This window comes from Chitinophaga varians (assembly GCF_014529945.1).
Taxonomy (GTDB): Bacteria; Bacteroidota; Bacteroidia; order Chitinophagales; family Chitinophagaceae; genus Chitinophaga; species Chitinophaga varians.
In genome coordinates this window covers 346,030-461,372 of sequence record NZ_JACVFB010000004.1, presented here as the reverse complement: position 1 = coordinate 461,372, position 115,343 = coordinate 346,030, and the positions used below count along the sequence as shown (strand labels likewise).

Genomic DNA, 115,343 nt, shown 5'->3' with positions numbered 1-115,343 from the left:
CTGAACCAAAGTCTAAAGCAGATAAAGAGGATGGAGAATTATCTGAAGGGGCCAAAACCCACCTGATAGATGTGTATGTGTCGAAAAAGTATGGTAGACAGTCTGATGTATCCAGCAAGTATACCGAAAAGGGAACGGCGGTAGAAGAGGAAAGTATCACGCTGTACTGCCGGGTGAAGGGGCAGTTCTTCCGAAAGAACACAGAACACCTCACGAACGATTTCATTATGGGCGAACCTGATCTTTACGAGGGTTCGTCCATCCTCGAAGCCACCTGTATTATCGACATTAAGTCCTCATGGGACATATTCACCTTTTTCAGGAATATCCAGAAAAAGATCAACCAGGAGTATTACTGGCAGCTGATGGGGTACATGGCGCTTACCGGGGCGCCGGAAGCTAGACTGGGATATTGTCTTTCAAACACTCCGGAACACCTGGCCGCCGACGAAGAACGTAAACTGTTCTACAAAATGAATGCTGGCTTTGAATCCGATCCGGACTACATCGAGGCAGTAGAACAACTAAGGAAGCTGTCAGTGTATGACGACGTTCCATTATCGCAGCGGGTAATAGAGTTTTCAGTTACCCGCGACGAAGAGAAGATCCAACAGATATACGCTAAGGTGAAAAAGTGCCGGCAGTTCCTGAATGAACTTGACAAGAAGATTTCAAATAGCAAATACATTATTGTATCATAAAAACTATCACATGTCAGAAAAACTCGACACTTATAGCAAAATACTACTTGCTACGCAGACCATTAACTATCTGGCCTCCAACATGAACACTGTAATTACACAGGTAAGGTCAATTCCAGGTATGTCCCAAATACAAATAGATGGAGCCGCCGCAACTGAAGAGGTGCTTATCGCAGCCCTTAGCCAACTGACTACGGTAATGGAGGCCTTAGGTGATTATGTGAACAACGTGGATATGGTATGCACCATCGATGAAAGAGTAACCAATGCCGCCTTTGACATCCTAATCCATGGGAAGGATAAAGTCGAAGAGTAGCTACCCGCATCTACCCAGTGCCTGATTGATTCACCGATAAAATTGAGGGTATGACATACTACAACACAACAAACTTGACGGGCCGACAACTGGCCAACCGAATAAAGGCCGCGAGAGGGCAGCAGGCCATAATCGCTGAGTATTTCCGGAAGCACCCGAAAAAGAAGATAACCGCTTCGGAGCTAACAAAACATCTTAAAGCCAGGGTATTAATCAGCAAGCGCACGCCAATCACCTCCATCAGGAGGGCACTGAGTGACCTAAAATCTAAGGGTGCCATCCGGATGCTGGCACAAACCAGAATAGGACCATACAAGCAACCGGAGCATCTTTTCCAGAAAACTACCGGCGCCGGGTATGCGGAGATACACCCGGTACAACAACCAACTTTATTTTAAGGTCATGGCCAGAGACAGAATGATTAGAAAGAAATTTTGGGACGATAGGAAGTTATCGAAGATAAGCCGGGATGCAAGATTGCTTTTTATAGGTCTTTGGAATCTGGCAGATGATTTAGGCATTCTGGTTTGCGATCATCTTTTTATCAAATCAAAGGTTTTCCCTTACGATCAAATACAGCTCCAACAATTCGGATCATGGTTAAATGAACTGCTTGCCCATGGATTTATTAGTCAGTTCTCTCACAAAAAAGAGGATTTCTACTATCTGCCAAACTTCAGTAAGCACCAAACAATTAACCGACCGAATTATAAAGATCTGTTAATCAGCAAGGAAGAACTAAAAACAATATTCACTGAACATTCAGTGAATGATCACGGAATCAGTAATGATGATTCACTGCCTAAAAGAGAAATAGAAGAAGAAAATAAAAGAGAAGAGAAGGATAAAGGGGAATCGCCATCGGGCAATGACAACTTAGAAACTGAAAACGAAAATCTAACACCCCCCAGTTCCGCGCCGCCCCCCTCTTTTACCGGTCCTCCAATAGAAGATGTTATCCGCTGGTTCAGGGGGGCGGGAGGAACCGAAGAGATGGCGCATAAGTTCTGGAACAGCTATGATGCAGTAGGATGGATACACAAAGGCACTAAGATAGTCCGATGGGCTTCATTAGCAGGAAATTTCATACGTAACTACAGAGAAAACGAGGAGAGAGATGAACGAAAAGCAACTACAACAGGCAACAAACCACCTCCAAGCGGAACCAGCGGAGGAAACAAAGGAGCATTTACCGGTAAAAGTGGAGGTTTTGCAATCCTTGCAGATAGACTTAGGAACAACCTTCAACAGTTTTCTCCCGGAGGAACAGCGGGTACTTCAGATGAAGTATAATTCGAAACGGTTTGGCAACTATACCGATACAGAGCTGCATACCATCATCGAAGCGCTTATCCTAAAAACAGCCGTTATAACCGGCTGGCAATTGGCGGAAGACGACGCATATGTGACCATATTGACAGACCAGCTACGAAAAAAGGCTATTGATGACTACCAGAACATAAATCCCGATGAGTTCGAGTATGCAATGCGCACCTACGGAACGAAGATCAAGGATTGGGGAAAAGCATTGAACCTGTCATTAATCGACGATGCCATCTGCGAGTATTTAGGCAAACGGCAGCATCTCTCTGAACTGGAATCACAAAAACGGGCAAACGAGGCCGAATTACCGGCCTTACCTCCCGGTGAAACAGATTGGTCAGACGAATGGGAGAAGATCAAAAATAACGCCCGTAATGGCATCCTGAAGGCATCCTTCATAACCACCTGTGTATACGACTGGCTTTTTAGAAACAAAATGATCACACTTACCGGTCCCGAAAGGTGGCAAGTACTGGAAGACTGCCGCGAGGCCTACGCACTGGAAATGAAAGAAGCCCTGGTCATTTCACCCACCAAAGAAGGCCGACGCCTATACGAGCTACTGGTAAAAGAGGGTAAGGAATGGCAGCAGGAAGAAAGACTTTGGACAGCGGTCGTGGACTACGGCAAAAGGGAGACGGTCAGGATTGAGGCGTTAAACGCTATTGCAAACGAACAAAATGGATAATATGACACCGAGAGAAAATTTTGCTAAAAACATCCGCTTCCTACGTGAGACGATGGGCCTTAGCCGGGAAGATGTTTCTGTGGACTTGGATATCTCGCGCCAGCGATACGCACAGTGGGAGCTCGGTAACGGAACGCCAGGATATAACACATTAAGTGCCGTTGCCCGATATTTCAACCAAACCATCGACAGGCTACTGAACACCGACATTAAAAAAGCAATAGAGTAACCTGAAAATCTGTTAAGTATGGAATCTTACCTGGAATACCGGCGTCGCATCAAAAACGAGGGCAAGCCGGTCAAGGAAAAGAAAGTGAGGAAGATAAAACCATTCAGCGACAAGCGGGCGGCGATCAACCGGGAGTATTACAAACTCACCAAGCCTCTTTGGCAGGGTAAAGAATGTGAGATCAAAGCTCAGGGGTGTCAAAGGTATGCGACCGGAATGCATCATAAGCGGGGCAAGGCTACGACAGAGAGGCTCCTTAACACCAATGAAATGGTTCCTGCATGCACACATTGTAACCTGATCTGGGTTGAAGAAAACAGCAAAGCAGCTGAATTATTAGGATTCAAACTACCAAGGAATGGAAAGTAAAACAACTAAAGAGCGTCCAATTCTTTTTTCCGGCGATATGGTCCGGGCAATACTCGAAGGCCGGAAGACGCATACACGGCGGATCGTTAAGCCGCAACCAATAATTGATGAAGAAAGTGGATATGTGTATTCCGGTGATCACAAACACATGTTTAAAAAATGTTTTCTTCATTCTCCTTGGCAAAATGGATATGCACTATTGTGTCCATACGGACAGCCTGGAAACATCCTTTATGTGAAAGAAACATGGATAAAAGGACACATGATTGACGAGAATGAAACCAGAATAGGCTCCGATCGGTATTTCTATAAAGCTGGACCCGACATACCAGATTGGCACAGGCCCGAACTGGAAGACGATCATCCAAATTTTTTGACACCACCTTGGAAGTCTCCCCGCTTCATGCCGAAAGTGGCCGCCCGGATATGGCTGCAGGTGACCGATATCCGCGTCGAGCTGGTGCAGGATATCAGCAAAGGCGATGTTATTTCCGAAGGGTTCGCCTGCGTCTCAAAAGATCACGCTTATTGTTTAAAACACGCTATATCCCCTACATGGAAATACGGCCTCCCAGAATCTGATGGCCTGCCTGGTGCGGAGGGATGGCAATGGCATGATTGGGAAGTAAACCCTGTTGATGCATACCGGAAGTTGTGGTCAAAGATCAACGGTGCCGAATCATGGGGCACCAATCCCTGGGTGTGGGTCATTTCCTTCAGAGTACTGTCCACAACCGGCCGCCCGGCGAAATTCCCGGCGCTATGCGAGGCATTGTAAAGCTTCTCATCAGTGACGAGTTGGCCGGCTATGAGCAGTATCAGAACGACCAGCACCGGGACCGTATCCTCCTTTACTGGATCACCACCCACCACCTGCAGGACAAAACATACACAATCACAATCGTGCCAGATGAAACGGAAATCGAAAGGGCATATTACGCTGAGCGAGCTAAAGGCGTCTACCGTAGCAGGTTTAAACGCGGCGGTAATCAGGGAGTTGGAGCAGCCGGTGAAGAAGAAGGCCAACATGCCGCTACCGGGTGAAAAATGCCATCAGGCACAGTGGATGTGGGGCCAGCTGGCGGCATGGTCGCTCCATACCGGCATCCGTGTGGTCGATGAGCTTCGTTTCTCCCCCTCACGCCGATTCCGCTTTGACTTCGCTATTCCGGACCATAAAATCGGCATAGAGTACGAAGGCCTGATGAGCGAAAAGAGCGGACACACCACCCTTGCCGGCTACACGAAGGATACCGAAAAATACAACCTGGCAACCGCCGAAGGTTGGCGTGTGATCCGGTTCACCGTCAATAACTACAAAACTGTTATCGCAGAACTCGAAAAGCTGGTTGCAGGCTAAGATGATTTAAAATCATAAACGATTGTGACAGTAATCGTCTCTTTGGGCACTCCCATTCTATCCATTTTAGAGTTGCACTGTGACATTGAAAGTATTTCTAAATGAAGGCCGTTAGCTGCGCTCTGAATTGTCATCAAAGCACTATTTACAGATTGCTGTAGATTCCCTGGTACGTCGGTGATAACTATTGATTGAACCATGACTAAAAATTCCGATCAATCTACGCCAGAAACAAACTACTGACAAATGAACGGCTATTAATGAATAAAATGAACACAAATTGACAGCCTGAATAGAAAACATGGATATAAAAATGTACAACAAATTATGAAACAACGTAAAGTGAACCAATGGAACTAACAAAAGATCAGAAAGGTATTGACTTTCAGACGCCAGTAGAGGTTGCGAAATATATGGTAAGTCTTTTACCTGCTGGTATAACAACTGTCCTGGAACCAACGCCCGGTATCGGCAACATAGTTCGGGAGCTGGAAAGGTCCGGCTACCAGGTTACAGCACCGGAGGACTATTTCTTACTTCCTCCTGACCGCTGGGACGCCGCTGTACTGAATCCGCCATTTTCTGCAAAATATGCCTACTTGGATAATGCGGAGGGAGATTTCTCAAAATATGGGATGCGATTAGGTTATAAGATCCTAACAGAAAACATGGAAATGAGCGACAATGTAATAGCATTGATGCCGTGGTTCACAATTTCTGATTCAGATGTTCGGCTGCGGCACCTTAAATCCTACGGCCTGATATCAGTGACAGCGTTGCCCCGAAAAACATTTCAATACGCCAGGATACAGACTTGCGTGCTGCAGCTACAGAAAGGATTCACTGGACCAACGCAGTTTATTGTGTATGATCTAAAAGATAAACAACAATTACCAACGCTTTTTTAAACCGGCCCGGAAGGGCAACTAAATAAAATGAATACAGAAACACAAAACACAGCAGTTACATGTGAACCACATGATTTCAAAGATTCCGAAAAAAAACTGGAACAACTGGTCGCAAAACACGAAGACATTTTTGCGCAGTCCCCTTCTGTGGAACAAAGCGTCCTGCTCGACAAATTAAATGAGGCGCTTACATGGTTAAGGAAATGTCCTGAAATGCCTCAGGGCAATTAATTCACCCGCCGCCCCGTAAGGTGGTATAAAACGAAAATCAAAATGTCATATCCAATTTATTTACCCAGAATAGGCAACAACATCGCTGAGGCGATAGACGATGAACTGTCGAAAGCTAAAGCTAAACACGGTGAAAATCCATTTCATAGTCCTCATGAAGGGTTTGCTGTTTTGAAAGAAGAGGTAGACGAGCTTTGGGACGAGGTAAAAAAGGACAGCGACCGTGAAACCATGAAGAAAGAGGCCATCCAGGTGGCAGCCATGGCCATACGTTTCATCAGAGAACTATGTTAAATAAAATCCAATGAGCAAAGTACAACAAGCAAAAGAAGCACAGGGGTATAACCCGAAGCCGATACCGTCGACATGTGTAAACTGCCGGCATTTCACCAGCGAAACAAAAACACACTCAGGCAAGTGGGACCAAACGCACACGTGGACTTCTGAGTCGAATCTTCGTTGTGGACTCGGTGGTTTCGCGGTAAAGAAGTCAGCTACCTGCGATGATTGGAGGGGCAAGTATTGAAAATACCAGCTGGGTAGACACCCAGCTGATCACAATGCTTAAGATTATGTATGAGCCATTTGGCCTTTCTCCGAACCACAGTAAAGTTAAAACATGTATTTCAGAGCATTTTACGGTAACCCGTAACAATTAAACCGCACCGGCTCCGGCACCCGGTAAAAGATGAAAAAAGAAGAATCAAAATTACAAATAGGCCACCCCGGATACTGGAACGGGGAGCCTGCCAGATTTGAAGTGGTCGAAATCACCGTCGGCGATGAACCAGAAGAGATGAAACAGCACTTTACGAAACAACCAGCTTTTACCGGCAAACGATATCTGTGGTTTGTGCCTTTTATTGGGCAGAAAAGGCAGGCCGTAAGGGTGATATACAAAAGAGAGGTGTTTTATCTGGACAACTCTGATGGCATGGGACTCAACAAGGTTCTTAATGGTGGGTCACCTCGTCACGGACACAAAAGCATATATCCCGGCCCTCAATCAGTCATTCGCCCGCTTCCCAGCAATGAGTGGATACACTATAGTTATGAGAAGTACCAGCATGTTGAAGAAGAAGTCAAAGCTGCATGGATAGCGCGCGACCCGACTTACATTGACCACCTGCAACAGATGGAGATACTGCGCAAATCTTTCACACGGAGCACCACTAAACATTAAACCCCGCCGCCGGTCGGTTACCGGCAGGGAGGTCCCCAGTAATACCTAATCAACAACAGTGTAATACTTGGTATGATCCAGGTTGATATTGATCCCTCGTTGAACTCTAAAGGGATCGCCCTTACATTCAATAGTGTGAACCACTTTGTTAGTTGCCTTTTCGATAATAAACACTGTCATAGTTTTTTCTGAAAGGTACATTGATAAAACGTTCCAAATGTTAATTAAGTGTAAATGTAAATCCACCGGCAGGGAGGCCGGAGAAAAATGAACCAAACATTTGCCAGCGCAGGCCGTAGAATAATAAAGGAACTTCTGGAACAATGCACGGAAGGACAACAAAACGTCTTCATCCGCATGTATTCTGGACGGCTAATTTACTCGAGCATCGCCGAAGTTGTTGACAACATGCCGGATGATAAAATTGACCATGCTATTACCCAGTGTGAAAATAGTGTCGCTATGAACAAAAGGATCGCGGCACAGGAGGGCCAAACCAATGAATAAGTTAACAATTAAGCAGGCGATTGAACAAGGTTACACGCACTGTGCAGATTATGGTATATTCCAAGGAGATGATGGTCGATTAATGAGAATAGAAGAAATGAAAGAAAATTACTTCGACGGAAGCAATATAGTAATCTGTGAAAGAGAATTACATACATTTTCTATTGACGGCGAATTGCTGTTCGAATTGCTTAGCGAATATTTAGAAGGTCAAGAAGAGGTGGGAGATGAAAACGGAGAACTGATTGACATTGCTGCCACCGTAGATTTTACCACTATCACTTCCGAGTTGAACAAGGCATTTTCAAGGAAAAAATATTATAAACCAACTGACATTCAATTGATATATGAATAATCACGAGAAACTTGTCCGCGAGATAGCGGAAGAAATGGCAAAAGCCAAAAGTAAGAAATTTGAACCAACAATCAGCTGGGAACAATATCACGTGGAGGCGCGTGAGTGGCGAATAAGTGACCATTTGCCAGATGCCCGCATCGCCGTTAAGCACATGGCAAATGCATTTTCTACAGGGTATGGCGAAGGGGCTAAATGGGGAATGAGTTTTTACGTTAATGGTAGAATGAAGACTATGATGACTGAACGCGGTCTGATCCCGGAATCCGGTAAGGAGGCGGCAGGCGATGAAAGTAAGAATAGTTAAATATTCCGAAGAAAAGTTACTGGTACAAAAAACATGTAGGTGAAACGTTTGAAGTTACGCTTAATTGGAAAGGTGATGAATATTTCTTTTTTGAAGGAATTACAGGATACTATATCCTCAAATCAGACTGCGAAGTAATACCGGAACAGGAGGCAAGCACTGAAGCTAAATAACCGTCTACATAGTACTTTTTTACCTGTAGATCGTATAAGACAAAAACCGCACCGGTCGGCCACCGGCAATGATATGCAAAACAAATACGAAATAGAAAAGACATTCATTCGAGAAGACGGTACAAGGTTAAGGGCTACTGCCACGCTTAGAGGCTCATCTAACCCGAATCACGGGGTCGCTACCTACGGTGAATATACCCTTATAGTGCATGCCCGCAAAAGGGGGTCAACGAAATGGGATAACATTATCGACACAGACGGATGGGACTTTAGACGGGCCAGCTTCCCGGAGGGTCGCAAAGCACTGGTAAAAGAAGCACAGCTTCAGGTGTTGTCCGCAGATGAGATCGACAGCATCTTCACAGAGGTGTGGGAAAAACTCAAACCGGAACCACTCTCACTAAAAATCAAAAACGATGACTGAAAAAGTATATCAAATATTGGCTGATCGTTTATGCGTCTGTGATGATTTTGGCATTGACAATAAAGCTGAAGCCGCCGAAGAGATAGCACAGATGTTCTGCGATTACGTCGTAAAAATAGAAGCTTATCAAGGGCATGATGAATCATGGTACTTAGGATTGAGCGTTCGCCTGATGTTAAAACAGATGGGCTTCACCGAGCAGCAGATTATTAACTCACTCGAAAAACTGAAAGTGAATGACACCAACACCAAAGGAAAAAGCACAGGAGCTTTGTGACAAACTAGGAAAATATCTACGCTATCAAGAGTGGAAAAAATCAGTAGCCCTGATGTGGGTTGATGAGATCATAAAGGCGAAACCAATCGGAAATTCATTGGAATACTGGCAACAGGTAAAAGAAGAAATTCAAAAAATGTAATATGACAACACTAAAGCAGAAACAGGACGCCGCTGAACAGATGTACTCAGTTAACGGCAATATCGGATTTAAAAGGGGCTTTGTGTCCGGTGCAGAATGGCAGGAACATCAGGACGCTAAAGCAATTCAGTGCCTACGTGAGCTTCACGAGTATTACGGATGCGCCGGAGCGGAACTGCTCACAGAACAGGAGACAGAGCTATGGGACAGGGTAGCTCGTATTGTGGACAATCAAAAAAAAGAAGGAGAATGACAACACTTGAACAGAAACACCGAGCAGCTGAACTGCAATACAAAGATCACAATTGGGGACCGGCCGTAAAAAAGGCCGCATTCGTTGAAGGCGCTGAGTGGGCCGAGGCGCAGCAAAGGTGGATACCGATAACCGAGAGGGTGCCGGAGGAAAGTGACTTGGTTCTGGGCTGCATGAAGGATACGCAGAACATATACATCTGCTACTACAAAAAAAGCAGAAACTTGTTTCAGGTATGGGGTGCAGGGAGAGATCCATATGAAGATATGAAGGTTACACACTGGATGCCCCTCCCCGAACCACCCGCACAGGAGGGCGGACAAAATGACCATCGATGAATTGAGGCAGGAGAACTTAACACTCCACATCCAAAACCACCAGCTCCGGGAGCAAAACCGGCGCTATGAAGAACAAATAAAAGGCCTGCTGGTCCAGCTGGCAGAAAAAGGAGGGAAAGAAAATGAAGAAGGAGATAGAACAGCCGGTAATCCACCAGTTCAGTGATTACTTCGCGGCGAAGAAGGCAGCCAGCGCATATTTTCTCGAAAAGCGCAACCATGACTGCGGTACGGTGATAGACGAGAAGCGGGAGACAAAGGAAGGGCTTTACATATCCTTCCGGTCCGCTCAGGATGAAACCTTCAGGGATAGGTACCATGTATTGATTATTAACCAAAAAGTGAAAGTGAAATGTGTAGTAAAGAAAGTTACCAAAGCAAATCCGCAGCCGATTCCACTCTAATTTCGGCGCGGCCCCTGTGGAAAGGAGTGCAGCCAATTCGCTCCTACCTATGCCACATCTGCAAAAAATGGCACCTTACCAGTATGCCGGCAGCCCAATACAACCGGATGAGGAGAAACGGATCTATTCGTTGAAAGTGGCCATGGTGGCCCGGAATCCAAACATGCCATTAATTTTAACAAAAAACAATATAACTGATTAACAATCAATTAGTTAATGCAGGATTCATGAATTTATTACCCCCTGTGAGGGAGAAAACGTGAAAATGATGCAAACGATACAAATTACAGGAATTTCGCTACAAGAATTGCAAGCAATGCTGAATGAATCAGCTATATCGGCAGTAAAAAAGGTGCTTGAAGAGCAGAAAAAACCTTCTGAATGGGAGGATATTTCAATCCAAACGGCAGCAAAGGAGATGAACTGCAGCACCCGGACCATCAAGCGGCGAATGAAAGAACTGAAGATTCAGGGGTACAAAGTAGGTAAAACGATCCTGATACAACGAAAAGACTTGAAAAAGTTTAAGACGCCAGCGGGGTTATAACCCCGCTGGCTTTTTGAATGCCGGGTCGTTAAGTATTTCCTCGGCATTCATTTCAAGTTCAATTTTAATATATCTGAAGAAGCTTTCCTCTGATTCATGTCCAGTTATTGGCATTATCTCCCTAGGCTGCCTCCGAAGGTCTTTATACATCCATGTGGCAAAAAATCGCCGCATAGTATGAGGAGTAAATAGCTCCCATCGATTATATTGTACTTCTTTTTTTATGCCCCCTTCCGTATAGACTATCAATTTAGTGCCAGTTATCCCTGACTCCCTACAGATATTGGGAAGATATCTTGCGAGGTGCTGTCGGCAACTAACAGGAATCTTACCATCATACTTTGAATATATCTCCCTCGCAATCCAGTGGCAAGGTATGACAACCCGCTTGCCCCCCTTTTGGGTAAACACCTCAAATACATCTCCGCAAAGCTTGTAATCATTTATCTTCTGTAAATCCCTTACACGGAGAGCCAAAAAGCATCCATAAACGAAAAAGTCTCGTGCGCGCTCCATGCCTGGCATTTCAAATTTGTGGTTATATATGGTGAGTATCTCATCAAAGGTCGGGGCGATTGCATCACTAGTCTCCTGAGCAACAGTAAAGTCCCTATTATCCTGTACGTCATTCTGATGGTATCCCTTCCGTTTGGCATATCTAAGGAATATTTGCAAATTATTTATAATATCATAAATGGAATTTTGGGCATAATCCTTTTGAACCAGCCAAGATATTAGATTCTTCACAGAATCAATAGTCATGGAATAGCTGAGCTTGAAATTGCCTTCAGGGTCAGCTGCACACTCTTGCCACCGCTCACACATTCTCTCATACTGCGCGATAGTTTGAGGCGAATATTTAGCCTTGGACTTTCTCTTTAATAGCTTACCCTCCCGCATGTCCTTAATCATTTCCGCATGGTCCTTGATCAAGTCCCTCTCTGCCATTTTAGATTTACCAGGCTTGAGTTTCATATTTAGGTATCTTTCAAATTCAGCCTTCGTGATATCATCCCCCATCAGGATAAGCTTTGAAATATAGTCATTTGCAAGTTTCTTAATGTTTTGTAACTTGGCTGCCGAATTGGGGCTATCATCAATCGATTTGATAGATGTGGGGTATCTTAGGCGGCCGTCGGAACAATGATAACTGATAAATAGGTATTTATTGGCAACAATGGTAGTACACTCTCCCTTCATTTTATGTCAAAATTTATGTCGAAAGTTAGTCTTTTTATGTCAGTTTTTGTCCAATTAACAGCATTTTATTTTGAACAAAAAAGCAAAGAAACTCAATATAGTGGCCATTTTTAGGACACATTTCAACTTTTTATGGACCTGAGTGCCATAACGTGGAATTTTAGCGATAAAGGTCGAATTCTTTCGACCTTTTTTCTTTTCCGGAAGATGGTAACCGTAGCGGCTATACGTATGTATCTTTAAAAAAGCCTTCACGTTACCGGCTTTGCGGAGATTTTCAGAAATGGTGCAAAAGCGCTATCTTCAGCAACCAACTTAAACACTTCACAACCGTTTTGTCATGGAAATAAAAGTATTGACTGCTCCCGGGCTGGGCAGTTCCGGCCCGTTGCACTGGCAGACCCTCTGGGAGCAGTCCATACCGGGCACCCGGCGGATAGAGCAGCATTCGTGGGACCGTCCTGTTTGTGCCGACTGGGTGGCGACCATCGAAGCTGCGGTGGCAGAAGCTGGTCCGCAGGTAGTCGTTGCCGCCCACAGCCTTGCCTGTATAGCCCTGGCACACTGGGCGAAGCAGACCCGGTTGCACATTACCGGAGCTTTGCTCGTAGCGCCTGCCGACACAGAGCGGCCGGGCTTTCCGGCCGAGGCGACCGGTTTCACCCCTATCCCTTTACAGGAACTACCGTTCCGCAGCATCGTGGTGGCCAGCACCAATGATGAATATTGTGGTATTACCCGTGCTTCGTTCCTGGCGTCACACTGGGGCAGCCGTTTTGTTAACGCGGGCCCTAAAGGACACATCAATGCCAGTTCCAACCTCGGGGAATGGCTGGAGGGCCAGCGGCTGCTGAAAGAACTGGTACAAAACTGGCCTACCCTATAGCCCGTTTTTTTACTCATCGCTCCTAAATCGATTTTCTACAGGGTTTTAAGGTAGACAATTAACATAAACATAAAACAGGGAGCCCTGCAGGAACCCTTCCCAGCGACTACCTTTGCCCCTTCCTTTTCATAGTTAAGCCGTTAAAATCCAGACAATTGAAAAAAATCATTCTCTTATGCAGCGCGTGGTTGTCGGTTAACACCTACGCCCAAACGAAGACCTACACCCTGGCTAACGCCCATTCCCATAACGACTACGAACGTAAAACACCATTCTATCAGGCAGCGGCCCTGCAATTTGGTTATATCGAAGCAGACATCCACCTGAAAGATGGTGAGCTGTATGTGGCCCATGACAGCAGGGATATCCGGCCCAACCGGACTTTCAAAACTTTATACCTGGAGCCGGTGATCCGGCAATTTGCCCTCAACGACGGCAAAGCCTATGCAGACGGCGCTCCGCTGCGATTGCTGGTAGACATCAAAACGGCCGGTGTACCTACATTGCAGGCCTTACAGACACTGCTGCTCCCTTATCGTCAGTATTTTGATCCTTCCGTCAATCCTAACGCCGTGCAGGTGATCCTTTCCGGAAACATTCCACCGGTAAGCGCCTGGACAGATTTCGATCAACTCTTTTTCTTCGATGGCCGTCCGGACAGCACCTACCCTGCTGCCGTAAAACAGCGCGTAGCGCTGGTGAGCACCGATTTCCACCAGTACAGCAAATGGAATGGTAAAGGCACCTTCGTGCCGGCAGAACTGGAAAAAGTAAAAGCGGTGATCGCCCAGGTGCACCAGCAGGGCTTCCCTTTCCGCTTCTGGGGCGCCCCTTCCGCCAGGACATGTTATTACAAGCTGATGGACCTCGGCGCCGATGTCATTGGCACCGACTATCCTGAGGAACTGGCGGACGTGCTCAAAAACACGGCCCATACCAGTACCGGCAACCTGCCCGTTCACCCGGTATATACGCCTACTTACGCTTCTGACGCCACCCGGGTAAAATCCAAAAATGTGATCCTCTTCATCGGCGACGGTACCGGTCTGGCGGAAATGTTTGCCGGTTACACTGCCAACAAGGGCGACCTGAACCTGTTTCGCATGCGGCAGCTGGGCCTGTCCAAAACAGCGTCCACCGATAACTACCATACTGATTCCGCGGCAGGCGCTACCGCGCTGAGCTCCGGCTCCAAAACCAATAACCGGGAAATAGGCATGGACAATACCTACCATGCTATCCCTGTGCTGCCGGAGATACTGGCTACCAAAGGCATTGCCAGTGGCGTGATCGTTACCGAAGAAATCACCGGCGCCACGCCTGCCGGCTTCTATGGGCATACACCAGACCGTGACAATACACAAATTCTCCACCAGCAACTGATCAGCAGCAAACTGCAGCTGGCTGTTGGCGGCGGCAAAGAAGATTTCGCCCGCGATGTAAAGGGCGACCTGCGTCAAACCCTGGCCCAGTCCGGCATCCGCTTCTATGATGACCTCAATGCCTGGGACGCTGCCACACAAGGCCGCACCCTGGTGGTCCTGTCTGACAAAACCGTTACCTCCATGCGCGACGGCCGTGGCTCCTACCTTAAAGACGCCCTTAAGAAAGCGTTGCAGCAACTCAACGCTTCCGGCAAAGGTTTCTTCCTGATGGTAGAAGGCTCGCGTATAGATCATGGCGGTCATCATAACGATCTCGATTACCTCGTGCGGGAAATGCTGGACTTCGACGATACCATCGGAGAAGCCCTGCGTTTTGCGGACAAAGACAAACAGACCACCATTATCGTGACGGCTGATCACGAAACCGGCGGGCTGGCCCTGATGGACGGCAGCATCGCCAACGGCACGCTGCGTGGCCATTTCGCTACCAATGACCATACCGGTATTCCGGTGATGGTATTTGCCTACGGCCCCAACAGCCAGGAGTTCCAGGGCGTGTATGAGAACAATGAAATCTTTAAGAAGATATTAAAATCATTAGGGGTTCACGCAAAGGCGCAAAGCAGCAAAGAGCGCTAAGAAAATAAATAAGAATTATAAGAAAGCAAAGGAGCGGAGATCAGATGTTGATCTCCGCTCCTTTGCTTTCTCTGTTTGCTTATATTATTCTTAGCGCTCTTTGCTGCTTTGCGCCTTTGCGTGAACCCTATAATAGTACGCTCCCCGCTTCGAGCTCAGCTTCTCTTTATCTGATTGTTTTATCAGCAGGCCGGTAGAAAGCATTTTGCGGCTGAAGTTTCGTTTATCGAAAGGATGGCCATGCACCACTTCGTATAGCAGTTGCAGTTGTGGGATGGTAAATTTTGGCGGCAGCAGTTTAAACAGCAGCGGCGACGCGGACGACTGATAACGGATGTATTGCAACGCCGCTTCCAGTATACGATGATGGTCCGCCATGAGTGATGGCAATTCGTGAAACAGGTGCCATTCCGGGCGACCGTTATGCCAGGAGAACAGTTTCTCCCTGCGGATATACATCAGTGAGAAAAAAGCGACAGACGCCTTACGTGCACCAGCCGTACGTTTGGAGGGACCGAAAGCGCCCAGTTGTTCGCGGTGAATTTTTTCGCGCCCGGTAAGTGCCTGTTGAATACGGGCCGCCGTCTGATCGAAATTTTCTGAGGAGTGCAGACAGTCGCCGGGCAGACACCACCTGTTTTTCAGCGGCCCTTCAAGATGCTTTACCAGTAACAGTTTCAGGTCCTGACCATCGAAACCGAAGATTATATTTTCTACCGTCACCAGCAGGGAAGACCACCCGGTATGATGTTTCATAACAGTTAAACAGTTGACAACAGCAATTTATGTCACCGGGATGATATTAAAAAAATATTCGGTGGGTTATACGGTCAACAGCTGCTGTAATACCGGATCGTTGTAGTCAGACACAAAAGCCCGGATGTTGGGATAGTTGGCAAACTCCTCCCGTGTATGCATGGTAGTTAATGCGATAGCTTCCATCCCTGCGTTCAGGGCCGCTTCCACGCCTTTAGGCGCATCTTCAAAAACGATACAATCTGCCGGGGCAGCCTGTAAAGCAGCCGCGCATTTCAGGAACACTTCCGGATTGGGTTTACTCGTTGTTACATCTTCCGCGCTGACGATCGCTTTGAAAAAATCGTGCAGTTGCAGGTTATCAAGTACATAGCTGATGTTAAAACGGTTGGCCGCAGAACCGATGGCCATCGGGATGTTTTTGGCGGCAGCTTCGCGGAGGAACGCCGGCAAACCGGCTATCAGCTCCAGATGAGGACGGAAAGCCTCCTGATACAATACTTCTTTCTGATGGGCGATATCCAGCATTTCCTCCAGCGTGAAGCGGTCTTTTCCGAAAATGCGCATCAGCAGCTCTTCATTTTTACCATACATATGGCCTCTTACTTCTTCCCGGCTCATATTGGCCCCCAGTTTGTTTAACATACTGTGCCAGCCGTCCAGGTGAAATTCCATGTCGTTGATCATGGTCCCGTTGAGATCGAAAATAAACGCTTTCATGGGCGCAAAGATAATATATCCGCCTACAGTTTCTCTCCAGAATTAAGATGGAGTTTTGAAAACAAAAGCTCCTGATATGAAAAAACTATTGTTGCCGGTTTTGCTGTTCACTGTTCTATCAACATCCGCGCAAACATCCTCCTGGCATGTGTCTGCCACCTATCCCGTGAAAGGCGATGGCAAATGGGATTATATCGCTGTCAGTCCTGTGACGCAACAGTTGTACGTTGCCCACGGCACCGAGGTCAATATTCTGGACAAGGCCACCGGGTCTGAAGCGGGTATCATCCCACATACTACCGGTGTTCACGGGACCGCCTTCGCCGTTCCGTTTGGCAAAGGTTTTACGAGCAACGGCAAGCTCAACACCGTTACTGTTTTTGACCTGCGTACCAATCAGGTGCAGGGAGAAATTCCTGTGGGCGGTAATCCCGATGCTATTTTGTTTGAGCCGTTTTCCGATAAGGTGATTACCTGTAACGGCGCCAGCAAGGACCTGAGCATTATCAATCCGAACACCCTAAAGGTAGTGGCCACCGTTCCTTTACAGGCGAGGCCGGAAACAGCCGTTTCTGACGGGAAAGGCCACCTGTTTGTTAACCTGGAAGATAAGAGCCGCATTGCCGTTGTCAGCACGACCACCTTTAAGGTAGAAAAAGAGTGGCCGTTGGGCAAAGGCGAAGCGCCTACCGGGCTGGCGATCGACACGGTGCATCACCGGCTTTTTGCCGGTTGCGACAATCAGGTGATGATTGTGCTCGACGAGCATGACGGCCGGATAGTGGCCACCCTGCCTATCGGCGATGGTTGCGATGGCGTAGCCTTTGATGCTGCGGAACAAACCATATTTGCCGCCAACGGGGAAGGCAATTTGTCGGTATACCATCAGGAGACCGCCGACCAGTACAAGCTGGTAGCCCGGGTGCCCACCGCCAAAGGCGCCAAAACGCTGACCGTTGACCCGCTGACCCATACGGTATTTCTGCCTGTGGCCGACCGACAGGCGGCCGGTGCTGACGGAAAGGCCGCCATCGCCCCTGGCACCTTCCGTATACTGGCAGTAAGTAAATAGTTCCGAACGGAACTATTTACTTATATTTGAAAACGTTACAGACCATTGTTATGAAAGCTGCTGCCGAAAGGTATCGCAAAAGATAAAGCGCTATTTGAAAATGGACCTCAGCAAAAAACATAATATTCATTTTGCCGGTAACCCTCAAGCCGGTAAAACACTCGTTTTCGGACATGGATTTGGCATAGACCAACAATCCTTCTCCCAGATCGTTCCTGCTTTTGAACAAGACTACCGGATTGTGTTGTATGACAATGCAGGCGGCGGCAATTCCGATCTTTCTTCGTATAGCTATGAACGTTACGAAACACTGGAAGGTTATGTTACAGATCTGATGTCCATTATGGCTTTCGCTCAGGGAACGCACACTACTTTCATCGGGCATTCCGTAAGTGGTATGATAGGCATGATGGTGGCCAACCGGCAACCACAACTATTCGACAAGCTGGTATTGATAGGTTCCAGTCCCCGCTACCTCGATGATCAGCACAGCTCCTATATCGGCGGTTTTGATGATGCGGCGCTGAAAGCGCTGTTTGAAGCCATGCAGACCAACTATGAAGCATGGGTGATCGGCTTTTCGCCGATGGCGATGCGCAACGAAGACCGGCCGGAGCTGGCCAAACAGTTTGCCAGCTCTCTACAAGCGTTAAGACCGGACATCGCCCTTGCCGTGGCAAAGGCTATTTTTCTGCTGGACCACCGGCAGGAACTGCCCCGCGTTTCGCACCCTACCCTGGTCATTCAAACAGCCAACGACATTGTTGTACCCCCCATTGTGAGTGAATATATGGAACGGCATATCCCCGGCAGCAAAAGAATTAAAATAAACGCAGAAGGCCATTTTCCGCAGCTCAGCGCGCCACACGAAGTGATCGCCGCGCTGCAATCATTTGTATAGTTTATTCAGTATTTAATCTTTATACCGTGATTAAATGGGAAAGTAAAGCACTCGATTTTATCAACCAGACCAGCCGCTGGGATAAGGAAAAGCACATCTCTTCTTTTCTGGCATTCAGTATTTCACTGGTTAAAAATTTGCTGCAGGCAGACGTGGCGTTGCAACTGGAATTTGAGAATGAACACTCCGCAAAAGTAAAAAATGCTTCCCCCAATTTTCACAACGGAGCGGTCGTTAATCCTGATCCTGTTCGACAGCTGCTTTACCGCAACGCCTTCAAAACCATTTACTGGCAGGAGTTTCCGGCAGACAACCCGTTGAAGGACCAGCTAGAGGACCTGCTTTGCGCCGTAATTATTCCCATCAATATAGAACCTCATAACAGCCTGCTGTTGCTCGGCTGGTCAGACCCACAGGAATTTGATCAGGGATTTCAGGATTGTATTGAAACCATCCGGCTGCGGCTAAAGGAGATCCTTACCCAAACGCAGGAACGGTTGTACTTTCAGGGCATCGCCATCAGATTTGCCGCCATTTTGCATAGCCTGCCTCACGCGGTAGTGTTTATCAACAATGACGGCTATGCCGGTTGGGTAAATCAGAAAGCAGCAGACATACTGGAGCTGGCAGGGCCTGGCGAGCAATTGCCGGCCATTCTCTCCGATGCCATGACACAGCTGCGGAACAGGGCCGTGAACACCGAAGATATTTACAATACCGCCATACAGTTATTTGCCTCGCCGGAAAATGCGATCAGTGACTGGGAATGGAAGCTGGACGGTGAATCGCCCATAACATACCGGGTATCATGCCTGCCGGTAACCTCTCAACGTATCAATGGCCGTCTCTGGATTTTTGAAGAATGACTGTTCAGATTTTGCGCCACAGGAAATAAAAAACGCTGCCCTGCCCTGGTTCCGACTCGGCCCATACTTTTCCACCCTGTTCTTCCACCAGCATTTTAAAAATATTCAGGCCGATACCAGAGCCCTCTTCTTTACCGTGGTAGTCCAACCGCTCAAACAGGCGAAACACGCGGTCGGTGTCCCGCTGTTGCATACCGGGGCCGTTGTCTTTTACATAGAACTCGTAAAACTCACCTCTGTCTGTTGCGCCGATGGCAATCAGGCCATCCGTTTTATCATTGTATTTGATGGCATTGGAAATAAGGTTTTGAAATATCCGCTGCAGTTTCAGTCTGGTGGCGGTAATCACCGGTAGCCGGCCATCCGCTACAATGCGGATGTTAGCGGGAGGAAACAGCAGTCGGGCAATATCCGTGATCAGCAGATTGACGTCCACTGTTTCGGTGGTGTCTGTGGTATTATTCTGACGGGCGTAGTCCAGTATCGCGGAGATCATTTCTGTCAGGTGATTGGTAGCACTGAGCACGGTGCTCATCTGGTCTTTTATTTCGGGCGATTGTTGTACGCAGTCTTCCTCACTGATCATGGACAACAAGCTGATAGCGCCGGCCAGCGGTGATTTCAGGTCATGTGCCACCATGTAGGTAAATCGTTCCAGTTGTTTGTTGATCTTTTCTTTTTCTGCCAGCGCGTCTTTTAGTTCCTGGCGGGAGAAATATAATTTTTCAAATACGTTGACTTTCGCGCGGGTGACATTTACATCGAGGGGTTTGGAAAGGTAGTCTACCGCACCGGCGGAAAAACCGCGCATCACGTTCTGATCTTCCTTATTGATAGCGGTGACGAAGATGATGGAGATATCGCGGGTTTTGGGATTGAGCTGTAGCAGGCGGGCTACTTCGTAGCCGTCCATTTCCGGCATTTGCACATCCAGTAATATGAGGCCGATGTCGTTATTACGGAGCACTGTTTTCAGCGCTTCGTTTCCGGACGTGGCCAGATGAAAACAACGATTGTCCCCTTCCAGCATTCGTTGCAGGGAGATGAGGTTCTCCATTTTATCATCTACCAATAAAATGGCAAAACTGTTTCGGGGGTCACTGGTCATGTTCTGCGCTCATTTTCAGTTCCGTTAAAAAATGTACCATATCCGTAATGCTCATGGGTTGTGCTTCCGGGCAGAGTTCGAGGGCTGCCAGCGGCATGGTATCGAACAATGCGGAAGCCGGGTCCTGTACAATACCGGTACCGCCTGCCGCAATGATCTGTTGCATACCGGCAGCGCCGTCTTTACTGGCGCCGCTCAACAGGATGCCCAGGGCGCGCGGTCCGTAGGCTGCCGCCACACTGGCAAAACTCACATCGATGGATGGCCGGCTGTAATGCAGCGGCTCAGAATAATCCAAGGCAAAGGTGCCATCGGTTTCTATCAACAGGTGATAATTCTGTGGTGCGAGATATATCCGGCGGGATAATACCGGTTGTTTATCTTCCGGCTCCGTGATAGGCGCTTTGAGTGACAACAGACGGTCCAGGTCACTGGGCACGTTCTTGAGCCGGTGTACAATAATCATCATAGTGCAATCGATGGATACCGGCAATTGCTCCAGCAATTCTGCCAGCACCGGTAAACTACCGGCGGAGCCACCAATGGCGATCATATCATATGGAGAGGGTATCTGCAAGCTTTAGCTTTTACGTCTGAAAATTTTATGGACAGCACTAACCGCCTCAAACCGTATGCTTTCTTCGGAAAACATCATCGATTCTTTCAGTCCCAGTGCGAGATATCCCAACGGCGCCAGGCTATCGTAGAATAATCGCAGCACACGGTCCTGCAACTGTCTGTTGAAATAGATAAACACGTTCCTGCAACAGATCAGCTGGAACTCATTAAACACCTGGTCAGTGACAAGGTTGTGTTGAAAGAAGACAATATTGCGGCGCAGCGCCGAATGGATGACAGCATGTTCATCATCTGCCGTATAGTAGCTGGAGAAATCTTCCATCCCACCCGCCTGCAGGTAGTTCTGGGTATAGTCTTTCATACATTTCAGGGGGATGAGGGCCTTTTCCGCCTTCAGGAGGCTGACCGCATTGAGGTCGGTGGCGTAAATACGGCAACGTTCCAGCAGTCCGGCTTCCTGTAACAGGATGATCATGGAGAATACTTCTTCGCCCGTAGCGCAGCCGGCATGCCATATTTTGATGGTAGGATAAGTGGCCAGCCGGGGCAGCACCAGATCTTTCAGTGTTTTGTAGAAGAGCGGGTCACGGAACATTTCCGTGACGTTGACCGTGATGAACTGGGCCATACGCTCGAAGAAAGTTGCATCCTGTAGCAGTCTGTCTGACAGCTCATTTACGCCGCCTATATAGGCATACCCCATAAAGCGCTGGAAGCGGCGCTTCAGGGAAGAGCGCGCGTAGTCACTGAAGTCGTAGCCGTATTGGCGATGAATAAGGCTGACCAGTGTTTCCAGTTCCTCGTTACTGATCTCTTTTATCATAGGTATCGGAAATATTTATCAGTTCAGGATAACCATACATGCAGTAGTGATAACAGTTTGATGCTGTCTACCGGTTTAGCGATGTAATCCGATGCACCGGCATCCAGGCAGTGCTGCCGGTCGCCCGGCATGGCTTTCGCCGTGATCGCGATAACCGGCAGCTGCATCAACCGCCGGTCATTTCTGATGTGCCGGATGGCCTCAAAGCCGTCCATTTCCGGCATCATCATATCCATCAGGACCAGGTCCACCATTTGATGCCCTTCCAGCACTGTGAGCGCTTCTCTGCCATCGGCGGCGGTAAGCACACAGACGCCCTGTTCTTCCAGCAAGGCGCTCATGGAAAATACATTGCGCATGTCATCATCTACCAGCAACACCTTTTTTCCGGCGAGTATATTTTTAGTCACATGACCAGGCAGACGGGGAGCTGCCTCCGGGGGCTTTTTGTTATTCAGCAATCGTTCCAGTTCATCGGCCAGGCGGTCTGTCGGGAATGGGGTTTTACGTATAATAGCCGCTACCTGTTTTCTGATCTGTTGTTCTTCGGAAGCTGAAATATCCTGATCGATATATACAATAACAGGCGTAGGGGCCACAGTGTTCATTTGTTGTAAAGTAGCGAGGGCAGCTTTACCTGCCTGGGGGAGGCAGCCCATGTCCAGGATGATACAGTCATATTTCCCGGCTGCCAGCAAATCCGCGGCCACAGCCATGTTAGCCGCCACATCATAACGAACGTTCAGTTTATTGCCGGTAAATATTTCTGTTCCGATGACCAGTATTTGTTGACCGCCGGCGAACAGGTGACGGCCGTCATCATTTTGTTTGGTTTGAAATCGTATTGTTGCATTCTGTACACCCGGTACCGTGTCATCTCGCAATTGTAGTGGTTCCGCATTCAATGGTAATATCACCGTAAAGGTGCTGCCTTGCGGGCTACTTTTTTCGAGATGTATGGCCCCTTTCAGTAACAGCATCAGTTCCCGGCTGATGGACAGCCCCAGGCCCGTACCACCATATTTTCGGGTGGTGGCGCCATCTCCCTGATGGAAAGCATCAAAGATCAGCTGCTGTTTTTCTGCGGGGATGCCCGGTCCGGTGTCAGTAACGCTGATACAGAGCGCATTTTCAGGCAGTATATACCAGGACAGGCTAATCTGTCCTCCGACTGGCGTAAACTTAAAAGCATTAGACAGCAGATTGCGTATTACCTGTTCCAGCCGCAGCCTGTCGGTAGTGATCACTGCCGGTACATTGACGGCCATTTCAGTGGTGTATTGTATTTGTTTTTCCTGGGCCACTACCCCAAAGAGATTATCCAGGTCTTCAATTACAGCCGCAATACGCACCGGTTCAGGTGTAAGCTCCACTTTACCGGCTTCTATTTTGGAGAGATCGAGAATATCATTGATCAACCGTAGCAGGTCCGAACCTGACTTATGCATGATCCCTGCGTATTCCACCTGACGGGGAAACAGGTTACCTTCTTTATTTTCCTCCAGCATTTTAGCCAGTATCAGCACACTGTTGAGCGGTGTCCGCAGTTCATGCGACATATTAGCGAGGAATTCGGATTTATAACGACTGTTGGCTTCCAGCTCCGCAGCTTTAAGAGAGAGGGCCTGGCGGGCCGTTTCCAGCTCTGTGTTTTTCATGGCCATTTCAGCATTGACCTGCCGCAGTTCTTCCTCCTGCACCCGCAGCTCTTCTTCAGATGCTTGCAGGAATTCGGACTGGCGGCTCAGTTCTTCGTTGGACTGGCGCAGCTCTTCCTGTTGGCCATACAGGGCTTCTTTCTGCTCCTGTACCTGTTGTAAGAGCACCAGTACTTTTTCCCTTTCGCGTGCAGCATGTAACGCTACTGCCACATCTCCGGATACCAGTTCGAGCAGCTGCAACTGAAGCGGAGTAACAGCTTTGGCCGTCACCAGTTCCAGGACGCCGGTTAATTCATCTCCCATTAACAGCGGAACAAATACCAGCATATGGGGAGATGGGCGGGCGCCCGCGGCAGATGTATTCCGATAGTTGACAGGCAGCTGGCTGATGATGCGTATATCCCTGCCGGTAGCCGCGTCACCGACGAGTCCTTCACCGGGCATTAACTGTACCGGGATATCTGCAGGCAGATGAACACTGCTGCATAAACGAAGCAGGGCTTCCTCCTTTTCGTACTCGTACAGCGCACCTGCTGCGAAGCCGGCATGCTCCGTGAAGGACAGCAGACATTTATACGCCAGGCTTTCCGGCTTATGAATGCCCAGCAGGTTTTCTTTCATATCGTTCAGCCTACTGAGTAGCCAGTTACGATCATTCGACTCTCTGTTGAGCGTAACTACTTCCTCCAGTTTGCTGTTGAGTTTTTTCCGTACCAGTTGACCGTAATAAAATTCTTTGTAAAAAAAATACATCAGTATACAACCAATACACAGGATAATAGCAGTATTCAACGGGAGCATAAAACCGGTAACGCGTGCACGTTGCGGGAAAGGCCACCAGGAAAGGATCCCTCCCAGCAACATCAGCAGGGAAACAGCAGCGAGGCCGAGGTATAGTCTTTTTGCAGGAGATAGTTTCATATACCTGAATAACAACATGCTGTCCCGTTAGGTTGCAGTAACGCACATACGACAACAAATCATTAACATTTATCCATGAAACAATGTATGCGCTACTTTGTTAAAATGGTTGTTAACGCCCGAAAGGAGGTCCTATGAAGAAGATTTTATTAATAGAAGACGATGAGATCATGCCCAAGATAGTGGCTCGTATCCTCCCTTCCACAGAATACCGGCTGGAACATGCATCTAATGGTAAAGAAGCCCTACAATTGCTGGAAGAGACCAGTTATGCTTACGACCTGATTATTACGGATATTATGATGCCATACGCTAATGGCTTCGAGATTCTGAGTAAGATAAAGCACAGGGACCGTCCCATCCCCGTCATTATCATTTCCAATGCAGGTAACGAAGACATGATCATGGAAGGGTTCAAGCTGGGTGCAGATGACTTTTTAAAAAAGCCTATCCTCCCTGCTGAACTGCTGATCAGGGTCAAAAAATTGTTAATGTAGAATCGTTCGTCATGTCACAGATTGACAACCCCACACTTTCCGCTTCTGTGGAAACAGTTTCCTCATATCTGGAAACAGCTTTCACATCTGTCAAAGCAGCTACCCGGTTTCTGGAGAACACTTTCCTGAACGCCCCTATCACCATCCAGATAGCGATGGTGTTTATCATCATTGCCATTGTTACCACAGCGCTGGCTTATATCTCCATTCTGCGCAATCGCTACCGCGGATACCGGACAGACAAAAAACTGGCGCGTTTATGTCCCCGCATCGACAACCTGCTGATAGATGAAGTGCTGAGCCACCCGTCGCTACAGCAGCATGTTCCACCAGATGAAATACAGCTTAACATCGCTCCTTTTGAGCAGCTGCCCCTGCATCGCAGATGGGCACGACAGGCGCTCACCGGCCGTATTATCCATTTCCGCCGTAATGTACGGGGCAATATAGGACTACTGCTGCGTAACCTGTACATGCAGCTGGACCTGGACAACGACACCCTGAAAAAACTGAAATCGCGGCACTGGGAGAAAAAGGTACAGGCACTTACAGAGCTGACCAGTCTGGATATGTTCATCTCTGATGTCACCATCCTCCCGATGACCAACGACCGTAACCGGGAACTGCGTGCCGCCGCCAGGCACGCCTATATTAAACTGAGTAAAAACGAGCCTTTCAAGTTCTTTGATATTGCTAAAGAGCCGCTGCTGATGTGGGACCAGGTAGAGCTGTTCCGGACCATCACCAGCACAGAAAATATCGCTATCCCCAATTTCGCGCGGTGGATCATCTACTCCGGCAACAAGAGTGTTATTTCGTTCTGTCTGAAGCTGGTGGTATATTACAACCAACACAATGCGGTACCCGCTATTCTCCGGCTGCTGGAGACCAAGGACCACTATCTGCGTGCAGACGCCATCAACTGCCTCGGCAAGTTACGTGCCCGCATCGCGGAAGATAAGCTGGTAGCATTATACAGCCATCAGCCTATCCCCTGTCAGATAGAAATACTCAAAGCATTGGGCCGCATCGGCAGCGGAGAACATGTTGAATTTCTGAAAACAGAATTTTTACACGCCACCGATTTTGACCTGCGTAAACACGCCGCCAAATCGCTGGTAAGGAACCAATGGGTGAGCGATCATCCCGGTGATGAACTGCTTTCCTCCGTTTCGCAGGAAAACCTGCGGATACTGAGACATTGTATGAACCCCTTAATCAAGTACTGATGCAAAGCATTGTAAACGCCATCAGCCATATTTATCAGAGCACCATTTTCCTGTACGGGCTGGTGCTGCTGCTGGTATATGCCATGCTGGCCTTCTTTTCCATGCTGGGCGTGCGGCAGTATGCCCGTCAGGACAACGACTATCAGCTGGACGTACTGGCCGGTTCCGGCATCGTTCCCGGCATCTCCGTACTGGCGCCGGCTTACAATGAAGGCCTCACGATTATCGACAATGTCCGTTCCCTGCTGACCTTGAATTATCCCCGCTTCGAGATCATTGTCATCAACGATGGCAGCACCGACAATACGCTGGAACAGCTGATCCGGGAATTCAGTCTGCAGGAAGTAGATTTCGCCTATCACATAAAACTGAAGACCCAACCGGTGAAGCGGGTGTACAAGTCCACCAACCCGGCCTATTCCACGCTGGTGGTACTCGACAAAGTGAACGGCAAGAGCAAGGCCGATGCCTCCAACGCCGGCATCAACGCAGCATCTTTCGATTATTTCCTCTGCACCGATGTAGACTGTGTACTGGACAAAAACACGCTGCTGGAGCTGATACGGCCGGTATTACAGGAAGAGAAAAAAAGGGTCATTGCCACCGGAGGCACGCTGCGAATCGGCAACTCCTGTGAGTTTGACGAGGGCGTGATGACCCGTATGCGGCCGCCACGGGAGCTACTGCCCCGTTTCCAGGAAGTGGAATACATCCGTTCTTTTGTGCTCGGTAAAATGGGCTGGAGTTATATCAACTGCGTCCCCAACGTATCCGGCGGACTGGGATTATTCGACAAGGAAGTAGCCATCCGCTGCGGCGGTTATGACCATACTTCCTTTGGTGAAGACATGGAACTGATGAGCCGTATGTGCCGGTATGCTTATGATTACAATATTGACTACGCCATCCGTTATGTTCCTAAAACCTTGTGTTGGACAGAAGCACCGAATACACTGGAAATATTCAAACGGCAACGGATACGCTGGGCAAGAGGATTGGCACAATTGATACACGCTCACTTTCACATGTTTCTCAATCCCAAATATGGCAAAATCGGAATGGTCATCTTCCCCTATAATTTCTTTTTTGAGTTGCTGGCCCCGGTGGTAGAAATGCTTGGTCTTATCACCTACCTGCTGCTGGCGCTGCTGGGATATATACACTGGCACAATGCACTATTGTTGTTATTGTTTGTGTATACCTACTCTATTATGATCACCACCATCGCTATCTTGTGGGACCAGCTCACCTTCCGTTATTATAAGACCTGGAAAGAAGTGTTATTCCTTTGTATGACCGCTTTCCTCGAGTTTGTTATATATCATCCCATTATCGTGTATTTCTCCCTGCGGGGCTACTACAACTTCCTCACCGGCAAACGGGTGACATGGGGAAATATGCAGCGGCAGGGCTTTGGTAAAAAGTAACGCTGTCTGATTATGTATTCACTCAAAATATTGCTCAGCACCCTGATATTTATATACGGCGCCTTCATCCTGCTGATGTATGGCATACTCGCCGTGCTCTCTTACCGGTCGATACAGCTGTTCCGGAAGCACAACAGTTTCACCGATTTTAACCAGCTGCTCGAATCACCGCTGGCGCCGGGCATCTCCGTGATAGCACCGGCCTTCAACGAAGGGTTGACCATCATTTCCAACGTGCGCTCCCTACTAACACTGAACTATACACGCTTTGAAGTCATTATCATCAACGATGGCAGTACAGATGATACGCTGAACAAATTGATAAAGGCTTTTGAACTGATCGAAATTGAGTTTGCCTATCACGAGAGAATCAAAACCCAGCCGGTACGACGGTTTTTCAAATCGATCAATATTGCATATGAAAAACTGCTGGTCATCGACAAAATAAATGGCAAAAGCAAGGCCGATGCCTCCAATGCGGGTATCAATGCGGCTTCCTTTAACTATTTTTTGTGTACCGATGTAGATTCTGTGTTAGAGAAAGATACTTTGTTGCGCATGGTAAAACCCTTTATGACCGAAGAGCTACGACAGACCAAAGAAGTAGGTGAACCATGTCCGGAGTGTGGTCACGTACATGTAACAGAAGACAGTAAGCGCGTGATCGCCACCGGCGCCACGCTGCGCATCGCCAATTCCTGCGAAGTAGAAGAAGGCGAGATCCTGCGGGTACGGCCGCCGATGAACCCTTTGCCACGCTTTCAGGAAATGGAATATGTACGGTCTTACGTGCTGGGGAAAGTGGGCTGGAGCATGATGAACAGCGTACCCAATGTATCCGGCGGACTGGGTTTGTTTGACAAAGAAATAGCCATCAAGGCTGGTGGATATGACAGCAAGTCGTTTGCAGAAGATATGGACATCGTTACCCGGATGTCTGCCTATATGATGGACAACCATCAGCAGTATGCCATCCGGTATATTCCTACTACACAATGCTGGACAGAGGGACCGCCTAATATGACCATCTTCGGCCGGCAGCGCACCCGCTGGGGCCGCGGCCTTTCAGAGATCATGAACATGCATAGTCAGCTGATCTTCAACCCCCGTTATAAAAAGCTGGGCATGCTCGTATTGCCCTACAATCTGTTCTTCGAATTTCTCGCCCCCATCATTGAGTTTGTGGGCCTGATCATCTATCTCTATCTGATTTTCACGCATCAGGTATATTGGTTGTATGCTACCATCCTGCTGATATTCGCCTATCTGTATTCCGTGATGATCACCACGCTGGCTATCTGCTGGGACCAGCTCACCTACCGTTATTACCGCAGCTGGCGGGAGGTAATGGGGTTAGCCCTGATGGCTTATCTGGAACCTTTTATCTATCATCCGCTGATTATGTTTTTTGCTTTGCGCGGATACTGGTTTTTTCTTACCGGTAAAAAAACACCGTGGGGCAATATGCAACGGCAAGGCTTCGGTCAACCGACAGCCCCCTTTCCCAAACTTAAATGACGTACTATGACTGCCTTAAAATCCCTGATGTCTATGATGTTACTGTGTACAACGTTACAGCTGTCCGCACAGTTCTTTCAGCATAAGTCAACCCCGGAAGAACTCTATAAACAGGCGGTCCAGGAAGCCCGCCAACAACATTACAACAAAGCTATTGAGCTGTCGCAACAGGCGTTGGCCAGGCAGCCCGATTTTGTGGACCAGCAGCTGTTGCTGGGTAAGTTGTACCTGCAAACGAAACAGTACGACAATGCACGCAAATACGTTCAGCAGGTGATGGCTAAAAGTCCCCGGTACCGTGATGCCTATAGTTATGCCATCAACATAGAGTTGTCTACCGGTCATTACGATGAGGCGCTGAAATATACCGAGCAGGCGTTGAATTATTTTCCCGGGAGCAAAGACCTGATGTTGAAGAAGCTCAGCATTCTGGATGCACAACATAAAGTCATGCAGGCGGATAACTATGCCGGACTCATGTTCACCAAATACCCTACCGACATGGTTATCAGGAAAGCCTATATCGAACATCATCTGGTAAGCGGCCGCTATTATAAACAGACCGGCAATACCAATATGGCCCGCAAAAGTTTTGACAAAGCGCTGGAAGCAGACCCACTGAATGACGAGGCCAAAGAAGGCGGGCTGGCAGCCGATTTGAAAGGCAGCCGGTATACCAGTGCCCTGGAGCAGGTCAACAGTGAGTTGTCTGTCAATCCGGGTTCCTACAACCTGCTCATGCGCAAACTGGGTATTTTACAGGACATGCACGCCTATACGGAGGCCTTGTCCGTATTGCAGGAAATCATCCGCAAATATCCGGGCGACAGTAAGGCCCGCTCTATGGAGAGTACGTTGCGCATGGAAGCGGCTCAATATTATACTAACGCCGACCCCTACTCGCTGTATCAGTCAGTATATGAAAGAAGCCATAGTCGCGATGCGCTGGAGAAACTGATAGGATACAGCATGGCGCGGGGTTCCCGGCAGGAGGCGATGGACTGGATCAATCAGGGTTTGCGCAGCAGCCCGAACGACCACCGTTTGCTGACTTTAAAAACGGATATGCTGGAAGAAGACAAAAAATATAGCGCTGCCGCCGAACTGGCCACCAAACTGTATCAGCAGTCGCCCAATCCGCAATTGAAAGAACGGTTGACAGGGCTGCAATTGAACAGTGGCCGCGATTTTCTGGCCGACCAGCAGTATGAACAGGCATTGACCGCATTGGAGGCCGCGCGGAAACTCAGTCCCAATAACACTGCCGTACTTGACATGCTGGCCAATACCTATCTGTCGCAGAAAGACAGCAGTGCAGCGTTGGACATCCTCAGCCAGGCTATAGCCTACGAGCCCAACAATGAGCGATTGAAGCTGAAGAAATCCAGTCTGCTTGCCGGCAGTGGCAAGCACGAAGAAGCCGCCAGCCTGATGGCCGATCTGGCTACCCGCAACCCTGACGATCCGCGCTACAAGGCTAATCTGGCAGATATCCGTATGACCAATGCCAGAGGGCTGATGCAATCGGAAGATTACGACCCGGCCAAACAGCAGCTGGAGCAGGTGCTCACGGTGGAGCCTTCCAACAAAGACGCGCTGAATTATATGATCAATCTGCAAAGCGCTACCGGCCATCTGAACCGCGCGCTGATCTATGCCAACAAGGCGCTGGAGTTTTATCCTGATGATCGTGACCTGTTATTGAAAAAATCTTCCGTGTTGTATGATATGAAGGATTATAGCGGTTCTTCCGCCATCACGCAGCGACTCATGGAAAAGTATCCTTACACCGTTAAATACAGAAATGCATTTATGACCAGCCAGATGGCTGCCGGACGGACATATCAGCAGCATCAGCGGTCTGACAGTGCGCTGATAGCGTATAATAGTGTGCTGGTCCTCAATCCGAAAGATACGTTGGCCTTATTGTATTGTATCAATATCAATAATGAGCGGCAGGATTATGATATCGCGCTGGCTTATGCCGGAGAAGGCCTTCATCATTATCCCGGTAATGAAACGTTTATGCTGAAGCGGGCCGTCACCCTGGAGAATAAAAAGGACTATGCCGCCGCAGCAGCCGTGATGGATTCCGTGGTGCAACTTGATCCCAGCACGCCTAACAGGGATTACCGGTATATGCTGGAAAGCAAGACGCTAAAGAACCAGTTTGCCCTGTACTATCTGAATTCTTCTTATGACTTCTCCGATAACAAGTACAATATTGCTACTGTAGAATACCGGCATTATTTCAGGAGAGGGTCTTACGCATTGCGGGCCAATTATGCCGGAAGGCAGACGGGCAATGGGATACAGGGAGAGGCAGAACTGTATTACACGCATAATCCATCGTTGTATTCTTATGGACTTCTGGCTTTCTCTGATTACGTAGTGTTTCCCAAAGTGCGGGCAGCCTATTCCATTTTCAAGACCTTTCATAATCAGATAGAACTGGAGCTGGGCGCCCGTTATCTGAATCTTGACAGCACCAACAGTTTCACTGGTGTTACTTCCATTGCGCGTCCTTTCGGGGATTTCTGGGTGAATCTGCGGGCATATTTTATCAGCGAGTCTTCCGACTTTTATACCGCCTTCAATCTGACCACGCGGTATTATATGAACAACCGGCAGGAATTTGTAACGCTGATAGCCGCTATTGGTACTTCTCCGGATGACCGTAGCCGGTTGATCCGGTTCCCGGAGCTATCCGGGCTGTTGACCCATAGCGTGGGTACCGGTTATCAGAAGGTGATCCGGTACCGCACCACAGTGGGGCTTTTCGGTACCTGGATCAATCAGAAGATCACCAATACCGATTATCAGAACCAGTATGATATATACCTGGTATTCCAGCGTAAGTTCTGATTACACTTTTAAAATATGTAAAATACTCATTTAAAACACTTTAAAATAAAATATTCAAAATTCCTTTCTGTTCATTTGGAAAATAAACACCGTTCAGTATATTTGCAGCGTAAACATTCTCACATGGGCATTGCAGAAAGAAAAGAGCGTGAGCGGGCAGATATGCGCAGGCGCATTGTGGACGCAGCGATCAAGATGTTTGTGGAAGAGGGTTACGAAAAGGTATCTATCAGAAACATAGCGGACAAGATAGAATACAGCCCTGCCACTATTTACCTGTATTACAAAGACAAAGACGAGCTGTTATACGACGTGCAAAAGGAAGCTTTTGCGACGCTGGCGGAGCATTTTGCCCGCAACCTCACCGCGGCGGATCCGCTGGAGAGGCTGGAACAACTGGCGTGGGCTTACGTTGGTTTTTACCGGCAGAATCCCGAGTTGTATGATTTGATGTTCATCATCAAAGCACCGATGAACGCAGAAGGAGAAGAGGAGAAATGGAAAAACGGCGATTCTGCTTATGATGCGTTGTACCACCTGGTAGCGGAATGTGTGGAGAAGAAAGTGATACGCTTCAAAGACCCGACCATCGCCGCGATGTCTATCTGGGCCTTTGCGCACGGCCTGATCAGCCTGGACCTTCGTTCACGGCTGAAGGTATGCAAGTTGCCGGACAAAACGCTGAATGTAAGTATCGATGATTCTATCAGGGCATATCTGGATGTAGTCAGGTGTTGAGGTGGCATGATATGAGGCAGAGAACGACTACCGGGATGAAACATCGAGCATTGAGACTAGTTGTTGATTAAGACGTGGAGGTGAAACTTCGAGAAGGGTTGAGATCGGCCATTGATGATGAAGAGATGAGAGGTGGGAGCTAAGATCAAGTGTTGAGCTGTAACACGTGGAGGTGAAACGTCGAGAAGGGTTGAAGTCGGCCATTGATGATGAAGAGATGAGAGGTTGGGAACTAAGATCAAGTGTTGAGATGTAAGACGTGGAGGTGAAACGTCGAGAAGGGTTGAGGTCGGCCATTGATGATGAAGAGATGAGAGGTTCGGAGCTAGGATCAGTGTTGAGCTGTAAGACGTGGAGGTGAAACGTTGAGAAGGGTTGAGGTCGGCCGTTGATGATGAAGAGATGAGAGGTTGGGAACTAAGATCAAGTGTTGAGATGTAACACGTGGAGGGCAAATGCTGAGATCAGCTGTTGAAATCAGCATGAAGGCATTGAGTGAAACGCTAAGCATCGAGATCAGCAATTGACGTAAGACGCGGAGGAGGGTGAAGTGCTGAGAATTGAGACCAGCTGTTAAGATCAGCAATTGATAGGACATGAGGTAACACGTTGTGAAGTAAGACGTTGAGAGAAAACATATTGCGCTGCCCCCAGGCAGGTAAAAGGCCCTTGGGCCTTTTTAAAGCAACAGCATTAAACACTGTTCAGTATATAAACATTGACAATCAGAGCCCTTGGGGCTTATTTTTTTCAAGATAAATAAACACCGTTCATTATGTCAACAATCATCACAAAAGGAGCAATGTTAATACCATTGCTGGTAGCAGGATTCGGTGTGATGGCCCAATATGCGGGGAAAGGAATTCCTCCTCAAAACACACTGGTGGCGGCACCTGGCGCCTCACACTCCACTATTGTTGGCGTGAGGGCGCAAACCGGGAAAAACGGCACTACCATGAAAGATGCGCCGGCGGCGGCATACAGCACATCACAAGGTGCACCAGTCCACGGTGCAGCGGTCCGGTATGCAGACTCCGAAAACTCCAAAGGAACTCCCGCAGCGGCATACAACACGCCGCCAGAAGCACCTGCCTATGGTGCAGCGTTTCAGTACGCCGACAAAGGAGCCACCAAAGGAACTCCCGCAGCGGTATACAACACGCCACCAGAAGCACCTGCCTATGGTGCAGCTGACCAGTACGCAGATAAAGGGAACGCCCCCAAAGGCACACCGGTCGCCGTACACGAGACATCGCAGGCAATCCCCGCTTATAGCGCGACAACACATCCGGCAACGCCACGCCATGAAGACAGCGCCACCACCCGCTTTGAACACGGCGACGGTATGCTCGACGAATACATCCGGCAGGCATTCATCAACAACAAAGGCCTGAAAGACCAGCGTTTTCAGCTGGACAAATCACTGGCAGCCCTGCAGGAAGCCAAAAGCCTCTTTGGGCCGAACATCACTTTCATGGGCAGTTACACCAAGGCCGGCGGCGGCCGCACCATCGATATGCCCATTGGCGACCTGCTGAATCCGGTATACTCCAGCCTAAACCAGTTGACCAACAGTCATCAGTTCCCACAGGTAGACAACGTGTCCGTATTACTGAACCCCGACAACTTCTACGATGCCAAATTCAGGACCAGTCTGCCTTTGATCAATGCTGAGATATATTACAACCAGAAGATCAAAAGGGAAGACATCACCCGGCAACAAGCAGCCGTTAATGTGTACAAACGGCAGCTGGTACAAGACATCAAAACCGCCTACTTTCAATATTATCAGGCATCGCAGGCGGTAGCCATCTATCGCAACGCCCTCTCCCTGATACAGGAAAGTATCCGCATCAATGAGAGCATGGTGCGCAACGGCGTCCGCAACAACACCGCCTTATACCGCTCGCAGACTGAAAAGGAGAAAACCGATGCCTCCATCAGCAAGGCGCTGAACGAACAACAGAATGCCCAGGCGTATTTCAACTTCCTGCTGAACCGCGACCTGAACGCAGACATTGCGCTGGACAGCAGCCTGCTGATCAACCTACCTCCTGCCCTTGCTGTTGGTAACATCAGCGGAAGAGAAGAACTACAACAATACAAAAGCGCTGCTACCGCGTACCGCCTAAACGAAAAAATGCAGAAAGCCTATATCATCCCACGGCTGAGTACCTTCCTCGATCTGGGATCACAATCTACCGCCTTTCGTTTCGATGATAAGTCGCGCTACTATCTCTTTGGCGTAAATCTCGAATGGACCTTGTTCGGCTCTCATAAATACAAATACCGTATTAAGCAAGCCACGCTGGACATACAAGCTATCGAGAACGCCACCGCGCAAACAACAGATGCTTTACAGCTGCAATTGTACCAGGCCGGTAATAACTACCGGACCGCTTTACGCAACCTGACTACCGCAGAAAGCCAATTGTCTTTCGCACAGCGTTACTACCGCGATCAGCTGAAGGTGTACAAGGAAGGGCAGCTGCTGTATATAGAGCTGGTGGATGCACAAAACCAGCTTACACAGGCACAGTTGCAGATGGCCGTATCACAGGCCGCCGTACAAACAGCTTACGCGGGTGTAGAACGTGCACAAGCTTCTTACAATATCGAATCCGTTCAACCATAAAAATATTTCCATGAAAAATAGTTTCCTTTTCCTACCGCTCTCCCTGCTGCTGTTTGCCTGCGGCGATAAAAAGACAGCTGCCAGCAATGCAGACAGCACTGATGTGATACCGGTAAAGGTGATGCCATTGGAAAAACGCGGCAGCGCCGTGTCCATCCACGCATCCGGGCAGTTCACCACCGACGATGAGGTGAATCTGTCTTTCAAAACCAATGGCATCATTCACACCATCCTCGTCAAAGAAGGCGATGCCGTGCATAACGGGCAGTTGCTGGCCACCCTCAACCTGACCGAGATAGATGCACAAGTGCAGCAGGCACAACTGGGATTTGAGAAAGCACAACGTGACTATCAACGTACGCTTAATCTGCACAATGACAGCGTAGCTACCCTGGAGCAACTACAGAACAGCAAAACAGCGCTGGACATCGCCAAACAACAACTCAGCTCCGCTCAGTTCAACAAAAGCTATTCCGCTATCCGCGCCACACAGGACGGCTACGTGCTCCGCAAACTCGCGAACCCCGGCCAGTTTGTATCCGCAGGCACCTCCGTATTACAGATCAACGGCGCCCGCAGCGCCCACTGGCTACTCCGTATAGGCGTTACCGACAGGGAGTGGGCACAGGTCAGCACCGGCGACAAAGCTACCGTTGAAACCCCTTCCCTGCCGGGTGAAACTTTCACCGGCACCGTCACACGCAAATCCGAAGGCATTGATGCCGCCAGCGGCACCTTCGTGATCGATGTACAGCTCAGTGGCAGCAAGCCCGCCGCCATTGCCACCGGTATGTTCGGCAGATGCCACATCACCTCAGGTGGCACCGGCGGTGGTACTGCCTGGAGTATTCCCTACGCTGCCCTGCTCGACGGCAACGGCAACAGCGGCTATGTATTTGTGACCAACGACAATAAAACCGCCCGTCGTATCCCTGTCACCATCGCCGGCATGGAGAAAGACCAGGTGCTCATCAGCCAGGGCATGGAACAGGCACAGGCCCTGATCATCTCCGGCAGCGCTTACCTGAAAGACGAATCCCGCATCCGTATCATCCAATAACACTATCATCATGAAAATATCCGGTTATGCCGTCAAGAACTACCAGTTCACCCTCGTCATCTTCCTGATGATCGTTGTGCTCGGCATCACAACCATTCTCAATATGCCCCGCTCCGAAGATCCGGAGATGCAGGCGCCACAATTTACCGTAGTGGTCATCTACCCCGGTACCAGTCCCAAAGACATGGAAGATCTCGTAGTAGACCCGCTCGAAAAAGATATCTACGGCCTCGCCGATATCAAACGGCTGCGTACCGCCATCAGCGATGGGGTGGCCGTACTACGCGTGGAATACAAATACGAATCCAACGTAGACCAAAAATATCAGGAGCTGGTCAGGGAAGTCAACAACAAAAAAGCCTCGCTGCCCGCCGACATCTATAGCATAGAAGTAAAGAAACTGGAGCCTTCCGATGTGAATGTGCTACAGGTAGCGCTGATATCAGAAAATGCTTCGAGAGATAAGTTGCGATATTATGCCGAAAAATTACAGGAAGACCTGGAAAAAGTTTCCAGCCTAAAAAATGTGAAGATACATGGCCTGCCCGACCAGCAGGTACGCGTAGAACTGGAACTCGACAAAATGGCGCAGCTGCATCTTCCGGCCAGCACCGTGATGGCGGCCATCCAGGGAGAAATGGCCAATATCCCCGGCGGCAGCATCGATGCGGGCGACAAAAGCTTCAATATCAAAACCAGCGGCAACTACAAAAACATCGACGAAATCAGCAACACAATTGTTACGGCCGCCAATGGCAAAAACATCTTCCTGAAAGACATCGCACGGGTATATTATGGTTTTGAAGATGAGAAATATTTCGCACGGCTCAACGGGCACCGCAGCGTCAGCCTATCGGCTGCACAGAAAGCCGGTGAGAACATCAGCAAAACACAGCTGCTGTACAAACCGGTAATAGCACAGTTTAAAAAGACGCTGCCCGCCAACATAGACATGGTGCAATATTTTGATCAGGCTGAAGCCGTGAACCACCGGTTGAGCGGCCTGGGCAAAGACTTCCTGATCGCCATCGCACTGGTAGCGTTTACCCTGTTGCCGTTAGGTCAGCGGCCGGCACTCATTGTGATGATCTCTATTCCGTTATCGCTTTCCATTGGTGTGGTATTGCTGCGACTATTCGGCTACAACCTGAACCAGCTCAGCATCGTAGGCCTCGTAGTAGCACTCGGTCTGTTGGTAGATGATAGTATTGTGGTGATTGAAAACATAGAGCGCTGGATGCTGGAAGGACATTCCAGAATGGAAGCCACCCTGAAGGCCACTTCTCAGATAGGCATGGCCGTTATTGGTTGTACCGCTACGCTCATCATTGCTTTTATGCCACTGGTGTTCCTGCCGGAAGGCAGCGGCGACTTTATCCGCAGTATGCCGCTGGCAGTGATCTTCAGCGTACTCGCTTCCATGGTGGTATCGCTCACGATCATTCCTTTCCTGGCCAGCCGCCTGCTGAAACCACACAGTGGCAACCCTGATGGCAATATCTTTATGCGCCTTTTGAAAAAGTTGATCCATGGCAGTTATGCCAGGCTACTGGATAAAGCGTTGCATCGTCCGGTGCTGACCATTCTGGTGTCTCTCCTGCTTTTCGGCGGTGCTATGGTGCTGATGAAAGCAGTGGGATTCGGCCTCTTCCCCGCTTCGGAGAAGCCGCAGTTTCTGATCAATGTGCTCACACCGCCCCAGTCGAACCTCGCCTATACCAACAGCATTGTGGAAAAACTGGAGAAAGCGCTCAAACAGGAGAAAAGTATCCGTTATGTGGCCAGCAACATCGGGAAAGGTAATCCCCGCATCTATTACAACGAAGTACAGGAAAATGAGCATAGCGATTATGCACAGCTCTTTATCCAGCTGGACCCCAATACCAGTCCGGATGACAAACTGGCCCTCATTGAAAAACTCCGCAAAAAATGGACGCCTTATCCCGGCGCCAAGGTAGAAGTGAAGAACTTTGAGCAGGGCCCTCCCATTACCGCTCCGGTGGAAGTAAGGTTGTTTGGCGACAACCTGGACACATTGCGTACACTGGCCGGACGGGTGGAAAGGATGCTGGAGAAAACGCCCGGCACCATCTATATCAATAATCCGGTCAGCACACTGAAATCAGATATCCGTGTGAACATCGACCGTGAAAAAGCGCAGCAGCTGGGCATCCCTACCGTCAATATCGACCGGGCAGTACGTTTAGCCATCGCCGGTATTAATCTGGGCAGGTATAATGATGAAAACGATACCGATTACGATATCCTGGTCACCAAACAAAAAAGCGGCAAACCCACACTGGACGTATTCAGGGACCTGTATGTCAACAATGCGGCCGGTACCGCCATTCCGCTGTCGCAGGTAGCCAGCGTGAAACTGGAGACGTCACCCTTAAGTATCAATCATCAGGAGAAAAACAGGCTGGTGGCGGTAGGTGCCTTTGTAAAAAAAGGATTTCTGCCCGACCGTGTGATCAATGATGTGATCCGGCAGATGGACCAGTTGCAGCTTCCGAAGGGCTATACCTACGAAATGGGGGGAGAAGTGGAAAGCAGGAACAATTCTTTCGGTGGTTTTATGAGTATCATCATTGTGACCATCTTCCTGTTCATTGCCGTGCTGGTATTGGAGTTCAAAACTTTCAAGAGCACACTGATCGTGCTGTCCGTAATACCGTTAGGGATTGTGGGCGCGGCCGTGGCACTATGGCTGACCGGCAACTCCCTCTCCTTTATTGCCATCGTGGGACTGATAGCCCTCGCGGGTATTGAAGTGAAGAATACCATTTTACTGGTGGACTTCACCAACCAGCTACGCACACAGGGCAAATCACTGGAAGAGGCTATACGGGAAGCTGGTGAGATCAGGTTCCTCCCGATTGTGTTAACATCACTGACCGCCATCGGGGGACTGATACCCATTGCTATCTCTACCAATCCTATGATTGCGCCACTGGCCATTGTATTGATAGGAGGGCTGATCAGCTCTACCCTGTTATCGAGGATTGTTACGCCGGTAGTGTACAAGCTGATTCCCCCGAAAATAGTTGCTGAGCAACCGGTATCCCCGGAGCATAACGGCAACGGACATGGGCATCAGCTGTCTATTCCGAAGGAAGCGGTGCTGAATTCGTAATTCTTCCTTATTTTTGGGACTATTACGATTACTACCACCATTTCCTCTGAAAATTTGTTCTTATGAAAAGAAACATCCTGGCGTTTATCGCAGTCATGTTGACGGTATGCATTAGTGCACAACAATCGCAGGCACAGTTAAAGCGATTCAGTATCGGTCCTTATGTAGAAGGCGGGTTTCCTACCGGTGATTTCAGCAACAGCCACAAGTCTGGTTTCGGCGTAGGGCTGGGTGCTGACGTAAAACTGGTGGCCGGTCTGACCGCAGTAGGTTCCGTCGGTTTTATGTATTTTAAAGGTAAAAGCGATAACAACATCAGTTATGCTTCTGTGAAAGCCATACCGGTAAGACTGGGCCTTCGTTACAATCTGATATCTATCCTGTATGTAAAAGCAGAAGGTGGTACTGTCAACTTCACCGGTGACTATAACAATGGTATGGGTGCGTTGTTCGCTCCCGGCATTGGCATCCGCTTACTGGGCCTGGATGTGGAAGGTAAATATGAAGCCTGGTTCAAAGATGGCACCCATGGATTCTTTGGCCTGAAAGCAGGATATAATTTTTAAATGTAGTCATTTTGATATCTGGCGATTGACGTCATTTATTAACGTGTATATCATTGGGGCTGACCGGAAAAGGTCGGCCCCAATGTTTTTTTATCCCTTCCGTTGCCGAAAATGCCGGTATGTTAACGTAACCGGGCATATGTATTTTAACTTGAAAATTTTAATTCCACCTATTTTATTTACATTTATACCAAACTTACGATTGTTAACGCCCGGATCATTAGCAGTTCTAATTACTTCTGGCCAATATTTCATACTGCCAGGCTCTCCGCAGGGAAAATGTTTAATACTGTATCTTGAATTGAAGTAAAACGTATTTGATTTCGGGTAACCCTCATAACATGCATAAAGTGTTGTATTAACCATAAAAAAATCCACTGTATGTCCCAGCTCACTGATACTATATTTAGTATAAATGGTAATCCCATACCACAGTTCAGCGCCTTTTCACTTAAGCAGACCATATTTGATCATCATCAGTTTGAATTTATCTGTCCGGCGCAGACAATTGATGGTATAACAGGTATTTTCAATTCCTCACGGGAAATGATCGGTGCTGCATTTGGAGCGCATATATCCGGTATCGGGCTTAAAGGAGACCTGCTGTTTAACGGCATTGTCACCAGTGTGGAGACCTGCCGTGTTAACGGCGATTACGGAGCCGTTATTATTTCCGGCTATAGCCCTACCATCATGCTGGACAGTGGCCCACACTGTAAAACATGGGAAAACAAATCACTGAAAAACATTGCACAGGACGTGTTGAAATATTTTCCACAGAACCAGCTGGCCGCCAAAGTGGACCCTTTGCAGAAAGAGCCTTTTGAATACGTGGTACAATACAAGGAAACAGCATGGACATTTTTGCAAAGGCTGACCGCAGAAAGCGGAGAATGGATGTTCTGGGATGGCCGTAGTCTGATTATCGGTCCACCGCCCGGTGACACCAAAACCAAACTGGTATACGGCAGCTCCCTCAGTGACTTCAGCATCAACCTGAATGCCCGGCCGGCGCAGATGCAGTATATGGGCTGGGACTATCACAACAGTGAGTTATATACCAGTCTGCCTAAAAGTGAAAACGTAGGCCAGAAAGCGGGGCTCAACTCCCTGGGCGAAAAAGTATATGAAAAAGCGCAGGCTGTATACAGTACGCAGCCTAAGCAATGGAATTTCCGCTTTTCCAGTAGTAAAAAACAGCAGGACGATATGGCCACGCTGTACAACGCGATGGAGAGCAGCAAAATGGTGCGGCTTACCGGCAAAAGCGGCCATCCCGGTGTAGCAGCAGGAGCCAGGATCGACATCAGCGGTAACAACGTATTCAATGGCGACGCAGAAGAGTTTGGAGAATACCTGGTGACTTCCAGCCATCATTATGTGGACACCAAAGGAGAATACAGTAATCATTTCACCGCTATTCCGTCTTCCGTTAAACTGCCGCCGGTGGCCATTCCGGAAGCGCCGGTCTGTGAAGCCCAGAGCGCTATTGTAACCGACAACCACGACCCCAAAGGCCTGGGCAGGATCCGTGTGAAATTCCACTGGATGAACGGCGAAGAAAAAACGCCCTGGATAAGGGTCACCACGCCTCATGCCGGCGGCGGGAAAGGGATGTTCTTTATCCCCGAAGCCGGGGAAGAGGTGATTGTTGGCTTTGAAGGCGACAGTGCCATCAGACCTTACATCATCGGCGCCGTGTATCACGGACAGGCCAATAACAGTTTCGGCAACGCCGCCAACGATATCAAAGCACTACAAACCAGGAGCGGGAACAAAATTATCCTGAATGATAAAGATGGCAGCGTATTGGTGGAAGACAAAGATGGTAATCATATGAAGATGGACGGCGCCGGGAATATCACGGTTAAGAGCAAAGTAACCATTGCCCTGATATGTGGTGAAGGGGAAAAAGGCAAAAGCTCCATCACTTTAAATAAGGAAGGAGAAATTATGATCGCTGCCGAAAAGGACATCATGCTGAAGGCGAAGAAAGTGTCCGGCGTAGGTTCCGAGATGGTATCCATGGGATCCGGGACTGTTAACGGGAATGATTTCAACGGTTCCGGATTTTCGATAGAACCGACACAGATCAATATCGGCGCCAAACAAAAATGCAGTATCGCTTCCAAAGAAGAGATGGAAGTGGGAACAGCCGGCAAACTCACTATGCAGGCAGGCGGTGAGTCTTTTCTTGTAGGTTCAAAAGTGAATATCAACTAAGGGATGCAGAACAATGCCATTATGCAGCGCGTGCTGCAACTCAGTGATTTATGGAGCCAGGAAGTAAAGACCCATCCGGAGGCGCGGGTATTCGCCATCATGGGGGCTAATCTGGTAGAATACAAGACCATTAAGGGCTTCGTGATGTTTCAGACATCTACGGAGAAAACGCTCCCCGACGTGTTCCTGTTATATCCTCAACCATTCGACGGAGATGGAGGGGCCTACGCCTGGCGCTTATTGCAACAGCTGCATGGATATTTTCAGCAGTTTAATCAGGACAGCAAACTTGTAGCGGACTATGGCCGACAGGTGATATGGGAACATCCTTATCCCGAAAAATCAGCGGTCACCCCCAAAGAGCTGGTGGCTGCCTTATCCTCGCTGGCAGCGGCCTTACACATAGACGGCCGCAGGGAAATACTGGCCATCGCGCTTTTCCCGGAACAGGTCAGCGATTTCGACCAGCTAACAGCATGGATGACCCAGCTGGCAGCCGTTGAAATTCCCGTATCACTAAGGTTTATGCTGTACGACAACACAGAAGCGGCATTATATAAAGACCTCGTCAAACATAATGCGAAGGCCAGGTACATAAAGCCAGACCTGGACATACCCGGCGCCATGGACCAGATCCTGGAAGAGGCCAAAGCGAAAAAGACGTCTCCCGAAGAAATAGACATGATCCGGTTTCAGCAAAACCTGATCAAGCTAAATGAAGCCTCTACCTATTCCAGTGAAAAAGATGTGTTATTTTACAAAAAAGAATGCTGTACCATCACCCAGCGGCACCGATGGCTGCAACAGGAAGCGATTGTTTACTTCTTCCTGCATAATTTCTATTCCGGCATTGACAAGGCCAAAGCCCTCGAAAGCATTGATACCGCTATCCGCCTGAGCGACGAGGCAGTACTGAAAGGGTTGACAAAAAATAACCAGGAACAGTTTCAATACCGCATCGCCAAAGGCAATCTCTATTATTTCGACAAAAACCTTTCCGAAGCGGCCAATATATATAAAGCAGCGTTGGCGCTGGACCGTAAGGATTCCAACCCTATGATGCTGGCAGGACTATACCAGATGCTGGCTTCCTGTCAGCGCCGCACAGAAGGCAACAAAGCCGCCGCGGCCACGTTATTATCCGGCTGGCAGCTGCTTATACAGATGCCTGCAGAAGAATTGAAAGAAAACCCAATGCCCCTGTTTTATGCAAGAGATATGCTCGAGTTAAATGATCCGCGACTAACCCAACACCTGCCTTTGATGAATGAGCTATGGGGGACCGACTGGCAGTACAGGATCAGGAACCACAAAGCATATCAGACCTATGCAGGCGCTGATAACAATTAACCGTATTTTTTAAAAAACTGAAAATGGAAAAGTCAAAATCGATCGTTTATGTTATTGCAGTAGTAGTGTTAATTTCCCTGGCTTACACTGCCTGGAGCTTTATACGGCAGCAGCCGGACAAAAAGAAGTATAAAAACTACCTGCCCGTAACCGCTTCCATCACCGACAAACTGGCCGGCAGGGTAAGTCGCTATGGCGCCAAGCCCACCCGTTACCACCTTGTTTTCACCGCCAAAGATGGCAAAAAATATACTGCTTCCAACATCACATTAGGAGAAGAGCTGCAACCAGGCGATACTGTAACTGTTTATTATAACCCTGATAACCCCGGTGATGAAGTAGTAAGATCATTACCCTAAACATCCTGACAGATGGCATACATTCAGATAAAAAACGACCCCTTATCCCCCAAGGCCCCCATTGACCCCCAACCCGTCGCCAAACACTTTGATATAGTGCTGGGGCTGGATTTTCACATGCTGAAAGTCCCCTGGCCGTTTACCCCCTGCCCTATCACTCCTTTTGCCGCCCTGATTTTTGACCCGATGGACTATATCCATGTCACCATACCGGCTATGCCCGTGTATAGTGATGAAGGCGGTTTCACTTTAGCCAGAAATGTACCCACCGGCGGATCGGTATATTTCAACGGGATGCATAAAGGGGTAGCGCAGGGCGCGTTGTGGGGATTGCCTTCCGTACCACCTTTCCTGGGCAAATTGAAGGGGCTGGGCAAAATTGTCAGCAAAATCAACCTGCTGCATTCCGTGTTACCGCACCCGTTGTTTCTGTTGCCAAAGTTCTTTCACCCGCATGAAGGGCAACTTTCACATGGAAGTAAAACCGTTATCAGCCAGGGGATGTACCAGAGTACCTGGTTGTGCAGGGCGTACTCTTGTCAGGATGTAGGCAAAATATTAATGAATAACCCTACCGGCGGCTTCTATCTCAACTTCCTCACAGCCGTTATGGTAGTATTACCTATCGGCAAGCCGGTGATGATCGGGGGGATGAAAGAAGAGCAACAACTAAAGCTCTCCGACCTGCTGAACGCCCTGCTTTTCATGGGGCTGATGCATGGATTAAAGTTCGCCTTAAAGATGCTGGGTAAATTACTGACCCGCATACTGGCTAAAATGGAGGCCCATTTTCCGCAGTTCAGCAAGTTCAGAGCGGCAGTCCAGCCCTTTATCTGCACCTACCTGGGAGAGCCGGTGGATGCGGCCAGCGGCCATATGGCCAGCCATCTGGAAGGCTTTAGTCTGCCAGGGCCTATTCCTTTTACCTGGAACGCCAACTACTACAGCGACAGCCATTATGATGGTCCGCTGGGCAAAAATATTTACCATAGCTATGACATCACCTTGCTGGTGAGCGACGAAGATGAAGCCGTCGTGATGAGCGACACCGCAGGCAGACCGGTGGTATTTCCCATACTGGAACGTGGTACCAGCTTTTATCACCCTAAAGAAAAATATGAACTGCATTGTACCGAAACCGGCGAATATTATGTAAGCCACAAAAACGGCCTGCAGTATCATTTCTATCGTGCCGGCTATAAAGACAAAGGCCATGCTAAACTGCGCAGTATTACGAACCGCAGCGGGTTTATCATCCGGTTTTATTACAACCAGGACGGATTGCTGGAAAAAATTATCGACAGTGCCCACCGGGATATTTTTTTCCGGTACAACGACCAAAACCTGATCACCACCATACAAGCGCCCCATCCGGAATTAGGCGACCAGGGGATATTGGTGGAGATGATGCGTTATACCTATGATGACAAAGGGAACCTGAAGGAGATGTATAACGCAGAAGGATATCACAATGCGTTTAGCTGGGAAGGCCGGCATATCATCGCCCGCCGATTTAACAATGGCACTGAATTTACGTTTCGTTACGACCGCCATGGCCGCTGCGTTGCAGCGCTGGGGCCGGCTGGCTTATATAGTTATACCTTCGAATACTTTGACGGCTATACGGTGGCCACCAACAGCCTGAAACATCAGAAGACCTACTATCATGCCAATGGTATTGTCAGCAAGATCGTCAACAGCTACGGAGCAGCGCGACTATTTGTGTACGACGAGGCAGACAACCTGGTGTCTGACACCAACGAGCTGGGTATCGCCACCACCTATGATTATGACGACAGTAGTAACCTGACCGGACTGCACCTTCCGGGCCAGGGCTCTTTGACCATTACCTACAATGATTTGCGGCAACCGCTTACCGTTACCCAGCCTAACGGCGGGATCTGGACGTATACCTATGATGCGGCAGGCAACCTGTTGCAGCGTACCAATCCCCTGGGGGCCGTGACACAGTTTGCCTACCAGGATGGCCAGGTAAATAAGGTCATCAATCCGCTGGGAGCCGTTACCCAACTACAATACAACAAACAAAATCTCCTCAGCAGCATCGTATTGGCCAACGGCGCCACGGTAAAGTATGTTTATGATTGCCTGGGGCGGGTCACTGATATTACAGACCCGGCAGGAGCGGAATTACAACGGCGATACAACTTGCTGGGCAAACCCGTTTGGATAAAAAGTAACAATGGCAATACCGTGAAGTTGCAATATGACAGTATGGGCAATGCCATCGGCGTAAGTGACCGGCACCAGTCGGTTACCCTGCGTTATAACTTTTTCGGAGATGTTATCCAGCGCCAGCAAGGCGATAGCCAGATTCAATTCACCTATGATACAGAAGGACAGTTACGTCGTGTCATCAACGAACACCGGGAAGTATACAGCTACGAACTGGACAGCGAAGGCGACGTACTGACCGAAACCGGTTTTGACGGATTGGTCCGGCGCTTCCTGCGCAATGCCGGCGGGCAGGTGGTACGTGCCACCCTTCCCGATGGCAGCGAACAGGCATATGAGTATACCGCTGCCGGACGTATTGCCACCGTGTATTACGAGGCAGACGGCAGTGCCGAAACCTTTGGTTACAATGCGATGGCGCAGCTCATCAGTGCGCAGAACGGCCATGCCACCGTGCAGTTACAACGTAACCTGATGGGATGGATAGCGCAGGAACAAAGTAACGAACATATCCTCCATCATCGGTATAATCTGCTGGGGCAACGCACCCAACTTCAAAGCAGCCTGGGAGCACAGCTCGACCTCCATTACAACCCCACCATGAACTGGCTGGAGCAAATGGAAGCCAATGGCTGGAGCACACAGCTGACATACAATTCCCGCGGTCAGATAACCGAACGCGCCATGACCGGGAAGGTGGTCCAGCAAAACCATTACGATCCTGCCGGCCGGCTGGTAGATCAGATCACCGAAAAGAACAATAAACGCCTACAGCGCCGTTATACCTGGGACGGCGACCGGTTGGCGGGCATACACGACAGCACCACCGGCACCAAACAGTTTAAGCACGATACCTATGGCAATCTGGCCGAAGTCATCTACGGCGATGGCAGCGTGGAATATCGTATGCCCGATGCCGTGGGTAACCTGTTTGAAACCCCGCAACAAACAGACCGGCGCTATGATAAAGGCGGAAGGCTGTTGAGAAGCCCCAATGCCACCTATCAGTATGATCAGCTCGGCAACATGGTACGCAAGGAAGAACGCAATGGACGGGTGTGGCAATACCGATGGAACCCTGCCGGCATGTTGGAGAATGTACTACGCCCCGACGGAGAGACCGTCAGTTTTAAATACGATGCTTTAGGCAGAAGGATTGAAAAAAAATATAAACAGACCATCACCAAATGGGTATGGGATGGACAAAAGCCTTTGCATGAATGGAAAGAATTTGATGCGAAAGACAGTTCACCGGACGATGTCATCACCTGGGTGTTTAACCATCACAATTTTGCGCCGGCCGCCAAAATAAAAGGCACGAAAAAGTACAGTATTGTAACAGACCACTTAGGCACTCCCATACAGGGTTATGATGAAACAGGCAACCTGATATGGCAGCGGGAAATAGATAGTTACGGAAATACCCGCATGCTTCATGGAGAAGCCGGTTTTTGTAATTATCTTTATCAGGGCCAGACACTGGACACGGAAACCGGACTGGCGTATAACCGGTTCCGGTATTACAACCCTGAAGAGGGGGTATATATTAGCCAGGACCCGATCAGGTTGGGTGGAAATAACCCGACACTATATGGTTATGTTAATGATCCTAATGAGTTTGTGGATATTTTGGGGTTGTCTGTGCAAAGTTGCAGCGCCGACAAAGGCAGACTACAAGCCGAACAGGATATAAACAATAAGGGGCTACAAATAATTGGCGAAGAAGTTACCATGGAAGTGAATGGAAGCAGAATCCGGGCTGATTTTGTGGCATTTGATCCTGTAACAGGAGAGATCCATGTTTTTGAGGTAAAAAATGGCAACAGCCAGTATACCCCTAATCAGACCGGTGCTAATGTATTTGATAAGAATAGTACCGCCAATAGCAACAAAACCGGCAATAGTAACCTCGATTTAACAAAAGGTAAAACTGCCAATGCAACCCTCAGCACAGGGAATCAAACTAAACTCGATGGTATTGCAACCGGTACGAATCAACCAACCGGCTCAGTATCGAAAGGTACAACACTAAATAATGTTAATTTTCATACAAACTGGTATGATTTGTAAAATTAAACTATGAAAAAAGAAACATTAAAACTCTTATCAACTAAACTGGAGGAAAAGTATAAAGCATTATCTGCTACGTCTGCTTTTCGACCTGACAGAATGCAAATTACATTTGAAAATGAAAGTAGCTTTGAAATAATGTTTGACGTTTTAAAAGCCGGCATTAAAGAGATAGGAGCTTTTATGATCAGTTATTCCTTAGTAGTCAATAATACCGAGATATACCGTATCAAAAAGGAGACGGGCACAAGCACAATGGACCATCCGTTGTTGTTCTCAGGAAAAGAAATGTATATTTTACCGTCATCAGTAAACAGAAATGATCGTTACATCGTATGTACTGCTGTAAAACCGGAAGAGGTAGTATCCAATATCCTTTCGGACATTGATGCATTTGTGTTACCCTTGGCAACAGCGCTTTGCAAAGACTACAAGTCATTATTATCCTACTTCGACAACAAAGACTTTCTGTTATGTCTTAAAGATGCCTACGCTACTGCTTATATCGTAGCTTACCTGACAAACGCAAAAAAATGGACGACCGATGAGTTACCTGCATTGGTCAACAAATATGCTGAAGGCGGCCTTTTAAGATTTTACGACTATAGAAAGTCGCCCAATCCCGAGCAGGACATTGCACAAAAAATAGTCTCCTATTTTGAGAAGAAGTAGGCGATAGTTTTAATCAGGTGATGGATGATGAATCTAAAAGAAATTAATTGGTTTGAAAATGTAGGTGTTCCCGATCACATACTGGAAAGAGCTCGTGTAAAAAATGTGCCCGAAGAAATAATGGTCGACACCAAAGGAGTGGTGACGATCTTCCTGGTGGAAAATCATTTTAAAGCAACAAGTCTGTTATTTGTCTCATGATGAGATCAATTTAAATCCTCTCTTCAAAAACATCCCGAATCTGGTGAAGGCTATAAACGAACATCCCGAATCGTGGGATGTAACAGATTTACCACATGATGTTTTCGATTTTGAAGATCTGCCATTTTAGTAGATCAAAAGCACCTCAGGAGCTACCAGTTTATTCCATAGCTCCTGAGGTGCCCCCTTCTGTTTAAATAAATCTCGGCGTAAACCCGCCCTGTGTACACCCCGGCACCGGAATGATATTATCTCCGCTCTGATCTACATTGGGCAGATTCATAATATTGGGATACCATGATTTCCGGAAAGCGGGGTCTAATGCTGCCAGTTCCACCAATACGTGATAACCGCCCCTTGTTTCCACCACTGTCAGGCAGGAAGGATTGACGTATTCCTTTATTTTCTCCAGGATAGCCGGATCTTTTGCATCCACGTCAATATCGATGTAATACTTATTGCTGCAGGATTGCTGAATAGCGCTCATCACTTCCTGATGTGGGTTTTTCGCGCTGGCATTCGCCTGAATATTTTCCGCGAAGGTGACCAGGGAAGCGAAAGTAGCTTTCCACAGATCGCGTGGATTGATGCTGATATACAATGCCAGCGCTTCCTGCGGAATGGGCATTCCCCGCTGGGTATAGGCGCCTACGGCACATTCGAGCTGACGGATTTTCTCCAGCATATTTTCTTTTTTGCTGGTGAACCGTTTCAGTTGTTGTTTATCTGATTTAAAACCGTGGCCTTCTTCCAGATATTTGGTGCGGGCCAGCAGCGACAGGTAGTACTGTTCCTGCTCATTACACGCAGGAAGCCAGTCGATGAAAGCTTTCAGGGCTTCTTCATCCTGGATGATCTTATAATTCATGGTATTATTTAGAAAAAGGTCGCTGTCCAGGTACGTTCAAATGAAGCGCCGGGCGCCAACCGATTGATGCCTTCTTTTTCCGCCAGTTCACCGGTAGCCGCTACATTATCGGCGATGCCGCACCATGGTTCGATGCATACGAAATCCGCGTTCTTCGCCGCCCAGATGCCCATAAAAGGAAATCCGCCGAACGTTACGGTGAGGCCGTGCGGTGTTTTACTACTGTTGATGCTGATGGTATCGGAGGCCAGTTCTTTAAAGACGAGGGCATCTTCCAGGAACAATGACTTTTTCAGCGGCAGGTGTTGGGTATGGTCCAGCATGGGCACTGGTTGCAGTTCTATTTGTCCGCCGGGTGATAACGGATAGCGACCGGCTGTTTCGGTTTTGTTGAAGGTAAGGAAATAGTCTTCATAGTCTGTGCCCTCTGTCAGGGGCACTTTAAATGCCGGGTGGCCGCCCACGGAGAACAACAATTCTTTGTTATCTGTATTCTGCACGTGGTAGGTCACTTTCAGCGTATCTGCTTCCAGTACGTAGCGGACACGGAAATCGAACCGGAAGGGATATACGGCGAGGGTCGCCTCGCTGTCGACCAACCGGAAAGCCGCTTCCGTGGCAGTTTGTGTCAGCACTTCGAATTCCTGTTCACGGGCAAACCCGTGCCTTCCCAGCGTGTAGGTGTTACCGTTATATGTGTAGGTATTATTTTTTAACCCGCCTACAATGGGGAATAACACCGGGCTTTTTTTGCCCCATACGGCAGGATCGCCGCTCCAGAGATATTCCAGTCCGTTGTCTTTGCGGATGATATGTTGCAGTTCGGCGCCGGCGGCAGCCAGCGAGATAGTCAGCTGATCGTTGGAAATAGTTATCATACGTGTAAAGCCTTAGAAAAACGAAGATAAACAAAAATTAACGCGTTCCCCTGCCTGCTGTTCGCTTCATGCATGTTATCTTTGTGTTCTCAAAAGCAGTTTCATATGGAATCATTACAAGGAAAAAAAGTACTGATCACCGGTGGTGGTAAAGGTATTGGACGTGCTGTAGCGGTGGCGCTGGCACAGGAAGGGGCAGACATTGCTTTAATAGGACGCAGCGAAAGGCCGTTACAGGAGGTCGTTGCAACCCTCACTGATATGGGTGTGAAAGCGGCCTACGCTACCGCCGACGTAGGGGTGATGGCAGAAGTAGACAAAGCCGTTGCCAGTCTCACACAACAACTGGGCAGCATCGATATTCTGATCAACAACGCCGGCATTGCGGCTTTCGGCGGTTTCATGGACCTCACGCCCACTCAATGGGAAGACATCATCCGGGTGAACCTGCTCGGCGTATACTACGTCACCCGTGCCGTATTACCGGATATGATTGCCCGTAAAACCGGCGATATCATCAATATCTCTTCTACTGCCGGCCAACGTGGCGCCCCGCTCACCAGCGCCTACAGCGCTTCTAAGTTCGGGCTGCTCGGTCTTACCGAATCATTAATGCTGGAAGTGAGAAAACATAATATCCGCGTCAGCGCGCTCACGCCGAGCACTATCGCCACCGATATGGCCAAAGAGCTGAACCTGACGGATGGCAATCCGGAGAAGGTGTTGCAGCCGGAAGACCTGGCAGAGCTGATGGTAGCGCAACTGAAGATGAACAGAAGGGTGGTGCTGAAGACCGCTTCCATGTGGTCTACGAATCCGTAATGGCCCCGATCCCGGGGCTGAAGCCCCGGGCTACGATTGATGTTCAAATTCTTTAGGCTTAGAGATTGTCTGGCGCGCGATGTAGTGGGATAACGCAGCGCGGAGTTTATGACATGACAATAAACAGATAGCCCCCGGTGAAGATTTCACCGGGGGCTTATTTTATAATGGGCTAGTTAGTGGCGGCTGTTATTAAGACGTACAATTTCTTTAGAGAGCGCAAATTTGATGCCCAGTATGGCGAGGATGTTATCCATGCGGTCGAAGTTTTTACCGAAGGCAGCTACGGCGTAGAAACTGTCGCTGATCATGAAGTTGGTAACGAAAGCGAGGCGGTCGTAGTTTTGGCCGTTTTTCAGATCGTGGCGGTTCACATATTCAGCGGAGAGGTCGAAACGGCCTTTCTGGTAGTTGGCAGAGAGGCCGTAGTCCAGCAGCTGGCTATTATAGGGGAAGCTGCCGATAGATACGTCCTGGCTGTTCCAGATGTAGCGGCCGAGGGCGATGAAATCGAGCGGAAATTTGCCTGGCGCCCAGCGGATGTTGGTCCATATGCCGGAGCGATTGGAGGCCAGCTCTTTAAAGCGGTTGCCCGGCGCGCTGCCGGCCAATGCGCCGGCCAGTTCCACGATGACGAGGCCTTTGTTGCGCTGCACGTCAAACATATCGCGTAGTTCTGCGTTCTTTTGGGCCAGGGCCACGGTATCCAGTTGTGATGGATCTTCTACCGCCAGCAGGGCTTCTATTTCCTTTTTCTTTTGCAGCATCGCTTCGCGGTTGCGACGGTAATAAAACCGGAACACCTGCGTGCGGAAGCCGGCGGAGATGCTGGTAGTGGTATCCGTTCTGAAAGTAGCGGCCGATATGTTGAATGTTTGCAGTATCGGAAAATTGTTGTTCAGATACCGTTCAAAAGTAAGGTTTGGTTTGTTCGTCAGCCAGTAGGGTGTTACATCTATCGCGCCGCCCTGCCACAGGTTGATGAGGCTGATCCCAAAGGCTTTGGGATTGCTGGGTTTATCGATAGCTGCCGGCGCCTTGTCGGCCAGTATAAGTCCCGGCGACGAAGGCATGGTCATATCGGATATCTTCAGGGAATCCTTTAACTGGGCATAGCCGGGATGGGCGATTGCGAGGAGCAGCACCCACCAGAATAACTTTTTCATGGTTTACTTAAAATTAAAGTCCAGCAAAAAAGACATGATATCTCCGTCTGTCTTCACTTCATCCTGATAAAGGATAACAGAGGGCGTACAGGTGCTGAAAGCATAGGTAACGACAATACCGTTGGTGAGGCTGTTGGTGTCCAGCACGTTGGTAGTCACCTTCAGTGTTTTGCCTTTCAGGTCTGCCGCGGCGCCCAGCCGAAGATTCCGGATTTCCCCTTTTGCAAGGGCATCAGTGTCTTTGTCGAATCGCACCACGCTGGCACCAATCTGGGCGTTACCGATAGTGATATTGAGAATAACGTCCGATCCCGGGTTAACGGTAAGGTCGGCACTCTCCTTTCGTTTTCTGATGGCCATAGGATAATCAATTACAAATTACGAATTACGAATTACGAATTTGGGGTTCCTTTTCAGGAGATGTTGTTACGAAGGTAAATGATTACTACGCAGAGTATCTGCACTAGCGTAAAGCACTTAACCATCCTGCTACAAAAAGCAGCACTTCCTGACGGTTTATTTCATTATGCAGCTCATGGTAATCGCCGGGCCACTCGCGATAGGTCAACAGACTGGCCGGCGCTCTTTCTGCAAAGAGCCGGGAGCCATCTACCGCGGTAAATTCATCTTCTCCTCCATGAATCAGCAGGGCAGGTACTGTCAGGGCCCGGGCATGCTCCAGGCACCACAGGCCGTTGTGGATCATATCACTGGCAAGACGCACGCTCATTTTGTCATGCCGGAGCGGGTTGTGACGGAATTTCTCTACTTCTTCCGTATCGTGGGATATTTTCGTGATATCAAGCCCCTGATTTAACCGCAGGTTAGGCACTATTCTGTTCAGTACCCGCAGCAGGCCACGCAGGAAACTGCCGGGACGCCTGGCCACAATCAACGCCGGTGCGGAAATAACCGCCCCCATGATATCAGGGCCCCTGCGTAAGAGGAAGCCGGTGAGCAAGCCACCGCCCATACTATGTCCGTACATCACCACGGGCTGCTGGTACAACTCTTTGACATAAGCCAGAAAAGCCGCTTCATAGTCGAACATATATTCGAAGCCGGGCGTAGCGCCCCGCTTACCATCGCTCTTACCATGACCGTAATGGTCGATGCCCAGCACCGCATACCCTTCCCCGTTAAAGAAACGGGCCACATGATCGTACCGTCCTACCTCTTCACCGATACCATGCACGATGATCATCACCCGGCTGAAGTGCTCAGGTATCCAGCTGACGCCGTGAAAGCGGGTATTCCGGAATGACCAGTAAAATTCGTTCATGCCAGCGAATATAAACATTTATTCTCATGCAAAATTTCGCCCTGTTATGCAGCTGTTTTTATATTTTTGCGGTCATATCAACTTAAATCTGACACACAGCATGAGCGAAGACACCAAAGAGTCTCCGGTATACAGCATTCCGCTGAGTTACCGAAAAATGGAAAACCTGCATATCGTATTCTGGTTATTAAAAGATATCAGCTGGTGTATGATCTGGAAACCATTGGGTGTGGCCATGATCTTTCCCACGCTGATCATCTCCATTGTGATTGCCTGGCGCACACGGCAGTTTATGTCGGAGTTGTGCCACAACGTGGCTATTTCTTTATGGATAACGGCCAACTCCTACTGGATGATCAGCGAGTTCTTCCACTTTGATATGCTGTCAGTATGGGGAGAGATTACCTACAAACATCTGGCGTTAATCCCGTTTGTGTCTGGCCTGCTGTTATTAGCTTACTATTATATCTGGTATCAACCCAGACATAAAGAAACCGAGGAATTAATGACGAACTAGGAATGACGAATTACGAATTAAGGGCTTCCTTATAGAAAGGCTACTAATGAACCGATCTAAAAAGAAGCCCTTAATTCGTCATTCGTAACTCCTAATTCCTAACTCGTCATTCTAGATAGCATCTGATAAAGAGGTAAAGGTGAAGTCACGCAGTTTCATCGGCGGGAGGATGGCACTCTGGTTGCTTTCTCCGCTGACAGCCCTTTCCGGTCTGCCCAATGCTTCTACGTTATTGAGCATGATCACCGGACTTTCGTTGAAGCGGAAGTTTTTCACCGGATGTTTGATCACCCCATTTTCGATGTAGAAAGTTCCGTCGCGGGTAAGCCCTGTAAACAACAGTGTTTGTGGATCTACCGGGCGGATGTACCACAGGCGGGTTACCAGGATACCTTTCTCCGTGCTTTTAATCAGCTCTTCCAGAGAAGCGGTGCCGCCTTCCATGATAAATGCATCGGGAGAAGGAATGGCCTTTACATTGTCTTTCTGGGCCCAATAGCGGGAGTAGTACATATTTTTCACCACACCTTTATCGATCCAGGTAGTTTTCTCCTGAGGCCTGCCATCGTTGTTCCAGTAGGCGGTTGGCATATCAGGATGCCAGGGATCGGAATAGATGGTCACCTGGTCGTCCATGAGTTTGTCGCCCAGCTTGGTTTTACCACCGGCTTTGCTGAGGAAGCTCCTGCCCTCTTCTGCGCTACGGGCATCCATATTGCCGATGAGCTGTTCGATCAGTACGATGGAAGCTGCCGGTTCGAGGATCACGGTGTATTTGCCCGGCTCAATGGCTTTGGCGCCTCTGGAGCCGCTGGCTTTCTGTGCCGCGATGCTGGTTTCTTTGCCGGCATCCAGTTTCCGGACATCGTTGTATGATTTGGATGCATAACCGGAGCCGGTACCATCTTCTGAGCGGACAGTAATGCTGAAATTAATATTCGTTGAACTGTTATAGGCGAAAAGGCCTTTGGAATTCATGATAGCGGAAAAAGCGACATTGTTTTCCAGGTAACCTGCTGCCACCAGTTTATTTTGTTTGGTGATAGCGAGGCTTTTCGCCACCGCGTCTGCCCGATAGGCCGGGTCCACTGCTGCTGTATTCTCGTTGTACTGGGCAGAGGGCTCCACAAATTGTTGGGGCCCCAGGATGGGCATATATTCGGGATTCTCCGGCGCCAGGCGGGCCAGTTCTTCTGCCCTTCTGACTACTTTTTCGAGGGAGGCGTCATCAAATTCATTGATGGTGGCAGTGCCCAGTTTCTTTCCAAAAGCGGAATTAACGACCAGCATGTTTCTGCTGTTGGCGCCGCTGGTGGATACTTCGTTACGGGCATAACGCACATTGCCGGAGTCGCCACCAAAAAGGGTGACCTCGCACTCGTCTGCTTTGGAATAGGCAAGCACTTTTTTCAATAATGCCTGTGCTGCTTCTTTAGTGAGTATCGGCATATATTAAATTTTTCTAGCTGTATTAATAACGTTTACGCCATTGAAGCGGGCAGTCGCTGAGCCGTGGGATACGGCGCTCACCTGTGAAGGCTGGCCTTTTCCGTCGAAGAAGGAACCACCGAGGCGGTAGTCGCTCTTATCGGCGATGGCTTTACAGGAGTTCCAGAATTCCTGTGTGTTACTTTGGTAAGCCACATCTTTGAGCATGCCTACGATCTGACCGTTTTTGATCTCGTAGAAGAGCTGGCCGCCGAACTGGAAGTTATAGCGTTGCTGGTCGATGGAGAAAGAGCCGTCGCCTGCGATGAAGATGCCTCTTTCCACATTTTTGATCAGTTCTGCCGGTGTAAGCGGAGCGGTGCCGGGTTGCAGCGATACGTTGGCCATACGCTGGAACTGCACGTCTGACCAGCTTTGGGAATAACAGCAACCCTGTGATTGTTTAAGGCCGATGATATGCGCCTGATCACGGATGGCCTGATAGTTGACCAGCACCCCGTTTTTAATCAGGTCCCATTTCTGGGTGGCCACGCCTTCATCATCATATCCTACGGCGCCGAGGGAGCCGGGTTGTGTTTTATCTGCCACAATGTTGACGAGCGGGCTGCCGAACTGGAATTTTTTGGTTTCCCATTTGTCGAGCGTCAGGAAGCTGGTACCGGCAAAGTTGGCCTCATAGCCCAGTACGCGGTCCAGTTCTGTCGGGTGTCCTACCGATTCGTGAATGGTAAGCCACAGGTGAGAAGGATCGAGTACCAGGTCATACTTTCCGGGTTCTACCGATTTCGCTTTCAGCTTCTCTCCTACCTGCGTACCTGCCTGGCGGGCATCTTCGAGCATATCATAACGGTCACGGTATAACGTTGTTACGCCTCTTATTTTATCTGATTCACGGGGAATCAGGTATTCATAGCCCATGCCGCGGGGGGAGCTGAGGGCGTTGCGTGTTTCAAACTTACCGGTGGCCTTATCGATTTTGGTGATCTGGAACGTAGGCCAGATGCGGTGTACATCCTGGTCTATGTAAGACCCGTCGGAAGAAGCGAAGTATTTCTGTTCATTTACGAGGAACATAAAAGAGCCTACATAATCAGCGCCGCCTTTCATGGCCGCATCGCTGACAGACAGGAGCAGGTCTGCTTTTTCTTTCACCGGCACATCGAACGCATTTTTTTCGATGGGGGTTTTCCAGCTTACTTCGCCATAACCTTTTTGCGGGGCCAGTTGAACGGGAGTGGTCAGCAGGCGGGCATTTTCTTTGGCGATAGCCACCGCCGTGGCGGCAGCGCGGGCGATGCTGTCTTTGTCCATCTGGTCAGTAGAGGCAAAGCCCCAGCTGCCATTGGCCAGCACACGGATACCGATGCCATAGGATTCTGTGTTGACCACATTTTCCACTTTGTCTTCCCGGGTGATGATAAACTGGTTGAGATAACGGCCTATGCGTACATCGGTGTAGGTAGCGCCTTTACTGCGGGCAGCATTGAGGGCCACATCGGCGAGCTCTTTTTTCTTCGCCACGTCGATGGTGTACCAGGGAGCTTCCAGCGGAACCGCTTTTCCGATGATCGGGATCTGGGACAGCAGCCCTGCGCCCAGTCCGAGGCCTGTGTAATGGAGAAATTCTCTTCTTTTCATTATAGCAGGATTAAAGGAGTGATCTGAATGTTAGCAATAAGGGATTAGTACGTTGTGTTGAGCGTTGTTACATGGGAGCGTATTTGGCGTTAAGAATTTGGGTGATGTGTTATCGAAAAAAAATGGATGTCCCGTTGGCTGTCTTCATTATTTTTAAAGATAACAAGTTACAGCGAACAAAACATCCATCAATTCAATCAAGATAATCTTTTAGATAGCGTCGGAAAGCGACGTAAAGGTGAAGTCCCTGATCTTCATCGGCGGAATCAGGTAACTCCGGTAAGACTCAATACTGATGCTTCTTTCCGTTTTCCCGAGTGCTTCCACGTTATTGAGCATGATTACGGGGCTTTCATTAAAACGGAGGTTTTTGATCGGGTATTTGACCTCACCGTTTTCGATGTAGAAAGTCCCGTCGCGGGTAAGTCCTGTCAACAACAATGTCTGCGCATCTACCAGGCGGATGTACCAGAGGCGGGACACCAGGATCCCTTTCTCCGTGCTTTTGATCAGCTCTTCGAGTGAAGCATTGCCGCCTTCCATAATGATATTGGATGGCTGCGGTACTGGTTGCACCCCTTTATTTTTGGCCCAGTACTGGGAATATACGAGGTTCTTCACCACGCCCTTGTCTATCCAGGCTGTTTTTTCCAGGGGGAAACCATCGCGGTTCCAGGTAGAGGCAGGCAGATCGGGATGGAAGGGATCGGAGTAGATCGTTACCTTATCATCCATGAGTTGTTCCCCGATACGGTTGCCGCCACCGGGTTTGCTCATGAAGCTTCGACCTTCGTCCGCGTTACGGGCATCGAGGCCGCGGAACATATTTTCCAGCATATAGGTAGCGGCCACCGGCTCCAGTATCACCGTGTATTTACCTGGCTCTATCGCTTTGGCGCCGGCGGAGCTGTTGGCTTTGGCTGCCGCTGTTTTGGTAGCGGAGAGCGTATCCAGGCGGCTGATATCGTTATACCCACGTGCCGCGAAACCAGAGCCGGTACCGGCACTGTTGCGGGTAGTGATGGTAAACACCACGTTGGTATCTGTATCGTAGGCGAACAGTCCTTTGGAGTTGAGTATGGCCGAGAAGCTGGTGGTGTTCTCAATAAAACCGGCAGCTTCCAGTTGCGCTTCTTTTGCCACCTGTATGCTCTTAGCTACCGCGTCTGCACGGGTGTCGGGGGTGATGGCTGCTGTAGCCGGCACGTAGGTTTTGGAGTCCTTAAAATCTGCCGGACCGCGCAGCGGCATATATTCCGGGTTCTCCGGTGCGAGGCGCGCCAGCTCTTCTGCGCGCTGTACTACCCTTTCGAGGGCGGCATCGTTGAATTCGTTGATGGTGGCGGTACCGGAGCGCTTACCAAAGTAAGACGTTACGGACAGGGTGGTATTGTCGATATCTCCTGCGGTAGAAATGGCATTACGCGCATAGCGGATATTGCCGCCTTCTTCGCCGCGGAGCGACACTTCGCATTCATCTGCTTTGGAGTGAGCGATCACTTTTTGCAGTAATGCTTTTGCTTCTTCTTTTTTTAATATAGCCATGTGCGTTAGATCAGATTTTTCTTGCTGTGTTAATAACATTTACACCATTAAAACGGGTAGTGGAGCTGCCATGGGACACGGCATTGGACTGGCCGGGCTGTCCCTTGCCATCATTGAAAGCGCCGCCGAGGCGGTAGTCGCTCTTGTCCGCGATGGCCGTGCAGCTGTTCCAGAACTCCTGTGTGTTGGCCTGATAGGCCACATCTTTCAGCATACCGGCAATTTTTCCGTTTTTGATTTCGTAGAATGTCTGTCCTCCGAACTGGAAATTATACCGTTGCTGATCAATAGAGAAGGAGCCATCGCCGATGATGTAAATGCCTTTTTCCACGTTTTTGATCAGATCGTCCACGCTGAGTTTTTCTTTGCCGGGTTGCAGCGATACGTTGGGCATACGCTGAAACTGCACATCAGACCAGCTTTGCGCGTAGCAGCATCCCTGCGAGTGATCGAGGCCGATGATGTGCGCCTGATCACGGATAGCCTGATAGTTGACCAGCACGCCGTCTTTGATCAGGTCCCACTTACCGCATTGCACGCCTTCATCATCGTAGCCTACGGCGCCGAGGGAACCGGGCTGTAATTTATCTGCCACTACGTTGACCAGTTTGCTGCCAAACTGGAAGTTGCGTGACTTCCATTTGTCGAGCGTCAGGAAGCTGGTACCGGCATAGTTGGCTTCGTAGCCCAGTACGCGGTCCAGTTCCGTAGGGTGCGCCACTGATTCGTGGATGGTGAGCCATAAGTGGGAAGGATCGAGCACCAGATCATATTTGCCTGGCTCTACTGATTTGGCCTTCAGCTTCTGGTCAACATCTGCGGTCGCATTTTTTACATCTTCCAGCATATCGTACCGGTCTTTGTAACGGGTCACGATACCGCCGACTTTATTATCTGCCGTAGGCGTGAGGTATTCATATCCCATGCCTACCGGAGAGCTGAGTGATTTACGGGTTTCGAATTTACCACTGCCGCGGTCTATCTTAGTGACGGTGAAAGTGGGGAACAGGCGATGGATATCCTGATCGATATAAGAGCCATCTGTAGAGGCGAAATATTTCTGTTCATTGATGGCCAGGATGGCGGAATTGACGAAGTTGGCGCCGCCTGTCATGGCGATACTGTTCACATTCAGGAGCAGGTCCACTTTATCTTTCACCGGAATGGTGAAGGCATTTTGTACGATGGGCGTTTTCCATGATACTTCGCCGTAGCCTTTTTGCGGGGCCAGCTGTACCGGTGTGGTCGTCACGCGGGAATTAGCTTTCGCCACGGCCACCGCTCTTTCCGCAGCTTTAGCGATCGCTTCTTTGGTGACCACATTCGTAGCAGCAAATCCCCAGCAGCCGTTGGCGATCACGCGGATGCCTACGCCAAAGGATTCCGCGTTGGCGATGTTCTGCACGCGGGCTTCGCGGGTTACGACAAACTGGTTGAGATACCTGCCGATACGTACGTCCGCATAGGTGGCTCCTTTGCTACGGGCGGTGTTAAGCGCCACATCTGCCAGTTGTTTCTTGATTTTTACGTCCAGGCCATCATTCAGAAAACGTGATGGGTCGACGGGTGTGCCGAAAGCGGAAAAGTTCGGCAGGACAAGTGCTCCCAGCCCCATAGCGGACAGCTGGATAAAATCTTTACGTTTCAAATGAAAGTCCTCCGGTTTGGTTTAGTTTAGATTTTAGTTGACAGTGGGTATCCTGATTCCACGCACCATTCGCAGCATGGTGATGCAATTCTCATGAGCATAAAACCTTGTAACCCTTATTGAATCCTAAGCTAATTTTTTTTTCTTACTTTTTTTAGCCATTCGTCACATTTTCTTTTCCCACCATAAAAAGATGAGGGCGAAGAACAACGGGAGCAGCCACCAAACGGGTGACAGCCGTACCAGGGTTATTTCGCGGGATGCGGGCGCCACTGTTGGTTGTTCCATGACGGGCAGATTTTTCCAGTCATCTTCCTGAAAAATATACTTCCATGTTGTTCCCGTGCCGGTAACGATTTGCTGCCAGCCTGGTTTCACGGGCCACCAGGTACCGGTATAACGATAAGGCAGCCAGGGGTGCTGTGCCAGCGGCAGGGTAATACCACCGGCCTGTAACGCCGGCGTGGCGGTAGTTTCCAGCTGTATGTCCAACGGCTGGTACACACGGGCGATGGCGGGAGAAAACAATACTTTTTCCGCAGCGGCTTTTTTCCGGGCGGCGGCTTCGAGAATAGCCGACCAGTACTGTCCGTAAGCGACCGACTGCCCTTCCAGTTGCCAGCTGTAAGTGTTGAGCAAATGCGTACGCACCAGTTTGCCTGAGCCTGCGAGCGTTACCGTCACATAAGCCCGATGCAGGCTGTCTGTTACCAGCGGCAGCTGACTGTTGCCTGCCGGCAATGCCTGTCCCGGATCTGTGGACAAGGCGGGCAACCGTTGCCCGGAGCGGAGCCGCAGTGACAAAGGACGCGGCTGCGTGCCGGCGCTGTCAGCTTTTAATACCAGTCCAATACCGGCCTCTTCGAGCCGGGCACGGGTATTTTTGTCGACAGCCCCGCTCTGCGCGATCACCACGTCGAATTTGGCCAGCAGCGCTGGCGTCAGCACATCCAATGATTGCTCCGGGAAGTTGGAGAAACGCAGCAGGTACTTATTTTTCGCTGCCAGTGTGCGCATCGCCACCGCATTACCCTGTTGCACCAGCCAATCGGCCAGAAAGCGGTTGTCAAAGTCCGGCGACTGTGCCAGGAAAAGCACCGCCAGCGGCGTGGCGGGCTTCACTTCCAACGGTAACGGCTGTTGTTCCAGCGTGTCCCTGCCTCCCATGGCGGTAATCCGGTAAACGGCCCTGCCCTGATGCAAGGGCCATGCTTTGAGGGAAAAAGAGGAGTCTTGCTGAGGCGCTATCACCACTGAGTCCAGCGTGGTGTCAAAACCAGCCAGCCGTAAGGTGACCGGTTTGTTTGTACGATTATGATATGCTCCCTGTACGGTCCATTCGCTGCCGGCGGTCAGGCTGCGGGCCCAGTCGCAGGCAACGATGCCTATAGCCGGAGCATCGGATTGCACTACCTGCTTCGGCGCTGTCCCTTCACGGGTAACGTACAACGGCCAGCCGGCCAACACGATACCCGCCACGGCTATAACGGTAGCGATGATACGTCCGATAAGCCGGTCTTTCTTCGGACGGCGTATCTCTCTTGTGATCAGCCACCCGGCAGCTGTGAGGCCGGCGACTAACAGGAGGTAGTTCCAGCTGGTCATGGCCTACCGGTTTTAAGGTTATGAAAATAGTGTTGCGGCAAAGAAGGTGATACCGATGCCGGCGCTGATTGCGGCTGCAACGGCGGTGCTTTCAGTATCTTCTGTAGTCCCTGTTGAGCAGTACGTATATCCTTATCCGTGCCTTTATGCATTTGTATGCGACGCATCGCTTCCAGCGCCGGCAGGTATAGCGCCGGTGTGGTGGCAGCCTGGGTGGTCAGCACCTGTTGGGCGTCCCGGAGGGCGACCGTACTCACATTCGTATCACCTGCTTTGATGGCATCCAGGGCGGCCAGGGCCTGCCGCACCGCCAGCAGCTGGTCCTGATAGGCGATCGTTTCTTTTTGCTGCCGCGGCGAAATTTTATCCTGCTCTCCGGTGAGCCGCTTCTCCGGCTTCAGCGGCGTTGTTTTAACGCCCGTTTTCGCCACGTATACACGTGACTGCTGCTGGAGGTCCTTCAACAGGCGCAACGCCTTGTAAGCGAATGGCAAGGCCTCCTGCGGTTTATACAGGCGTAGCTGTAGCTCCGACTTCCACATCTCCGTCAGGGTGGCCTTCAGTTGTTTTTTTATTTCCGGATCAAAGAAAGTCGCATCTTCCGCATTATCATGTTTGTCAGTAAATTCATCCAGCACTTTGGCGGCGTTGCCAAAGTCTTTGGGGTCCACCACTCCTCCTTCTTCTTTCCCGTGATGATCATGGTCATGATCGTGATCATCATGACCCGCTTCTGCGGCTACGCGGGGATCGCCGATATTGGACTCAGATTCTTCGCCGAGGAATTTACCATAGCGCAGGCGCAGCAGCTTCTGGTCTGTGCCCAGATCGTTACTGCGGCTGTTGAATTTTTCTTTGCCGATGCTGTCTTTTTCGCGGAGCAGCTGTTCCGCATCGAGGATGATCTGCCGCTGACTACGGAAGTATTCCGGTTTGAAAGCCACGCCGGTCACCAGTCCTTCCATACTAAAGAGTTGCGCGGTATCCGGCAGCGTCACGATATACACATCAGAGCGGTTTTCCTGCCGCCGGGTATCGGTAACGCGTATATGAAAATACAGTTCGTCGCCCGGCTTCAGTCCCATAGCCGACAGGTTCAGTGTTTTACTGACCTGGTACTGCGTCAGCTGCGCGCTGAAGTTATTCTCAAAAGGCAATTCCTGATCTTTGAAGCGTACGGCCTCCCCGCTGCCACTGGCAATGGTGAGCGCGATCAGCGCATTCCGGACGCCGTAGTCGTCGCTCAGCGTGGCTTGCACATTCACTTTGGTGGACTGCCCGAATTCTATGGTCGTATAAGGTTGGGGGCTGGTAATACGTATGACAGGCAGCTGGTCCGGTATCAGCTGCAGCTGGTACAATTCAGACAGGTGGCCATTCAGCGACACCTGATAAAAACCGGATTTGCGTATGGTTCGTGTAGCCGTCCAGGTGGTATGCGCCGCATCCGGCTGCAGTGTCAACCAGGTACTGTCGTTGAACACCAGGGCCAGTTCCTGTACCTGATTATTGGTGTGCAGTTCCCATTTCACCAGCGAACTGTCGGGAGCAGTGATATTAAACGCCGACTGGGTGCGGGCGGGGCGGCGCATATAAGCGGGTGGCTGTAACGTGATCTGTGCGCCATTAATGCCCGGCAACACTTTTTCAGGGTGATTGGTTTGGGCGTTCGTATTAGCCGGACTCACCGGCAGCGATGTGATGCGGGTATTCAGCGCATACCAGCCCAGTGTGAACAATATCATGAACAGGGCCGTCATGGCTGCCTGACGCAGCGGTTTGTAAAATGTCCGTGGCAGCGACAGCTTCTCCAGCACAGGTGCAATTTTCCCTACCTGCAGGGTTTCCAGCAGATGATGATCAGCCGCGGGTTTTAAAAACAGCGCCGCGCTCTCCTCCAGTTCCGGAAATGCCTGGTTCAGGTAACGGACCACTTCCTCCTCCGGCAGGCGCCAGGGTTGGTGCCACCAGAGTTGGGCCACCAGCGCCAATACGCCGCCGATAAGGGCCGGCATCACGCCCAACAGCGCCAGTGGGGCTGCCAATGCCATCGACAACAGCACATAACGCCATAGCTGGCTACGCACCCAGCGGGCACGGATGTCAGCTATTTTCATATGACCGTTGACGTTACTCACTTTTCACAGCTGTTTTGGATGAAAGATATCGTTCTCCACAAAATAGGAGGAACAGTATTATCCAGATAGATTTCTCCAGCGATGTTTCCTGTAGCGGCAGGACAGCCGGTTTAACAGCCACCGCCCGTGGCGGCAACACGAGTTGCCGTATATCGATACTACGGCGGTCATGTTGTTTCGCCGTAGTGGCCGAAAACATCAGCTCCAGCAACGTCTCCGGAAATTCGCCGCTCCAGGGTAGCTCGTTCCATGCCGGATCTATATGTGTATAGAGATGATCTTTTGTCAGCAGCGGCTCACCGTAGCTGTCCAGCCACAGGGCGCCAATTGTGTCTTTAACCGGCAGGCGCTGAAAAACATGAATCGGGGTATTGCCGATGGTGGTAGATACAGCCTGTGGTTTGCCGGTGGCATAACGGATAGTCCTGCCCGCGTTCATGCCGGCAGGCACCGGGCTGTCCGACAGCCACCAGAGCCAGTCCTGCGAAGCAGGGATAGCGGTTGTCTGTCGAACGACCAGCAGGTTTATTTTCCTGTGGGTATATTGCTGTACCGCTTTCAGCGCCGCCTCGAGGTAGCGTGCATCTTCCGGATACTTATCTGTATAAATGGTACAATGTAAGGTGGTAGTATCCGCTTTCCCGGGCAGGGTATCGTGAAAGCTGAAAACAGTGCCGGAGGGAGCGCTCCTGCCCTGTCGGACACGCAGGCTATCGTTATCCAGAAAATACGTATAGTCGTTCCAGTTAATAACCGAATCGGCCGGTGTCATGGTTTGCCAGTGCAGCGTCAACGCCACTGCCGGCATCGGTCCGGAGAAACGGGCGAGGCGGTTGCCCGTGAACAGGTATACCGGCAAATCAGCGGGCACCCTTTGGGACAGCGTCCGTAGTAGTTGCCAATAAGAGGCGGTGGATGTGTCAGGCGCCAGGTCTTCCGGCCGGCGCAGCCGGGAGAAGCCGGTATCTGCGGCGTGCAGCTGAAAACCAAGCTGCAACAAAGAATCAATCTGGTGGCGAAAAGCCGGATATGCAGCCTGCTCCGTTACCACCCAGCCTTTCACGGTACGGGTAGTCAGCGGCTGACGCCATACCGGTTGAGACAACAGCAATGCCATCAGAATGATCAGCAGACAGCGTAGTATTAACAGCCACCAGTCGGACAACCGCCAGCTGCGGGCATGCCGGACGGAAGCAGCTGAAAGCAGTTGCACGCTGCTGATTTTAAGCACCTTTCCCGGTCGACGATGCCACAAATGAATGAACACCGGAACAGCTATTCCGGCGGCCAGTGACATCCATATGGGTTGTAGCAGGTGCAGCACAAATATTTTGCTATTTTTTTATTTTGTTATTTTCTCATTTTGTTGCGCTGGTTCAGAAAATCGCGCAAAGCGGTATCCAATGGCTCCTGTAGCAGGAGTTGCCGGTAATAGATACCCCGCTGCAACAATTGTGTACGCAGGTGATCGTTGTATTGTTCAAACTTTGAAGGATAGTCGGTATCCGCAACGCCCGTCAATTCCAGCCGTTGGCCGGTCTCCAGATCTTCCACCGCATCGTAGCCCCGGAAATCGCCGCGGCTTTCTTTATCTCCCAACAAATGAAACACAAGTATCTCGTGACCCAGGGCAGATAAGGTCTGCAGCAGCGTGGTGATTTCGCCGGACTGCTCGTAGTAATCGGTGATGAAAACCAGCAGCTGCCGGTTATGCGGGCCACTGAAGAGATCACGGTAACGGGCCGGCACTGTGAAAGTACCACCAGGCTGTATTTTCTCCAGCTGATAATACAAGCGGGCCATGTGTTGTGCTTCCCTTCTGGCGGTCATCGTATACAGGCCACCGTTATGCAACACTGCCAGCCCTGCTGCATCGCCCTGCAAATGGGCGAGATAAGCGAGAGAGGCCGCCAGATAGCGGGCATAGTTTATTTTGGAAATTCCATCTTCCGTGTGCAACATGGAATTGCTGGCATCTATCAGAAAGCTGATATCGATGCTGGTTTCCATTTCCGATTCACGGATATAATATCGGTCGGAACGGGCATACATTTTCCAGTCGAGCCACCGGAGGTCATCTCCCGGCTGATAGCTGCGGTACTGGCTGAATTCCAGCCCCGCCCCTTTCACTCTGCTGGCATGCATACCGGCCATAAAACCGTCCACCGCTGTTTTGGCAGCGAGTGGCAGATCTTTGATAGCCAGCAATACTTTCGGGTCCAGCAGGTTACTCATATCAATCAGGATAAGCGGGTGGCCGTTCGTTCTATTTGTTGTAACAGTTTCTCCGTGACTTTATCAGGATGTACGCCTTCTGCTTCTGCTCTGAAATTCATGAGGATGCGGTGGCGTAATACGGGATAAGCCATAGCGGTGATATCAGCTGTGGTGACAGCATAGCGGCCTTGTAACAAAGCGTGTGCCTTCGCGGTGAGGACCAGTGCCTGTCCCGCTCTGGGACCGGCGCCCCAGCGTACCCATTCCTTTACGTAATCGACAGTAGTGGTATCGGGACGGGTATTACGTACCAACCGGCTTACCCAGGCTACCAGGTCCGCATCGATGGACACCTCCCGCACCAGCTGTTGTAATTGTTTGATATCATTGGCATCCAGCACCGGTTGCACGTCAACTTTACGAGTGCCGGTAGTGCCGGTGAGGATCGCGGTTTCCTCCTGCTCGGAGGGATAACCTATTTTGACATACAACAGGAAACGGTCCAGCTGCGCTTCGGGCAATGGATATGTACCGGACTGTTCTATCGGGTTCTGGGTGGCCAGGATAAAAAACGGTCTGTCCAGTGCGTAGGTTTGTCCGGCGTAGGTAACTTCAAACTCCTGCATCGCCTCCAGCAGTGCGGACTGCGTCTTAGGCGGCGTACGGTTGATTTCGTCAGCTAATATAATATTGGCGAATAAGGGGCCTTTGTTGAATTTAAAAAACCTTTTACCCGTGGCATGATCTTCTTCCAGCACTTCTGTGCCGATGATATCGGTGGGCATCAGATCGGGGGTGAACTGTATTCTGCGGAAAGACAGGTGTAATGCCTGTGACAGTGTGCGGACCATCAGTGTTTTGGCCAGTCCCGGCACCCCTTCCAGCAGGCAGTGACCTCCGGCCATCATGGCTACCAGTACCTCGTCCAGCACGGCTTCCTGGCCAACAATAACTTTTCTGATTTCCTGTTTAAGCAGCGGCAACTTTTCCAGCAATTGTATACCCATTTGATTTCGATCTGATTTTGGCATCGGGTTAGTAAATCTCCCGCAGGTTTCTTCTCTCGCAAAATAACCAAATAATAAATTAGTAAATAACGAAATAAAAATATGAAATTGAAGAAAAATTAGACTGACGGCAACAGCCAATGATAAACGCATGCAAGGGAATACATTTACATTTGTGAGATTAAGATACCGGTCGGGCGACTGGGACACTGATCAGCGGATGCCTTCCAACCTGCTCAATTCACTGATTGAATACACCACCATCCCGGTGGCCATGCAGGAGAAGGTAATTGATCTCAGCAGCAGCGAGCTGTTTCAATATCCGTTTTGTTATCTCAGCGGGCATAAGCTGGTACAGTTTGATGCGGCAGAAGCGGCCAACTTCAAACAGTATGTCAATCGGGGCGGCTTTATTTTTGTGGATGATTGCAACCACGACATCGACGGGCTGTTTGCCCGTTCTTTTGAAACGCAGATGGGGCAATTATTTGGGCCGCATGCCTTAAAAAAGATCCCTTCCTCCCACGCTGTTTATAACAGCTTCTTCAAATTTGAAAAAGGCCCGCCTAATACTTCTTTTGAGCTGAACGGCTGGGGCGACGACCTGGTACATGATTACCTGAAGGCCATTGAGGTCAATGGCCGTATCGGGGTATTGTACAGCAATAAAGATTACGGCTGTGAATGGGATTATGATTTCCGGAACAAACGTTTTCTGGCAGAGGACAACACGAAGTTCGGCGTGAATATTATTGTATATGCGTTGCAATAACCACTGATGGTCAATCATCCGCAAGATGTTCGGAAGGCAGATTCCAGGTTGTACGGCCTCTGATGGAATCAACTATTACCGGTGGCGTGAATTTGGGCCGTGGTAGCAATTTCTCTCCGGACATCAGCCGGACAATTACCTCCTTATCTCCCTGCAAAATGGAAGATTCTCCGCAAAAGAAAGCAGCTGTCATGACCAGGGGATCGTGGATTCCTTTTTTGCACATTTCTACGTCTTCTGTTTCATCGGCTCCAAATATTGAATTAGTAGGGCAAAATAACGGTGTAGTATATACGATACCCGCTTTCAACACCCGTTTTTCCATGAAGCTGCCGGATAGTTCTCTGGCTAGTGCCGCATCAGGGTCTTCAACAGCAGCGCTCTTTCCCAGTTGCTCATAACGTCTTTCTATATTGTGTTGCACCACACCAAAATAAATACAAAAGCAGGTAACGATCGTCAAAGATATCCCAGCTCCCAACAGAAATGCCCGCCGGTACCGACTGTGCGGCCAAAGCATATACCTGATCGTGCGCCAGTTATACCAGGTTAATACCAGGGGGGCAAATGCCGTCAAGGAAATCCCGAAAAGAAAGGAGACCATTAACGCGAACGGGTATACGGGAAGCAGATACATCATGAGATACAATAAAACCCAGGTACTGATGCCTAACACAAAAGCCTGTATTTCCCTGATATGTTCCGGCATATCATCGAAGTAAGACAACAGGAAAGTATTCAACCATATCAACAGCAACGCGATGACATACCATCCTGCCGGGGATACAAACGCCCGGTAGATGGTACTGTTCACCCACAGCGCCGAAAGCATGAACATACAAAGCCATACAGCTGTTATTTTCCGCCTGAGCGGACTTCCCCGTTTTAATCCCTTCATGATAACCACCGTCACCAGCCAGGCCACATTTAACACCGTCAGGAATATGACTTCCCTCACCAGCCCGTTTTCATGCCATACATAGTAGAACAGTAACCAAACAGCGGAGTAAGCGGCTAACAGGAAAAGACCAATGCGGTAAATAACGAGCAACGCGCCCGAGGGATATTCATTCATAATAACGGGATTACGGGGTCAAAGTTATAGAAAGTACTTTGTGTTTCAAAGTAAAATTATTTTTCGGATGCTTTTACGGGGTTTGAGTGGGGAGAACGTTTGAGTGGGGAGAACGTTTGAGTTAGGAGAACGTTTGAGTGGGAAGAACGTTTGAGTGGGAAGAACGTTTGAGTGGGAAGAACGTTTGAGTTAGGAGAAGGTTTGAGTGGGAAGAAGGTTTGAGGTGGGGGAAGATTCGGGTTAAAAGAAAGATTTTGATGGAAAGCATCCTTTCAGGCAGGTACCCAGTAGTGGTACCAGGCCAGATAAATGTATAGAGATAGATAACTATTTTATACGGAAACCATTAACATCACATGAGCATGATAAGAAACGGCACCGCTACTGCATCATCATAGCAGGGAAAATTACGGCATGCGAAAGAAGTGTACCAGTAACGTTTGTGTAGCAATTGATGGATATGTAAAAAGGATTGGAGCTGAATATCCGAACGGATAATGCCTAAAAATTCCGGGAAGGGCGTAAAACCTGCCTGAACATATCATGCTATTGGGAATAAACGCATCCTGAAGCTGACAACAGCTTCCCTGACGCTCACTGAACATATTCGGTGAAACACCGCTCCCTGCCACCCGGAAATGGCGCGGTGAGCGTGTTTACAGAGAACAGGTCAAATGAAATGCTGCCCCATGGCATACCTGCTGGTATTTTTACGCCAACTGTTAATAGATAATTAACATGCTGTATCCTGTTGAGAAAAAACTATACACTTAATTTACATAATTCATTAACTTGTTTTAAAAGCAAACAGCATCGACCAAAAAGAAAAACCAACAACTGTATTTTCCATGTAGATTTTAGCGCTTACATTTTTAGAGAGATGTTAAAGCGGGTCTCCTTAGCTAAATCGATATAGTTAAGGCACAAGCGGCGTAGTATGGTATGTAGGATGTTCAGCGCACAACATCAAACAGGATGAAATAATTGATATCAAATCACTGATAATACGGTGATCGCTATCTGCTGTGGCCAACTGCGGGCATATGATCCGTGACAAACAATATGAACGGTCAGGAGAGCACTTGTTATACAGGCTAACGGAGCCGGTTATGTGAATTTGTATCAATGCAAACCTTTGCAAAAAACTAAAAACCTTATTTATCCCAACGTATAAAAGTCCAACTGCCTGACAGAACGATCCATCATAACGCTTACAAACAGTTTTCATTCACCGCTCATTTCAATTCATTATGAAGTTTTCCTTTCTTAGAAAAACGGGCTTTTTGCTGGCCTTTCTCTGCGCAATCACCGCAGTGGCCATGGCACAAAGAACGATCACCGGCAAAGTAACCGGCGCCACTGACGGTCAGGGGCTGCCGGGCGTGACCATCACCGTGCCCGGTACCAGTACCGGCACCAGCACCGATGCCAACGGCGTGTATAAGTTATCGTTACCCGCCACGGCACAGACGCTCTCCTTCTCCTTCATCGGCTACGAAGCACAGACCGTCACCATCGGCAGCCGGGAAGTGATCAACATCGCACTGCAATCTACCACCAAAGGGTTGGGCGAGGTAGTGGTAGTGGGCTACGGCACACAAACCCGCCGCGACCTGACGGGCACTATCTCTTCCGTGAAAGGCGCCGACATCAAAAACCTGCCTGTCAGCGACGCTGCCCAGGCCATGCAGGGCCGCGTGACAGGCGTAGACATCGTACGCTCCGACGGGCAGCCCGGCAGCTCCCCCAGTATTCGTATACGCGGTACCGGTACCATCAACAACGCGGAACCACTGGTTATCATTGACGGCGTTCCTGCCGGAGGCCTCAGCGATATCAACCCCAACGACATCGCCTCCATGGAAGTGCTCAAAGACGCTTCTTCCTCCGCTATCTACGGTACTCGCGCGGCCAACGGCGTGATCATCATCACCAGCAAAAAAGGCAACTATGGCGAGAAACTGAAAGCCTCTGTGAACCTGTACAAAGGCGTGTCCAACGCGACCCGCTACATTCCGCTGCTCACCGCGCCCGACCTCGTGATGCTCAAAAAAGAACGTTACACCAACGACGGCAAACAAATAGATCCTATCTGGAATGATCCCTACTACGCCCAACAGCGGACCGACTGGCAGCGTGCCCTGCTCGGCTCCGGCCAGGTGACCAACGCTGATGTGAGCCTCCGTGGTGGCAACAGCACCTCCAACTATCTCTTCAGCGCCGGCTACTACGATGAAAAAGGTATTATCGAAAACACCTACTTCAAACGGTACACCGTCCGCATCAATTCAGAACATAAACTGGGCAAACGGTTGAAAGTTGGCGAGAACCTACAGCTGACCTACCGTCAGAACGAAGGCTTCGATACCTACTCTTCCCAGACAGGCCTTATCTTCAGCGCGCTGCGCTTCAATCCGGCCATTCCCGTATTTAATCCGGACGGCAGCTACGGCTCCTCTAAAGCCAGCAATGAACTCGGGGATATCAACAACCCGGTATTCACCGCACAAACCACCGACGGATGGGCCAAGAACTACCGCATGCTGGCCAACGTATATGCTGAACTGGAAATCCTGGACGGCCTTACCCTGCGCGGCAATTACGGTTATGACGGCAGCATCTACAACCAGTCCAACTTCGTACCCAAAGTACTGGACCAGACACGTACCCGTGACCGCGCCCAACTGTGGAACCGCAGCGAGTCCAACAGCTCTCAGCTGAGTGAAGTGTTTCTTACCTACAACAAATTTTTCCATCAGCACCACGTCACCTTCACCGGCGGTTACTCCCAACAGGAGGCCAAAGGCTATTTCTTTAAAGGCGAACGCTGGGGCTTTGCCGACGAATCACCAGACGTACGCGTGCTCGATAACGGCAACGAAATCCACGACGCCAGCGGCAACTTCAACCCACAGAATGCTATCGCATCGGGCTTCGTAAGAGGCTTCTACGGCTTCAAAGAAAAGTACCTGCTCACCGTTACCTTCCGTGCCGACGGATCTTCCCGCTTTGCACCAGGCAAACGCTGGGGTTACTTCCCCGCTTTCTCCGCCGGATGGCGCGTTTCGGATGAAGCATTCTTCAAAGACAATGTGAAGTTTGTCAGCAACCTGAAAATCACCGGCGGATGGGGCCAGCTGGGCAATCAAAACGTACGCGATTTCCAATACCTCGCACCGGTGAACAAAGACAGACGGTACAACTTCGGCGAAAGCCCTTATGTAGGCATCTGGAATTCCCGTCTCGCTAACCCCGCCATCACCTGGGAGAAAGCCGAAATGACCAACATCAGCCTGGAAGCCGGTTTCTTTGAAAACAGGCTGAACGCGGTGATCACCTGGTTCAATAAAAACACCAGAGACATGCTGGTGCCCGCCGCAGCCATGGACCTGCACGGCACCGCTTCTATCCCCGACCAGAATATCGGTCAGCTGAACAACAAAGGCTGGGAGCTGGAAGTAAGCTATCAGGGCGGCAATGAACGCTTCCGCTACAACCTCTCCGCCAATGCCTCCTTTATCAAAAATACCGTTACCCGTCTCTATGAATCCGGCTCCTACATCTCCTCTACCAACTATGGCCGGCAAAATCAGGAGATATCCCGTACGTACGAAGGACAGCCGCTGGCATCTTTCTATGGATGGAAAACAAATGGTATTTATCAAACCCAACAGGAAATCGACGCCGATCCTTTTATCGCCAAAGATCCCAACAAAGGCAACATCAAACCTGGTGATGTACGTTTTGTGGACATCAACGGCGACGGTATCATCAATGAGCTGGACCGCACCAATCTCGGCGATCCCAATCCCCGTGTAGTATACGGTTTCCAGGCAGGTGCACAGTACAAAGGGTTTGACCTGAGCCTGTCTTTCGCCGGCGTAGGCGGTATCAAACTCTATAACGCCGATAAGATGCAGGGCATGGACCCCACCTATCCGTACAACATGTATGCTGAAGCGCTCCAGCGCTGGCATGGCCCGGGTACCAGCAACAGCGTGCCGCGCATGAGCCTCTCCAGCGACAATAGCAACAACCGTACTTCCGACCGCTTTGTGGAGAAAGGTGATTACCTCTCCCTCCGCAATATCGCGCTCGGCTATACGATTCCGGCTAAAGTATGGGGCCGTACCGGCATCTCCGATGTACGGGTATATGTGGCCGCACAGAACCTGTTTATCCTGACCTCCTACTCCGGGCTTACACCACAACTGGGTTATAACGATGCCACACAGGACGGTAACCGCCAACGCGGCGTAGACGTGGCCGCCTATCCGCAGGCAAGAACATTCACTTTTGGCGCTACGCTCAACTTCTAAAAATGACGACCATGCAATCAATGAAACATATACTGCTGGCCGGCCTTACCGCCGCCACCTTTTTATCCGGCTGCAAAAATGTGCTGGATGTACAGCCGCAGGGCAACTTCACCACCGGCAACTACTGGCGTAATCAGGACCAGGCGATAGAAGGCATCACCGGCATTTACAATATTCTGCTGGAAGAAGATTTTACCGGGTTTAATGAATTTGTTTTTGATAACTGCTCCGATGATCAGGTACGCGGTGGCGACCACGATTATGACGACGCCATCGAAGCATTCACCTACGACGCCTCCACTCCTACCGTCCGTGCCGGCTGGCGATGGAAATATGAAACCATCAACCGCGCTAACAGTGCGCTGATCAATATTCCGAAGATCACCACCATTGACGCCGCCATCAAACAACGCTGCCTCGGAGAAGCCCATTTCCTCCGCGCTTACGCTTACTGGCGCCTGTTGCTGATATACGGGGAAGTGCCCATTATCACAGAAGACGACGTGACAAAAGTCAACTACAACAAACCCAAAGTGAGCGCCGACGAGTTACGTAAACAGATAGAAGCCGACTTATTACTGGCTGCCGACGAACTGCCGGAGACCTACGGCGAAACCGATAAAGGTCGCGCCAGCAAAGGCACTGCATGGGGGCTGCTCTGCAAACTGTACATGGAGTGGGGACAGCTGGACAAGGCCATCACTGTAGGGAACAAGGTGATCAACAACGCCAACTATGCGCTCGCCCCACGGTACGCCGATAATTTCAGTGTAGCCACCGGCAACAACTCCGAGATGTTGCTGGCCGTACAAACCGTTGATGGTTACGGTTATTCTGACTTCGTCACCTACCATGCACCACGCAAATGGAATGGCTGGAGCTTTTTCTATCCCACCAAAGGTTTGGTAGACGAGTTTGAACCCGGTGATCCACGGAAAGAAATCTGTATCATGGCGCCCGGCGACAAAGTCAATATCGGTACCGGTATAGAAACCGCTACCGCCGACCTTTCCTGGTCCGGTTATCATTACAAAAAATTCTGCGCCTGGAAATCATCCGGTGGCCTTAACTATTCCCTTAAAACCCCGCTCATGCGCAGCGCCGATATCTGGTTGCTGGTAGCAGAAGCGAAGATACGGCTCAACGGCCCCGGTGCCGGCGATGTAGAGATACAAGCCATACGCACCCGTGCATCTGCCACCCTGCCAGCGGTACACAGTGCCGGTATGAAAGAGCTGATGCATGAACGGCGGGTAGAACTATGTGGAGAAAACGAAAGGCAGCAGGACCTGCTGAGATGGGATAAAGCGAAGCTGATTGATATAGTGGCCATCAACAATCAGCCTAAACTGGCTTATGATGGAACGGTGATGAGCAGAGGAGGTTCGCCACGCAAATTTATACGGCCGAAACATTATTATTTCCCGATGCCACAGACGGAGATAGATAAGAGCAAAGGCACGCTGGTACAGAATCCGAATTACTAAAAATTAAAACGGTGTTGTAGTTTTCCACTGCAACACCGTTTTTTCTTTTATTATTTGGTGGAGAATTTATACACCGTTGTTTGTTGATAGGTTTCTCCCGGTTTTAAAATGACACTGGGGAAATCAGACTGGTTGGGGGAATTAGGGAAGTGTTGCGCTTCCAGGCAAAGCCCCGCATGTTGCACATATTTTTGTCCGCCGCGGGTATCAGCCAGTGTACCATCCAGGAAGTTACCGGAATAGAACTGAACACCCGGCTCCGTTGTAGACATCTCCATGAAACGTCCGCTGGCAGGGTCATAGAGCGTAGCGACTGTTTCCAGATTACCGGCTGGTTTATCCAGCACAAAGTTGTGGTCATATCCTCCTTTCACCGCAGCGATATCTTTTCCTACTTTTTTAGGGGTAGTAAAATCCATCATGGTGCCTTTCACCGGCTGCAGTTGACCGGTAGGGATCAGTTTATCATTCACCGGCGTATAGCGGCTCGCTTTCAGTTCCAGTTCCTGGTTCAGGATAGTGCTGTCCTTTCCGCCGGAGAGGTTAAAATAGCTGTGATTGGTGAGGTTCACCGGCGTGGGTTTGTCGGTGGTGGCGGTGTAATGGATCTTCAACGCATTGTCCGGCATGAGGGTATATAACACGGTCGCTTTCATTGTACCGGGATATCCTTCTTCCCCGTCTTTGCTGGTATATTCCAGTTGCAGGGAACTATCACCCGACTGTGCGGCAGACCAGATCACTTTGTCAAATCCTTTAACGCCACCGTGCAGCGTATTGCCGTGATCGTTAGGTGCCAGGGTGTAATCCTTACCATCCAGTTTGAATTTGGCATTCGCGATACGGTTAGCATACCGGCCTATCAGCGCGCCGAAGTAAGGCTGTCCTTTTTGCTGATAACCGCTGAGCGAGTCGTAAGACAATACCACATTGGCTTTCTGCCCTTGTTTGTCCGGTGCGATGATATCTGTGATGATACCACCATAATTCAAAATTTTCACTTCCATACCGGCAGCGTTGCGGAGGGTGTATTGTAATACCTCCTGTCCGTCTGTCTGTCCATAAGGATGTGCGGTAGTGGCGGTAACAGCGGCGGCCGTATCAGCGCCGGTCTTACTGCTTTCTTTAGCTGTGTTAGTCCCATTGCAGGCGCCCAACAGGGCAGCGCCCGAGATCATCAGGGCAGAGAGCCCCCTGAGGTTGATTTCCATAACGTATATAAGGTTAAGTGAATAGTATCGTTAAATATCGTGATAATTAGGGAAAAGAAGAAATGGGGAGATGTTAATTATTGGTTGCAGGACCAGGTGAATCATTTATGAAAAATATTGTATTAACAAGAAGCAGGTTACAGGAGTCGCAATTTGTGGGTATTATTGGGTGCCAAACATAATTTTTTAGCCATTATTTGTTAACTCATGTCAACACTGACCAAATATCGTATTGAAGTACCTATTGACAAATTAACCAACAGTATTGTCAATACCATTTCCGGAGACAGTTTTGAAACTTTAGTCCATCCTGTAAACAAAGCAGATTTAAGAACGATTTCGACTAAAACAAGTTGGAAATTTGACTGGAAAAAGGAATTCCGTTTAAAAGACAGAATAACCTATAAGCTGACGATCATCGATAATCATGAAGTTGTTCAGGGACTCATGAGTTTAAGTGATTGCGGGAACCATTACTATATTCATCTAATTGAAAGCGCCCCCTTTAACACCGGAAGTCCCAAGCTTTATGAGGGAGTTCCTGGTAATCTTTTCGCTTTTGCCTGTAAGTTATCACTGGAACAAGGCTATCAGGGTTTTGTTGCATTTGCTTCCAAAACGCGCCTTATTTCCCACTATGAAAAAAGCCTCGGGGCAACGCATATTGGTAACCATAAAATGATTATCTTTCCAGAGAATGCTGCCATTCTCATTAACAAATATTACAAATAATGACATATGGGATACATTAAAGAAGCGAAAGGAGTTGATTGGGTAGTTGATCCCAAACCTTTGACTAATAAAGATCGTCAAATAATCAGTGAAGCCATTCACTATTATAAAAGTACCGGCCGCAAATTGAAGCCTTCTCACAAGAGAACCGATAGCAGCGATAAAAAGGCAAGGTAGCGATACTCTTGTATTTTCGTCGTACCTCTCCCACAAACCTGTTTTTCTCCGCCTGAACCCTTAATTTTGGCCTTCGAGAAAAACGTAATATGAAACATATTGTCCTGGCTAGTACGTCCACCCTCTATGGGGAAGGTTACCTGGCTTATTTACAACCGGTGATGAAAACATTATTTGCCGGTGTCAGCGAAATTATTTTTGTGCCGTTTGCCCGTCCGGGAGGCATTTCCCATGATGAATACACGGCAAAGGCCGCAGCGGCTTTTGCACCGTTACAGATACAGGTAAAAGGGCTGCATACTTTTGCCGATCCTGCCGCGGCCATTCAGGAGGCACAAGGCTTTTTTACCGGTGGCGGCAATACTTTCCTGTTGGTGAAAGAGCTGCTGGAACGCGGACTGATGGACAAACTGAAGGCTGCCGTGGAAGCAGGCCGTCCGTATATGGGATGCAGTGCCGGCAGCAATATCGGTGGTGTTTCCATGCAAACGACCAATGATATGCCGATCGTGTATCCGCCCGATTTTCGGACCATGGGACTGGTGCCGTTTAACCTCAACCCGCATTATCTCGATCCTATCCCCGATCTGCCACATATGGGCGAAACACGCGAAACGCGTATTAAAGAATTCCATACCCAGCATGCCACGCCGGTATTGGGCCTGCGCGAAGGCGGCTGGATACTGGTAAAGGGCGATCAGGTTACGCTGGAAGGCCGACCCACTGCCCGCGTGTTTGAAGCCGGTAAAGCGCCTTACGAAGTAGATCCCGGCAGCAGCCTGAATTTTCTTCATTAAAAGATAAAAACGAACGGTTATTCGCTTATCTTTGTCGCGTTATGCGTGTAAAAGACGAGCAAAAAGCCGCCCTTATTCAGGAAAAGGCCATCGAAATGATCGTACGCGAGGGTTTCGATGGCCTCAGTATGCACAAACTGGCCAAAGCGGTCGATATATCCGTATCTACGATATACATCTACTTCAAAAACAGGGAAGACCTGCTGAACCAGTTGTACATCGATGTCATGGCGGTGTTTGTCCGTGAAACGCTGCAGGACTTTGATCCGGAGATGGACTTTGAAGCAGGGCTCTGGTTGCAATGGCGTAACCGTTTCCGTTATATCCAGCGATATCCGCTGCATTACCTGTTTTCCGAACAGTTCCGTCATTCACCGCTGATCCGCCATCCGGCCATCGGAAAAGATGCGTTCAGGCAGGCGATGCAACAGTTTACGGCCAATGCCATCCGCCGTAAACAGATCCCTGAACTTCCGGTAGAAGTGTACTGGGCGTTGGCTTATGGGCCGTTTTATACGCTTGTCGGCTTCCACGTGCATAACAACCCTTTCTTCGACAAACCGTTCAAATTGAGTGAGGCGTTGCTGAAACAAACTTTTGAGCGGACCATCTTATCATTGAAAATTGTTTAACCCCTTATGACCACTACTTTATACCGCCCCGTAGGAGAAGCAGAACTACTGCTGATCGAACAATCCGGCTGGAAACGATTTCCACCCCGCCTGCCGGAACAACCTATTTTCTACCCTGTGATGAACGAAGCATATGCCGTGCAAATCACGACCGAATGGAACGTACCAGCTTATGGCAAAGGCTATGTGACCCGCTTTGAAGTCGACTCCGATTTTCTGAAAGCTTACCCCGTGCAGAACGTGGGCGGCGTTATTCATGATGAATTATGGATACCGGCAGAAGAGCTGGAAGCCATGAATGATCATATTGTGGGGTTGATTGAGGTAACGCACCGGTACGAGTAAGTTCACTACTGAAAGATCTGATGTTGCTTTTCCCGGGCAACAAAAATAAATAAGGCCGGAATCGCTTCCGGCCTTCTCTTATTATAATTACTTAGCTACTTCTATCTTCACTTTCTTGTTCTTTATCCGCTCGTCTTTGACCAGCTGCAAAAGATGAGAGGCTTTGGATTTCACAACCGCCACAAAAGAGAAGAAGTCCTTCACTTCTATCAGTCCCACATCTTCTTTCTTCAGCATGCCTTTTTTGGTCAGGAAGCCGACGATATCAATTTTATTGACTTTGTCTTTTTTCCCTGCGGAGATGTACAACGTTGTCCATTTGGGCTTCTGCGGCAGAACAGCTGTCTCCGGCAGTTCGATGGTTTCTATCTCTTCGGTGACGTAAGGCATCAGTTTCTCATCCGGCGCCAGGATGACGATGGCGGTGCCACTGGCTTCCATTCTGGCGGTACGGCCGTTGCGGTGTGTCCAGCTGTCTTCTGTATGTGGCAGGTGGAAATGCACGATATAGCGGATATTGGGGATGTCCAGTCCGCGTGCGGCCAGGTCGGTGGTAACGAGGACGTTTACCGTGCCGTTGCGGAACTTGCACAGGGCCGCGTCGCGGTCGCGCTGTTCCATCGCTCCGTGGTAGAACTCGTTGAGGATACCTTTTTCGCTCAGCATGGTGCTGGTGCGTTCCACCGCATCGCGATGGTTGCAGAACACGATAGTAGAGCGGTTGCCGAGGTGGCAGATCAACCGGAAGAGGGTATCTACCTTATCATTTTCCGGCGACAGCACCTGTTTGTAGGCCAGACGGGCCTGCGGGGTGCCATCTTCCGGCAGGAAGTTCAGCTTCTGCGGCTCGTTCAGCTGCACGAAGTCGGGTATTTCCACCGCTTCTGTAGCGGAGGTGAGTATCCTTTTCTTCACATTCGGCAGCGATTCAACGATGAAGGCCACTTCTTCCTGGAAGCCCAGTTCGAGGGTTTTATCAAATTCGTCGAGCACCAGCGTCTGGATGGTGTCGGTCGTGATATTGCCTCTGCGAATATGATCACCAATACGGCCGGGGGTACCTACAATGAGGGCTGGTGGCTGTATCAGGTTGTTTTCTTCCGTTTCCCGGAGGTGACCGCCATAGGTGGCCGTAATTTTATGGCCGGTGCCCATCAGTTTAAACACTTTTTCTATCTGTAATGCCAGCTCACGGGAGGGCACTACGATCATAGCCTGTGTTTTTTTCAGGTCCGGGTCCAGCCGGTCGAGCACGGGCAACAGGAAGGCGAGGGTTTTACCGGAGCCGGTGGCGGACAGCAGGATAACGTCCTGCTGTTGTTGGTTGGCGGCTACTGATGCCTCCTGCATTTCGTTGAGCGCGTCGATCTTGAGATTGGAAAGAATATTTCCTAATGAGTATGTTCCTTTTTGCATTTGCGGCAAAAGTACGAAAATAAAAATTGGCGCTGCCTTTACCGTATCGATTCACTGAAAGGGTCTGGCAATACCCAGCGGGCCTTGTAGATCTTCAGTCCAGCCTGCATAAACACCCGTTTTCCCTGTGCATCCAGCACCTCGTCTGTCCACCAGGATACCTTGGGCTTGCAGACGATCACCGGATAGCCCGCCGGCCCGGATGACACACTTTTGATATTGTCCTGTATCACTGGTGCGACAGATAGTTGCCGGGTGTTGACATCAAACTGATAAACATGGGTGGTATTGGTCAGCCACAGGTTGCTGGTACCATATTCCGGGTACAGGTCATGCGCTTCCGTGCCGGGCAGCTTCATAGCTGCTTCGTGCAACAGGTCCGGCGCCGCCTGGTTATCGTTATAGCGGTATACGATCATGCTGTCCATGGCCGCTGTCCATAGCCGTTTATGTGCCGCGTCCCACACCACGTTATGCCCAAAGGCCACCGGTATCTTTTTCGTATAGGCATTGGCATTATATCCCGTGGTGTCTGTCTTAAACAACATCAGGTAGTTGCCCGTGCTGGAAGCGCTGACAATGTTACCGTCCGGCAGTATAGCGGCCGAGTGGGTATTACCGCCGGCATATCCGTAGAAAACCGTCTTTTTATCAGCGATACGGATCAGCGCTACGCCGCCTCCGGAGGCTGTCATCAGGATGTATTTCCCTTTGTACACCGCTTTGGCTTCGCTGGGATTGTTGAACCATTTTACATGTTCCGGTAATACACCGCACAGGGCAGGCTTCCATTCCCAGATGATTTCCCCGGCAGAGACATCAGCGATTGCAATACGGTGCTGCGCCTGTTCGGCCAGCACGATGCAGCGCTGACAGCCGGCAACAGCCGTATCTGGCGCGGCAGTACACATCCCCCGTAAAAAAAATAACACCCCTAAAATCTTCAGAAATTTGGTCATTTGGTTACTTTTAGCTCTTCAAACGTTTAAATTTTATGAAAACACTTCCATTCTTTTTGTTGCTGGCCGCCGTGGTGAGTTCCTGCAGCCAGTCGGGCAGCCAAGCTAATAAAAATACCGACAGTTTAAAAACTGAGGTGACCAGCGGTAATAGCGACGCCTGTTTCCTGAAAACCACCGGCAAAGACAGCGTAATGCTGCAGGTACATATTCAGGATACCAGCATCAGCGGAGATCTCAGCTATCGTTATTTTGAAAAAGATAAAAATACCGGTACCATCAGCGGCAGTATCCGCAACAATATTATCCATGCGCAATACACTTTCATGAGCGAAGGCACGCAAAGCACCCGCCCCGTTGTGTTCAAGCTACAGGACGACAAAGCGTACGAAGCGGTGCCCGACAGCATTAACCCCGAAGGCATCCCGGTTTTCTCTGCCAATGATGCGACATTGAAATTTGATGTGGAGCCGCTTGCAAAAATTTCCTGCAAGTAAATAGGGGTAGATAGATAGTCAGGTGTCGATATCGAAACTGAATATTTTTTTTCGATATGGTACACCTACTTTCCAGCATTCAGACACGGCTTATCAAAAAGCCGGTATTTAATAAACCTGCTTATTGGCTGCTGCCCGGCCTTTTATTATTGGCCGGCAGTGCCAAAGCGCAGCTGGGCGCCAGCAGTCTCAATGGTCCGGGCATTGCTATCAATGCCGATTATCAGCCTTCCAGTCATTATATACGTCCGGAAGATTCCCTCAAAATGCCTGCCACTACGGTGCAACGCCGTTTCACACTGGGAGCGGGTTTCACGCTCTCCCAAAAGATAGATACTGCCACCGGTAAGATGCGTATGTGGAACCTCGGCGTGATGGGCAGCTACACCAGTTTTTCCAATAAGGACTACGAACAGCATATATTCCCGAAAGAATTATTCGGCGGGGAAATAGCGCTGCAACATATGCGTACGCTCAATCCCAAGTGGAGCCTGATGGGCATGGTGTCTGTAGGATTATATACCGATATGGAGAAAATCACCTACGAAGATGTTTTTATCACCGGCGGTGTAATCTTCATCCGCAAGATCAACTCCAAATTAAACCTTGGCGTGGGCGCCGCCCTCACCAACAGTTTCGGTACGCCCATGGTATTGCCCGCCCTGCTGGTACAGTGGCGCACCGGCAACAAATTCAGGGTGGATATCAACTTCCCCGAAAAACTCAGTGTAAGCAGCTCCCTCAGCAAATACGACGACCTGGCGCTCGCTTTCCGCTTCAACGGTGGCGCCTATGACGTAGAAAACAGAGCTGATGGCAAACGCCTGATGGGCTATCAGGAAATGAGCCTGGGCCTGGAAAACACCCTGCATCTCAGCAAAAAAATCGACTTTAACCTCGCTGGCGGCACGGTACTGCTGCGTTCCGTTACCTTCAGGGACAAGAAGCTATCAGACATGTTCTCCACCCGTCCGGAACACCGGCTGGCGACGAACCTATACATCAGCGCGGGTATCCGCTGCCGGTTCTGAGATTATAAGCGATGATATAAAAAGAAAGAGGCTGCCTCCTTCGAGACAGCCTCTTTGTTGGCTTATAAAAAAGTATCCACTAGAACTTGTAAGAAACAGTGCCCACAAACTGGGTAGGCGGAATCGGGTTGATGCTGTAGTTTTCGTGCACGTAGTAGTTGTAAGTATTAGTTACGTTAGACACTTTACCCATCACCGCAAAACGTTTGAAAGTGTAACCAGCGCTGAGGTCCAGCGTGGTATAACCCGGAACAGAAATCATACGGTCAAATGTCTGCGTCTGACCAACGGTATTGTTCCAACCGGCAAAACGCTGACCGATGTAATAGAAACCTGCACCCAGTTTCAGGCCTTTTACAGCTGACTGCTGGAAGGTATAGAAAACGCTTGCATTGGCAGTATGGTTAGGATTACCCACCAGACGCTGACCCGCAATCACAGAACCTTTAGAGTTCGGCGTATTTTCAACAGTCATGTTGTTGTAGCTGTAACCACCAATTACGTCCAATCCTGGCAACGGATGCCCGGCGATGTCCACTTCTATGCCCTGGCTAAGGGTTTCGCCGATCAGGGATTTGATATTGGTGTTATTGTTTTGTGTACCATCAGCAAGGAACGGAGCCGTTTGTGCGTAGTTGTTGTTACGAATACGGTACGCTGTCACGTTCACAGATAACAGACCTTTAAAGAAATCATTTTTCACGCCCACTTCATACTGATCTATGATAGATGGTTTTACGGGTTGACCGTAAACATCCTGACCGGTATTCGGCGTGAAGGAAGTAGAGTAGCTGGCAAACAGCGCAGTAGTAACGACTGGTTTGTAGACGATACCAAAGCGAGGAGATACTGCATTATCATACTTACCTTTTGCAGCCCCCAATGTTTTACCATCGTTCTGGAAATTATAGGTGACCGGTATTTCACTCTGGAGATAAGAAACACGCACACCTGCCAATACTTTCAGTTTTTCGGAGATGCTTACCAAATCCTGAACATAGGCCCCTACTCTGTTGATAGGCACGTTGTTAACAGTCAACAGCGTGTCGCCCGGACGGTCCGTACGCAGGGTATATTTATTAGGGTCCAGCACATTCATCTGGTCATAGATATAAGTACCGTTGACTTTCGGTGCAGCGAGGCCATACGCGTAGGTACCGGTTACATAACGATCAGCGTCTATGCCAGCCAGCACGGTATGTTCTACTGAACCGGTTTTGAACTTGCCGGTCAAATCTACCTGAGCGGCATAATAGTCTTCGCTGGTTGCGTTGCGGCCCAGCGGGCGGCTCCAGTCACCAGCAGCATTTGCCTGGATTCTTTCAATAGAATAATAATCCCGGGCATATTTGGAGTAAGACACCAGTCCATTGACAGACCAGTGCTCGTTGAATTTATGTTTGATGTTGGCAGAAGCGGTAGACTGCTGTGTGTGGGCATACTGCCATGGCGCACCGTAGAAAGTATTGCGGGCCGCTTTGTTGATCAGTGTATCACCGATAGAACCCAGGCCGAAATCAGGGGTGAAATCGTGCTTCAGGTAATCGCCCTGTACCAGTAATTCGGTACGGTCGCTCAGTTTGAACAACAGGGACGGGTTTACATAGTATCTTTTGGAATGTACCTGATCGCGGTAGCTGTCAGCTGTTTCGAAGGTACCATTTACGCGGTAAGCTATTTTAGAAGAGATAGGGCCATATACATCGAAAGCGGGTTTCAGCAGGCCATAGCTGCCGGCTCTCAGGTTTACTTCCCCACCGAAGTTAAATTTCGGCTGTTTGGTCACCATGTTCATTACCGCGCCGGGTGCTACGTTACCATACAGGATGGCAGCGCTGCCTTTGAGGATTTCCACTCTTTCGAGGGAGCTCATTTCAGGCATGGCACCGGAGTTTACGCGGGTACCGTTTTTGAACATGTTGGTGCTGGAGAAACCATAACCACGGGCATTGAAGGTTTCCTGTGTACCAGCGCGCTGAGAAGCCATATATACGCCGTTCACATTTTTCACCACATCGCTGAGGCGTTGCGCCTGCTGATCCTCCAATACTTCATGACCAATAATGGCCACGCTCTGGGGCAGGTCCATCACCGGTACCGGCAGTTTGCCGATGGATACCGGTTTGCGGTTGATAGTACGGGTACGGCTCCCGTCTACTACTACTTCATTCAGCTGGCTGGCGGTATTCTGCAGGTCCAGGTGGATTTCCACAGACTGATCAGGTGCTACAGTCACTGTTTTCTGGATAGGTTGACAACCAGTACAGGATATCACGAGCGTATATACGCCCGGCTTAACGTTTTTAACAGTGAAAGTACCGTCTTCATTAGTAACGGTGCCTCTTTTAGTATCTTTCAGTCCAATTGTAACAAATGCTGCAGGCTCGCCATCGGCAGTATTGATTTTACCTTTGATAACACCGTTTTGCGCCATAGCGGCCACGCTCATCAAAACAAAACCAATAAGGAAGTATAACTTTTTCAACGCTCAATAAATTTTGCGCAAAGGAACGTCGGGTCCGGTTTATATCACGGGCGAATCGGGAAAACCATTTACGCAAAGCGGAAAAATTTTCACTTAAAAACTACATTACATTAATATTCAATAGTTTACATATTTAACAAATATCAGGAACCGATGATAGGTCCCTGATATTTTCCGGATTGGATCATTCCTGATTCCGGATTCCTGCTATTTTTCCGGATGGGATGGTTGCTGATCCCAGATGCCGGATGCGGCAGTAGTGCGTGCATAGGCTCCGAAATCGCGGGGAGCCCTTTTGAGGGCGCGCTGTACCCCGTCGGTCAGGCTTTCATTGCGGCCATCGAGCACTTCGGAGAAAAGGTAGGATATCAGCCACACGTGGTCATCCGGGAGGCCATATTCCTTCAGCATGTTGGTGTAGTCACCCAGGCTGACAGGCTGGTAGGCGATCTGCCGGCCGGTTGCACTGGCCACTTCGGCTACTGCTTCCGCGAAAGTCAATAAGCGGGGGCCTGTCAGCTCATACAGTTCCCCGGCATGCCCTTCTTCGGTGAGGGCCGCCACCGCTACGTCAGCGATATCATCTGCATCGATAAAAGGTTCCCGCACACCATCGGCCGGGAGCGCCACAAAGCCGGCCTGTATGGGTTCCAGCAGATAACCCTCGCTGAAATTCTGGCTGAACCAGGCGCAGCGGAGGATAGTCCATTCCACACCGGCCTTTTTCACTACCTCCTCACATGCTTCTGCTTCATGTTCGCCACGGCCAGACAGTAACACGATCCGCTCTACGCCTACCGCGACGGCCTGTTGCACAAAGGCATGGATGATATCTGCCGTGCCAGGCACTGCTAGATCAGGATAGTAGCTTAGATATACAGACGCAATACCCTCCAGCGCAGCGCGCCACGTAGCAGAATTTTCCCAGTCAAATGCCGGCGTACCGGAACGGGAGCCAATCCGGAAAGGCCATTTCTTTTCCTCTAACAGTTGCGCGATTCTGCTGCCGGTTTTACCGGTACCTCCTAATATTAAAACGGGTGCTGTTTTCATGGTATGTTTGTTTTTATATGTCAAAACTAGCACACCGGGCTACCGGAAAATAGAACAAAACCGACAGGCGAGTTTTTTTTCACGCAGAGCGCGCAGAGGTATTTGGAAAAATAAGTAAGAGCGCAGAGGGGCGGAGATTATGTTTTGTCTTTTCACGCAAAGGCGCAAAGCAACAAAGCAGCAAAGAAAATAAAGAAATAAAGGTAATTTGTTGTTTATACTATAGTGTGATAGGTGTGTTTATACTATAGTGTAGGGAATATTTTTCTTTGTCTTCTTTGTTTTCTTTGCTGCTTTGTTGCTTTGCGCCTTTGCGTGAGACAAACAACAAAATGCTATCTCCGCTCCTCTGCGTTCTTACTTATTTTTCCAAATACCTTTGCGCGCTCTGCGTGAAAACTTCCGTGGCGGGCAACCGGTTGAAGTAAAATATCCCGTTCTGCAATTGCCCGTCGCAGGCCTTTGTCAGCACCCTTTTGAGTGAATCCACTTTCTGAGGGTATTGTGCGGAGAGATCTTTTGTCTCCCTGTTATCTGTTGGCAGATGATATAGCTGGAAGATATTTTTATTATCCAGCAGATAGGTGCGAAGTTTCCAGCCATCGCGGGTGACCAGCGCGGGACCCATAAATGAGGAGAACACCACCTGATCACGGGGTATCGCCTTTTTCCCCAACATAGATGGCAGATAGGAACGACCATCTTTTTGATCAGGCACCTGCACCTGCAACAGATCTGCCATCGTGCTCAGCAGGTCGTAACCGGCTACCAGATTACGGTTCACCGTTCCTGCCGGCACTTTGCCAGGCCAATAACAGATAAAAGGCACTCTTACACCGCCTTCCCAGTTAGTTTCCTTCAGTCCTGCCAGACCGCTGTTGCCGTTAAAGATATCCGCCCCGTTATCACTGTAAAAACGGGTGGTGATATTATCGACACGTGGCTGTTTCCCTTCATAATACAACCAATGCCCGTTGTCTGAACCGAAGATGATCAGGGTATTCTTTGTCAGTCCCAATGAATCTATCAGGTGAATAAACGTTCCTACGTTGTCGTCCACCATTTTTACCATGGAGGCGTACATCTTCTGGCGTTCGGTCAACTGATCATTGTGCGCGAATGCCGGATCGATGGCGGGTACGGACACCGGTCCGTGTGGCAGGTTGGTCGGATAATAGAGGAAGAAAGGTTTGTCTTTATTGCCGACAATGAATTGGCGTGCTTTTTCCATGAACAGGTTTTCGGCATACTGCGGTTTTTCTTTCCCGTTCAGCAGGGCGGCACTATCCGGATAGGAGTCTGGCCGTGTATTACCGGCGATGCGTACCGGCGCTCCGTTTTCAAACATGACCATGGGATAGAAGCCGTGGCACATGCGATGATCGAGGTAGCCGTAGTAGTAGTCCCACCCGTGGGCGGCCATCTGCCTGCGTGATGTGGCGAAGCCCCATTCCAGTTTACCGATTTCGCCGGTCACATAACCTGCTTTTTTAAACACCTGTGGCAGCACCATGCCCGGATGCTCCGACTGTTCAAAGGGCGCGAGGCGTTCGTCTACTTCCGGCAGGGTAAGCTTCCCTTGCAGATAATTGATATAGATACCGGCGCGGTTGAGAGCAAACTTTCCTTTTCTCACATCGCTGTAACCCGTGAGCATACTGGCCCTCGCGGGGGCGCAATACATGCTGCCGTAGCTGTTATCAAAGCGCATACCGCCGCGCGCCAGCAAATCGATGTGAGGCGTTTGTACGATCTGCTGACCGTAGCCGGACAACATACCGCGGCCCATATCATCAGTGTAGATAAAGATCACATTGGGCCGGGGCGCTTTCCCCGACTGCGCCGAGGCGGCGACAGCAACGAGGAAAGCGCTCAGATATAACCAATACTTTTTCATGGGCAATATTTTTAGCGGCTGCGGCCACTGTTCCGGATCGTTTCCAGCATGGACGACATCTCCTTCACTATGTCAGGATGCGCGGCTGCCATGTTGTTTTTTTCACCCAGGTCATTTTTCAGGTTGTACAGCTGTGGAATAGTATCCAATCCGGATTCAATATTCACGGCCTCAAACAGTTTAGGTCCACGCTGCGGTGCAATATATTTCCAGTCGCCTTTGATGAGCGCGAGTGTATTGGCTTGCTCCACAAAACTGCTGCGTCCCTGCTGTGATTTACCGAGCAGGGTGCTCAGTATGTTCCAGCTGTCCGGTGCATCGCTTTCGGCCAACGGCTGGCGGAGCATGGCTGCAAAGGAGGCCAGCAGATCGGCCTGACTTACCAGGGCGCCGGAAACACCGGGCTTCACGGTACCGGGCCAACGAACAATGAAAGGCACGCGGGTACCGCCTTCGAGGATGCTGTATTTACCACCGCGCATAACACCTGCCGGCTGATGTCCGTTTTGCTGGGCAACGGCGCCGTCCAGATAACCATCATCCAGCACAGGACCGTTGTCGCTACTAAAGATGATGATGGTATTTTTAGCGATGCCGAGGTAGTCGAGGGTCTTCATGATCTCTCCTACTGACCAGTCCAGCTGCATGATCACGTCACCACGGTAGCCCAGTTCACTTTTCCCTTTGAAGCGGGTGTCCGGCATGCGTGGCACGTGGATATCGCTCAGAGCCAGATAGAGGAAGAAAGGCTGACGGCGGTGTTCTTCGATGAAGTGCTGCGCCTGGTTCACAAAATCACCTGCCAGGGATTCGTCTGTCCAGCGGGCGCGTTGGCCGCCGGTCATCCAGCCGATGCGGCCGATGCCGTTCACGATCGTCTGATTATGTCCTTGTCCGGGCGTGGAATGCATTTTGAGCAGTTCCGGATTTTCTTTGCCGGTAGGTTCGTTACCGATCTTATGCTGGTAGTTGACCTGTATGGTGTCTTTCGGATCGAGGGCTACCACGCGGTGATTTTCTACATATACCGTAGGCACCCTGTCGGCCGTCGCGGGGAAGAAGAACGCGTAGTCGAAACCTGTTTCCAGCGGACCAGGTTTGATTTCCCCGTTCCAGTCCGGTTCTCCCTGTGTGCCCAGTCCGAGGTGCCACTTACCGATGCAGGCCGTACGGTAGCCTGAGCGCTGGAATACCTTGCCCAGCGTGGTGCGGTCTGTTGGCACAATCAGGGCCGCGTTGCCGGGGAGAATGTTTGTTCCCTTTTTACGCCAGGCATATTCACCGGTGAGGATGGAATAACGGGAAGGCGTACACGTAGCCGCTGTCGCGTGGCCGTTAGTGAATCGTATCCCCTCCGATGCCAGTTGATCGATATGTGGTGTTTTCACACGGGTAGCGCCATTGCAGCTGATATCCCCATACCCCAGGTCATCTGCATAGATGACGATCACATTGGGTTGTTGTCCTTTCTGTTGCCCTTTTACCGCCGCATGGGCCACGCCCATCAGGACGGCGGTAAAGAGTAATTTTTTCACGTAATGCATATTATCTCAGATTAGGGTTTATATCCTGTTCACTTTGCGGCACGGGCCATTTTTCATCGGTCCCGGCGCGGAAAGCTTTGGTGGTGACGAACCAGCGGCCGTAAGGGTCTACGGTAGTCCCTTTCTTGCGCAAATTTACTGCGCCGGGGAATGGTGCGCCATAAAAATCACCGTTCATCACCTGAGCGATAGTGCCCCAGCGGAGCAGGTCCCAATAACGAAGTCCTTCGCAAGCTAGTTCATTTCTGCGTTCACGGCGCAGGACCACACGCAGCGCCACCGGATCGGTGATCGTTACCCGCGGCATGCCAACGGAAGCACGGCCTCTCACCTGGTTGATGGTAGCGTCCAGCAGTGCCTGATCGATAGGCTCACCGCCTTCCAGCTTAGCTTCGAGGTAGCTGAGCAGCACTTCTGCATAACGGACCACCGGCATATCGATACCGGAATTCTGTAAGTCGCCGGAGAAGTTATCCGGCAGAAACTTACGGATGCAATAACCGGTACGCGTAGCCTGGCGGGTGAGCGTGAGCTGGTCAACTGATTTGGTGGAATCCGGATGAGAGATATAAGTACGGCCGTTGAATGTCTGCATATTATAGAGGACCGTGTAGGTCAGCCGTGGGTCACGGTCCTGGCCGATATCTTTTGGATTATAACGGGGATCTGTAAACGAAAAAGGCGTACCATCTTTAAACTCATAATTTTCCACGAGGCTGCCGAGCGGGTTTAGCAGATGCCATCCGCTGTTGACAGCCGGGAAGAAGTGTTGCAACATCCCGTTGGGCACCAGGTTAGGCACGTACTGGATGGCGAAGATCAGTTCTTTGCTGCTTTCGTTGGTACCATCGAAAAGGCTTTTATAGTTGGGATCGATGATATTGTCGTTATAGTCGATGATGGTTTTGTAAGTCGCAGCCGCATCGCTGTACTTTTTCTCAGCCAGTTGCAGGCGGCCCAGGAAGGCCAATGCAGCCTGTTTGCTGGCACGGCCTCTTTCTGTGCCGGCGAGGTCTTTAAACCTCGGCAGATCGGCGGCCGCAGCGGTCAGCTCCGATATTACAAAATCCACGAGCTGCTGTTTGGTCGCTTTTTTCACGGTATTCGCTTCTTCCACCGTCATGGTTTTGGTGGTCAGCGGCACACTGCCAAAATACTGGGAGAAATAAAAGAAGACGGCCGCCCTGATAAAACGGACTTCTGCCGTCATCCTTTTGATTTTATCGGGAGATGCCGGTACCCGGTTAACGTTCTCCAGAAAGTAGTTACAGCGGGCAATGCGGGTATAGCCGGCGGTCCAGTAATTACTGACCTGGGAGTTGGTCGTTGTCATGCCGCCATTGGTCATTTTGCTGACATCAGAGTTATCCCCTCTTCTGTCATAGAGATTATCGGTAGACATGTCCAGGAACACCAATCCCACATAAGACCACCAGTCTGACAGGCTGAACTCCGTGCCTCCGGCAATATTTCCCCGGTACACCGCTGCCAGCGCCAGCATCGCATCGTCTTCCGACTTCCAGAAGTTCTCATTGGAGAACTGCGACAGCGGTGCTTTATCCAGTTTTTTGCTGCATCCGCTGCCGAGCATTAACAACAGGCAGGCGGCTATTATATATTTGTAAGGTACGCGCATTTTTCAGTCGTTTGAAGATTAGAAACTAACATTTACACCGAGCGTATAGTTACGCAGAATGGGATAGTAGGCGCCGCCGGAATTAACTTCCGGGTCCCATCCCTTACGGTAACGGCTGAACGTAAATAAATTCTCTGCTGCCAGGCTAACCCGTAGTCCGTCGATGCCTATACGCCGTGTAACGGCCGGGGCCAGCGTATAGCCCAGCTGTATGTTTTTGATACGGAGATAGGAACCGTCCAGCATCCAGTAGGAAGACACAACGGTGTTACCGGTACCGGTGTTAGGCACCAGCTCCATACGCGGGTATTTGGCGTTACGGTCAGGGTTTTCCGGCGTCCAGCGTTCATCGAACTGCCAGCGTTGTACCGTGGCCGTATTGTTCAGCGCGATACCAGCGTAACCATCCAGGTAACCTTTCACGCCTGTTACGCCCTGCATCAGCACATTGAGATCAAAATTGCGGTACTTGCCACCCAGGTTCAATCCGAAGGTATACCGCGGGATACGGCTACCTAATATCACACGGTCATATGCCGGTGTGATCTTACCATCCGGTTTGCCATCAGGCCCACTGATATCCTTGTAACGAATGTCACCCGGCTTCTTCTGAGAGCCCAGCGCCGACTGGTCGGCCCAGGAGGCTCCTTCATTGGCATCTACAAACAACCCGTCAGCCACATATCCATAATAAGCGTTCACCGGATAACCAATAAACAAGGGCGTAGTGGCACTTCCATTGCCCACCAGCCCATTGGGTTGTAACACATTGCCCACACCCAAATCCAGTATCTTATTATTGATGATGCTGAAATTACCATCGATATGATAACTGAATTTGCCCACTGTATGATGATGACCGAGGGTGAATTCCCAGCCGGTATTTTTCAGTCTGCCGGAATTCTTTAGTCCTACTGTAAAGCCCAGTACGCTGGACACGCTGCCGGCAGGACTGACGAGGATATCATACGTGTATTTGTCGAAATATGTAGCGCTACCGCTGAGCAATCCATGCAGCAGGGTAAAGTCCACCCCCACGTCCGTAGACCGGGTAGACTCCCAACGGAGCGTAGGATCTGCGAGATTCACCAACATCACGCCGGTAGCCACCTGATCACCGAAGCTGTAGTTGTACCTGGTACCGGTGTTCAGGATGTTCTGCCAGCCGTAGTTAGCGATGTTCTGGTTGCCCAGCGTACCGCGGGAAGCCTTTAGCTTCAGTTCATCCACCCATTTAATATTATTTTTTATAAATGGTTCCTCTGAAATCCGCCAGCCTACTGCCATAGCAGGGAAGAAAGCGTATTTTTTGGTAGCGGGGAAACGGGAAGAGCCATCATAACGCAGCACACCTTCGGCGAAATATTTGCTATTGAAGTTGTATTGCAGGCGGCCAAAGAAGGAAGACAAAGCCCAGGCGGCAGCGCCGCCATCGTTGGTCTGCCCGTCGGCCGATCCCAGATTGATAGATGTTAATGAATTGCCGGGGAAGTTTCTGCGGAAGGCACTCACAGAGTCTACCATCGCCTCTTCAAAAGAGTAACCGGCCAACAGCGTAAAGTTGTGTTTATTGAACCGTTTATTGTACTCCGCCAACGCCTGCATGGTTTTATAATTAGCGTTGCGGGAACCCTGGTTTAATGTAGACGGTCCTAATGTATTATTGGCATTGAGATACTGCGTGGCGAGGAAACGTTTGTTATCGCCGTAGTTGATGTAGCCGCCGCCTACAGCAGAAAGCTTCAGGCCTTCTATCACGTTCCAGTCCAGTCGCAGGTTACCATTCAGGTCAATGCCTTTTTCTTTATAGAAAGATTCACTTTCCAGATTGGACACCGGTGTGCCTTTACCGTTGATGCCCACGCCCCAGTCGCCATTGCTCATGCGTATAGGATATATCGGCGAATAACGCACCACCTGTCCGATCATATCGAGCATGTTGTTATAATCCAGTGTTGCGGGAGGTGCCGGTTCATTCGTCGTGGACAGGGAAGATGCGATGCGGGTAGTCAGCTTCAGTTTGCGGGTAATATTGGTGAGCATGTTCAGGCGCACATTGTAGCGGTCGTAGTTGTTCCTGGCCACGATGCCGTTTTGCCGCATATACCCGAAGGAAAGCTGGTACTGGTTGACCTGGTTACCATTGGCCAGCGAGATATTATGCCCTGTTTGCAGGCCGTATGGCTTAAAGAAGTCTTTGTAGAAATTGGAGTTGGGGTAGTTGTCCGGGTTGGTGCCATCTTTAAACAGCTGTATCTCGGCTGGTGAATACGAACCAGGCACCGCTTCATTCATGGCCTGGGCATACTCCCATGAGTTGACCGACTGCGGCAGGGCCGTGGGTTTCTGCGTACCTACGTAACCGTTATAGTTCAGTTTCAGTTTACCGCTGGCGCTGCCCGATTTGGTGGTGATGAGTATTACCCCATTGGCCGCTCTGGCGCCGTATATAGCGGCAGAAGAGGCATCTTTCAGCACGGAGACGGCCTCTACATCGTTGGGATTTACATCGTTGAAGGAGTTGACCGGCATCCCATCTACGAGGATGAGTGCACCGGGGCCGGCACCGAAGGAGCCTACGCCGCGCACCTGTATTTCGCCACCGGCGGCGCCGGGCCTGCCGGAGCGCTGTATCACCGTAACGCCGGGCATCTGGCCGGTCAGCGCGTTGGACAACTGTGGCACCGTTCTGTTATTGACTTTCTCCGCGTTGATCTGCGATACCGATCCGATGAGCTGTGATTTTTTCTGGGTGCCGTAACCTACCACCACCACTTCGCTGATGGCGCTGGCCTCCGGGTGTAATACCACGTTGAGCGTAGTGCCCTCCCCTACCTGCACCGTATAGGGTTTGTAGCCCAGGATGGTGAACTTCAGCGTTTCACCGGCAGTAGCCCTGATCACAAAAGCGCCTTTCGCATCGGTGATGATGCCGCGTGCCGTGCCTACTACGCCGACAGATACGCCGGGGATAGGGTTGCCCTGTTCATCTTTCACCGTGCCGTGGATATCTGCGGGCACAACTGCGTTGGTACCCGGGGTGGCCGGCGGTTGCGGCTTCCGGGACACAACAATCATTTTGTCTTCGATCGTGAAGGTAAAGGGCTGGCCTTTCAGGCAGGCTGCGAGCACTTCCTGAATAGTGGCTTTGCTGAAATCGGCATCTATGGCCGACGATGTTTTCAACTCCCGGTAATCATAAAAGAACCGGTAGTTACTTTGTTGTTCGATGGCCCTGAAGACTTTTTCCAGTGGCATTTTCTTTCCCGAGATACTGATTGACTGGGAATAGCCGATGGCATTTACCTGTAAAAAGGCGACCAGTAGCAGCAGTGCTGTCAATTTCATAATAAGCAGACTTTTAGTGACTAAAAGCCCCTTTGGTGGCGAAGCTTTTGCATAACGAAGGGAATGCATACATTTGTTGTGTTAGGGAATTAAATAATCAATTGATCTTAGCGGAAACATTGGTTGATAATCTCCCGGCAATAATCCACCAGGGGCGGGTCCAAGCGCTCCTGGTTTTTTATTTTCCGGGCAGTTCATTGTTCACGGGCTTTTGTTCATAACTGCCGGTTTTGGTTGATGTTTTTCTATTAAGAGACGACAATAATTTTCCTTCCTTCCACTCTAAAATGCACATGACTTAACTCCAGCAGGCGCAGTACTTTCGACAGTTTTTCCTGCCGGCTGATAGTGCCTACAAATTCACGGGCGGTGGGTGTACCTTCGTAGGCGACCTCCATATCGTACCAGCGGGCCACCTGCCGCATGACAGTCTGTATATCTGCCTTATCAAAAAAGAAATAGCCGTTTTTCCAGGCCAGCACTTCCTCTACATTGGCCGGCACTACTTTAAACGTTGTGGCGTTGTTGTCCAGCACGCCCTGATCTCCGGGGCGGATCACGGTATTGGCATTACCTTTCACCAGTTTCACCGACCCTTCGGTAAGGGTAGTCCTGATGGCCTGTTCATCACTATACCCTGCGATGTTAAAGTGGGTGCCCAGCACTTCCACGGCCATACCACCTGCTTTTACGCGGAAAGGCCGTTTGTGTGTGCCGCCGCCTTTCGACGGGGCTGCGATGCTGGCAATTTCAAAATAAGCTTCCCCATGGAGTTCCACCTCGCGGCTATCATCCCGGAAGGCAACCGGGAAACGCAGCGAGGAAGCGGCGTTGAGCCACACCTTGCTACCATCGGGCAGTATCACCTGATACTGGCCGCCTCTGGGCGTGGCGATGGTGTTGTACAATATTTTCCCGGAAGCCGCCTCTTCTCCGGCATAGGCCAATTGGCCGCTATTGAGTTTGATGACTTTCACCGCTCCCTGTTGACCGATCATTCCATTCGCCGCATCGTCGAGCACTACGGTGCTGCCATTGGCCAGGGTGAGCACTGCTTTGTTGCCTCCCGGCGCAATATCGTGCTGCGCCAGCTGCTCTGGCTGTGCGGCTGCATCCGTGGCCGTATGCCGCGGATGCAGGAAATACCATCCGGCAGATAGTATCCCCACCAGCACGGCTGCGGCGGCGGCATACCGCCACCAGCGCACGACCGGCCGGGGCGCGTTTTCCAGCGCCGCGATCTTCTCCCGGACCTGCGCCAGTAGCTGCCTGTCCGGCTCCGGGGTCACCGGCGCCTGTAGCACCACCTGCTCGTAGCGGTCCATCAGCGCCCGATACTGCTCCTCCGGTAAAGACGACATGTATTGAGATAAGGCCTGTTGCTCCTGCTCCGTCAGCGTAATGCCGCCGGCAAATTTCTCCAGTAAGGCTGTGATTTGTTCCTGTTCCATCATGCTGTTAACCATAAGACTGACAGGAATCCGGAAAGGACACCTGAAAAAAAATATTTTTTTAAAATTTATTTGAGAGAGGTGAAAAGGAGGGTGAGCACGACAGCATCGAGGCCGGCATGTTTTTTCAGGTACGTCTTAACATCACGCACCGCTTCATATAGTTGTTTCTTTACCGCAAACTTGGAGATATTGAGTTCGATGGCGATATCATCGAGCGAAAGGCCACCTTCATTACGGAGCAGGAAAATACGGCGACGCTGCGGCGTAAGTCCGTCGATGGCCCTGCGGGCAATTTCATGGTATTCGTTGAACTGTACTTTTTCCTGTACATCAAAGTGCGCTTCCGGCTGCTGCTGTAACAGTATATCACGGGCTTTGGATTGCCGTGCTACCGCCATGCGGAGGTCGTACAGCCTGTTTTTGGCCATCATAAAAAGATAGGCCTGCAACGACTGCACCGTGACCAGCGTTTCTTTCCTCAACCACAGTTTTACAAAAATATCCTGGACCACCTCGTCGGTGTCCTGCCTGGAAAACCCCGTCAACGGAAAGACAAACAGGAACAGTTTTGGTTGGTAATGTTCGTACAGCCAGGTAAATGCATCCTCGTCTCCCGCCGCCAAGCGCTCACATATGACAATTTCTGATGGCACGCTATTCATGTAGCTTCGATCATTGTTCCCCGTAAAACTAAGGAGTTCTCGCAAAGGCGCAAAGCAGCAAAGACGCAAAGAATAAAAAGAAAACAAAGAAAAAATAAGAACCTCAGATAAAACAATATCGGATTCTGAGATATTATTATTAATCAAATATTTACAACGAATTGATTTACATGTTTATAAATTAGTATTCTTCGATCAACCTTCACGTATCCTTCACCTATCCTATACGTATCTCTTTGCCGCGCCGCTTAAAATAAATGCCCTGCCCATACTTTTTGCTCATGCCTCGAACGAACCTGAAAAACAACGTAGCCCAGGGCTTCAGCTTGGGGGGATTGAAATAACAAGGGCCGACCATTTGGTCAGCCCTGTCATCACTATCGTTGGGAAGCAAATTATTTTGATGTCATCTGCGCCACCCACCGGGTAATGAGTGCTACGCCTTCCTTGTGGATCACGGTGCGGGCCAGTTCGGGCATGGCGGTACCCGGCTCTGTGCTGTTCATGCGATGTACCAGTATGGAGTGCATCGGATCACCGGGGATCACGTCGTAGTCCAGCCCTCCGGCGCCACCGCCGGCAGATACCGGCTGCTTCATGATACCGAGTTGATCGTGGCCGGTCTGCTCATATTCGAGGAACAGGCCTGTATTAAACGCATCGCCGCCTTTGGTGTGGCAATGCGCGCAGTTCACATCGAGGTAGGCCCGTGCGCGTTGGTCGACGGAATAGTGCGTACTGTCTTTCCAGTCGGGCAGCTGCGGCACATCTTTCAACGCCGGCAATCCCTGGAGCAGGCCTGCGGAGGCCCACTGCTGCAGCTGATTGGACGGCTGTCCGGCCAACGTAAAATTGAGGTTGCGTGCCTTCGGACCGATAGGCGTCAGCACACTGTTATTGATGTGGCAACGTTTACAGTCATTGGTATTGGGCATCTGATAGGTCGTGGAAATTTTCTCTCCGTTATCGTCCAGCAAAGTGATGGGGATCTTTTTGCCCAGTATCCACTTCACGGCATCTGTCTGCTGATCGTTCCAGAGATAGTTCATCACCTTCCAGCCTTTGTCGGCCGGGTCTTTGAACAACAACCGTGTTTCTATCATCACCTTCTTGTGTTCCGGACTGGTATAGGCGAAATTTTTGATGATAAAAGTAGAATCCGGGAAATCCAGCGCGCCATGGGCGGTATACTTCGCGGCCTGTCCTTCCGGCAGCACCACAAAACGGTCTTTCACCGCATAGTCGGTAAACAGCGGCGTTGACAGTTCATAATGTGTCACTCCTTTACGGGGGGTAAGCGCTTTCAGATCGCCGGTAAAAAATCCATAATCAGACAGTTTTTCCTTAAACTGAAAACCAGCATGTGCCTGCCCCGCAGGTTGCTGCTGGCAGCTGTTGAGCCAGGCCAGCAGTGAAACAAACATCAATAACAGCAAACAAGGCTTCCTCATCTCGCTAAAAAATTAAAAACAAATATTGGTGAGCGACATCCGAAAATCAAAAAATCGAAAATCAAAAAATCAATCTACTACTTACATACAAACGGTGTCACATCCGTATCAGGACGCCATTCTTTAGTCCCCATTTGTAATGCGTGTACATTCACAAACAGGTTAGGTTGTTTCTGGCTGATGCAGATGGAATCGGGATTAGCGGCGGCACCTTTTGTGAGCACGTTACTCGTGATACCGTCGTAGGTAATGAAAGGCAGGCGGGCGTTTTTACGGGCAGGATCCTGCGCGTTCAACTGTTGTTCAAGCGCAACCAGTATTTTACCGGTATGATGCTCATAAACAGCTGGTGGAAAGCTGTCGCCCACCTGCATTTCATTGTCATGGATGCGAATGTTCTTAGGTATAGGGTCATAGTGATCATTCATTTTAGCGCCCGCATTAGGATCAATAAAAAATCCGGACACCACGGAGATAGCGCTGGAATTATTGTTGAGGATGCGGTTGTTGTACAGTTCAATATCGGAAGCCGATAATATCACCACTCCACTGCCGGGAGCGGCATTCCCCACGCCCCAGGTAGACCCAAAACTGCCTGCCTTTGCGAAGTTGCGCTCGTTGTTGTCATGGAAATGGTTGTTGTATGCTTTCACATGTCCGCCGCGCTGAGACAGGTCGGGCAGGTCAAAAATGAGGAAGCCGGCCGTGTTGCCATAGAAGTCGTTATTATACACCTGTGCGTTGGAAGTGTTTTCAATTTCACAACCTGCCACGTTTTTGTAGGCTTTACAGTTACGCACCACCGCGCTGTCGGTTTGCCCTACGTAGATACCTGCGTCGGAAGCACCTTGTGCATAGCAGTTTTCTATCAGCACATTTTTACACATCACCGGATAGATAGCATATCCGCCGCTGGTGGAATCGGAGACCGACCAGATGGCGTGCAGGTAGGTGATGAACACCTTTTGGCTTTTATTTATTTTGATGAGATCCCCTTTGGAGTCTTTCAGTGTCATGCCGTGAATAGCAAAGCCGTGCACGTCTGTTACGCGGATGCCTTCCCCACCCTGGCTTTGGGAGGAGAAGTCGAGTATTGTTTTATCGGGACCGGCGCCTTCTATGCGGATATGTTTCACCTGCGCGATGCTCAGGTTATCAAACTTATAGGTCCCTTCTTTCAGGTAGATGTTAGTGCTGTCTTTGAGGGTCAGAAAAGCTTCGGCTATTTTGGTTTCATCGCCGGGGCCGAAGGTGAGTTTTGTTTTGTAGCCGTCCTTGTGTTCCTGCGACGACTGGCATGCCATCAGCAGGCCTGCCAGGGCGAGGGCCAGGATAGGATATCTGTTGTGTCGTTTCATATGATTTCCATTTTTATAAATGATTAAAATACGTTGTATGAAAAGCTGGCGTAGTACATAGCGCCGATAGCCGGGCTACCGAAGCCGTTACGGTAATACACGTTGGTGATATTGGTGCCGCCCAGTTTAATCCTGCAATGCGCCTGTAACAGCCGGTAGCTGATCTGCGCGTCTATCACGGCGGAGGCTGGCACGTTGCCTGCTGCAAATCCAATCTGATAGAAATAACCCGGACGGTAACGGAAAGTTGTGCTAAAAGCAAAACGTTCTTTGTTGCCAAAGCCGGTATTGCCAAAGTCAATATTGAATTTATAGTTCGGTGTATTAAAGTTGTTGACCTGGCTGTTGTTTCTGTTTTGGAGGAAGTCGGACGAGAAATTGATTTTCCCCATAAAATTGTGTGACATGTCTACGCCGACGCTGGCGGCGTAACCATAGGTATTCACTTTCTCCGCGCCGTTGTAGGCGATGTTGTAGGCCATATAGGTGCTGTGGTCTTTAAAGGCCGTAGGGTCGTCGGTACCGGGGGTATTGGCCACGTTCACATAGCCGATGAAGTTTTTCCAGGTAGCGTAGTAGCCGAGCACGTCTATCAGCACCCGCTTGGCGATCAGGGAAGAATAACCTAACTCGAAGGCATCAACGGATTGTGGCTTGATATCGTTGAGGGCAAATTTTTGCAGATCAGCCGGATTGTTGCTCTGCTGGTATTTGGTCACGCTTTCCAGGGTATAGGCCGGATACCGGTCAAACTGATATACGCCGTTGAGCAGTCTGGAAGAGCCGCCGGAAGCGAAGCTGTTATAGTCGACCGGGGTACTCTGCAGCGCCTGGATATTGGAAGGGAAGCTATAGGCGTTCTGGTAAGAGAAACGGATGAAGCTTTCGCGGTTGACCTCCGCTACTGCCGACGCCCTGGTGGTGATGCGGGGCTTTTCGAAGAGGGTGTTTTTATCATAACGGAAAGCGGCGCTCAGGCTGAGTTTCTCTTTCAGCACTTTTTTAGTGGCGTGGACATAAGCGCTGTATTCCGCCACATCGATAGGACCGTCGTTGTCGGGGAACAGTGTGCCTTTGGAATCGAGGCGGTACAGGCGGTAGTTGAGGCCAGCTATCAGTTCCGCGAATTTCACGAGGTGGGTAAAATTATATTGTCCTTCTACGTTATACAGTTTGCTTTTATCGAGAAACAGGGTACCTCCTTTGGAAGTAGGCAGGGAGGAGATGCTGTCTTTGAGATGTTGGAACAGCGGGCTGGACGCATCCGGCCGGCCCTGGTCCGCAAAGGCGCGGGCGATGTTGCTGGCATCCTGGTAGCTTTTACCTCCTGCCATCGCTTCCAGCAGCGCTCCGGTATATTGCGGATACCAGCCGTCGCTGGTGGCGGGGTTGAAGCTGGGCTTCCAGGCTTCGTTGATCAGTTGCGCCGTAGGACTGGCGATAATGGTATTACCGGAGTTCTCGCGGGTGGTATAGCCTCTGAGGAACCAGTGTTCCGCTTTCAGTTCCGCGCGGTACTGGCCCAGTTCGAAGTTGGTGAGGGCATAGCGGGTATCGTTGCTGTATACCGCGTTGCCTTTGCCGAAGGTGCCGGAGATAATGGCTTCCAGTCGCGGCCTGATTTTGTACCGCAGCTCTACGTTGGCCTTTAATAATTTGGCGTCGTTGCTCAGGTAGCCGTATTCCGGGTAACCGGTGCGGGCCACATAGTTGCTGCCTTTTTCCAGCAGCGGGTTGATGAGGGGCGCCAGTTCCGGCGTCTGTTGCAGCGCGGCCATCAGGAAGGGGTTGATGTCTACCGTTGTTTTGCTGCCGTACATATTTACCCCGTTGTATTTGGGGTCGGTGAGCGGGCCGCCGGGGCCGTTGGTATTAGTGGTGTCGGTGGCCATCCATTCTTTAGCCTGGATGTACTGTACGTTGATCTTGAAGGCGAATTTGTCGCTCACTTTTTTAGCCCAGCGGACGGTCCAGTCGTAGTAAGGCGATGGCCCGAAAGGATCGTTGGCTTTGCCTTTGCTGACGTGGTTCACGCCCTGGGTGATCTGGGCGCTGAGGCCCTGGTATTTGAACGGGTCTTTGCCGGTCATGACGAGGGTGCCATTGAGGCCGCGGGAGCCATAGAGGGCGGAGGAGGCGCCGGACAGCACTTCGAGGTTGTCCACATCCAGTTCGGTGAGGCCGATAGCTGTACCGAGCGGGAAGTTGAGGCCGGGAGCCTGGTTATCCATGCCGTCAACGATCTGGGTGAAGTTGGTGTTGCCGCTGGTATTAAAACCGCGTGTAGTGATGGTGGTGAAGGTGAGGCTGGAGGTAGTGACATCCACCCCTTTGAGGCCCTGTATCATATTAAAATAACTGGGCTGGGGGGAGTTGATGATTTCTTTGGTGCTGATTCGTTCGATGGTAACGGGTGATTCGATCTTCTTCTGGGTAAAACGGCTGGCGGAGACCACCACTTCGCGTCCGAGGACGGATACGGGGGTGAGCTCTATTTTCAGTGGACCGGCACTAGCGACGGTCACCTCTTTGGTTTCAAATCCAAGGGATGAAAAAACCAGGGTAACGGGATACTGTTTCTTTACAGAAAAGCGGAAGTTTCCCTGATCGTTGGTATAGTCGCCGTTAGGTGCTTCTTTCATCGTTACTGATACGGCGGGGACCACCTCTTTGGTGTCCGCATTGCGCACGTTGCCCGAGACCGTGATCTGGGCCTGCGACAGATGGATAAAACCCATCAGACAAATAATGGTTGATAATAAGACTTTGAACATCAGGGTGGAATTTAGACAGGTTGACAAAGGCGATATTACCAAAAACACCCGTGGCAACATGCCCACGGCGGCGGGTTTGGGGTGAAATCAGGCACATACGGGGCGAAATGGAATTTAGGTATTTTGAGATTTTGATATTTTGAGATTGGATGACTATTGAGGGACAGGCTGTTGGTTATTGGGCCATTTTGATGTTTTAATATTTTGTCATTTTGATATTTATGCGATATCATCAGCCGAAGGCTGACTGAAATACCGGCAGATAAGTTCCGGAAACGGGAACGGGGGTATCTTCCATTCCTTCAATCTGTAAAAAGCACTCTTTTGAATTTTTCTTAAAAAGTACCACTTTAGACAGATTGACCAGATAGGAACGATGTGCCCGGGCGAAGCCGTTGCCTGTCAGTTGTGTTTCCATTTTTTTGAGGGGCACCCTCACCAGCTCTTTGCTGATGGAACTGCCATTACGATAGAACACCTGTACGTAGTTATCTTCCGCTTTGACCATGAGTAGTTTGGCCGGATGCACCGACAGGACCGTCTTCCCCTGTTCATCTTTTATTTGCAGGCAGCTGTCGGGCACTGTTACCGGCAGCAGCGCCGGGAGGCTTACCACCGGGGAGGGTGGTCCTGGTATCTGTGACACCCTGTTTTCCAGTGACTTCAACTGCTTATATTTCTCCCGGGAGAAAAACCAGAGCAGGGAGATCATATATGGCAGGGGCATGATCAGCGCGGTATATCGCAGGGTGTTGATAAACTCGCTCCAGGTGAAGAAAAAAGTATCGGTGAGCAGCACGTCCACCATGGTCACGATGGACGCGACGAGCACGATTTCCCCCAGCAGCCAACACAGGTAGGTGGCGTTGGTGAGCCTGCGGCGTACTTTCCAACCTGCCAGCAGAAATTGTGAAATAGTGAGCCCCAGTATCCCGCAACCGGTAAATATACCGAAGAACACGACCAGGTGCAGATGTTGTCCTTCATACCACATATTGATATTAAAGGGCAGGAAAACATACATGAAACAAAAACTGAAAACACTGCAGAAAATGATCAGTTCAATCCTGTTCCGCACCGGGTCCAGGAGGCTGAAGCGGGGCTGGTCTGCGACCAGCGGGAGTGTTGGCAAACTTTTCATACCGTGGCGTATTTCGGTATTTAATATACGTTTTTTCATGCGAAACAACAAAGCAGGCGCGAAAGTAATATATTCGTTATATGCAGGAAACATTTACTCTTCCGAACTGGTACCGTAACCTTTGTTATACAGGCGCTGTGTTTATGTTGAGCCTGGGCGTCTTTGTTGCCTATGTGGAGTTCTCACAGCATAAAAGAGACAGCCTCGTTTTTATGAGCCTGATATTTATTTTTCTGGCGTGGTCCATGTATGCCTATCCGCGACTTAAACTCACGCTTAGTCCTCAGGAAGTGTGGTATACCGGAGGCTTGCGGCCGCATCATTTTCAGTGGACCGATGTTACCAGCGTAGACCTGAAGCGTGTGGGACGATACCGGGAAGTGGAACTGATTATCCGTTACGGCGGTCGTAAGTTGCGGCTGGACCGCAATTTTTACCGCAAAGAGCCTTTTCTTGAAATACTTGACAGGGTAGAACGTTATTTGCCGGCAGGTGTTTTTACATCAGGCTATCGCCGGATAAAAACAGCGATACAAGCCTAAAAGACGGGGTCCTCCCCTGCTTTCAGCTCTTTTCCTTTTTGTTGCACAGCACGGGCAAAAGCCTCATCCGGCAATGATTTGAACCCCTTCGGCGCTTTATGTGCCGGCCCTTCGTAGATACCCACAAAACCTTTATTATAGGTACGCCGGCTTACGGGGTCGGTCATACGAAAATATTGCGGGTACCATCCCTTTACCGCGCGAGTATCCTTCACTGGTAGTTGCCGCCCGGCCAGGATCCGCTCCAGCGTTATCTTTTCCACCGCTGCCGGTGAAAAAAAGTAAATCCGTTTTCCTTTCAAAGCGTTACCGGATTTAAATACGCCGGCATGATGCCATTCCGAGGCAAACGGCGTCAGCTCTGCTGCGGATATTTTCTCTTTGAATTTTTTCGTTAGCAGGCGGGCCACGTCGCCGGCTTTCAGCAGACCTTTCTCTTCCGCATCCTGATAGTTTTCGGATTTCCCCTGCCGCAGATATTGGCTCATTTTCATACCGGCAAGGTACGATTTATTTCATCGGATAACCGGCCCGGTAGTAGCCTTTGCGCACCTTTTCCAGTTTACCGGCCAGCAGCTTTTTCTGTAGCGGCAACAGATGATCGAAGTACAGGCGGCCATCCAGATGATCATATTCATGCTGGACCATTCTGGCCGTGAGGCCGGCGCAGGTCCGTACCTGCGGTTGCAGCGCAGCATCCAGATAGTCGATGGTGATGCTCCATGGGCGTCTCACCCGCGCCCAGAGGCCGGGGATACTGAGGCACCCCTCCTCGTCTTCCCAGGTCTGTTCCGAAACAGCCGTGATCTTTGGATTGATGAAGGTTTCGCGGATGCCGGCGCCATCAGGGAAAAGGGTGAGGCGTTCTTCTTCGCCCAGGTGCGCGAAGGTGGATTGGCTTTCCACGATAAACAGCCGCAGCGGCTGATTGACCTGCGGCGCTGCCAGTCCCACGCCCCGGGCGCGTTCCAGCGTCTGCCACATGTCGGCAATGAGTTGAGGGAGACCGGCCATATCTGCCGGCACTGCTGCACAGGCCGTACGCAGCACCGGATGGCCATAAGCGATAACAGGAAGTATCATGTTTTTGAGCACAAAAATGCAGCGACCCGCTGTAGCCTCGTAGTAAATATTAGACATTAATTTATTTCTCCGGCCGCATCGGCACCAGTACATTTGTAATATGCCCGTGACGCTGTACCAATACATACAAAGTCTGGATATGATCCGGCCATCTGCCGCGCTGTCGCGGCTGATCACCGGTTTTTACGTGCTGCCGGCCAGTCAGCTGCAGGAAAACTGCCTCGCCGTCAGCGACGGGATGCCCACTATCGCTTTCCTGCCGCACCCGTCCGATCAGGTCACGTTTACCACCGGTGATACCGCCACTACCCTCGCCGGCGCATGGATCAGCAGCCAGTACCTGGAAAAGACAAGGCTGCAGTTACCACAGCCACAAGGCGATTTGCTCATCATCCGGTTCAACCCCGTGCTCTTTTACCAGCGTTGGCCTTTGTTGCCGGCACGCCTGCAGCAGGGCGCCGCCTGGAGTCTCCCCGATATGCTGGGGCGCGATGGTGCCACCCTTCAGCAGCAGGTGAGCTCCGCTGCCGATCTGCCACAGAAAATACAGGCCGCAGAAGCATGGATGGCCACGCAGCTACCGGAGCAGCCGGGGCATAACGGTTTGCTCGAAGCCGCGTTTTCGTATATCTGTCAACGTAAAGGCGTGGTGACCGTGAAAGAACTAACCTCGCTATTGGGTGTCAACTACAAATGGCTGGAACGCAACTTCCGCTACTACACCGGTCTTCCTCCCAAAATGTTCCTGCGGCAGCATCGTTTTGTGCAGGCCTGTCTGCAGCTGCTGCCTCCCCGGCCAGCCGATTTTATGGCCATAGCCCTGGACCATGGCTATTACGATCAGAATCATCTTATCAAAGAGTTCAAACAGTTTACCGGCGCAGCACCCGGTACTTTTCTACAGAAAGTCATACAGTAAAGGCTTTCTACCACTACATTAAAAAAACTTGGATTTTTAAGAAAATCGTGGTTAATTTGTGGCCCCGAGCAAAAACGGGATGTAGCGCAGCCCGGTAGCGCGCTTCGTTCGGGACGAAGAGGCCGCTGGTTCGAATCCAGTCATCCCGACAAGAAGCCAGACGTATAGTAATGTATGTCTGGCTTTTTTTATTGGCTTTACCTACCGGATTCGGTAAGATTCTTCTGAAGCGCTGACTTCAAGCCGATATCCTTTTCCGCGTATCACCACAATTTTGATATTCGGGTCAGGTTCCAATTTCTTCCTAAGCTTTGATATGAACATATCCAGACTACGCCCTACAATAACACCTTCATCTTCCCATATCTCTTTTTGTAACCTGCTTCTCTCAATTATCTCATTTTGAGACTTTGCGAAAATGCTGAGTACACGGGTTTCAGTTCCGGTCAGGTCTGTTGCTATGCCGTCTATGATCAGCTTCCGGTTCTTCGTATCGAACAACACTGCTCCCAAAGTGATCATGTCCGTATGCTGATCATCCACAGGTAAAACTTTTCGCGGTTTAACAGGCCTGAAAAAAATAAGACCGACAACGGCCAAACATAACAGGCCTCCTCCCAGCAAATATGTATTTTTTGCGGTCGTGATACCGGATGGTTTAAATTTAATGTTGATGATGTAACATGCTACGGGTTGCCTTCTTCCCAAACAGGGTACAATATCATCCTTCTTATTTTTTGATATAGCATATCCATAAGCGACACTGGCATTGGCACAGTTAAGTACGTTAACAATATAATCACTTGCGAACGGGTCTTGGGCCAACAAACGCTGAGTAGTGCTCACCAGGGAGCCGGGTTGAAACGTAAATTCTTTCTCAAACCTCACCTGGTATTCATTGTCACCGAGTTTTTCCACGGGAAGTACCCGTGATGTACTGTCACCCGACTGTAAAAGTAGTTCATGTCCTATCTTCCGGAGCAAAACTTCTCTTCTGGAGACGTCAAAATCGTCCCTATCTCTGATGCCGAAAGCCACACCTATTAGGGAGATAAACAAAAACAACAGCAACCCGAACAGGTACTTACGTTTCCCGGAGAGGAGGTTTGGGCTATCAGACATACTACTTTACATTTTATTTACAAAGGTTACATTTTTATTTACAATCCTGATTTCCAGGCCGAAAAACAGGGAGTTAATTTCGTTGAAATCAATTTTATAAGATATGAAAAACAAAAAAAATGCCTTCAACGGATCTGATTTATCAGGAGACAGGTCCAGGTTTAAACCTACAAAAAACATGAAAAAATTTATTTATGCGTTGATCTTACCACTGGTGGTGGTAAGCGGACTAGTATTTGCCGGTCACGAAATCAAAAATGGTCCTCCTGAAAAATCAACTCCTAAGCCACCCTCTGCTGCCGAAATGAAAGCCGACAGGGAAAGATGGGAAGCTACCCCTGAGGGTATAAAGTACAAAAAATGGGAAGCATCTCCCGAAGGTAAAAAAGTGCTTGCCGGTGCTGCTAAAATAAGGAAGTATACAAGTGCCTCCAGCAATATGGAGGCTGTTGTAACCTCTCTTTCCCTTCCGCCAGGCTCACGATTAGGTTTCGGAGTGATGGCCAGGATTAACGGTGACGATTATATTCTCAGTTTTGGGCTGGAAAACGCTCATGAATTCCAGCAATTGCACAGCCTGAAAGTCAACGACAAAATAATCATAAGAAGCCGTAGTGTATCGTGGGCACCCAAGTATTTATATCCAATCGTATCGGGCGACTATGTAGAACGAGATAGTAAAGTAATTTATAAACGTGCCCCTCGCAAAGACGGTTGCTGATCAAACGCACACACTTATGCTTTGTTCCTGGCTCCTGCAAAATTTACAGGATGGTCTCCACACCATCCTGTAAATTTTTACACCTGCCTTTAATTGGGGCTAAAGACCCCAATATATAAATTTTGCTACCCTTTTTTGCAATTGAAAGGATGGATGCTTACATTAGAACGGTTGATTCTTTCGGCGCAAAATTTAGACACTTAAACAACACTATACCTATATGACGAAGAACATATGCTTATCAGCAATATTTGCATTCATACTTACTTCCTGTGGCAATAACCATACATCAGACAAACCCCAACAGGAGGCGCCCAAAGCACTGGAAGACAAAAACTCTTTTGAGGTTGCTTCAAAGCTCAGATATTCCGAGGATTTAATGGAAGACCTCTACAATGAGCTTGCCAGCAAAGACGTGGAGCTAAAGAGACTGGAAGAGCAAATTAACGATCTCAATAGCAGTAAGCACGACTCTCTTAAATTATTTGAAAGGTTTGATCAGAAAATCCAATCGTATTTCAGATCAGCGGACAACCAGGCCCTAAAAATCAAAGACTCCTTATTGAGAGAAAAAATGAAAATTTTAATTGCCGGCACCCTTGCAAAATATGACCTGGGAAGTGCCAAACACCATGATTTGCTGAAAACCATTCCAATAAACGACGCCAAAATTTCAGACCTTCATACCGTTTTGAGAATTGTAAGGACCCTGCCTGTTGTTGAAAAACACCAACAGGATAACTTGCCAACCACAAGACAACTTGAAGGATTTATCAGGCAGCAGCAGCAAACCATCAACCTTATAGATACATTGATTAAAAAATAGTGGAGGGCAGCTCAAAAGCGCGCTAAATCCACCAGAGAACCACCTTAAATCACATAGAAAGGTCGGGCAGGTCTGATTTTTGTCATACCACTACAAACAAAAACAGTAGTTATGAAAAATGAAATCTCAGATCTCGAAAAGAAATATTGGAATGCTATGTCCAACAAGGACTATGAAACGATCAGAAGCCTGACAAAGTTTCCTTGTATTGTAGCAGGGAGGCGAGGTGTGGCGAGCATCGATGAACCCGGTTTCAGGAAAATGTTCGAACAAGGCGGCAACAGGAACATGAAGGTAAAAAGCGTTTCCGACGAACAGGTACAAACCGGCGAGGACCACGGGATGATTGGTTATCTGATTGAGCTGGACTATGATGGACAAGTGATGAAATGCGCCTGCACATCAACCTGGATAAAAGAAAATGGCAGTTGGGTTTGCGCCATGCATACTGAAAGCGATTTGGAAAACAAGTAACGGGGCAGCGCCGCTATACACCCTTTTTGACGTTGTATTTTACGAGTAATACACCTGACTTATAACTTTTGACGTCTATTAATTCGAGGTCATGCTTGTTCACAATTTCCTGAAAAAGTGGTTTCCCTTTTCCTAAAATCACCGGATGGATGGCCAGCCTCACTTCGTCGACCAGGTCCAGGTTTAAAAAAGTAGCAGCAATTTTTGCGCCTCCATACAGCCAGATATCTTTTCCGGATTGTGCTTTAATTTCCAGCACTTTCTCCTTAATGCCGGAACCAATAAAGACGGTGTCTGTTCCGTCGCCGGTCAACGTTCTGGAGAATACATATTTTTTCTTTGCGTGCAGCAGTTTATAGGCTTCCCTGATCTTCTGCGGCGCCCCTTCTTCCGGCTGAGTGTTCCCCCATTTTTCGTAGGCGACGCGGCCGTAAAAAATGATATCCTTATCACTTAAAATTTCGTTCAAAATATCGGCGTAGTCCATTGTCTCGTCTTTGACGATCCAATCCAGCTGGCCATCAGGCCCTTCAATCAGTTCATCGAAAGTTATTGCCAGGTTTAAGATTACTTTTCGCATATACTTTCATTTAATCGACTACTCCTGCAATATAGGCTAGTTATTTTTTTTCAGCATGCATTGCTATCAGTGGCGCGAACGCCTCCCATAATTCTATTATTTTTTTGATGCTCGTTTCATCTGTCAGTTTCCCGGCGGCATCAAATTTTTCAGCCGCTTTACCTAAGTAAAACTCCGGTTGCTGTAAGGGGACCATATCCAAATACATCATAGATTGCCTGAGATGATTCTGAGCACCGAACGCACCTAAATTATAAGGTGTGCAGCCAACGATGGCCACGGGTTTTCGTTTCCATTTATTCTCCCCTTCCGGCCGTGATCCCCAGTCAATCGCATTTTTCAACACCGGAGAATAAGACCTGTTATATTCAGGCGTGGCGAAGATGACGCCGTCTGCCTTTGCTATTGTCTCATGAAGGTCCAGGACAGCCGCAGGCAGATTGGCTTCTAAATCCTGATTAATAAAAGGTAAGTGTCCGATTTCCACATAGTTCACCGTCATCTGCTGCGGAGCAAATTGCTGAAACGCCTTTACCAGTTTGGTCGTGTAGGACTCCTTTCTCAAACTGCCGGAAAATGCTATAATGTTGTAATTCATAAGAAGGGTGTCGTCATATACTATGCCATTCCCCCATGCCTCGAAAACGACGCTCCACTTATGCGTTACCGCTATAATGACATCATAAAATCCTCCGGGACATGGGCATAATTTTCCACACTATGGGCCCCATCATTATGGCAGTGGCTGACATCGTGATCACCGAATGAAAGAATTTATTCCCCCTTCTTTGCATACAGGTATTTTACCATATCATACAACAAAGGCATGCGGTTCCTATCTTTCATCAAAGAAGGACAATTTTTCTCCAGGAAACGAGTGATCTCCGGTGTAAACGCCGCCAACGTTTCGTCATTAAAAAATAAGGCACAGGGCAAACGCATGGCATTAGGCTGTTGATAGTATGTATAATGGATTTGCAGCACCGCTGAATTATCATTTACCAGCGTTACTGACATCCAGTCGGTAGTGGTGCTGCCAAAATTATTGCTGTTCCGAAGGATTTCACCCACTGCCACACTATCTAATGTTCCAATACTGTCTACCAATGAAATCAGTTTATCAAAATCGACATTATTTTGCCCTATATAAAAGGAAGTTCCTCCAAATTTGTCCTCTGTTTTTCTATCGGCCCTAAACGTCTGAATATCCTTTTTACACCGGTCGAACTCCTTTTTAGTAAATCCCAGATCAGCAATACCCGGCAGCCTGCTGTGATCATTACATACCGCTTTCACCAACCGGCTCACATCATCTGCCGGTATTACTTCTACATAAGATCCCATTTGTTTGGCATGCTCTGTTCCTTTCGAACTGTTGTCCATCAATACAAACTCATTTCCATCCCGCTCGTATTTGAGATTGTCGCTATAACTATGAAAACAACCATAGCTACCCAAAGAGACGGTTATCTTACTAACAGGATGTTGCTGAAACCGGGACAGATATTCCCCTTTGCGATCTACTCTTGTTTGACCATCAGCTATGTTAAGATGATAAATAGAATCGTCATCCATCTCGAAGGCTATTTCATTCCTTTGGGGATTAAATCTGATTGTACTCACATCAAGACTTACCGGAAGCTTCCGGACAGGCTTCCACTTTTCCTTTTCCACTTTCGTTTTATAAATCATCTCACCAGCGATACCATAATAATATTTACGATCAGGGGACATCCCAAATGTCTGAGGTTCCTCCACAGCAGTAGTGACAGTAGTAGTATCTAAATACAGAACAGGGAACCGCTGTATATTTTCATTACCGGAGATACAAATCACATCATTATTGATGTGCAAATAAAGATTACGATTCACGCAGGTGCCGGAAAATGGCGGACCTTCCACTTTACCTACTGCTACCGTGTCCAGCCGTTCATTGACGTGTAGGATAGACTTATCCTTCAAACAGAGATACAATACATCATGTTCCGGATCTGCGTAGAAGCTTTCAATATTCCTGACATATTTCCAGGCTAAAGAATCCTTTCCTGTAATGAAAACCATACCTTCCTGTTTCACGAGGAAGTAATTTTTAAAGATGGCGACATCGTCAAATTCCGGGTGTTTATTGGGGTCTGTCTTGTCATATTTTTTCTGGTCCAGCGGTGTCTTCAGCGGCACCCAGTTTTTACCGTTATTGGAAGAATAAAGCAGTGAGTTCCAAACAGCTCCCATTATTCCTTCCCGCTTATTATTGCAAAACATTGTACTGTATCGCTGGTCCTGCCTCGCCAGTGAAATCTCCCAGGTCTTCCCAAAATCTGCTGTATGCGCAACGCCCTTCCCGGCGATGCTCATCCAGGCTTCCCCGTTGGAAAGGTTGGCTGTGGCGTCTATCCATCCATCCTGCCCGAAATCCACGGCTGTCCAGGTCTTTCCGGCATTCTCTGTTCTGTAAATGATATCATATTTACCTTTATTGTTGATGAATCCTGAGGTAAAGGCGGTATCATTATTAAACAGATTGGTACGTTCCAATAACTGGCCCGAGGAGCTACCTCCTTCATTCATGGGTGCAGCGCTACGCCATAATCCCCTGACAGAATCAGCATAGGCAAGCTCTCCCCCTTTGGTAGTGATGGCCATGCTGCCTTGAGGAGACACATTCAGGGTCCTGGCATTACTTTGAAAAGGGAATGGTGCGGACCGCTGCGCCCTGATTGGGCCGGCAGCACAGCAAAGGAATAGTGTAAGGGATATCATAATTCTGTTCATAGCGATATCGTTGGCTCCTGATAAATTAATACAAAACGAGGTGATGATATGTTAAGGTAAGCAATCATCCTGAACCCAGAATTTATCTAGTTAAATTTATTTCCATATATATTCATAACTCTTTACTAAGTTTACAATACTCAGAATAGTCGACAACTAATTAATTAACCCAGCATTAACCCAACATCATTAATATAAATCCCTAAGACTTAAATTTCATGAGAAAACAAAGAGAATCCCTATTTTCGGCTTCCCTGAAGTCAACGGCACTGCATGCCAAATTCGGAACCATTTTTAAACCAACCATCATCGGTGGCCTGCTATTAATGACAACCTTTTATGGCTGTAGAAAAGATATCACTTCTCAGGATAGTGGTGCGCCAACTAAAGCCCGGTCGGCCGGTGACGGCCAAAATGACTTGCTCGGATATGGCTATGATGTTACCGGAGAATATGCCAATTCCGCCTCTGCCACCTACTCCGTTTTTAATGCCGAAGCACTTAAAAGAGATTATCCCACCAGGGTGGAATGGGACCTGTCTACCAAACAGGAAGGTAAATTAATCGCAGGGGAAAATGTCAAATCCTACCTCGAAAAAAAATCACTTAATATAAGCGGTTCTGTTGGTGTTGGCCTGTTTAAAGCTTCCGTCAGCACTTCATTTGCAGGCAGCGAATCTTTTTATTCGCGATATGCCTATTGCAGCTATGATCTCACTATTCAGCAGAAAAGAGTAAAAACAAATGCTGATGTGGATCTGCTGAAACAATACTTACAACCTACATTCCTGTACGATGTAGAACACAGCAGCCCACAGCTGCTGGTGCAAAAATATGGTACGCACGTACTCACCGATATCATCCTGGGCGCTAAGCTGGAACTCTTGTATCGTTCAGAAACAACCTCCAGTAACAGAACAACTGCTGTTTCAGCCGGCATAACCGCTGGTGTGGGAAAAATATTCAACATCAACACCGGTTTTAGCTACAGTGACAGCTCCGCACAATCCAATTCCTCTCAGGAACTGCATTACGTAACCCACGGCGGCGACCCCAGCAAAGGCCTGATCGGCACTGTTCAGGTGGGCGCCAACAACCCGGTTATCAATATACAAAACTGGCAAGGGAGTTCGACGGTACAAAATGCGCAGTTAATTAATTTCGGCCCCAATGGCCTGGTTCCGCTGTACGAGTTCATCAGCGACCCGAATAAAAAGGAAGCGGTAAGAAACTATATCATCCAGTATCTGAGCAGCAACGGTGTGGTGATGATCACTGAATTATATATCAGTACCGTATATGAGAATATGCACTACACCTCGGCAGGTTATGTGGGAGATGTATATGTACGAGCTTTCTACAGAGATAAGAAAACACCGCAGGTGGTTCCCGCAGACCTGACAGTAAACATGGCGACTGAAGTATTCACGGCGGTAGGTCGTCCATATGATTACTACATGAATTTACCTGCGTTGGAAAACTCTGATCACAAGGCAACCAGAGTAATCCCCGCAGGCCAGACCACCGGCGTGGTGCAGAAAGACTGGAATCTGGGCGCATATGTTGGCGGCAACTATTACAAATGGGCCTGGACCGCCACAATAAAAGGACCCGGTTATGAGCCATTCAATATTTCGGCGCCCTGGCTCTTTTAAGATAGCTGGTTAAATTTTACTACCGATTCCTATTCATAAAGTGTACCGCGAGCTGCGGTACACTTTTATCATGATAGCTGATGAAACGTTGTATTGCCTTTCTGTTCATATACCTGCTGTCTTATCAGGCTGATGGCCAGTTGAAAAAAAAATTCTCTGTTGGATTGATGACAGGCTACCATCAGGAAAATTTTCAATGGTCTGTAGCTGGCAATATTCATGGAGAAAACCCGGATATCTATTCAGAGCTTATATGGAGAAATATTGGCGGGCCTTGCGTGGCAGGCCATCTCCACTGGAATCCCTGGCGCAGACTAGTCCT

At 49.4% G+C, this 115,343-nt stretch carries 103 protein-coding genes and 1 tRNA gene (2 of these 104 only partly in view); 61 read left to right on the top strand and 43 right to left on the bottom strand.

Annotated features, from left to right (window positions below):
* From ICL55_RS22125 to ICL55_RS22020, 22 genes are all read left to right on the top strand, one after another.
* Positions 1-701, top strand: the 3' portion of a protein-coding gene (locus ICL55_RS22125) for a hypothetical protein (protein WP_188101439.1). Its footprint begins 4 nt before the window's first position; only the last 701 of its 705 coding nucleotides appear in the window; its start codon lies off the left edge, out of view; it ends in the stop codon at positions 699-701.
* A gap of 10 nt (positions 702-711) precedes the next feature.
* Positions 712-1,017 (top strand): hypothetical protein, encoded by a 306-nt coding sequence (locus tag ICL55_RS22120; RefSeq protein WP_188101437.1) that lies wholly within the window; start codon positions 712-714, stop codon positions 1,015-1,017.
* A gap of 50 nt (positions 1,018-1,067) precedes the next feature.
* The gene (locus ICL55_RS22115) at positions 1,068-1,415 is read left to right on the top strand and encodes a hypothetical protein (protein ID WP_188101435.1); all 348 of its coding nucleotides are present in this window, start codon (positions 1,068-1,070) and stop codon (positions 1,413-1,415) included.
* A gap of 4 nt (positions 1,416-1,419) precedes the next feature.
* On the top strand, positions 1,420-2,310 hold the full coding sequence (locus tag ICL55_RS22110) for a hypothetical protein (RefSeq protein ID WP_188101432.1): 891 nt from the start codon (positions 1,420-1,422) through the stop codon (positions 2,308-2,310).
* On the top strand, positions 2,300-3,028 hold the full coding sequence (locus ICL55_RS22105) for a hypothetical protein (protein WP_188101430.1): 729 nt from the start codon (positions 2,300-2,302) through the stop codon (positions 3,026-3,028). The genes ICL55_RS22110 and ICL55_RS22105 overlap by 11 nt, the downstream gene beginning before the upstream one ends.
* Before the next feature lies 1 nt (position 3,029).
* Positions 3,030-3,257 (top strand): helix-turn-helix domain-containing protein, encoded by a 228-nt coding sequence (locus ICL55_RS22100; RefSeq protein WP_188101428.1) that lies wholly within the window; start codon positions 3,030-3,032, stop codon positions 3,255-3,257.
* 18 nt (positions 3,258-3,275) lie between these two features.
* Complete coding sequence (locus tag ICL55_RS22095; RefSeq protein ID WP_188101426.1) at positions 3,276-3,626, top strand: hypothetical protein; 351 nt, start codon at positions 3,276-3,278, stop codon at positions 3,624-3,626.
* Positions 3,616-4,404 (top strand): hypothetical protein, encoded by a 789-nt coding sequence (locus ICL55_RS22090; protein ID WP_188101424.1) that lies wholly within the window; start codon positions 3,616-3,618, stop codon positions 4,402-4,404. Before ICL55_RS22095 ends, ICL55_RS22090 begins: the two co-directional genes overlap by 11 nt.
* A gap of 132 nt (positions 4,405-4,536) precedes the next feature.
* Positions 4,537-4,986 carry an endonuclease domain-containing protein gene (locus ICL55_RS22085; protein WP_223151545.1) on the top strand — a complete coding sequence of 150 codons (450 nt, stop codon included), beginning with the start codon at positions 4,537-4,539 and terminating at the stop codon, positions 4,984-4,986.
* A 350-nt stretch (positions 4,987-5,336) separates the two neighbouring features.
* Positions 5,337-5,894: a DNA methyltransferase family protein gene (locus ICL55_RS22080; RefSeq protein ID WP_188101422.1), complete on the top strand. Its 558-nt coding sequence runs from the start codon at positions 5,337-5,339 to the stop codon at positions 5,892-5,894.
* A gap of 27 nt (positions 5,895-5,921) precedes the next feature.
* The gene (locus ICL55_RS22075) at positions 5,922-6,125 is read left to right on the top strand and encodes a hypothetical protein (RefSeq protein WP_188101420.1); all 204 of its coding nucleotides are present in this window, start codon (positions 5,922-5,924) and stop codon (positions 6,123-6,125) included.
* A 42-nt stretch (positions 6,126-6,167) separates the two neighbouring features.
* Complete coding sequence (locus tag ICL55_RS22070; protein ID WP_188101418.1) at positions 6,168-6,419, top strand: hypothetical protein; 252 nt, start codon at positions 6,168-6,170, stop codon at positions 6,417-6,419.
* Between the two features lie 394 nt (positions 6,420-6,813).
* Positions 6,814-7,308 carry a hypothetical protein gene (locus ICL55_RS22065; RefSeq protein WP_188101416.1) on the top strand — a complete coding sequence of 165 codons (495 nt, stop codon included), beginning with the start codon at positions 6,814-6,816 and terminating at the stop codon, positions 7,306-7,308.
* Positions 7,309-7,807: 499 nt separating this feature from the next.
* Positions 7,808-8,170, top strand: coding sequence for a hypothetical protein (locus ICL55_RS22060; protein WP_188101415.1), 363 nt, complete (start codon positions 7,808-7,810; stop codon positions 8,168-8,170).
* Complete coding sequence (locus ICL55_RS22055; RefSeq protein ID WP_188101412.1) at positions 8,163-8,477, top strand: hypothetical protein; 315 nt, start codon at positions 8,163-8,165, stop codon at positions 8,475-8,477. Before ICL55_RS22060 ends, ICL55_RS22055 begins: the two co-directional genes overlap by 8 nt.
* 246 nt (positions 8,478-8,723) lie before the next feature.
* On the top strand, positions 8,724-9,074 hold the full coding sequence (locus ICL55_RS22050; protein ID WP_188101410.1) for a hypothetical protein: 351 nt from the start codon (positions 8,724-8,726) through the stop codon (positions 9,072-9,074).
* On the top strand, positions 9,067-9,351 hold the full coding sequence (locus ICL55_RS22045; RefSeq protein WP_188101408.1) for a hypothetical protein: 285 nt from the start codon (positions 9,067-9,069) through the stop codon (positions 9,349-9,351). Before ICL55_RS22050 ends, ICL55_RS22045 begins: the two co-directional genes overlap by 8 nt.
* A complete protein-coding gene (locus ICL55_RS22040; protein WP_188101406.1) occupies positions 9,311-9,493 on the top strand; it encodes a hypothetical protein in 183 nt (60 codons plus the stop codon). Before ICL55_RS22045 ends, ICL55_RS22040 begins: the two co-directional genes overlap by 41 nt.
* A gap of 1 nt (position 9,494) precedes the next feature.
* Positions 9,495-9,746: a hypothetical protein gene (locus ICL55_RS22035; RefSeq protein ID WP_188101405.1), complete on the top strand. Its 252-nt coding sequence runs from the start codon at positions 9,495-9,497 to the stop codon at positions 9,744-9,746.
* Positions 9,743-10,084 carry a DUF551 domain-containing protein gene (locus ICL55_RS22030; RefSeq protein WP_188101402.1) on the top strand — a complete coding sequence of 114 codons (342 nt, stop codon included), beginning with the start codon at positions 9,743-9,745 and terminating at the stop codon, positions 10,082-10,084. Before ICL55_RS22035 ends, ICL55_RS22030 begins: the two co-directional genes overlap by 4 nt.
* Positions 10,085-10,206: 122 nt before the next feature.
* Positions 10,207-10,488, top strand: a complete 282-nt coding sequence (locus ICL55_RS22025) for a hypothetical protein (protein ID WP_188101400.1) — start codon at positions 10,207-10,209, stop codon at positions 10,486-10,488.
* Between the two features lie 268 nt (positions 10,489-10,756).
* On the top strand, positions 10,757-11,035 hold the full coding sequence (locus ICL55_RS22020) for an excisionase family DNA-binding protein (RefSeq protein WP_188101398.1): 279 nt from the start codon (positions 10,757-10,759) through the stop codon (positions 11,033-11,035).
* On the opposite strand, the gene ICL55_RS22015 is transcribed toward ICL55_RS22020, so the two are convergent.
* The gene (locus ICL55_RS22015) at positions 11,030-12,235 is read right to left on the bottom strand and encodes a tyrosine-type recombinase/integrase (protein ID WP_188101396.1); all 1,206 of its coding nucleotides are present in this window, start codon (positions 12,233-12,235) and stop codon (positions 11,030-11,032) included. The two genes, ICL55_RS22020 and ICL55_RS22015, sit on opposite strands and share 6 nt — an antisense overlap.
* Before the next feature lie 340 nt (positions 12,236-12,575).
* Between ICL55_RS22015 and ICL55_RS22010 the strand changes: the two genes are divergently transcribed.
* Positions 12,576-13,121, top strand: coding sequence for an RBBP9/YdeN family alpha/beta hydrolase (locus ICL55_RS22010; RefSeq protein WP_188101394.1), 546 nt, complete (start codon positions 12,576-12,578; stop codon positions 13,119-13,121).
* Between the two features lie 155 nt (positions 13,122-13,276).
* Positions 13,277-15,145: an alkaline phosphatase gene (locus tag ICL55_RS22005; protein WP_188101392.1), complete on the top strand. Its 1,869-nt coding sequence runs from the start codon at positions 13,277-13,279 to the stop codon at positions 15,143-15,145.
* 90 nt (positions 15,146-15,235) lie between these two features.
* Here the strand turns inward: ICL55_RS22005 and ICL55_RS22000 are convergent, their stop codons facing one another.
* Both ICL55_RS22000 and ICL55_RS21995 read right to left on the bottom strand, forming a co-directional pair.
* Positions 15,236-15,901: an NUDIX hydrolase gene (locus tag ICL55_RS22000; RefSeq protein WP_188101390.1), complete on the bottom strand. Its 666-nt coding sequence runs from the start codon at positions 15,899-15,901 to the stop codon at positions 15,236-15,238.
* Positions 15,902-15,967: 66 nt separating this feature from the next.
* Entirely contained in the window at positions 15,968-16,621 is a 654-nt protein-coding gene (locus tag ICL55_RS21995; protein ID WP_188101388.1) for an HAD family hydrolase, read from the bottom strand.
* Positions 16,622-16,697: 76 nt separating this feature from the next.
* On the opposite strand from ICL55_RS21995, the gene ICL55_RS21990 reads away from it, so the two are divergent.
* From ICL55_RS21990 to ICL55_RS21980, 3 genes are all read left to right on the top strand, one after another.
* Positions 16,698-17,693: a YncE family protein gene (locus ICL55_RS21990; RefSeq protein WP_188101386.1), complete on the top strand. Its 996-nt coding sequence runs from the start codon at positions 16,698-16,700 to the stop codon at positions 17,691-17,693.
* Positions 17,694-17,793: 100 nt separating this feature from the next.
* Complete coding sequence (locus tag ICL55_RS21985) at positions 17,794-18,594, top strand: alpha/beta fold hydrolase (protein ID WP_188101383.1); 801 nt, start codon at positions 17,794-17,796, stop codon at positions 18,592-18,594.
* Positions 18,595-18,620: 26 nt separating this feature from the next.
* On the top strand, positions 18,621-19,460 hold the full coding sequence (locus tag ICL55_RS21980; protein ID WP_188101381.1) for a hypothetical protein: 840 nt from the start codon (positions 18,621-18,623) through the stop codon (positions 19,458-19,460).
* A gap of 4 nt (positions 19,461-19,464) precedes the next feature.
* Here ICL55_RS21980 and ICL55_RS21975 read toward each other — a convergent pair whose 3' ends face one another.
* From ICL55_RS21975 to ICL55_RS21960, 4 genes are read right to left on the bottom strand one after another with little or no spacing between them, the layout of a single operon-like run.
* Complete coding sequence (locus tag ICL55_RS21975) at positions 19,465-20,568, bottom strand: hybrid sensor histidine kinase/response regulator (RefSeq protein WP_188101379.1); 1,104 nt, start codon at positions 20,566-20,568, stop codon at positions 19,465-19,467.
* On the bottom strand, positions 20,558-21,145 hold the full coding sequence (locus tag ICL55_RS21970; RefSeq protein ID WP_246496482.1) for a chemotaxis protein CheB: 588 nt from the start codon (positions 21,143-21,145) through the stop codon (positions 20,558-20,560). Before ICL55_RS21970 ends, ICL55_RS21975 begins: the two co-directional genes overlap by 11 nt.
* Before the next feature lie 3 nt (positions 21,146-21,148).
* The gene (locus tag ICL55_RS21965) at positions 21,149-21,970 is read right to left on the bottom strand and encodes a CheR family methyltransferase (protein WP_188101377.1); all 822 of its coding nucleotides are present in this window, start codon (positions 21,968-21,970) and stop codon (positions 21,149-21,151) included.
* Positions 21,971-21,993: 23 nt separating this feature from the next.
* Complete coding sequence (locus ICL55_RS21960) at positions 21,994-24,552, bottom strand: GAF domain-containing hybrid sensor histidine kinase/response regulator (protein WP_188101375.1); 2,559 nt, start codon at positions 24,550-24,552, stop codon at positions 21,994-21,996.
* A 134-nt stretch (positions 24,553-24,686) separates the two neighbouring features.
* Here ICL55_RS21960 and ICL55_RS21955 point away from each other — a divergent pair, with 134 nt between their 5' ends.
* The 15 genes from ICL55_RS21955 to ICL55_RS21885 all read left to right on the top strand — a co-directional run bounded on the left by ICL55_RS21955 (position 24,687) and on the right by ICL55_RS21885 (position 49,093).
* On the top strand, positions 24,687-25,049 hold the full coding sequence (locus tag ICL55_RS21955) for a response regulator transcription factor (RefSeq protein ID WP_188101373.1): 363 nt from the start codon (positions 24,687-24,689) through the stop codon (positions 25,047-25,049).
* Between the two features lie 11 nt (positions 25,050-25,060).
* A complete protein-coding gene (locus tag ICL55_RS21950) occupies positions 25,061-26,278 on the top strand; it encodes a HEAT repeat domain-containing protein (RefSeq protein WP_188101371.1) in 1,218 nt (405 codons plus the stop codon).
* Positions 26,278-27,705, top strand: a complete 1,428-nt coding sequence (locus tag ICL55_RS21945) for a glycosyltransferase family 2 protein (RefSeq protein ID WP_188101369.1) — start codon at positions 26,278-26,280, stop codon at positions 27,703-27,705. The genes ICL55_RS21950 and ICL55_RS21945 overlap by 1 nt, the downstream gene beginning before the upstream one ends.
* Before the next feature lie 12 nt (positions 27,706-27,717).
* Positions 27,718-29,223, top strand: a complete 1,506-nt coding sequence (locus ICL55_RS21940; RefSeq protein ID WP_188101367.1) for a glycosyltransferase family 2 protein — start codon at positions 27,718-27,720, stop codon at positions 29,221-29,223.
* Between the two features lie 6 nt (positions 29,224-29,229).
* Complete coding sequence (locus ICL55_RS21935; protein WP_188101365.1) at positions 29,230-32,088, top strand: tetratricopeptide repeat protein; 2,859 nt, start codon at positions 29,230-29,232, stop codon at positions 32,086-32,088.
* Positions 32,089-32,211: 123 nt separating this feature from the next.
* The gene (locus ICL55_RS21930) at positions 32,212-32,826 is read left to right on the top strand and encodes a TetR/AcrR family transcriptional regulator (protein ID WP_188101363.1); all 615 of its coding nucleotides are present in this window, start codon (positions 32,212-32,214) and stop codon (positions 32,824-32,826) included.
* Positions 32,827-33,601: 775 nt separating this feature from the next.
* Positions 33,602-35,461: a TolC family protein gene (locus tag ICL55_RS21925; RefSeq protein ID WP_188101361.1), complete on the top strand. Its 1,860-nt coding sequence runs from the start codon at positions 33,602-33,604 to the stop codon at positions 35,459-35,461.
* Between the two features lie 10 nt (positions 35,462-35,471).
* Entirely contained in the window at positions 35,472-36,521 is a 1,050-nt protein-coding gene (locus tag ICL55_RS21920; RefSeq protein ID WP_223151544.1) for an efflux RND transporter periplasmic adaptor subunit, read from the top strand.
* Between the two features lie 10 nt (positions 36,522-36,531).
* On the top strand, positions 36,532-39,657 hold the full coding sequence (locus ICL55_RS21915; protein WP_188101358.1) for an efflux RND transporter permease subunit: 3,126 nt from the start codon (positions 36,532-36,534) through the stop codon (positions 39,655-39,657).
* Positions 39,658-39,719: 62 nt separating this feature from the next.
* Complete coding sequence (locus ICL55_RS21910) at positions 39,720-40,223, top strand: hypothetical protein (protein WP_188101356.1); 504 nt, start codon at positions 39,720-39,722, stop codon at positions 40,221-40,223.
* Between the two features lie 381 nt (positions 40,224-40,604).
* A complete protein-coding gene (locus ICL55_RS21905) occupies positions 40,605-42,446 on the top strand; it encodes a type VI secretion system Vgr family protein (RefSeq protein ID WP_188101354.1) in 1,842 nt (613 codons plus the stop codon).
* A 3-nt stretch (positions 42,447-42,449) separates the two neighbouring features.
* Positions 42,450-43,796, top strand: a complete 1,347-nt coding sequence (locus ICL55_RS21900; RefSeq protein ID WP_188101352.1) for a hypothetical protein — start codon at positions 42,450-42,452, stop codon at positions 43,794-43,796.
* A gap of 23 nt (positions 43,797-43,819) precedes the next feature.
* Positions 43,820-44,155, top strand: coding sequence for a DUF3592 domain-containing protein (locus tag ICL55_RS21895; RefSeq protein WP_188101350.1), 336 nt, complete (start codon positions 43,820-43,822; stop codon positions 44,153-44,155).
* A 12-nt stretch (positions 44,156-44,167) separates the two neighbouring features.
* Positions 44,168-48,421: an RHS repeat-associated core domain-containing protein gene (locus tag ICL55_RS21890; protein ID WP_188101348.1), complete on the top strand. Its 4,254-nt coding sequence runs from the start codon at positions 44,168-44,170 to the stop codon at positions 48,419-48,421.
* Between the two features lie 9 nt (positions 48,422-48,430).
* The gene (locus tag ICL55_RS21885) at positions 48,431-49,093 is read left to right on the top strand and encodes a hypothetical protein (protein WP_188101346.1); all 663 of its coding nucleotides are present in this window, start codon (positions 48,431-48,433) and stop codon (positions 49,091-49,093) included.
* Positions 49,094-49,487: 394 nt separating this feature from the next.
* Here ICL55_RS21885 and ICL55_RS21875 read toward each other — a convergent pair whose 3' ends face one another.
* Both ICL55_RS21875 and ICL55_RS21870 read right to left on the bottom strand, forming a co-directional pair.
* Entirely contained in the window at positions 49,488-50,162 is a 675-nt protein-coding gene (locus ICL55_RS21875) for a hypothetical protein (protein ID WP_188101341.1), read from the bottom strand.
* Positions 50,163-50,170: 8 nt separating this feature from the next.
* Positions 50,171-51,040: an aldose 1-epimerase family protein gene (locus tag ICL55_RS21870; RefSeq protein ID WP_188101339.1), complete on the bottom strand. Its 870-nt coding sequence runs from the start codon at positions 51,038-51,040 to the stop codon at positions 50,171-50,173.
* Positions 51,041-51,145: 105 nt separating this feature from the next.
* Between ICL55_RS21870 and ICL55_RS21865 the strand changes: the two genes are divergently transcribed.
* Positions 51,146-51,862 (top strand): 3-ketoacyl-ACP reductase, encoded by a 717-nt coding sequence (locus ICL55_RS21865; RefSeq protein WP_188101336.1) that lies wholly within the window; start codon positions 51,146-51,148, stop codon positions 51,860-51,862.
* 176 nt (positions 51,863-52,038) lie between these two features.
* On the opposite strand, the gene ICL55_RS21860 is transcribed toward ICL55_RS21865, so the two are convergent.
* The 3 genes from ICL55_RS21860 to ICL55_RS21850 form a co-directional block, all read right to left on the bottom strand.
* Positions 52,039-53,028 carry a hypothetical protein gene (locus ICL55_RS21860; protein ID WP_188101334.1) on the bottom strand — a complete coding sequence of 330 codons (990 nt, stop codon included), beginning with the start codon at positions 53,026-53,028 and terminating at the stop codon, positions 52,039-52,041.
* A 3-nt stretch (positions 53,029-53,031) separates the two neighbouring features.
* Positions 53,032-53,388, bottom strand: coding sequence for a hypothetical protein (locus tag ICL55_RS21855; RefSeq protein ID WP_188101331.1), 357 nt, complete (start codon positions 53,386-53,388; stop codon positions 53,032-53,034).
* Positions 53,389-53,491: 103 nt separating this feature from the next.
* Complete coding sequence (locus tag ICL55_RS21850; protein ID WP_188101330.1) at positions 53,492-54,310, bottom strand: alpha/beta hydrolase; 819 nt, start codon at positions 54,308-54,310, stop codon at positions 53,492-53,494.
* A 100-nt stretch (positions 54,311-54,410) separates the two neighbouring features.
* On the opposite strand from ICL55_RS21850, the gene ICL55_RS21845 reads away from it, so the two are divergent.
* Positions 54,411-54,827: a hypothetical protein gene (locus ICL55_RS21845; RefSeq protein WP_246496480.1), complete on the top strand. Its 417-nt coding sequence runs from the start codon at positions 54,411-54,413 to the stop codon at positions 54,825-54,827.
* A gap of 111 nt (positions 54,828-54,938) precedes the next feature.
* Here ICL55_RS21845 and ICL55_RS21840 read toward each other — a convergent pair whose 3' ends face one another.
* The 9 genes from ICL55_RS21840 to ICL55_RS21800 all read right to left on the bottom strand — a co-directional run bounded on the left by ICL55_RS21840 (position 54,939) and on the right by ICL55_RS21800 (position 68,074).
* The gene (locus ICL55_RS21840) at positions 54,939-56,276 is read right to left on the bottom strand and encodes a TldD/PmbA family protein (RefSeq protein WP_188101328.1); all 1,338 of its coding nucleotides are present in this window, start codon (positions 56,274-56,276) and stop codon (positions 54,939-54,941) included.
* Positions 56,277-56,279: 3 nt separating this feature from the next.
* Positions 56,280-57,914 carry a TldD/PmbA family protein gene (locus tag ICL55_RS21835; RefSeq protein WP_188101326.1) on the bottom strand — a complete coding sequence of 545 codons (1,635 nt, stop codon included), beginning with the start codon at positions 57,912-57,914 and terminating at the stop codon, positions 56,280-56,282.
* Positions 57,915-58,124: 210 nt separating this feature from the next.
* Complete coding sequence (locus ICL55_RS21830) at positions 58,125-59,459, bottom strand: TldD/PmbA family protein (RefSeq protein WP_188101324.1); 1,335 nt, start codon at positions 59,457-59,459, stop codon at positions 58,125-58,127.
* A gap of 10 nt (positions 59,460-59,469) precedes the next feature.
* Positions 59,470-61,107, bottom strand: a complete 1,638-nt coding sequence (locus tag ICL55_RS21825; RefSeq protein WP_188101321.1) for a TldD/PmbA family protein — start codon at positions 61,105-61,107, stop codon at positions 59,470-59,472.
* Between the two features lie 165 nt (positions 61,108-61,272).
* Positions 61,273-62,712 (bottom strand): hypothetical protein, encoded by a 1,440-nt coding sequence (locus tag ICL55_RS21820; protein ID WP_188101318.1) that lies wholly within the window; start codon positions 62,710-62,712, stop codon positions 61,273-61,275.
* Positions 62,709-64,829 (bottom strand): DUF4175 family protein, encoded by a 2,121-nt coding sequence (locus ICL55_RS21815; RefSeq protein ID WP_188101316.1) that lies wholly within the window; start codon positions 64,827-64,829, stop codon positions 62,709-62,711. The genes ICL55_RS21820 and ICL55_RS21815 overlap by 4 nt, the downstream gene beginning before the upstream one ends.
* Positions 64,830-64,842: 13 nt before the next feature.
* Complete coding sequence (locus ICL55_RS21810) at positions 64,843-66,174, bottom strand: BatA domain-containing protein (RefSeq protein WP_188101314.1); 1,332 nt, start codon at positions 66,172-66,174, stop codon at positions 64,843-64,845.
* Between the two features lie 26 nt (positions 66,175-66,200).
* Positions 66,201-67,085, bottom strand: a complete 885-nt coding sequence (locus tag ICL55_RS21805) for a DUF58 domain-containing protein (protein WP_223151543.1) — start codon at positions 67,083-67,085, stop codon at positions 66,201-66,203.
* A gap of 5 nt (positions 67,086-67,090) precedes the next feature.
* On the bottom strand, positions 67,091-68,074 hold the full coding sequence (locus ICL55_RS21800; protein WP_223151542.1) for an AAA family ATPase: 984 nt from the start codon (positions 68,072-68,074) through the stop codon (positions 67,091-67,093).
* A 175-nt stretch (positions 68,075-68,249) separates the two neighbouring features.
* Between ICL55_RS21800 and ICL55_RS21795 the strand changes: the two genes are divergently transcribed.
* Complete coding sequence (locus ICL55_RS21795) at positions 68,250-68,846, top strand: DUF4159 domain-containing protein (RefSeq protein ID WP_223151541.1); 597 nt, start codon at positions 68,250-68,252, stop codon at positions 68,844-68,846.
* 10 nt (positions 68,847-68,856) lie between these two features.
* Here the strand turns inward: ICL55_RS21795 and ICL55_RS21790 are convergent, their stop codons facing one another.
* Positions 68,857-69,921: a hypothetical protein gene (locus ICL55_RS21790; RefSeq protein WP_188101308.1), complete on the bottom strand. Its 1,065-nt coding sequence runs from the start codon at positions 69,919-69,921 to the stop codon at positions 68,857-68,859.
* A 1,319-nt stretch (positions 69,922-71,240) separates the two neighbouring features.
* On the opposite strand from ICL55_RS21790, the gene ICL55_RS21785 reads away from it, so the two are divergent.
* Together ICL55_RS21785 and ICL55_RS21780 are read left to right on the top strand one after the other, a co-directional pair.
* Positions 71,241-74,240: a SusC/RagA family TonB-linked outer membrane protein gene (locus tag ICL55_RS21785; RefSeq protein WP_188101305.1), complete on the top strand. Its 3,000-nt coding sequence runs from the start codon at positions 71,241-71,243 to the stop codon at positions 74,238-74,240.
* Between the two features lie 11 nt (positions 74,241-74,251).
* Entirely contained in the window at positions 74,252-75,727 is a 1,476-nt protein-coding gene (locus tag ICL55_RS21780; protein ID WP_246496479.1) for a RagB/SusD family nutrient uptake outer membrane protein, read from the top strand.
* A gap of 50 nt (positions 75,728-75,777) precedes the next feature.
* On the opposite strand, the gene ICL55_RS21775 is transcribed toward ICL55_RS21780, so the two are convergent.
* The gene (locus ICL55_RS21775) at positions 75,778-76,938 is read right to left on the bottom strand and encodes an aldose epimerase family protein (RefSeq protein WP_188101301.1); all 1,161 of its coding nucleotides are present in this window, start codon (positions 76,936-76,938) and stop codon (positions 75,778-75,780) included.
* Positions 76,939-77,145: 207 nt separating this feature from the next.
* Here ICL55_RS21775 and ICL55_RS21770 point away from each other — a divergent pair, with 207 nt between their 5' ends.
* The 4 genes from ICL55_RS21770 (at position 77,146) to ICL55_RS21755 (ending at position 79,621) form a co-directional block, all read left to right on the top strand.
* Positions 77,146-77,670, top strand: a complete 525-nt coding sequence (locus tag ICL55_RS21770; RefSeq protein ID WP_188101299.1) for a hypothetical protein — start codon at positions 77,146-77,148, stop codon at positions 77,668-77,670.
* Positions 77,671-77,936: 266 nt separating this feature from the next.
* Positions 77,937-78,644, top strand: coding sequence for a dipeptidase PepE (pepE, locus tag ICL55_RS21765; RefSeq protein ID WP_188101297.1), 708 nt, complete (start codon positions 77,937-77,939; stop codon positions 78,642-78,644).
* A 41-nt stretch (positions 78,645-78,685) separates the two neighbouring features.
* A complete protein-coding gene (locus tag ICL55_RS21760; RefSeq protein ID WP_188101295.1) occupies positions 78,686-79,276 on the top strand; it encodes a TetR/AcrR family transcriptional regulator in 591 nt (196 codons plus the stop codon).
* Between the two features lie 6 nt (positions 79,277-79,282).
* Positions 79,283-79,621: a hypothetical protein gene (locus ICL55_RS21755; protein WP_188101292.1), complete on the top strand. Its 339-nt coding sequence runs from the start codon at positions 79,283-79,285 to the stop codon at positions 79,619-79,621.
* 87 nt (positions 79,622-79,708) lie between these two features.
* Here ICL55_RS21755 and ICL55_RS21750 read toward each other — a convergent pair whose 3' ends face one another.
* Positions 79,709-81,037, bottom strand: coding sequence for a DEAD/DEAH box helicase (locus ICL55_RS21750; protein ID WP_188101290.1), 1,329 nt, complete (start codon positions 81,035-81,037; stop codon positions 79,709-79,711).
* A gap of 38 nt (positions 81,038-81,075) precedes the next feature.
* Entirely contained in the window at positions 81,076-81,996 is a 921-nt protein-coding gene (locus ICL55_RS21745) for a DUF6528 family protein (RefSeq protein WP_188101287.1), read from the bottom strand.
* A 35-nt stretch (positions 81,997-82,031) separates the two neighbouring features.
* On the opposite strand from ICL55_RS21745, the gene ICL55_RS21740 reads away from it, so the two are divergent.
* Both ICL55_RS21740 and ICL55_RS21735 read left to right on the top strand, forming a co-directional pair.
* Positions 82,032-82,493, top strand: a complete 462-nt coding sequence (locus tag ICL55_RS21740; protein ID WP_188101285.1) for a hypothetical protein — start codon at positions 82,032-82,034, stop codon at positions 82,491-82,493.
* A gap of 56 nt (positions 82,494-82,549) precedes the next feature.
* Complete coding sequence (locus ICL55_RS21735) at positions 82,550-83,524, top strand: DUF6268 family outer membrane beta-barrel protein (RefSeq protein ID WP_188101282.1); 975 nt, start codon at positions 82,550-82,552, stop codon at positions 83,522-83,524.
* A 79-nt stretch (positions 83,525-83,603) separates the two neighbouring features.
* Here ICL55_RS21735 and ICL55_RS21730 read toward each other — a convergent pair whose 3' ends face one another.
* The 12 genes from ICL55_RS21730 to ICL55_RS21675 form a co-directional block, all read right to left on the bottom strand.
* On the bottom strand, positions 83,604-86,009 hold the full coding sequence (locus tag ICL55_RS21730; RefSeq protein WP_246496477.1) for a TonB-dependent receptor: 2,406 nt from the start codon (positions 86,007-86,009) through the stop codon (positions 83,604-83,606).
* A 207-nt stretch (positions 86,010-86,216) separates the two neighbouring features.
* Positions 86,217-87,062: an NAD(P)H-binding protein gene (locus ICL55_RS21725; protein WP_188101280.1), complete on the bottom strand. Its 846-nt coding sequence runs from the start codon at positions 87,060-87,062 to the stop codon at positions 86,217-86,219.
* Positions 87,063-87,423: 361 nt separating this feature from the next.
* Complete coding sequence (locus tag ICL55_RS21720) at positions 87,424-88,959, bottom strand: sulfatase-like hydrolase/transferase (RefSeq protein ID WP_188101278.1); 1,536 nt, start codon at positions 88,957-88,959, stop codon at positions 87,424-87,426.
* 11 nt (positions 88,960-88,970) lie between these two features.
* The gene (locus tag ICL55_RS21715; RefSeq protein WP_343067843.1) at positions 88,971-90,494 is read right to left on the bottom strand and encodes a sulfatase family protein; all 1,524 of its coding nucleotides are present in this window, start codon (positions 90,492-90,494) and stop codon (positions 88,971-88,973) included.
* A gap of 10 nt (positions 90,495-90,504) precedes the next feature.
* Positions 90,505-92,139, bottom strand: a complete 1,635-nt coding sequence (locus ICL55_RS21710; RefSeq protein ID WP_188101272.1) for a RagB/SusD family nutrient uptake outer membrane protein — start codon at positions 92,137-92,139, stop codon at positions 90,505-90,507.
* An 18-nt stretch (positions 92,140-92,157) separates the two neighbouring features.
* On the bottom strand, positions 92,158-95,487 hold the full coding sequence (locus ICL55_RS21705; protein ID WP_188101270.1) for a TonB-dependent receptor: 3,330 nt from the start codon (positions 95,485-95,487) through the stop codon (positions 92,158-92,160).
* A 248-nt stretch (positions 95,488-95,735) separates the two neighbouring features.
* Positions 95,736-96,938 (bottom strand): FecR family protein, encoded by a 1,203-nt coding sequence (locus ICL55_RS21700; protein WP_223151540.1) that lies wholly within the window; start codon positions 96,936-96,938, stop codon positions 95,736-95,738.
* A gap of 68 nt (positions 96,939-97,006) precedes the next feature.
* A complete protein-coding gene (locus tag ICL55_RS21695) occupies positions 97,007-97,594 on the bottom strand; it encodes an RNA polymerase sigma factor (RefSeq protein WP_223151539.1) in 588 nt (195 codons plus the stop codon).
* A 404-nt stretch (positions 97,595-97,998) separates the two neighbouring features.
* Positions 97,999-99,054 (bottom strand): SO2930 family diheme c-type cytochrome, encoded by a 1,056-nt coding sequence (locus ICL55_RS21690; protein WP_188101263.1) that lies wholly within the window; start codon positions 99,052-99,054, stop codon positions 97,999-98,001.
* A 77-nt stretch (positions 99,055-99,131) separates the two neighbouring features.
* Positions 99,132-100,412 carry a parallel beta-helix domain-containing protein gene (locus tag ICL55_RS21685; protein ID WP_188101261.1) on the bottom strand — a complete coding sequence of 427 codons (1,281 nt, stop codon included), beginning with the start codon at positions 100,410-100,412 and terminating at the stop codon, positions 99,132-99,134.
* A 23-nt stretch (positions 100,413-100,435) separates the two neighbouring features.
* On the bottom strand, positions 100,436-103,186 hold the full coding sequence (locus ICL55_RS21680; RefSeq protein ID WP_188101259.1) for a TonB-dependent receptor: 2,751 nt from the start codon (positions 103,184-103,186) through the stop codon (positions 100,436-100,438).
* A gap of 232 nt (positions 103,187-103,418) precedes the next feature.
* Positions 103,419-104,327, bottom strand: a complete 909-nt coding sequence (locus ICL55_RS21675) for a LytTR family DNA-binding domain-containing protein (protein WP_188101257.1) — start codon at positions 104,325-104,327, stop codon at positions 103,419-103,421.
* A gap of 80 nt (positions 104,328-104,407) precedes the next feature.
* On the opposite strand from ICL55_RS21675, the gene ICL55_RS21670 reads away from it, so the two are divergent.
* Positions 104,408-104,869, top strand: a complete 462-nt coding sequence (locus ICL55_RS21670; RefSeq protein ID WP_188101255.1) for a hypothetical protein — start codon at positions 104,408-104,410, stop codon at positions 104,867-104,869.
* Here the strand turns inward: ICL55_RS21670 and ICL55_RS21665 are convergent.
* Together ICL55_RS21665 and def are read right to left on the bottom strand one after the other, a co-directional pair.
* Positions 104,866-105,363, bottom strand: a complete 498-nt coding sequence (locus tag ICL55_RS21665; protein WP_188101253.1) for a hypothetical protein — start codon at positions 105,361-105,363, stop codon at positions 104,866-104,868. The two genes, ICL55_RS21670 and ICL55_RS21665, sit on opposite strands and share 4 nt — an antisense overlap.
* A gap of 16 nt (positions 105,364-105,379) precedes the next feature.
* On the bottom strand, positions 105,380-105,952 hold the full coding sequence (gene def / locus ICL55_RS21660; RefSeq protein ID WP_188101252.1) for a peptide deformylase: 573 nt from the start codon (positions 105,950-105,952) through the stop codon (positions 105,380-105,382).
* A 100-nt stretch (positions 105,953-106,052) separates the two neighbouring features.
* Here def and ICL55_RS21655 point away from each other — a divergent pair, with 100 nt between their 5' ends.
* Together ICL55_RS21655 and ICL55_RS21650 are read left to right on the top strand one after the other, a co-directional pair.
* Positions 106,053-106,871 carry an AraC family transcriptional regulator gene (locus ICL55_RS21655; RefSeq protein ID WP_188101249.1) on the top strand — a complete coding sequence of 273 codons (819 nt, stop codon included), beginning with the start codon at positions 106,053-106,055 and terminating at the stop codon, positions 106,869-106,871.
* A gap of 75 nt (positions 106,872-106,946) precedes the next feature.
* A tRNA-Pro gene (locus ICL55_RS21650) sits at positions 106,947-107,020 on the top strand.
* A gap of 52 nt (positions 107,021-107,072) precedes the next feature.
* On the opposite strand, the gene ICL55_RS21645 is transcribed toward ICL55_RS21650, so the two are convergent.
* A complete protein-coding gene (locus tag ICL55_RS21645; RefSeq protein ID WP_188101247.1) occupies positions 107,073-107,993 on the bottom strand; it encodes a winged helix-turn-helix domain-containing protein in 921 nt (306 codons plus the stop codon).
* Positions 107,994-108,096: 103 nt separating this feature from the next.
* On the opposite strand from ICL55_RS21645, the gene ICL55_RS21640 reads away from it, so the two are divergent.
* The 3 genes from ICL55_RS21640 to ICL55_RS21630 all read left to right on the top strand — a co-directional run bounded on the left by ICL55_RS21640 (position 108,097) and on the right by ICL55_RS21630 (position 110,014).
* Positions 108,097-108,714, top strand: a complete 618-nt coding sequence (locus ICL55_RS21640; protein WP_246496473.1) for a hypothetical protein — start codon at positions 108,097-108,099, stop codon at positions 108,712-108,714.
* Positions 108,715-108,934: 220 nt separating this feature from the next.
* Positions 108,935-109,540: a hypothetical protein gene (locus tag ICL55_RS21635; protein ID WP_188101245.1), complete on the top strand. Its 606-nt coding sequence runs from the start codon at positions 108,935-108,937 to the stop codon at positions 109,538-109,540.
* A gap of 111 nt (positions 109,541-109,651) precedes the next feature.
* Positions 109,652-110,014, top strand: a complete 363-nt coding sequence (locus ICL55_RS21630; protein WP_188101243.1) for a nuclear transport factor 2 family protein — start codon at positions 109,652-109,654, stop codon at positions 110,012-110,014.
* A 13-nt stretch (positions 110,015-110,027) separates the two neighbouring features.
* Here the strand turns inward: ICL55_RS21630 and ICL55_RS21625 are convergent, their stop codons facing one another.
* The 3 genes from ICL55_RS21625 to ICL55_RS21615 form a co-directional block, all read right to left on the bottom strand.
* Complete coding sequence (locus ICL55_RS21625) at positions 110,028-110,594, bottom strand: dihydrofolate reductase family protein (protein WP_188101240.1); 567 nt, start codon at positions 110,592-110,594, stop codon at positions 110,028-110,030.
* Between the two features lie 40 nt (positions 110,595-110,634).
* Positions 110,635-111,192, bottom strand: coding sequence for an NADPH-dependent FMN reductase (locus tag ICL55_RS21620; RefSeq protein ID WP_188101238.1), 558 nt, complete (start codon positions 111,190-111,192; stop codon positions 110,635-110,637).
* 176 nt (positions 111,193-111,368) lie between these two features.
* The gene (locus ICL55_RS21615; RefSeq protein WP_188101236.1) at positions 111,369-113,366 is read right to left on the bottom strand and encodes a WD40/YVTN/BNR-like repeat-containing protein; all 1,998 of its coding nucleotides are present in this window, start codon (positions 113,364-113,366) and stop codon (positions 111,369-111,371) included.
* Positions 113,367-113,584: 218 nt separating this feature from the next.
* On the opposite strand from ICL55_RS21615, the gene ICL55_RS21610 reads away from it, so the two are divergent.
* Together ICL55_RS21610 and ICL55_RS21605 are read left to right on the top strand one after the other, a co-directional pair.
* A complete protein-coding gene (locus ICL55_RS21610; RefSeq protein WP_188101234.1) occupies positions 113,585-115,021 on the top strand; it encodes an MAC/perforin domain-containing protein in 1,437 nt (478 codons plus the stop codon).
* An 80-nt stretch (positions 115,022-115,101) separates the two neighbouring features.
* Positions 115,102-115,343, top strand: partial view of a hypothetical protein gene (locus ICL55_RS21605; RefSeq protein WP_188101232.1) — the start only. The gene runs 640 nt beyond the window's last position; 242 of the gene's 882 nt are visible here — the first part of the coding sequence; it begins with the start codon at positions 115,102-115,104; its stop codon lies off the right edge, out of view.

Coding starts and splice junctions, on each gene's coding strand:
- ICL55_RS22030 (WP_188101402.1), top strand. CDS start 9,743: ATGACAACACTTGAACAGAAACACCGAGCAGCTGAACTGCAATACAAA.
- ICL55_RS21845 (WP_246496480.1), top strand. CDS start 54,411: ATGAGCGAAGACACCAAAGAGTCTCCGGTATACAGCATTCCGCTGAGT.
- ICL55_RS21915 (WP_188101358.1), top strand. CDS start 36,532: ATGAAAATATCCGGTTATGCCGTCAAGAACTACCAGTTCACCCTCGTC.
- ICL55_RS22075 (WP_188101420.1), top strand. CDS start 5,922: ATGAATACAGAAACACAAAACACAGCAGTTACATGTGAACCACATGAT.
- ICL55_RS22085 (WP_223151545.1), top strand. CDS start 4,537: ATGAAACGGAAATCGAAAGGGCATATTACGCTGAGCGAGCTAAAGGCG.
- def (WP_188101252.1), bottom strand. CDS start 105,952: ATGATACTTCCTGTTATCGCTTATGGCCATCCGGTGCTGCGTACGGCC.
- ICL55_RS21895 (WP_188101350.1), top strand. CDS start 43,820: ATGGAAAAGTCAAAATCGATCGTTTATGTTATTGCAGTAGTAGTGTTA.
- ICL55_RS22090 (WP_188101424.1), top strand. CDS start 3,616: ATGGAAAGTAAAACAACTAAAGAGCGTCCAATTCTTTTTTCCGGCGAT.
- ICL55_RS21955 (WP_188101373.1), top strand. CDS start 24,687: ATGAAGAAGATTTTATTAATAGAAGACGATGAGATCATGCCCAAGATA.
- ICL55_RS22050 (WP_188101410.1), top strand. CDS start 8,724: ATGCAAAACAAATACGAAATAGAAAAGACATTCATTCGAGAAGACGGT.
- ICL55_RS21770 (WP_188101299.1), top strand. CDS start 77,146: ATGTCAACACTGACCAAATATCGTATTGAAGTACCTATTGACAAATTA.
- ICL55_RS22060 (WP_188101415.1), top strand. CDS start 7,808: ATGAATAAGTTAACAATTAAGCAGGCGATTGAACAAGGTTACACGCAC.
- ICL55_RS22100 (WP_188101428.1), top strand. CDS start 3,030: ATGACACCGAGAGAAAATTTTGCTAAAAACATCCGCTTCCTACGTGAG.
- ICL55_RS21860 (WP_188101334.1), bottom strand. CDS start 53,028: ATGAAAAAGTTATTCTGGTGGGTGCTGCTCCTCGCAATCGCCCATCCC.
- ICL55_RS21900 (WP_188101352.1), top strand. CDS start 42,450: ATGCAGAACAATGCCATTATGCAGCGCGTGCTGCAACTCAGTGATTTA.
- ICL55_RS21710 (WP_188101272.1), bottom strand. CDS start 92,139: ATGCGCGTACCTTACAAATATATAATAGCCGCCTGCCTGTTGTTAATG.
- ICL55_RS21935 (WP_188101365.1), top strand. CDS start 29,230: ATGACTGCCTTAAAATCCCTGATGTCTATGATGTTACTGTGTACAACG.
- ICL55_RS21995 (WP_188101388.1), bottom strand. CDS start 16,621: ATGAAAGCGTTTATTTTCGATCTCAACGGGACCATGATCAACGACATG.
- ICL55_RS21655 (WP_188101249.1), top strand. CDS start 106,053: ATGCCCGTGACGCTGTACCAATACATACAAAGTCTGGATATGATCCGG.
- ICL55_RS22105 (WP_188101430.1), top strand. CDS start 2,300: ATGAAGTATAATTCGAAACGGTTTGGCAACTATACCGATACAGAGCTG.
- ICL55_RS21875 (WP_188101341.1), bottom strand. CDS start 50,162: ATGAATTATAAGATCATCCAGGATGAAGAAGCCCTGAAAGCTTTCATC.
- ICL55_RS22035 (WP_188101405.1), top strand. CDS start 9,495: ATGACAACACTAAAGCAGAAACAGGACGCCGCTGAACAGATGTACTCA.
- ICL55_RS21690 (WP_188101263.1), bottom strand. CDS start 99,054: ATGAGGAAGCCTTGTTTGCTGTTATTGATGTTTGTTTCACTGCTGGCC.
- ICL55_RS21645 (WP_188101247.1), bottom strand. CDS start 107,993: ATGTCTGATAGCCCAAACCTCCTCTCCGGGAAACGTAAGTACCTGTTC.
- ICL55_RS21750 (WP_188101290.1), bottom strand. CDS start 81,037: ATGCAAAAAGGAACATACTCATTAGGAAATATTCTTTCCAATCTCAAG.
- ICL55_RS22015 (WP_188101396.1), bottom strand. CDS start 12,235: ATGAAGGGAGAGTGTACTACCATTGTTGCCAATAAATACCTATTTATC.
- ICL55_RS21855 (WP_188101331.1), bottom strand. CDS start 53,388: ATGGCCATCAGAAAACGAAAGGAGAGTGCCGACCTTACCGTTAACCCG.
- ICL55_RS21735 (WP_188101282.1), top strand. CDS start 82,550: ATGGTACACCTACTTTCCAGCATTCAGACACGGCTTATCAAAAAGCCG.
- ICL55_RS21815 (WP_188101316.1), bottom strand. CDS start 64,829: ATGAAAATAGCTGACATCCGTGCCCGCTGGGTGCGTAGCCAGCTATGG.
- ICL55_RS21755 (WP_188101292.1), top strand. CDS start 79,283: ATGACCACTACTTTATACCGCCCCGTAGGAGAAGCAGAACTACTGCTG.
- ICL55_RS22020 (WP_188101398.1), top strand. CDS start 10,757: ATGCAAACGATACAAATTACAGGAATTTCGCTACAAGAATTGCAAGCA.
- ICL55_RS21635 (WP_188101245.1), top strand. CDS start 108,935: ATGACGAAGAACATATGCTTATCAGCAATATTTGCATTCATACTTACT.
- ICL55_RS21870 (WP_188101339.1), bottom strand. CDS start 51,040: ATGATAACTATTTCCAACGATCAGCTGACTATCTCGCTGGCTGCCGCC.
- ICL55_RS22080 (WP_188101422.1), top strand. CDS start 5,337: ATGGAACTAACAAAAGATCAGAAAGGTATTGACTTTCAGACGCCAGTA.
- ICL55_RS21985 (WP_188101383.1), top strand. CDS start 17,794: ATGGACCTCAGCAAAAAACATAATATTCATTTTGCCGGTAACCCTCAA.
- ICL55_RS21885 (WP_188101346.1), top strand. CDS start 48,431: ATGAAAAAAGAAACATTAAAACTCTTATCAACTAAACTGGAGGAAAAG.
- ICL55_RS21945 (WP_188101369.1), top strand. CDS start 26,278: ATGCAAAGCATTGTAAACGCCATCAGCCATATTTATCAGAGCACCATT.
- ICL55_RS21705 (WP_188101270.1), bottom strand. CDS start 95,487: ATGAAATTGACAGCACTGCTGCTACTGGTCGCCTTTTTACAGGTAAAT.
- ICL55_RS21775 (WP_188101301.1), bottom strand. CDS start 76,938: ATGGAAATCAACCTCAGGGGGCTCTCTGCCCTGATGATCTCGGGCGCT.
- ICL55_RS21890 (WP_188101348.1), top strand. CDS start 44,168: ATGGCATACATTCAGATAAAAAACGACCCCTTATCCCCCAAGGCCCCC.
- ICL55_RS21850 (WP_188101330.1), bottom strand. CDS start 54,310: ATGAACGAATTTTACTGGTCATTCCGGAATACCCGCTTTCACGGCGTC.
- ICL55_RS22115 (WP_188101435.1), top strand. CDS start 1,068: ATGACATACTACAACACAACAAACTTGACGGGCCGACAACTGGCCAAC.
- ICL55_RS21610 (WP_188101234.1), top strand. CDS start 113,585: ATGAGAAAACAAAGAGAATCCCTATTTTCGGCTTCCCTGAAGTCAACG.
- ICL55_RS21960 (WP_188101375.1), bottom strand. CDS start 24,552: ATGAAACTATCTCCTGCAAAAAGACTATACCTCGGCCTCGCTGCTGTT.
- ICL55_RS21725 (WP_188101280.1), bottom strand. CDS start 87,062: ATGAAAACAGCACCCGTTTTAATATTAGGAGGTACCGGTAAAACCGGC.
- ICL55_RS21865 (WP_188101336.1), top strand. CDS start 51,146: ATGGAATCATTACAAGGAAAAAAAGTACTGATCACCGGTGGTGGTAAA.
- ICL55_RS21615 (WP_188101236.1), bottom strand. CDS start 113,366: ATGAACAGAATTATGATATCCCTTACACTATTCCTTTGCTGTGCTGCC.
- ICL55_RS21950 (WP_188101371.1), top strand. CDS start 25,061: ATGTCACAGATTGACAACCCCACACTTTCCGCTTCTGTGGAAACAGTT.
- ICL55_RS21740 (WP_188101285.1), top strand. CDS start 82,032: ATGAAAACACTTCCATTCTTTTTGTTGCTGGCCGCCGTGGTGAGTTCC.
- pepE (WP_188101297.1), top strand. CDS start 77,937: ATGAAACATATTGTCCTGGCTAGTACGTCCACCCTCTATGGGGAAGGT.
- ICL55_RS21680 (WP_188101259.1), bottom strand. CDS start 103,186: ATGTTCAAAGTCTTATTATCAACCATTATTTGTCTGATGGGTTTTATC.
- ICL55_RS21640 (WP_246496473.1), top strand. CDS start 108,097: ATGAAAAACAAAAAAAATGCCTTCAACGGATCTGATTTATCAGGAGAC.
- ICL55_RS21820 (WP_188101318.1), bottom strand. CDS start 62,712: ATGACCAGCTGGAACTACCTCCTGTTAGTCGCCGGCCTCACAGCTGCC.
- ICL55_RS21990 (WP_188101386.1), top strand. CDS start 16,698: ATGAAAAAACTATTGTTGCCGGTTTTGCTGTTCACTGTTCTATCAACA.
- ICL55_RS21780 (WP_246496479.1), top strand. CDS start 74,252: ATGCAATCAATGAAACATATACTGCTGGCCGGCCTTACCGCCGCCACC.
- ICL55_RS21905 (WP_188101354.1), top strand. CDS start 40,605: ATGTCCCAGCTCACTGATACTATATTTAGTATAAATGGTAATCCCATA.
- ICL55_RS21745 (WP_188101287.1), bottom strand. CDS start 81,996: ATGACCAAATTTCTGAAGATTTTAGGGGTGTTATTTTTTTTACGGGGG.
- ICL55_RS21685 (WP_188101261.1), bottom strand. CDS start 100,412: ATGAAACGACACAACAGATATCCTATCCTGGCCCTCGCCCTGGCAGGC.
- ICL55_RS21800 (WP_223151542.1), bottom strand. CDS start 68,074: ATGGGTATACAATTGCTGGAAAAGTTGCCGCTGCTTAAACAGGAAATC.
- ICL55_RS21925 (WP_188101361.1), top strand. CDS start 33,602: ATGTCAACAATCATCACAAAAGGAGCAATGTTAATACCATTGCTGGTA.
- ICL55_RS21835 (WP_188101326.1), bottom strand. CDS start 57,914: ATGAAAAGAAGAGAATTTCTCCATTACACAGGCCTCGGACTGGGCGCA.
- ICL55_RS21920 (WP_223151544.1), top strand. CDS start 35,472: ATGAAAAATAGTTTCCTTTTCCTACCGCTCTCCCTGCTGCTGTTTGCC.
- ICL55_RS21805 (WP_223151543.1), bottom strand. CDS start 67,085: ATGAGTAACCTGCTGGACCCGAAAGTATTGCTGGCTATCAAAGATCTG.
- ICL55_RS21790 (WP_188101308.1), bottom strand. CDS start 69,921: ATGAATGAATATCCCTCGGGCGCGTTGCTCGTTATTTACCGCATTGGT.
- ICL55_RS22025 (WP_188101400.1), top strand. CDS start 10,207: ATGAAGAAGGAGATAGAACAGCCGGTAATCCACCAGTTCAGTGATTAC.
- ICL55_RS21940 (WP_188101367.1), top strand. CDS start 27,718: ATGTATTCACTCAAAATATTGCTCAGCACCCTGATATTTATATACGGC.
- ICL55_RS21720 (WP_188101278.1), bottom strand. CDS start 88,959: ATGAAAAAGTATTGGTTATATCTGAGCGCTTTCCTCGTTGCTGTCGCC.
- ICL55_RS22095 (WP_188101426.1), top strand. CDS start 3,276: ATGGAATCTTACCTGGAATACCGGCGTCGCATCAAAAACGAGGGCAAG.
- ICL55_RS22000 (WP_188101390.1), bottom strand. CDS start 15,901: ATGAAACATCATACCGGGTGGTCTTCCCTGCTGGTGACGGTAGAAAAT.
- ICL55_RS21910 (WP_188101356.1), top strand. CDS start 39,720: ATGAAAAGAAACATCCTGGCGTTTATCGCAGTCATGTTGACGGTATGC.
- ICL55_RS21620 (WP_188101238.1), bottom strand. CDS start 111,192: ATGAATTACAACATTATAGCATTTTCCGGCAGTTTGAGAAAGGAGTCC.
- ICL55_RS21665 (WP_188101253.1), bottom strand. CDS start 105,363: ATGAAAATGAGCCAATATCTGCGGCAGGGGAAATCCGAAAACTATCAG.
- ICL55_RS21965 (WP_188101377.1), bottom strand. CDS start 21,970: ATGATAAAAGAGATCAGTAACGAGGAACTGGAAACACTGGTCAGCCTT.
- ICL55_RS21785 (WP_188101305.1), top strand. CDS start 71,241: ATGGCACAAAGAACGATCACCGGCAAAGTAACCGGCGCCACTGACGGT.
- ICL55_RS22065 (WP_188101416.1), top strand. CDS start 6,814: ATGAAAAAAGAAGAATCAAAATTACAAATAGGCCACCCCGGATACTGG.
- ICL55_RS21670 (WP_188101255.1), top strand. CDS start 104,408: ATGCAGGAAACATTTACTCTTCCGAACTGGTACCGTAACCTTTGTTAT.
- ICL55_RS21930 (WP_188101363.1), top strand. CDS start 32,212: ATGGGCATTGCAGAAAGAAAAGAGCGTGAGCGGGCAGATATGCGCAGG.
- ICL55_RS21700 (WP_223151540.1), bottom strand. CDS start 96,938: ATGGAACAGGAACAAATCACAGCCTTACTGGAGAAATTTGCCGGCGGC.
- ICL55_RS21760 (WP_188101295.1), top strand. CDS start 78,686: ATGCGTGTAAAAGACGAGCAAAAAGCCGCCCTTATTCAGGAAAAGGCC.
- ICL55_RS22055 (WP_188101412.1), top strand. CDS start 8,163: ATGAATAATCACGAGAAACTTGTCCGCGAGATAGCGGAAGAAATGGCA.
- ICL55_RS21630 (WP_188101243.1), top strand. CDS start 109,652: ATGAAAAATGAAATCTCAGATCTCGAAAAGAAATATTGGAATGCTATG.
- ICL55_RS22010 (WP_188101394.1), top strand. CDS start 12,576: ATGGAAATAAAAGTATTGACTGCTCCCGGGCTGGGCAGTTCCGGCCCG.
- ICL55_RS21675 (WP_188101257.1), bottom strand. CDS start 104,327: ATGAAAAGTTTGCCAACACTCCCGCTGGTCGCAGACCAGCCCCGCTTC.
- ICL55_RS21840 (WP_188101328.1), bottom strand. CDS start 56,276: ATGCCGATACTCACTAAAGAAGCAGCACAGGCATTATTGAAAAAAGTG.
- ICL55_RS21975 (WP_188101379.1), bottom strand. CDS start 20,568: ATGACCAGTGACCCCCGAAACAGTTTTGCCATTTTATTGGTAGATGAT.
- ICL55_RS21830 (WP_188101324.1), bottom strand. CDS start 59,459: ATGGCTATATTAAAAAAAGAAGAAGCAAAAGCATTACTGCAAAAAGTG.
- ICL55_RS22070 (WP_188101418.1), top strand. CDS start 6,168: ATGTCATATCCAATTTATTTACCCAGAATAGGCAACAACATCGCTGAG.
- ICL55_RS22110 (WP_188101432.1), top strand. CDS start 1,420: ATGGCCAGAGACAGAATGATTAGAAAGAAATTTTGGGACGATAGGAAG.
- ICL55_RS22045 (WP_188101408.1), top strand. CDS start 9,067: ATGACTGAAAAAGTATATCAAATATTGGCTGATCGTTTATGCGTCTGT.
- ICL55_RS22120 (WP_188101437.1), top strand. CDS start 712: ATGTCAGAAAAACTCGACACTTATAGCAAAATACTACTTGCTACGCAG.
- ICL55_RS21625 (WP_188101240.1), bottom strand. CDS start 110,594: ATGCGAAAAGTAATCTTAAACCTGGCAATAACTTTCGATGAACTGATT.
- ICL55_RS22040 (WP_188101406.1), top strand. CDS start 9,311: ATGACACCAACACCAAAGGAAAAAGCACAGGAGCTTTGTGACAAACTA.